This window comes from Synechococcus sp. Cu2B8-bc1011 (genome assembly GCF_047302735.1).
Lineage (GTDB): Bacteria > Cyanobacteriota > Cyanobacteriia > PCC-6307 > Cyanobiaceae > Synechococcus_C.
Map to the genome: position 1 here is coordinate 846,085 of NZ_CP138915.1, position 112,390 is coordinate 958,474.

Sequence of the window (112,390 nt, forward strand, 5' to 3'; positions counted from 1 at the left end):
GCCAACGAACCAGTAGGCGGTTACGGCAAGTGCAAAGACGAACAGATTTTTAGCGAGAATATTGACCGCATTTTTTTGGCGGCACATTCCGGCTTCGACCATGGCGAAACCGGCGTTCATGAAAATCACCAGGATCGTCGCAACCAGCAGCCAAAGATTGTTGGCTAAAAATGCTGCATTGAGTTCCGGCATCTCTGCGGCGTGAGCCGAGAGGTTGAAAAGCCCAAGACCGAAAAGGGCCAGTGGCACGCAGCCAAGCCACAAGAGTGAGCGATTGGTTTTAAAACCGCGAATGCTTTGAAGGAGGAGCATCGGGCCCTCCAAAAGACTTGCCTCCTGGAGGCGAGATTTCCGTCGCGTGTTGGGCGACTCGTAAGCAGTTGTCATAGAAGAAAGCAGGACTGCAAGAGAGGCAGGACGCTGAAGTCCTATTCCGCTTCCCAAAACTGCTCGCCTGCGCACACTTTTTAAGTCGTTGTTGCTACCGAATGTGCGTTTCCCAATGATTTGAGCCTTTTTACAGGCGAGGACAAACGGTCCTGACTCCTTCCCATTTGATCTGGTCCTCATAAAAACTGAAGCAGCAAGGCAGCACCTCAACCCCTGCTGCCAGGGCCTGTCTGAACAGATCCCCGTAGCGGGGATCTGCGCTGTCGCCCGGCGCGAAGGCGATGACATCCGGCCGGCTCAGGCAGGGAACCAGGACACCTCGTGCATCAGGAAGGAGCGCCGTCAGTTCCTCCAGGTGTTTTTGGCCGCGTTCCGTGACGGTGTCTGGGAAGAGCGCAACCTCGCCCTGACACCAGGTGGTGTTTTTCACTTCAACGTAGATGGGGCGTTGATCGTCGGCGCTGTCGTCTGGGGTAAGCAATAAGTCAATGCGACTTCTGCGATTGAGGCCATAGGGCACTTCGGCGCGGATGGTCTTGATCGGGCCGAGCTGGTCTTTGAGTCCACCGGCTTCAATCAGGGCCCGAATCAGTTTGTTCGGCAAAGCCGTATTAATGCCAGCCCAGCAGAGCGTTCCGTCACTGCTTGGGATCTCAGCTTGCTCCCAAGTCCAGGCCAACTTGCGCTTCGGGGAAGGGGCATGGCGCACCCGGACTCTCCCACCGGGATGGAGCACGCCTTTCATAGGCCCCGTGTTGGCACAGTGGACCGTGACGACTTGTCCATCGTTGAGCTCCACATCAGCCAGAAAGCGTTTGTAGCGCTTTAGGAGCACACCTTCGCTGAGGGCTGGAAATTCAAGGATCGACGTACCGGTCATGGTTGCTGGCTGAATCGGCCCATGGTGGCCTGGCGCAGGGTTGAGAATGCTCGCTCAGAAGGGCTGTGAAGAGACAACGAATGGCGAGATCTCTCAAGCGCATTGCTTTGGTCGTGACCTACGGCACGTTGCTGAGCAAGGTTGGCGGTTTAGTGCGTCAGTTGGTGATTGCGGCAGCCTTCGGGGTGGGTGCTGCTTACGACGCTTACAACTACGCCTACGTCCTTCCTGGATTCCTCTTGATCCTGTTGGGAGGGATCAACGGGCCATTTCATAGCGCCATGGTGAGCGTGCTCAGCCGCCGTCCCAGAGAGGAGGGAGCGCACATTTTGGCCACGTTGAACACGATGGTTAGCGCTCTGCTGCTGGTGTTAACGGTCGTTCTCGTGTTGGCAGCTGATCCATTGATCACGCTCGTCGGCCCTGGCCTTAATCCGGAGTTGCATCGCATCGCCGCGGTGCAACTCCAAGTGATGGCTCCCATGGCGCTCTTGGCTGGTCTGATCGGCCTTGGCTTTGGATCGCTCAATGCTGCTGATGAGTTCTGGATCCCGGCGATTTCGCCGTTGATGTCCAGCCTCGCCCTCATCGTGGGGATCGGTTTGCTCTGGTGGCAGGCGGGATCCGCAATCTCAACTCCCGCTCTCGCGCTCTGGGGAGGGGTGGTGTTGGCGTTATCCACCCTGGTCGGTGCCTTTCTGCAATGGCTTCTGCAGCTGCCTGCCCTGATGAAGCAGGGACTGGTTCAGTTGCGTCTCGCCTGGGATTGGCGCCATCCCGGGGTTCAAGAGGTTTGGCAGGTGATGGGCCCAGCCACCCTGTCGTCGGGAATGTTGCAGATCAATGTGTTTACCGATTTGTTTTTTGCTTCGGGCTTGCTGGGAGCAGCGGCTGGGCTTGGTTACGCCAATTTGTTGGTTCAAACGCCGCTGGGGTTGATTTCCAATGCTTTGTTGGTGCCGCTGCTGCCAACCTTTTCCCGTCTCACGGCTGCGCAAGATCGCCCGGAGCTGATTGCTCGAATCCGTCAGGGTTTGATGTTGTCAACGGCGTCGATGCTTCCCCTTGGGGCCTTGTTTCTGGCTCTCGCCTCACCAATTGTGGCTTTGGTTTACGAACGCGGTGCGTTCAACCAAGGTGCGGTGGAGCTCGTGACGGGCTTGCTAATGGCCTATGGACTTGGCATGCCGGCCTATCTCGGGCGAGACGTGTTGGTGCGCGTGTTTTACGCCTTGGGCGACGGCACCACACCCTTTCGCCTTTCGGTCATCGGCATTGGGCTCAATGTGGTGTTCGACTGGGCGCTGGTGGGTGGCCCAACGCCTTGGGGCCCTCAGCTTCCCTTCAATTTCGGTGCAGCGGGGTTGGTGCTGGCCACCGTTGTGATCAACGTGCTGACCTGCGTCGCCCTCTTGTTGGCCCTGCAGCATCGCCTCAAAGTGTTGCCGTTGAGACGCTGGGGCATGGATGGTTTGCGCTTAACGGTTGCAGCCATAGGCGCTGGGATCGTTGCCTGGGGCTTGAGCCAAGGGGTGCGTTGGCCTGTTGATCTTGTGGGCCGCCTCCTGCAGGTCGGCCTTTCGGGATCTCTGGGGGTTCTGGTGTTTATGGCGTTGGGTCAAGCGTTCAACGTTCAAGAGGTTCGCGAGATCAGCCAAGGCCTGACGCGACGCTTCACTCGTCGTTGAGACGGACCTCTCGGTCTTCCCGCACCTGGATCGGTAACTCGAGCTGTTGTCGACCAACGAGCTGGGGGCCTTGCACCGAAAGAATGCGCGCTTCGATTCCAAAGTCGCGAAAGGCGGTTTCCATTTCCTGGATGAGAGCTTTCTCAACTTGGGCTTCGGGATCGACAACCTTCCCGATCAAGCGTTCGCCAAGGCGGCCGATCCGTTGCCGGACCACATCGCGGGCGTTGGTGACCTCGATGATCAGCACGGCAGAGTCCAACAACGTTTCAACCTTATCGGCAGTGTCCTTCGAGAATCTCCTCGAGGTCCGAAAGTTGAGAGGACGGCAACAGACGTGCCATTGGTAATCGCGCAGTTCCTCCCCCAATCGGCACTTGAACGGCCTCCAGCGCTTGTCGTGCAGCCACAACAGCGCCTTGGTCGAGTAGAGCGCTGCATTCAATCGCAAGGGTTTCGGCTAAGCCGGCATCTCCTAAATACAAGTGCCATCCAGCCACTTGGATGTAAAGACGGTCCGCCAGTGTTGAGGTGAGGGCGCGTAGATCAGCTGAGTCCAGAGTCATCGTTGTGGAGTCGGAACGGCTGATTGCATGCTGACTCAGCTCTCGTCTTTGTCTGCGTCTTTGCCAGGGCGGAGTCGGATCACGACCAGCAGGTGAACAAATAACACCCCCAACCAAGCTTCACTCCACAGGTCGAGGTGGCTCCAGGGGTGACGCATCTCTTGCACAAACCAGAGGCCGCTATTGACAGCGGCAAATCCACCGGCGTGGAGGCAGAAATTAACCACCCTGTTGAAATGCCGATAGGTGGCATTGTTCGGATCGGCGGGTCCGTACCAGCGGAGCGGCATGGGAGATGACCCTCGTGACTTCCTTGATTTTGACGTGTTGTGATGGCCACTGGTTGACGAAGGGTGCCTCGATACGGTCAGATGGTGGCTTCCAAGCGCTTGTAGCTCAGCGGATTAGAGCATCTGACTACGGATCAGAGGGTCGGGAGTTCGAATCTCTCCAGGCGCGCTTTTGAAAACTGCCAACAAGGCAGTTTTTTTTTGAAGATTCGTATGTTGAAGGGACCTCTTCCCTACGATTCGTGCATTGAAATTTGAAACGCATGACAGATCGCTCCGCAGCCCCCATTAATGCATCGTTGAAGGCTGCAGACCCTGCCATTGCTGGTTTGATCGACCAAGAGCAGATGCGTCAGGAGACGCATCTTGAGTTGATTGCATCGGAGAACTTCACCTCCAAGGCGGTGATGGAGGCTCAGGGATCGGTTCTCACCAATAAATACGCCGAGGGGTTGCCCCATAAGCGTTATTACGGCGGCTGTGAGCACGTGGATGCGATCGAAGAATTGGCAATCACGCGGGCCAAGGAGCTCTTTGATGCGGCTTGGGCGAATGTTCAGCCCCATAGCGGCGCTCAGGCGAACTTCGCTGTGTTTCTTGCCTTGCTTCAGCCCGGTGACACGATTCTTGGGATGGACCTCAGCCATGGGGGGCATCTCACCCATGGCTCACCGGTGAATGTCAGTGGCAAGTGGTTCAACGTGGTTCAGTACGGCGTTGACAAAGAGACTCAGCGCCTCGACATGGAGGCCATCCGCAAGTTGGCTCTTGAGCACAAGCCCAAGCTGATGATTTGTGGATACTCGGCTTACCCGCGCTCGATTGACTTCGCCGCGTTCCGTTCCATTGCGGATGAAGTGGGTGCCTACCTGTTGGCAGACATGGCCCATATCGCCGGCCTCGTGGCGGCTGGAGTGCATGCAAGTCCAGTCCCTCACTGTGATGTTGTGACCACCACCACGCACAAAACCCTGCGCGGCCCCCGTGGTGGCTTGATCCTGTGTCGCGATGCAGAGTTCGCGCGTCGATTTGACAAGGCGGTCTTCCCAGGGTCGCAAGGTGGACCGCTTGAACACGTGATTGCAGCCAAAGCTGTGGCGTTCGGCGAAGCGTTGCAGCCTGATTTCAAGGCCTATAGCCGTCAGGTTGTTGCCAATGCTCAGGCCCTTGCGGCCCGTCTTCAGGAGCGAAAGATTGATGTGGTGAGTGGTGGGACCGATAACCATGTGGTGCTTTTGGATTTGCGCAGCATCGGGATGACCGGCAAGGTGGCTGATCTGTTGGTGAGTGATGTGCACATCACAGCCAACAAGAACACGGTTCCCTTTGATCCGGAGTCCCCTTTCGTGACGAGTGGTTTGCGTTTGGGAACGGCTGCTCTCACCACCCGTGGCTTCGACGAGCAGGCCTTTCAAGAGGTTGCTGATGTGATCGCTGATCGCCTTCAGAACCCTGAAGATGACGCCATTCAGGCGCGTTGTTTGGAGCGAGTTAGTGATCTTTGCAAGCGGTTTCCGCTCTATGCCCCGGCTTTGGAACCGGCTCTCGCTTGAGGGTCTTAAGCGGCGTGTCCTTCAGCTTTTTTCTGCCTAAGATTCGCTTCTAAAAGATCCTGTTTGGTGACCTTTCGCCGGAGTTTTTTGTGACGTTCGCGAGTACTCCTCTCGCAGTCGCTTCGGCGAGTCTGGTGGCCGCTGCTGTCATTACAACGCTGCTCGTCCCCCTAGTCCGCGGGCTGGGTTTGAGATTAGGTCTCACGGATCAGCCCGATTCGCGTAAACAGCACACCACCCCCATGGTGCGATTGGGGGGCATCGCCCTCGTGCTGGGTTTTTGTTTGTCCCTTGGGGTGACGTGGTGGATGGGTGGGTTTGGCCTGTTGGCTCCGGCCCGTGATCAGCTGATCTGGACCACGCTTGCGGGGTCTCTCTGCTTTTTCTTTATCGGTCTTGCTGACGATCTGTTCGCCCTGTCACCTTGGCCGCGCTTGGCGGGTCAGATCGCTGTTTCGGTGGTGGTTTGGTCTCAGGGTGTTCGGATTGGAGCGATTGATCTGCCCTGGTTAGCAAGCAGCTCTGAAGCCTTGCTGCTTCCTGATTTTCTCAGCTTGGTCGCCACGGTGATTTGGCTGGTGGGGATCACCAATGCGATCAACTGGCTCGACGGTCTTGATGGTTTGGCCGCAGGTGTTGCTGGGATCGCAGCGATTGGCTTGGTGTCGGTCAGTTTTTCGCTCCATCAGCCGGCGGCGGCTTTTCTTGCTGCAGCGTTAGCTGGAAGTTGTCTTGGCTTCCTCCGCCACAACTTCAATCCAGCGCGCATTTTTATGGGTGATGGCGGATCGTATTTCTTAGGGTTCACCCTGGCCGCCGTCAGCATTGTGGGCCCGGCGAAAGGGTTGACAACGGTGAGCCTGTTGCTGCCGTTGTTGATTCTTTCGCTGCCCTTGGCCGATATGTCGGCTGTGATCATGGGGCGTCTCAGCGATGGTCACTCTCCTTTTTATCCAGATCGTCGCCATCTCCATCACCGCCTTCTTCGTGCTGGCTTTAGCCATCGACGCACGGTCGTTTTGATCTACGTTTTCACGCAGTGGTTGGCGTCGTTGGCCATGGTGGTGGCCAACGTGGAAATGCGTTTTCTTTGGCTTGGGCTTGCGACGGCGATCCTTGTTGCCACGGTGGTGACCATCAATCGACAGCGTCATCTCGAAGCGGCGATTGAACCTTCACATCTCGACCCGTCAGCCCCTGACCGCCATGGCTGATCGCTTGGAGCGCTCTGGTGTTGAGATTCTCTGTGTTGGGACGGAGCTCCTGCTTGGCAACATCCTCAACGGCAATGCCCGTTGGCTGTCCGAGGAGCTTGCCTCTCTTGGCCTCCCTCATTTTCGCCAAACCGTTGTGGGCGACAACCGCGATCGTTTAATTGCCCTGATTCAGGAGATTGCGCAACGCTCCAGCGTGTTGATCGTGACCGGTGGGCTTGGACCAACCCCCGATGATCTCACCACGGAGGCGATTGCAGCTGCGTTTTCTGTTCCTTTGAAAGAGCGAGCCGACGTTTGGTCTGACATTGAAGAGAAAGCCCGTAGCCGCGGTCGCACCCCTGGCCCTGAAACCCGTCGTCAGGCGCTCTTGCCTGTTGGCGCTGAGGTTTTATGGAATCCAACGGGAACAGCTCCCGGCATGATTTGGACCCCGGTACCTGGATTCACCTTGCTCACGTTTCCTGGAGTACCCAGTGAGATGAAAGCGATGTGGAAGGCCACGGCCGCGCCCTGGTTTCGCTCGTCTGGGCTTTCCCAAGGTGTGTTTGTGAGTCGTTTGCTGCATTTCTGGGGAATCGGCGAATCCACGTTGGCCGAACAGGTGGCTGATCTGCTGGAAGGGGACAACCCCACCGTTGCGCCCTATGCCGGCCGCGGCGAGGTGAAGCTCAGGATTACGGCCTGTGCAGATGAGCCTTCGAAGGCTTGGGTGCTGGTGGATCAAACCGAGCAGGCGTTGCGCCAGCGCACGGGCAACCTTTGCTTTGGCGTGGATCAAGATTCGCTCGCCTCTGTTGTGTTGAAGCGACTTGGGCAAGCTGGTCAAACTCTGTCTGTGGCGGAATCCTGCACGGGTGGGGGGTTAGGCGCTCAGCTCACAGCGGTGCCTGGAGCGTCTTCCGTGATGCTTGGCGGGGTGATCTCCTATGCCAATGCCGTCAAGTGTGATCTGTTATCCGTGCCTGAACCGCTGCTCGAGCAGCACGGTGCCGTGAGTGCGCCAGTGGCCGAGGCGATGGCGCTGGGTGTGCGTCGTCTTACCGGATCGGATTGGGCGCTTTCGATTACGGGAATCGCTGGCCCTGATGGCGGGACTCTGGATAAGCCCGTGGGGTTGGTGTTTGTTGGTGTTGCTGGGCCGGATGGATGCAGCAGTGAGATGTTGCGCTTGGGGTCCACTCGGGGTCGGGAGTGGATTCGTACTGTGAGCGCGGGAGAGGTTTTGAATTGTCTTCGCTTGCGTTTGCTGGCTGACGCTTCGGAGGGTGAGGAGAAAGAAGGCTCAAAGGCGAGATTGAGTGGATTGGATTGAACGCCGTTTGCCTTTAGGGTTTTTGAGTGAATTGTCGAGTGGGAATGAGCAGCGGAACCCTGTACGACAAAGTTTGGGATCTTCATCGCGTTGCGGAACTCTCTGGTGGCTCCACCCAACTGTTGATTGGGTTACATCTGATCCACGAAGTCACGAGCCCTCAGGCTTTTGTTGCCCTTGAAGACAAGGGGTTGAGGGTGCGTTGTCCGGAGCGAACGGTGGCGACCGTAGACCACATCGTTCCCACCACCAATCAGGCCAGGCCCTTTGCTGATCCGTTGGCGGAGGAGATGCTCAGCACCCTGGAGCGCAATTGCAGCAAGCATGGAATCGTGCTCAATGGGATTGGCAGTGGCCGTCAAGGAATCGTGCATGTGATTGCGCCGGAGCTTGGATTGACGCAGCCCGGTATGACGGTGGCCTGCGGGGATTCGCACACGTCAACCCACGGAGCCTTTGGGGCAATCGCCTTTGGCATTGGCACGTCTCAGGTTCGAGATGTGCTGGCTAGCCAAAGCTTGGCGATGAACAAACTCAAGGTTCGTCGGCTTTGGTTTGACAATCAGCTGAGCCCCGGGGTGTTTGCCAAAGATTTGATCCTGCATGTGATTCGTTCGCTTGGGGTCAAGGCTGGAGTTGGCCATGCCTACGAGTTCGCTGGACCGGCGATCGATGCGCTGTCGATGGAAGAGCGGATGACCCTCTGCAACATGGCAATTGAGGGTGGAGCCCGCTGCGGCTACGTCAATCCCGATCAGACGACCTTTGACTACTTGGAGGGCCGTCCTTCCGCACCGCGTGGTGAAGCCTGGAACCGGGCGACGCGTTGGTGGCGTTCCCTGGCATCGAATGCCGATGCCGTCTTTGATGACGAGCTGCGATTTGATGCCGCAACGATTGCCCCAACTGTGACCTGGGGGATTACTCCAGGTCAGGGGATCGGCGTGGATGAGCAGGTCCCAACGCCTGAGCAACTGGATCTTGCTGATCGACCGATCGCGGAAGAGGCCTACCGCTACATGGATTTAACACCTGGCCAGGCCATTGCCGGCGTGCCGGTGGATGTTTGCTTTATCGGCAGTTGCACCAATGGTCGCCTCAGTGATCTCAAGGCGGCAGCCGACATAGCAAGGGGGAGGCAGGTGGCTGATGGGATCAAGGCCTTTGTGGTACCGGGCTCCGAGCAGGTGGCTCGTGCTGCAGAGGCTGAAGGCCTGGATCAAGTGTTTCGCGATGCGGGCTTTGAGTGGCGTGAGCCTGGCTGCTCGATGTGTCTCGCGATGAATCCTGATCGTCTTGAGGGGAGGCAGATCAGTGCGAGCTCCAGCAACCGGAACTTCAAGGGGCGCCAGGGATCTGCCAGCGGTCGCACGTTGCTGATGAGCCCTGCCATGGTTGCCGCCGCTGCGGTGACCGGTCATGTCAGCGATGTTCGCTCGCTCGAGACCTGATCTTTGGCTGCCTCGTTCCGCGCCCTTTTGAGTGCTTTTGGTTGTTGTTTTATTCCTCTTGATCCTTCATGACGCAGACCCACGATTTTCCTCAAGGCCTGATTACCAAGATTGAAGGCCGCGCCCTTGTTTTGCGGGGTGATGACATCGATACCGATCGGATTATTCCGGCTCGATTTCTGAAATGCGTGAGTTTTGAAGCACTCGGAGCTCAGGCCTTCGCTGACGATCGAAAGGAGCTCGAAGGACGCCATCCCTTTGACCTTCCTGCGCATCAGGGGGCCTCGATTTTGGTGGTCAATGACAACTTCGGTTGTGGATCGAGTCGTGAACATGCCCCTCAAGCCTTGATGAGGTGGGGGATCCGGGCCCTGATTGGGGTGAGTTTTGCGGAAATTTTTTACGGCAATTGTTTGGCATTAGGAATCCCTTGTGCAAAGGCCAGTCAGGACGAGGTGCGAGCTTTGCAAGATGCAATGGCCCAAGACCCTGCTGCAACCTGGACCGTCGATCTGGAGACTTCGAGTTGCAGCAGTGCTCTAGGGCATTGGTCGATAGACGTGGATCCAGGCCCCCTCGACATGCTCCTTTCCGGCCGTTGGGATGCAACTGGGCAGCTTTTGGCTCGGGATGCTGAGCTGCAGAGCACGCTCGATCGTCTTCCTTACTTGAACGGGTTTTGCACGGATACGGCAGACACTTGATTTAGTGTCTATGAAGGAAGAAGCGGCATCGGCGTGATGACATTCCTTCTCAAGCGCATCTGGATTGCTTTTGGCTCGATGGCCCTGATGCTTGGCCCTTCAGCGGTTGAGGCAGGCTCAGTGACAGCGATTGCAGTTGAGCCTTTTGGTACACCGCTGGAACGCTTGCTTGAGAGTGGCGCTTGTCAGGGATGTGATTTACGTGATGTGGATCTACGCGGACGCCATCTGATCGGGGCTGATTTGCGTGATGCTGATTTGCGCGGGGCACAGCTCAATGGGGTCAATCTTGAAGGTGCCGATTTGAGCGGTGCCAGGCTTGATGGTGCTCGCTTACAGGGAGCGATGTTGAGCAATGCTGATCTCTCAGGCACTGATCTCCGCCATGCCGACTTACGAGATTCGGTTGTGATCAATGCCTATGCGCCTGGAGTGCAAACGGAGGGAATGCAGTTTGCAGGTTCGGACCTCACAGGAAGCCATTTGATTTATGGCGGTGGACCTGATTAATCAAGGGCTTGATTAGAACAGGCGATTATCTAAATCATTGGATGGGTTGTAAGGGACAAACGGAATTCCGGTTCCTGTGAAATTAAAGTCATTGAGACGGAATCGAAATCCTCCGATTCCTTCGTAAGGATTGAAGTAGAAGCCGAAGTCGTAAGAACGACGCTGCCAGCGCAATTCAATGTTTGAGTCGATGACGTCACCGTAGAACTCAGAGGCAGGGTCAACATTCAAGCCGATCCCAACATTGAGAATCATTGGTCCGGCGATCTGTTGTGTAAGGCCTAAGCCCAAAGTGCCAAGGTCAATGGCTTGATCGAAATCAAAAGGACTTGAGCCTTGCTTGAGGGTGCCACCACCAGTAATCGAGAACTGTGTGTAATCAAGGAAGGGTTTGCTGAATGTTCCTAAGGTGATAGTAGGTCCGCCACTGAGACTAATTGTGTTTTGCCTGGTACCGTCTCCGAAGGCTGCTAGCTGTGTTCTGATATTGGTTCTGAAATCCAGGCCTGGAACAATGGCGACCGGGGAGTAACGATATGCCGCTAAAGGCGTTAATGCAGCGGGTTTGCCTCGCCATATTGGATAGCTACTGTTTAATGATCCATAGAAATTAGCTCTCCATAGATCAGTTAAATTTTCACTTTTGAATTGTTCCGCTTGGTAATTTCCTGCTCCAATACGCCAGATATAGTTGTTGGCAAGTTTTCCAACTTGGAAGGCTCCTCGTTTTTCCAAGAAACCACCGAAAGCAGAGTAAACATCGGTTTCCCCGAGTGATCCGTTGAAGGCCCGGAAGCGATAAGCCGAAAAGCCTCGGAGCTTTACTGCGCCAAGCAAGGGAAGAGTAATATTTTTATTTGCTTCGGCCCAAAAACGGCTTCCGTTCATAAAGTTTTCAGGGTTGAAAGTACTTATGTCTGCATTGGTTTCAATCTCCCACCCCCAGATTCGACTGGTTAGCTCTGCTTCTAAGCCGAAAATATCACCAACCTCTAATGGTTGGCTGACTGTGCCGCTATCGATTGAACTGCCAGGTTTGACATAGCTGTTTGTTGACCCATCAATTGCCCGTTGAAGAAGAAGTTGAGGCTGCAGGCTTAGCTTTGTTGTTTCGTTCAGCTCGATTGGCTTGAGATCGCGACCAACAAAGAAACCATCACGGTCATCGTTGTCGATGCCAAACACCCAACGATTTTCGACCTCTTCTTCTTGTGTGATGCGCTGGGTTCGGCTGACGGGAATGGGGAGCCTTTCCTCCACGATCAGGCGATTGCTGGCACTCTTGATCAGAATGTCACCATTGGGTTGCTCTCTAGCGATTACATCCTCAGAGTCAATTCTTGTTTGAGCTGGTGTGAACGGATCATTGGTGAAACCCATTCGATCAGCAGTCCATCCTTCCGGAGTGATCGAGACTTTGGCGGCTTGGATCCGCCAGCGACTGATTTTGCCATCAATCAGCTGAGATTTTCCATAGCTGGGAAGTTGAGTTGGCCTAACTGCACCATATTGTGTTTGTGTTCGGAAGTCACTATTCGATAGGTCTACAAGCTCTTTGTTATTGCCAAATCGACGATCAATCGTGAGTCTTTGCTGGAACTGAATGCTGCTAATCCTTTGGTCGATCATCGCGATCGCTTGTTCGCGCAACGCCTCCTGTTCTGCTGGAGAGATCTCTGACTGGCGTGTCTGAGCCAGCGGTTCAGTGGAAAGTATTGGCTGTTTCCCGCCTGTGCCAAGCGTGATCTCTTCTAGTTCTTCGTTCAGGCTGAGTTGGGCCGGGCGGGAGGCGCGATCAGGGTCAGGGCAGCCAAGGGGCGGCGGAACGTCGGTGACTTGGTGGCTTGCAAGTTTGTCTTGGCCCCAGCGATAGCGCAACCCAAGGAGATAGGCATTGCTTCCTTCTTTGACACCGTTGTAGGTGCCAAAAGCACCAGATCGATGGTGAATCCTTCCGACCATGGAGAGCTGGTCTGAGACGGAAGCTTCCAGCTCAAAAGCTAAGTAATTCAGTAATTGGGAAAAATTTTCGCGAAAGGTACGCTCATAATTGCTCACAGATGTGTTGTAACTAATTCCTTCTACGAAACCAAAACTCAGCCATGGTTGTACCCATAATCTGACCCCTAATCCGACAATGGCCTCGCCAAAAAATTGTTCGGGAGTGTCGGCATTTGGTTCATTCTGGTTGAATTCTCCACCTTGTTGCTCGAATGCCTGATGGCCGAAAAGATCGGCCTCTAACTCCAGAGAAACGGGCCCAGCTCGCCAAATTCGTTTTTGCATGCTGACACCCAATAAATATTCCTCCCTGAGACGCCCATTGAAGAGAAAGGTGTCGCCGAAATTGGAATCAATCATCTGGCCGCCCCAGACGGTGACAGCCCAAGGATGGGGATGCCAATCTGGGATGGGAGGGAGTGGTGCTGGGCAGGCCATGCCTTCAGCAAATTGCTTCTCCTTTTCACTGCTCTCCTTTGGAGAGGGCACCGTCCAGGTATTGAGAGGCGGTATTGCTTCGTCCCAAAAGTTTGCAACAGCACCTTGAGCACTGATGCGCTCTGGCGTTGTGCTGCCGATCTCTAAATCGATGGCTGTTGGGAAGCCCAACCCGGTGCTTTCCACCACAGGTAGCAGCTGTTCAGGGTCGCTTGAGGAGGACGAGGAGGGAACGGTTGATGAAGGGCCGAAACCTTCCGACAGCTCATCGAGTTCAAGAACGCCGTAAACGTCTTCTAATTCACCGCTGTTTTGGATCAGGCTGTAGCGGAAGGTACTTGCCTGGAAGTACTGCGACCCTCGCCGTAGTCGCACGCTTCCGCGGGCGAACAGAGTGTTGAAGTTGCTGTCAAATTCGACTCGATCGGCCTGAAGGGTCCCTCCACGCAGTTCAGCTCGCACATTGCCTTCAGCAATAAAAACTCCTCGGCGCGCATCAAACGATTGCCGGTCAGCCTTGAGATCAATTTCTTCGGGGGGCTTGGACGTTGAGGGTTGGCTTGTGTCTGTCGTGACCTGCGGTTTTGCCGTGGGACCGGGAAGAACTGGCTCTACATCGATCGGTACCGGACCAGCGTCAGAAAAAGAATGATCAGTGCTTTCTAGCTGCCCCTCAACTGTCTCGATCCTTTCGAGAGAGGCGTCCACACTCTGAGAGTGGACAGGAACCCCTGTCAGCGCAGCGGCAACAGCCAGTGATCCTGCGATCCTGGTGATGGGGCTAAACGCCGACAAAAGAAATCAGCAATGGCCGGTGATCCTGCCATGTGCGAAGCCTCTTAAACGTGAGGTCGAACCAGTGCTTGGCGTGACCCTGTTATCGAGGGCTCAATCTTCGAGATCTTTGCGGCTGGGTGTGCGGCTTGGGTCGCTGGCAAGGAAGCCAAAGACAAAGATGCCGAGAAAGAAAAAGACGACGGAATAAACCGAAATCTTGAGGGCAAGCATGGCAACCGACCGGCGTCTGAAAATTTGATCGCCATCCTATGGCGGAATGATGAAATATCACGATGGAGAAGCCTCTGCAAGTCCCGGGATCGGAGTGGATTGAAACGTTTCGATGTCGGAGTCGCGTAGATCTGCACCCTGGATGGTGGCGATCTGGCGATCAGGAACGGCGATCGGTCCTGGCCGATCCCTGGGGGCCTCACCACCGTCCCGATTGGGCTGAGCGCGGACTTTTGATCTGGCCGCGAGGTGGCAACTGGTTGTACCTCGAGCAGATCCTGGTCTGTCCAAAACCCTGGATGCAGGCCAGTGCGTCCTGTGAGCGACTGGTGCTCAGCTGGTGGGCCGATGAAGTGCGCCTCCGCATTGATGGGGTCCTGGTGCACGAGGGGGACCTCTTTGATACCCGCTGCCGTTGGCTTCTCCCTAAGGATTGGAGAGACGGTTCGGGGCTGCGGATCCAGTTGGAGTTGCGAAGCCCCTGCCATGACGATGGGGCTCTCATTCAGAGCGCTCTCGTTCAGGAACCTCTGATCGCCCAGTGCGACTTGGATCAGACGTTGCTTCCTGAAGCTTTGGAATTGTCCTGGGTCAGGGGAGAGTCGCTGCCAGATGCCGTGTTGTCTTGCGACCCGACGGCATCAGAGGCTGTTGCCGTGGTCGATCGCCACTTGGCGGCATGCCCGAAGCCCGTGGGTGTTGTCCATTGGCTGGGCCATGCCCATCTCGATCTCGCCTGGCTTTGGCCCGTGGCTGACACTTGGCAAGCCGCTGAACGGACCTTTCGCTCTGCCCTCGACCTGATGGAGCGTTACCCGGAGCTGCATTTTGCGCACTCCACCCCGGCTCTCTATGCCTGGGTGGAACGCCATCGTCCGGCCTTGCATGCGCGGATTCAGCAGGCCAGTCGTGAAGGTCGCTGGGAGCCAATCAATGGCCCTTGGGTCGAAACCGATTGTGTTCTGGTGAGTACGGCCTCCCTGTGGCGTCAGTTCACGCTTGGTCAGGAGGACAGCCAGAGGCGTTTCCCGGAATGGCGCCATGACTTGGCTTGGCTGCCTGACAGCTTTGGGTTCGCCGCCGGACTTCCCGCTGTGGCGGCTGCCAGCGGCGTGCGTTGGTTTTGCACGCACAAATTGGCTTGGAATGCCACCAACCGCTTCCCCCATCGTTTGTTTCGCTGGCGCAGCCGCGGAGGCGCAGAGGTTTTAGCGCTCATGCTGCCCGCCATCGGCACCGATGGCGATCCTGTCGCGATGGCAACAGAGCAGCGCGACTTTGTATCTGCCACTGGGGTGGAGCAGGCGATCTGGCTTCCAGGGGTTGGCGATCATGGCGGCGGTCCCACGGCTGAGATGCTGGAACAGCTAAGGCTTTGGAAGGAACAGCCGCAGGCTGTGACCCAGCAGCCTGGAACGCTGCGTGCTTATCTCGATCACCTTGAGCCTTGCTGCTCCAGCTTGCCGGTCTGGCGCGATGAGCTTTATCTCGAGCTACATCGGGGTTGCGCGACCAGTCGGCCTGATCAGAAACGTCACAATCGCAGTCTGGAAAGGCTTCTTCGTGAGGCTGAGCTCTCTGCCGCGTTGCTTGGAACTCGGGCTGATGCTCTTGTGCCCAGCCACGAGCAGGCCAGTGATTGGCGACCTCTGTTATTCCAACAATTTCATGACATCCTTCCAGGCACATCGATCCCTGAGGTGTTTGCGCAAGCTGAGCCGATCTGGTGTGATGCCCGCCGGCGTGCGGCCCGCTGTCGAGATCAGCTGTTAGGCCATCTCTTCGCGTCCAGTCAAGACGGGATGGCGACCGATCCCCATCGCTCCCATTGGACCTGGTGCGGCTTGCAACCGCTTGCCCACTGGTCACCGTTGCTGCGCTTGCCCCAGGGGCACTGGTCCAGTGGTGGGGAGATCTTGCCTGTGCAGGCTGCTCCTTCAGGCGGAGTTTGGGTTCAGTTGCCTTGTAGTGAAGGCGTGTGCGCGCTTCCACTTCAGCGCAGCGGTGAGCCTCTGGGGTCTGCTTTGCCGATTCGTCATCCCGTGAGCGTGGAGGTGGTGTCGTCAGGATTGTGGAGGTTGAGCAATGGGGCTGTGTCTGCGGATGTGGGCGCCCATGGGCTGGTTCAGCTGCGCGATGGGAATGGTGTGCCACAGCTCAGCGAACCCTTGCGATTGCTGCGTTTTTCCGATCGAGGGGAGTTCTGGGACGCTTGGGATCTTGCCGCGGATTACCGCCAACATCCGCTGCCGATGGCCTCACGCTGGTCGGCAGAATTAGTGGAATCGGGTCCTCTAACAGCACGGATCGTGTTGCGCACGGTTGCTGGATTGAGCCAGGTGCGCCTGGACCTCATCTTGAAGGCCGATTCGCCCTGGCTCGAGGCCCAGCTCAGCGTCGAATGGCAGCAGACCCATGAATTGCTGAGGTTGGAATTGCCACTGAACCGCCCTGCTGTGCGATGGGCCGCCGACACGAGTGGTGGAGTGATCGAGCGACCAGCACAAGCGTTCAATCCCTATGAACAAGAGCGTTGGGAACTGCCTGTGATCTCATGGTTTGCAGCCGAAGGGGAAGCTCCCGGGGGTGGGATGGCGGTCTTGTTGGATGGTCCTCAAGGTGTTGATGCCAGTCCGAACCATCTGGGAGTCTCCCTGCTCCGAGGCCCAACCTGGCCAGACCCCTCAGCAGATCACGGATGGCACAGGCATCGATTGGCCTTCATGCCAGCGCTGCTTGGTTGGAACCGCAGTGGTGTGGCCCAGGCGGCGATCCGATTCAGGGAGCCGGGTTGGGTAGGGCCTGTTGCATTGGAGCAGCGGTGGCAAGGGCTTCCCTCCTTGCCCGTCGGTCTGGTGCCGATTTCAGTCCGACCCGTGAAGGGTGCTGTGCATAGCGATAAGGCCGTTCAAATTGAAGTACTCAATCCCGGACCAGCGCGTCAGCGTTGGTTGCCTGGGACCGATTGGAGGCTGAGCTGCCCCAAGTCCAACGACCAAAGGACGTTCTGGGAGGTGCACCCTGGCGAGCTCCTCACATTGATTTTGGAGAACGTTCAATCTTCGTGATCATCGAACGGGTCGTCGAGATTTTTTGATGGAGGGCCAAAGGCTGTGTACACCCCAAATCCTGTTAACCCAAGCAGGGCCGCCAGCACGGCAATCGCCACTGACATGGCTGGGGACGAACTTTCCATCACAACTCTCCACAGGATTGACCTCTTTACGGGTCGGAGCCCTTACAGTATCGAGACTTAATTCCACCCGAGACTTCAGCGCTGCCATGGCTCAACGCACCCGTCTGGGAGATCTGCTCCGCCCCCTGAATTCGGAATACGGCAAAGTTGTCCCCGGCTGGGGCACCACACCAGTGATGGGCATTTTTATGGCCCTTTTCCTCGTGTTTTTGTTGATCATTCTTCAGCTGTACAACAAGTCACTGATCCTTGAAGGAATCAATGTCAACTGGAATGCTTTAGGTCTGGGCTGACATCAGCGAATGAATGTTTTCGGCATTGGCCTGCCAGAAATGGCCGTTATCGCGGCGGTCGCACTTCTGGTGTTCGGCCCAAAACGGCTCCCTGAGTTCGGACGCACCCTTGGGAAAACTCTTAAGGGCTTCCAGTCGGCCTCCAAGGAATTTGAACGCGAAATTAATAAGGCGATGGCTGAGCCTGAACCCGTAGGGGATCAGGCCAAGACGCTTGAAACACCCGCTGAGACCGTTGTGTCCCCAATGGTTGTGCCAGAAACAGAGCCAGTTTCCCCTTCCGATTGAGTCGATGAATCGTGGTGATCTCCGCCTAGTGGTGGGATTGGGGAATCCAGGTAATCGCTATGCCAACACCCGACACAACGTTGGCTTTATGGCTTTGGAACGCCTGGTCTCTCGCGAGGGCGGTGGCTTTCGATCCATGCCCAAGCTCCAAGGTCAGCTCGCTGATTTGGGTTCGGGGGACCAGCGATTGCGATTGTTGATGCCCCAAACCTTCATGAACGACAGCGGTCGCTCTATTCGTGCTGCTTTGGATTGGTTTGGCTTCGAGCTGCATCAGATTTTGGTCCTCGTCGACGATATGGATCTTCCGCTGGGTCGTTTGCGTTTGCGAGCCCGTGGGTCTGCTGGTGGCCATAACGGCCTTAAAAGCACCATTCAGCATCTCGGTACACAAGATTTCGCGCGTCTGCGCATTGGAATTGGTGCACCAGGGCAAAACCCCAGTGAGCGCAAGGCACGAACGGTGTCGCATGTGCTTGGAAGTTTCAGTCGTGACGAGGAGCCCCTTCTCGACAAGGTTTTGTTAGAAGTCGTCGATGGTTTGGAGAGGATTCAGCGTCAAGGCCTCGACCTTGCAGGAAATCACCTCAATGGGCTACAGCTGGCTTCTGCAATCACTGAGGTGTGATGGCAGCGCTACCTGTTACAACCGCCCATCTGCGGGTTCAACGCCAGAGTTTTGCGGATCAATGTTTGGAAGGAGACGTCCAGGCAGGAGGCTTCAATTGGCAGTTCAGTTGGTTTTTTGATCGCGGTGAGTTGAGTGTGGAACCTTCCCTGGGGCGAGCACTGATTCAAGATGCGCTCCTTCGCTTCCTTGTGAAATCTGACTATGACCTGGAGCCAGGAGGGGATTACACCTTCACCGTGAGGGCCCGTTTCTGAGGGGACCGGGTCCCGGCCATCGCAAAGGCCGTTCTAAGTAATCCTCAAGAATGACGAGCGCGGCGATGGCGTCGAGATCACCAGACGGGATGCGCAGGCCTGAAGGAAGCAAGCGCTTCCAGCCCCGTGCAGGCCACAACTGCCAGTAACGCTCGCGTGCTCGCAGGGTGGTTCCTGTTTCGTCCACGACGTGGACCTTCAGGCTGGTGGGAAGTTGTTGTTGCCAGATCGTGCTGCTGGTGCCGTCACCGATCACCAGATCAGCAATCTGAGCGTTCTCCCCCTGATCGTCTTCCATCCAGGCGCGCAGCTGATCAAGGACCTCAGAGCTTGGTATCACCATGCCTTGCAGAACCGTGTTCGTTGAGATGTCTGCAAGGAGCAAGCCGCATTTGCTTCGGCCAGGATCCAAGGCGACGACGCGTGTCATGGACTGAGTCGCAACTGGATGGCGATGGGATCGGCGGTCTCGCTGCGCCGCAAAGCAACCGCTTCGAGCGAAGCGAGACCGCCATTGCGGTCGACCAGCTCTTGGCCCAGCACATTGATGGCATTCACATCGAACTGCAGCCCCTTGCTGAGAGATCCGCGTCGTTGCACCTCGGCCAATGTGGAGGCAAGGAGAAGATTCAGTCGGTTGCGAACGGCTTCAGGGTTGCGCTCATTGCTCGCGAGGGTGGTGCGGGCCAGGATCTCCCCCTCTCTGGTCACCGTGACATTGGGAAGCACTTCCGGGAAGGCATACACAACGGTTTCACCCAGAAGCACATTGGCTGCTGAACGAATGTTCACAACCCAGGTGCCAGGTTTGCGAATTGTTTGTTCCAAGCGTTTGATGTCGGGTCGCGGAACCAGCAGGATCTGACGCTCTACCGGTTGGCCAGGGAGCGCTTGTTGATAGGCCTGAAGATTGGCATCTCGTAGCAACTGATCGATCACCGTTTTTGCCTGATCGGGGCGTTCTAGCTTCAAGGTCACGGTTGCAAGCGGCTGCCCACTGCTGATGGCGACATTTCCGCGACGCAGGGCGAGGAGAGTGTCTTCCAGTTGATTGAGTTCTTTCTCGCCACTGCGAATTTGAGAGCGCACGGCTGAGAGCTCCTGTTCGGTGCGTTGAATCTCAATATCTTTCGCATCCACGTCTTGGCTCAATCGCTGTCGCTCTGCCTCCAGGGATCGGGTTTGCTCCTGGAGTGGCTTCAGGGTGCGACGCAGTTCTGCCGCGCGCTGTTGGGCGGTTGTGAGCTCTTTGCCAGCTTGTGTCTGAGCGCGTTTGCTTGTTTTGAGGTCGGCGCGACTGCTCCGCAATTTCGCTTCGAGAGCATTCAGTTCGAACAGGCCCACCCTGAGCTGTCGACTGACCAACAACAAGAGTCCGAGTGAAAGGGCACTAATCAGGCTGCCCGTTAACACCGTAATCACCACGGCCGTGCGTTTGGGACGCAGTCCAAGCAAGCTCAGTCGAGCTTTCCCCACGCGAGATCCAAGACGGTCTCCCAGGGTTGAGAGCACGCCTCCAAGCACAAGAAGAGCGAGAAGTAGGAACCAGCCGGTCACAGAGAACGAAGGGTCAGAGTTCGGATAGAAGCTCCATCTTCACCTGCATGGTCAGCTGAATCGCTTGGCGAGAGCGATTGGATCGAGAACAGTGATCTTTTTGCGATCGATATCGACAAGGCTGGACGCCTTGAGATCACCCAAGAGACGAGTGATCGTGACGCGTGTGGAGCCGATGGCCTCGGCGATGGCTTGATGTGAGAGGCGAATATCGATGGTGATGCCCCGTTGACCAGGCACTCCGAAATCTCGACAGAGCACCAGCAGAAAACTCACCAGCCGGGACGACATGTCCCGATGGGTGAGCGTTTCGATCATCGTTTCGGTCTGGAGAATCCTGCTGGACAGACCTTGCAACAACAGCAATCCCACACTGGTGTCAGCTTCGATGGCCTGCCGCACTGATGTGGCGGGTGCCGTGACCATCTCCACTCTGGTGAAAGCGATCGAGTGATAAAAACGATCAGAGCGATGACCTGTCAATAACGACAGAACGCCAAACAAGCTGTTCTCTCGTAACAAGGCAACGGTGATTTCTTCGCCGGATTCGTACACCCTTGAGAGGCGAACGGCACCGCGACGAATGAGGTACACCTTTTCTGCTGGATCGCCGGGGAAAAAGATGGTTTTCCCCCGTTCCACCATTTCGGAATTGGCTCCATCGAGTCCCCGAATGACGTCTTGAAGAGTGCGGTTGGATGGAACCGCGGGGGTCCCGAAGCTCGAGGCCGCCGGGCGAATTGTTGGTGGTGCGTAGCGGCTGAAGCCGCGGCTGACCTCAGCCATGTTCCCAGCGCGTTTTACGAGATGTTATGGATCAGCCCACCCGGCTCCTGTAGCAAGGAACACGAAATGCTGCCTTGTCCTGAAGCGGAGTTCATCTAGCTGAAAGAGCCGCACGTTGATCATCCATGATTTTTTTGAGCCCAGGCTCGGCGAGGTCCAGGAGGGCATTGAGCTGGTGGCGGCTAAAAGGAGCTCCTTCTGCAGTGCCCTGTAGTTCCAGCAATTGTCCCTCTCCGTTCATCACGACATTGAGATCCACGTCGGCATGGCTGTCTTCGCTGTAGTCGAGATCGAGAAGGGGGCGGTCTTGAATCACGCCAACGGAGACAGCTGCCACCTGAGCTTGGACAGGGTTGGTGTTGAGAACACCTTGTTGCACAAGCCGTTCACAGGCTCGTTGTAGCGCGACCCAAGATCCGCTGATCGCCGCGGTACGGGTGCCGGCATCCGCCTGAATCACATCACAATCAATTCTCAACGTGTTCTCGCCGAGAGCTTCCATGTTGATGGCGGCGCGCAGGCTGCGACCAATCAGGCGCTGAATCTCCTGGGTGCGTCCACTTAATTTGAGCAGCTCTCTGTTTTGACGCTCTGGAGTGGATCCAGGAAGGAGTCGGTATTCGGCACTCAGCCATCCCTGGCCTTGATCTTTGCGCCAGCGAGGGACACCTTCCTGATGGCAAACGCTGCAAAGAACAGCGGTCCGTCCGCTGTGAATGATCACTGAGCTCAGGGCAAATCCCATGGGATCCCAGCTGATCGAGAAGGGGCGAAGATCACCCGGCCGACGTCCGTCATTGCGAGAGGTGTCGGTCATAAGTCCACGGTGCGGAGGTGCTTTGAGCCTGCCAGTTGGCTCGGCACACCATGGATGGTGTCAAAACACTTGTGCATTCAACTTTCACCGCTAGATTCATTCACATCCGGATTTGCCGGACTTCGGCGAATGTGATGACCGTCAGCCTCAGCCCTACCCATCATTCTCGTGAGTCGCGGACTGTTGACCACAGGACTCTCGAGCAAGCAGGGCTAAGGGGATTGCCCTCTGTCGAGGTTCGTCCACCCCTGCATTTGGTGGCTCCAGAAGGGCAGCTTGAGGTGCATACCGCCTCCTTTCGGGGGAGCTTTTCTTGTGTGCTGAGCCAAGCGCTGCGGACTGCAGGCCTGGGTAGCCATGTTTTGATCGCCCAGTTTCTCAAGGGTGGAGTGGGTCAAGGCCCCAAGAGCAGCCTCACCCTGTGCGACAGGCTCAGATGGTTGCGGCCTTCCGTGACGGAATGCCTGTCAGATGCTGCTGTGAGCCGCGATGAGGAGGTCAAAGAGGCAGTCCAAGAGGTTTGGCAGATCTGTAAGACCCATCTCTTAGAAGGCACGTTGGACCAACTCGTTCTGGATGAGATTGGATTGGCGATCGAGCTTGGCTATTTGAGCCACGAGGATGTCTTATCGGTGTTGGAGCAAAGGCCTTCAGCGATGGATGTGATCGTGACGGGGCCCGCGATCCCTGCAGAGATGATGGAGATGGCGGATCAAGTGACGGAATTGCGTCGAGGTTTCTAATGCTGAAGAACGATCGCTGGATTACGGATCAGGCTGATGCAGGCATGCTCGAGCCTTTTCAAAATGGATTAGTGCGCCACTTGGATCCGGATCAACGGCAGAGTCCGGTTCTGAGCTTTGGCTGTTCGTCGTACGGCTACGACCTGAGGCTTTCGCCTAAGGAGTTTCTGATCTTTCGCCACGTCCCTGGCACGATCATGAATCCCAAGCGATTCAACCCTGACAATCTTGAATCAACGCCCATTCATCATGATGAGGATGGAGACTATTTCATCCTTCCGGCGCATTCGTATGGCCTCGGTGTTGCCCTCGAAAAGATGCGAGTGCCGCCCAATATCACGGTGATTTGTCTTGGTAAAAGCACCTACGCCCGTTTAGGCATCATTGTGAATACAACTCCAGCGGAGGCTGGCTGGGAGGGACATCTCACCTTGGAATTTAGTAACAGTTCTGGCGCTGACTGTCGCATTTATGCCAGTGAAGGGATCTGTCAGTTGTTGTTTTTTGAAGGTGATCCTTGTGAGACCACCTACAGCGATCGGCAAGGTAAATATCAGCATCAACCCGAGCGCGTCACACTGGCCAAGGTCTGAATCAGACTGAACTCAACGGGTAATCTGGATTGTTTAACTGTTAAGCAATCCACAAGTTATTGTTGTCTTGAATTTGATTTATGAAGGTTGCTCAGGGAGCAAGTCGCGCTTTATGCAATCTTGTTTTTTCGTACCAACTCGCAAATTCTGGGGTCCACGTTTTGAGGTGTGGCCACATCAGGTCGCAGAGCTCGCGGATTTCCTGCTGGGCATCGAGCTTGGCGCGAAGATCCATGAAATGCAGGAAGGCTCTGAGCGTGAAGCTCACCACGAAATGTTGCCTGTAATCAAAGGGGAGGATGCCGCGGGCATGTTCCTCGGCGTAGCCGGCCTGAAGCAATTCCTGATAGCGATCGGCACTGATTTTGCAGTGGTTTAAATCTTTTTTTCGCTCAGCCTCGCTGTAAAGGTATTTCTTGCCCTTGCGGTCGCTGTACTCACCGACGGGGCGCAAATAAAACACCTCTTCGAGATCGAGTTCTCCAAGTGCTGCCCTGCAGATGCGATCGCCTGTGTAGCGCATGGATTGAACATCAAAACTGACGCCCACCCGGTGCGTCCGTGCCTGTTGCATCACGGAATGAGGAAACCAACCCACGTTCAACACAATCTGGGCATGCTCCATGGGTCCGTAATGGCCCCGCTCTCCTGCTAGAAGGCGTTTGACGCAAATTTCGCCGGCTCTGGTCTCATCGGGCCATTGCTCGCGATCGGCGGCCACGAAGCCTTCGCTGTAGTCCTGGTGCATACCCACGTACACGCACTGTTGCGGATTTGGGGTTGCGGCGATCAGGTCAACTCGAAAACGAGAGTCCATGGGTGTCGTCTGCGATGAACTGTTCATGGTTTGTCTAGCTGTGGCTGCGCGGGCCTGGGCTTGAAACCATCTCCGCAGGGGTCACGCTGCTGGTGGAACCAACTCCAGCAAGCTGGGGCAGTGGCTCATTGTTAATCAGTGCAACCGCCAATGATTCCAGCTGGTCTGCTGTTCTCGCCCCAAGCGAGCGGCCGCGCATCACACCGTCAGCTGAAAATAAATTGAGCTGTGGAATCCCCGTGACGTCATACCGGTCGATCAAATCCAACCAGCGTGGGTTGTCAATATTCACCAACACGACATCCAATTGATCGGCGTGCTTCTGTTCCGTTTGAAGCATGGCGGGTGCCATGGCTTGGCAGGCCTCACACCAATCGGCGTAAAACTCCAGCATGGTGGGCCGGGAATTGTTGAGGGCGACCTCAGGATCCAGAGATTGCCTGGCCAGCTGGTCGAGAGGGGCTTCCTGGTTGAGCCCGTTGCGAAGCAGAAATAATCCAGCAGCGAGGACCAGAGCCGTAATCAGCAGCAACCCCTTTTGCAAAGGGGTCAGGGTGGCGGGGGAGGAACTGCCGGTCATGCCGGGAACGTTTGAATGCTTTTACTTTGGCAGGCTGAAGGATGTGTTGTTGCTAGCGTTTAAAAGCCAATTCCGTTGTTGTGATCTGCTTTCTCGCTGATTTCATCAGTCGACCGTTGGCTGCTTGCTGATGTTTCTTCTTCGTTTCCTCCTACTGCCGCTGCGGGCTCCCCTGCTGCTTGTTCTGTTCGGTGTGGCAGTTTTTCTTGGCCATCACTGGTCCATTGAGAGCGAGCATTTGATCGCTCTGCAAAATGTGTCGCCCACCTTGTTCTGGACGGTGGAGGTGTTGCAATCGCTCGTGATTGTGCTCATCTGCACGATGCCGGATCTCCTCCTTCGCCAGCTGTCGTTGCTGATGGCGTCCAGCCGGGTGCTCAGCCTGATCTCCACCCTTCTGCTTGTGATCATGGTGGGCCTCTATCTGCTCAGTCTGAGCTTGCTGTCCGATGTGTTGATCTTGGCGTCTGCCACCTTGCTGGCCCGGCTGGACCTCACCCGGATCAAGGTGGTGCCTCCGCCTCAGGTCATGGCCTTTTGGTTGGCGGCGTTGGTGTTGGTGGGCATCTGGTTGGGTCAGGATCTGCCAAACCCCTTTGCCTCAGCTGTCGCAGCGGTCAGGTTCTGATCCGAGATAGGCCCAGAGATTTCCCAGTACTTTTTTTGTGTACAGGCGTGTTTCTGGATAGGGAATTCTCTCGATCCATAATTCCGGATCGTTCTTCAAAGCGGGTGTGACCCATTGACTGGCGGCTCCAGGCCCTGCGTTGTAGCTCGCAACGGCCAGCACAATGTCTCCTTGCCACTGCTCGAGCAACTGACCGATGTAGCGCGCTCCGAGGGTTGCATTGCGTGTTGGCTCTCGTAATTGATCCTGGCTGAGCGCACCGCCGGCGAGTTCTTCCGCTGTGGCTGGCATCAGCTGCAGCAACCCGACCGCCCCCACGGGTGAGCTAACGCCTGGGGAGAAACGGGATTCTTGCTTGGCGATCGCCATCAGCAGTTCATTCCGCACCTCCTCCTGTTGTGATGCGCTCTCAAACACCTGGGAGAGCAGACGCGGATGCTGGCTCCGGTGAAGGAGCTGACGCGTCTCACAGGATTGATTCACCAGCCTCAAACTGGCGCGCCAAAGACGACTCAGCCCTGTCCATGAGTCTCCGACGGCAACACGAAGACGACCTTCTACGAGCTTTTGTTCTGGATTGGTGGGCTGATCGGACGGGGGTTGTTGGTTTCGCCAGGTTTCCCATGCTTCCTGGGTTTGGCCGAGTCGCCAGAGACGATCCACAAATGAATCCCCACTTTGAAGTGGCTCCCAATGCGCTTGAAACGAATCGCCGAGACCTGCAGAGCGAGAGGCTGATGCTTGATGGAGATCTGGAAGATCTCCCCCTCCCAGTCTCACCCCGGCCCGCCAGGTGTAATAACTCCTTGGATGGGTTTTGACCAACTGCTCCCAGACCTGCTGAGCTTGGGTTGTTTGGTCTTGCTTCGACAGTGTGAGCCCCAGCCAGAACTGCTGCCTTGCGGCCAACGGTTCAGGAAGATTTGAGCTCGGAATGGCCTCTAGCAGTGCTTTTGCTGTTTGCCATTGGTCTTTTAAAAGGGCCTCGCGGGCCAAGTCCCACTGCAGTTGCCAGGCGGCTGGATTGGTAGGCCATCGCTTCAGAACGGCCATGGCATTCGCCGAGTCACCGAGTCGTACCCGGGCTGCTGCAACGTCAGCGGAGCGTTGTTGCAACGCTTGCGGCAGTGCATCCAACAGAGCGGGATCGGGTTTCAGCGGCTCGCTCAGCAGCGCCGCTGCCTCGAGAGCCGCTGGATCATCGGGGTTGTTGATGGCGAGCTCGAGCAAGCGCTGCGTTCCACGCTCCTGCTGTTCAGCGGTGCCTCGGAGCAGGACCCGACCAATGGCCAAGGCGCTGGCTGGAGTGGTGGGTGTGCCCTGGAGGCAGGCTTCCGCTGCACCGCCATCTCCAAGGGACGCCAGTCCTTGGGCCAGCGTCAGTCGATCGTTTTGGTGCAAGCCATCGCCGCTGATCCTGTTGCAGGCTTCCCTGAGCTGAATGGCAGCGCCTGGCCATCGGGCGCCCCAGCGGGCTAGATGCAAGGCGGCGATGGCTTGCTTGGGGGAGTCTCTTTTGGTTTCTGCTGCTGCTGCCAAGGCGGCTGGATGACCTGGTTGTTGTCGGAACAGCTCTGCATGGAGCGCTGGTTGGGCTTGCCCTAGTTGATAACGGGCATCGGCACTGGCGGCACTGCCAGGAAAGCGTTGAAGCAAGTCCTGCCAACGTTTTTGTTCTTCTGTCTGCTGGCCGAGTTTTGCTGCGGTTAACGCCTGCTGTTTCAGCGTGACGGCAGCGATGGGATCGTTGCCCCAGCCCTGATGGGCCAGCAAACGCTGGGACCTCTCCGCTGAATCGGCGCTGCGCGCCGCGAGTAAGAGAGCTGCTTCCCTCCGCTCTTTTGGATTGATCGACCAGCGGTAATGGGTCCAGAGATCAGCGTTTGAAAGTGATGGCGTGAGTGGAGCATGTAGACGGCGCAAGCCCATCTGTCCGCCAATGACTAGAGCAAGGGTGAGGAGTGGAGTTCCAGCGAGAAGCAGAAGGCCACGGGAGTATTGATCGGTCAAGCCTCGGCCGGAAACTGGTGGCATTCTGTTCCCAGCGCACGGCATTCGGATGGCAAAGGGGCAAGGGCCGCGGCGCCCAGGGAGCGAGCAACGGCGCCGCTGTGCGATTGCGACTGGCCTGGCTTTGCTGGTTTGGGGATTGCGTTGGCTTTGGCCCTTACATGTCGTGCCTGGCTGGCTGGTGGCAGGGCTATTGGCTTGGGCATTGCTGGAAGTGGCAACGCGATTGCTGGCTCCGCGTCGTTGGCGTTAGAACCAGCGGTCCGGCTTACGCTTGCGTTCAGAATTAGGTTTCCATGGCTGAAGCTGCCTTTCATCCTTTGGGGCACCTCCCAAAGCCATCGCAGATCAGCTTTGGGACCGACGGCTTGCGTGGTCGGGTCGACACCATGCTGACTCCGGCTTTGGCCCTTCAGGTGGGGTATTGGTGTGGACGCGTGCTTCAAGCCGAGGGGCCTGTGCTGATTGGCATGGATTCGCGCAGTAGCGGAAGCATGTTGGTCGCGGCACTCACCGCAGGCCTGACGGCTTCAGGCCGCGAGGTGTGGACTTTGGGACTGTGTCCCACGCCTGCTGTGCCCGGTTTGATTCGCCGCTATTCAGCGGCCGGTGGCTTGATGGTCTCGGCGAGCCACAACCCACCGGAAGACAACGGCATCAAGGTGTTTGGCGCCACTGGCAGCAAGTTGTCCCCCGAACGTCAGCAGGCGATTGAAGCTGGTTTGTTTGGTGGAGACGACTCTGGGATGGAAGTAGCGGCATCCGGAGCTGCACGCCATCGCCCTGAACTTCTTGACGACTACCGCGCGAGCTTGTTGTGCAGTGTTGGGCAGCATCGACTCGATGGTGTGCCCATCGTGCTGGATCTCTGCTGGGGGTCGGCAACTGCCTGCGGCGCCGAGGTGTTTTCTGCCCTTGGTGCTGATCTCACGGTGTTGCACGGTGATCCGGACGGAACCAGGATCAATGTGAATTGTGGATCCACCCACCTTGAGGCTTTACGCCGTGCCGTGATCGAGAAGGGTGCCGCCATGGGTTTTGGCTTCGATGGGGATGCCGATCGGATGTTGGCGGTGGATGGCCAAGGACGTGTGGTGGATGGCGACCATGTCCTCTTTCTCTGGGGGTCGGTTTTGCAGGAGCAGGGCCAGCTGCCCGATCAGCGCTTGGTCGCCACGGTGATGTCGAATTTGGGGTTTGAGCGGGCTTGGCAGGCGCGTGGTGGTCTGTTGGACCGGACAGCGGTGGGAGACCAGCATGTCCACGCTGAGATGGTCCGCACGGGGGCAGCCCTTGGCGGAGAACAATCAGGTCACATCCTGTCTTCTGCCCATGGTTTGGCTGGTGATGGTGTCTTAACCGCTCTTCAGATCGCAAGCCTCTGCCACGCTCAACAGCTCTCCTTGGCTGAGTGGGTGGATCAGAGCTTTCAGGCCTACCCCCAGAAACTGGTGAATGTGCGCGTTGAGAATCGCGAGCGCAGAAAGGGTTGGGCGGACTGTGCTCCCCTCCATTCCCTGGTTCAAGAGGCGGAGGCTTCAATGGCGGATGACGGCCGTGTGCTGGTGCGGGCGAGTGGGACTGAACCACTGCTGCGCGTGATGGTTGAGGCGGCCGATCAAGCGATGGTCGATCACTGGACCTCCCGCTTGGCCGCAGCGGCAGAGCAGCATCTCAACGCCTCTTGATCAGCAGCTTTCGAGGGCGAGGGTGAGCGCTCCATCGCAGGCGTCACCACTCCGTTCATCCCAGCGTGCATCCACCTGGCGACGGCGTAGGGACGTGTCTACAGCCTGTTGAAGGGGTGCCAGGTTCTGCAGTGCCCCACCCCTGGCGCAGAGTTTGGGCTTGGTGAGCCCCAGGGTGGAAGCCACGGCTTGAGCTGCTTCGGCAAGAGCATCGCCGGAGCGGTCGAGAATGGCCGCGGCCTCAACATTGCCGGCTTCCGCGGCGGCGCAGACGAGGGGTGCCAATTGAGCGAGCTGGGCTGGTTGGTAATCGGGCTGAACAACGAAGGCCTTGACGTCTGTGGCTGTGCGGCAACCAAGGACTTGCCACAGCTGCTTGCGCAGTGGTCCGTCTGGAAGTCGGCCATCGGCCATGCGCAGGCTGAGCTGTAGCCCCTGATGGCCGAGATCAAAGGCAGCCCCTGCTCCATCCAGTTGCCATCCCCATCCGCCGCAACGTGTTTCAAGGCCTCTGTCGTTGCGTCCAACCACGATCATTCCCGTGCCGCTGATCAGCACAACGCCGGCATCGTTGGGAAAGGCTCCACGCAGGGCAGTGCGTTCGTCGCCTGTGGCGATGCAGTGCTTTTTTGGCAGCTCGAGACTGGCTGATAACAAATCTCTGGCACGGTTTTGAAGCGCTGTGCCCTGCTCCACTCCGCTGGCACCAACGGCGGCAGCTGTGATCTCCAGCCCGTCGGGATTGGCGGCTTGCAGGCTGCTGCGAAGGGCCTCCATGAAGCGCGTTTCGCCTCCGCTGGCTTGGAGATGGCTGACGCCACTGCCCTGGCCCTCGCCTAGTGGTTGCCAGGTCCCGTTGTGCCAACGGCTCAGCTTGCAGCGGCAATGGGTTTGGCCAGCATCGAAGCCAGCCAAAATTAGTGCGTTATTCATGGCTGGTCTGGTGTGCCTGACTCAGGGTTGCCAGGCAAAACCAACCGATGATTTGCACTTCTGGTCGAAAAAAAATCGTATCCGTGGCGCCTTGGACGACCAGTCCGACGATGGCGGCAAGGCAGCCCAGCCAGGGCAACGCCAGGGCAGCCGTTGAGCGCAGGGCTGTGAGGCCGTTGCGAAGACTGGCTCCCGCTAACCCAAGAGCAGCGATTAGGCCTGGAATGCCCGTTTCAACGAGGAGTTCCAGGGGAACGGAATAGGCGCTCAGGGCATTGAACTTGGGTTGTTGATAGAGGGGGTAAATGGCATTGAAGGCGGCGTTGCCTGGCCCGATGCCGAGCCAGGGCCGGTCTTGAATCATCTCCACTGCGGCCAACCACACGTTGATGCGGAAGTTGTTGGAGCTATCGCCTCGTCCCGCCAGCAGGCTGGCGACCCGTGTGCGGATCGGATCCACCTGCGTGACTGCGATCGCCAAGGTCACACCAGCCAGTACCAGCAGAGCGATGGGGACGAGACGCCGCCACAGTTTTGGCCAGCTGCGGATGGCACGCAACACGAGCAGCAGCACCAGCACACCAAGGGCCGCGAGCATGCCGAGCCAGCCCCCGCGGCTGTAGCTAAACAGGGTGGCCGTTGCTCCCAAACCCAGTGCAATAGCTGCATAGCAACGTGCCCCCCAGCCCCTCCAGCGGATCAAGGCAACGAGCGCTAACGGCAGGATTGGCACCAGATATCCCGCCAACAGATTGGGGTTGGCTAGGGGGCCATAAACCCTGATCGTCCCTGCGGCTACGGAGTTTGGGTCGGCCCAGCGTGCGAGCTCCTCAGTGGGTCCGTAAAGCTGGCGCAAGGCCATCACACTGGTGAGTAATTCACCGCCCAGCAACGCGGCCAAGAGTCGGTCCCACCACTCGGGTCGTTCGGCCAGTAGCTGGCGCATCAGGGCATACACACCGAGATAGCTGAGCAGTTTGATCAAGCCTTTCGCTGCTGCGGCAGGAACAGGGGAGAATCCTGTTGCGAGTAGGGCGATGCCAACAAACAACAGCACCCAGGCGCTGATGGCACCGATGCGCTGCGGTTGGCTCACGCTGGACCAGAGGATCCACAGCGCTCCGCAAGCCAGAACCACGAGCGCGAGTCCCGTTCGCGTGAGGAAGGGCAGTCCTGCGAGCAGAACCATGAGCAGGATGCTGGCCAACCAGCGAAGGCGTCTGCGCTGCGGATCACTCGCGGGCAGGACTCCTTGCCAGCGCAACAACAAAGGTGGTGGGGCCGGAGCCTCAGCCATGAGGTGTGGGTGCAGCGTCTTTGGAATTATCAACCTGTTGCCAAGCCATCTCCAGATCCCTTAATGCTGGAAGCGCAGCCTGGGTGCGCTCAAACAGCACGCGATAGGTGGGTTGTCCCTGGTCCTGGACGTAGCGCTCCCGTTCCGTCGCTACGGGCAAGGGATTGCTGGTTCGCCATGGCTGTGGATCGTCTTTCGGGCGGGCAAAGCAGTTGGAGAGCTCCACGAGGGCCACCATCGGTTCGATCACTGCCAACACATCACTTTGCAGAAACAGATGTCGGCCGGGATGGAGTGCGGCGGCGATGGCATGCAAGAGGGCGGGTTGCAGCACTCGGCGTTTGCGATGGCGTTGTTTGAACCAGGGATCTGGAAACTGAATGCTGACCAGCTGCAACTGGTCTGGTGGCAACGCTGCCATCCAAGCTTCCAGGCTGATATTGGCGTTGCAAAATAAAAAATGAAGGTTGTGCTGCTGCAGCCGGTCACGATCCCGTTGGGCTGCTTGCACCAGGGGCCTGCGGATCTCAACTCCGAGGTGGTTTCGATCGGGCTGCATCGCCGCCAGCTCCAACAGAAAAAAGCCTCGAGCGCAACCAATATCGAGATGGATCGGCAGGTTGGGATGCGCAAACAGCTTCTGTGGCGCCGGTAGCTCCAGCGGCAACTGAAAGAAGCGGCTGAGGGGATTGACGTGCTGGCGCATCAGCCCTCAGGTGACTCAACAAGAGGTGCGTGGCGGAGTAAGCCCCAGCAAGCGGTGTAACCATGCAGGTAGGTGGTGTTGCTCAAGGGTCCGATCTCGCCGTTGCAGAACGCTCCGGCGATTGGAAGATCGGGCATCACGTCGCGAGCGATCGAAACATCACCGTTGGCTTCTCCAAACAGCCCGCTCCCTCGACCGAGGCAGGCAAATAACAGACCGCAGAGGGGAGGTGGCAAGGGACAACGCTCTTGGCTGACCTCCAGCAGCTGGCGTGCCTCCTGCCTTGATGACTGCGCTTCTCGGAGCTGAAACTGCACGTGTTGGCCTGGGCGGACCCGCTCAGCGACGGCGACTGCACCATTTCGTGGGTCGACGCCAATCAGATTGCGTACCAGAAAATCGCTGGGGCACTCCTGCATCAGATTGCGACGTTCCACCCCAAGGAACAGGGAGTGCTGCACCAGCTCTCTGTCCTCCGCATTGAGATCGGCCAGGACGCGTTGTAAGCAGGCCACAGGCGTGTCGCGACGATCACCATCGCTGAGTTCCAGCAGGACGTTGCGTTGGGCTTGTTCGATCGCAAACACGGGACCAATCGGTCGGCAGCCCTGGGCAACAACCGGATCAAGAACCCAGTCGCCACCGATGCTCACCCCAGCGGCACCATTGATGATCTGACCATTGAGGAGCAGGGATCCATGGCTGGCGTTATGGGGTGCGGCAATTCCTCCGATGATCGCAGCGTTGGGATAGGCGTAATCCAGGCCGCTGATGAGGTCGTTGATCGCTCCGCAACTGGGATCGATGAACAGCAACAGGGAGCGGCTGTTTGCTGGGTCCACGCTGACCCAGTCCTGCCAGTTTTGAACCGGTCCATCAAGGTCCGGGAGAGAGCCAGTGTCCAGTTGAAACGGCTTCAGCTGAGCTCCAGGGAGATTTAAGAGGGTGATGCTGAGGGCCGTGGTCTGTTCCAGCTCTTGCGATCGCCCGGCACTGTCCGTTCCAACAACGCCGCCTCCAACAAAACCAATCCAGTGTTCGGCCTGGATTCGCTGGCTGAGAAGCGGAAGCAACCGCGGCAGATCGCTGGCGAAATGGTTGGAAACAAAAACCAGGGCTAAATCGCCTTTTTCCGAGCCAAGTTGATTGGTGACATCTTTTGAAGCCTCCTCTAGAGAGGCACAGCCACTGAGTGCCGTTCGGCACTTGGCCTGGGCTCCGGAGCCTCGGAACCAATCGAGGGGGTTGAACGGAACCATGTATTGGACCTTACCAATCTTGAGGGCTAGGTCGATGGCATCGATAATGGCTCCACCTTGAACCTGCCTGGTGCCTGATCTCCCCTATCGCAGTTTGGTTTGGCTGACGTATCGCCTGGGTGCAACGTTTGCCCTCGGCGTCCCGCTTGTGTTGCTGATCTGGGCAGGGGTGCGGCGTGAGCCAGCCATTGTGCGATTGCTGGGTCTGTACTGGAAGGTGGCAAGCCTGCTTCCCATCAGTGTGTTGCTGCTCACCGATCGGCGTCCGATCGGCTATGTCATGGCCTTCCTTGCCCCAGTCCTGATGGCGGTTTCGGTGTGGTTCTGGGTGGATCTCAATGAAGAGCTGGCGGACAGTGCACCGGGTAGTGCCCTACCGCTGACCGTTCGTATTTGGCGCTGGGCGCTCAGTGGATTTGCCTTGCTTGCGGCGGGGATGTCAGCCACGGCATTGCGCTGTGCGGACCAACTGAGCGGTGCTGAGTGCTTGGCCTGGCTGGAAGGCCCCCAGGGATTGCATCGCGTCGCCGAGCGTTTGTTCGATTTCGTCTTCGGTGGTCAGTGGAGTGAGGCTGTTGCCGCATTTATTGGCTATGTGGCTTTAGTGGCCTATGTGGTGGGGCTCCTCCAGTGGCTCCTCGTGCGTCTGCCACGTCAAGGGCGGGTGGCTGGTGAGTTCTGATTCGTTGTTGCCGGCTCTTGAAGCGATCAGTCGCGATCGTCCCGATCGCGTGTTGCGCCTGCGAGGAACTGTGCAGACCTCTGAACGGGAAGAAGAAGCCCTTGAAGTGTTGATCTTTCGGGGCTTCAGCAGCTGCACCACCCATCCCACGGATTTTGATCCGGATAGAACCGTGCTGCCTGATGGAGCGGCACTTGAAACCGCTGAATTGTTGCGCGGTCCACTCAATCCTCAGCGGGAGGAGAGGCTGATCGGGCCCCTGCCTCCTGAGCAATTGATCGATGCAGACCACTGGATCTAACTATTAGCGCCGTTCCAGTACGGACACGCAGCGACCGCACAAGCCGGGGTGATCACTGTTCTGACCGATGTCGCTTTCATAATGCCAACAGCGCTCACACTTCTGACCTCGAGACAGGGCTACTTCGATCGCGGCGAGCTCGTTGTCATCACTGGCCAGCAATTCGGCCCAGGGCTCGCCTCCAAGCTGCAACTGGGACACGAGTAGCCAGTCGCGCAGGCCATCCACCTCTTGATCCCCTTTGCTTTGGAGCCAGTGAAGGGCGTCTTGGAGTGCGGGGGTGCGCGCTTCGAGGCGAACGGCCGCTTCAAGCGATGCTCCGAGCTTGCGCTTGCTTCGGCATTCTTCCAGCACCTTGTTCACCGCTGCGCGCAGCTCGCGAAGTTCCTGCATAGGGGCTCGAAGGCTGTCATCGCGCCACTCCTCCGGCACGCTGGGCCAGCCGCTGAGAAACACCGACTCGGTCCCTGTGGGATAGGGGATGTTTTGCCAGATGTCTTCCGCCATATGGCAAAGCACCGGGGCGATGGCCGCGGCCAGACGTTCGATGATCAGCGCCATCACGGTTTGGCAGCTGCGGCGACGCTTGTCGTTGGGTGCGCTGACGTACAGGCGGTCTTTGGCAATGTCGAGATAGAAGTTCGAAAGATCGGCGACGCAGAAGTTCTGCAGGAGCTGGAAGAAGCGGAAGAATTCATAGCGTTCAAACGCTTCACTGATCTGGTCGAGCACGGTCGCAGTGCGCTGCAACATCCAGCGATCGAGCAATGGCAAATCGCTGATGGCGATTGCATCACGGCTTGGGTTGAAGTCGTGAAGATTGCCGAGGAGGTAGCGCGAGGTGTTGCGCACCTTGCGATAGACGTCAGAAAGCTGCCGAAGGATGCCAGCACCGATCGGCACATCTGCCGAATAATCCACAGAACTCACCCAAAGGCGGAGTACATCAGCGCCGTAGGCGGGTTCTTGCTTTTGGTTTTTGCCGCCTTCGATGATCACCATCGGGTCCACAACATTGCCCAGTGATTTGCTCATCTTTCGGCCTTTCTCATCCAAGGCAAAGCCATGGGTGAGCACGGTTCGGTAGGGAGCTGTTCCGTTGACTGCGACCGAGGTCAACAACGAGGACTGGAACCAGCCGCGATGCTGATCTGATCCTTCTAAGTACAGATCTGCGGGGTAGCTAAGACCTTCGCGTTGGCTCGATACGGAGGCCCAGCTGGAGCCGGAATCGAACCACACATCCATGGTGTCGGTGCCCTTACGCCAGAGATGTGCTTCTGCGCTGTGGCTGGAGGGGAGGAGATCAGCCTCGTCTTTTTCCCACCAAATGTCGGCTCCGTGTTCTGCGATCAGCGCTTTGACATGGGCGATGGAGTCCGCATTGAGCAGCACTTCGCCGGTTTCACGTTGGTAGAACACGGGAATCGGCACACCCCAGGTCCGTTGACGGGAAATGCACCAGTCGCCCCTCTCGGACACCATCGATTCAATCCTGTTCCTGCCGGATGCAGGCAGCCATTGCACGCCATCAATGGCCGTTAGCGCCTCGCTGCGGAATCCTTCTACTGAGGCAAACCACTGTTCTGTCGCTCTGAAGATCGTGGGCTTTTTTGTGCGCCAGTCGTACGGATAGCGATGGCTGTAGCTCTCTTGGAGGAGTAGGGAACCGGAGTCCTCGAGGGCCGCGATGATCTTTGCATTGGCATCCTTGAGAACGTTTAAGCCCTCGAATGGGCCGGCTTCTGCGGTGAGGGTTCCGGCCTCATCCACGGGGCAGAGAACGGGCAGGCCATGCTTGCGCCCGGTGTTGAAGTCATCCACGCCATGGCCTGGTGCCGTGTGCACCAGGCCCGTACCCGATTCCGTGGTGATGTACTCCCCACCCACAACGATGGCGCTGCGGCGCTCGAGCAGGGGGTGGCTGTAGGTGATGCCAGCAAGATCGGCCCCCTTCACGGTGGCTTTGGCTTGCAGTGGGCGTTCCAGCTTGGAGGCGATGGAGTCGCAGAGCTCTGCTGCCACGATCAGAAATTGCCCGTCGCCGTCATCGGCGAGGCAGTAATCGAGGCGATCGTTCACCGACACCGCCAGGTTCGCGGGCAGGGTCCAGGGGGTGGTCGTCCAGATTGCCACCTGTAGGCACTGTCTCAGGGCGTCGCTCTCTGCGGGGACGTCCAAGCCCTGCGCCTTCAGCTTGCAACGGAGGTTTTCGGGAAGATCAACAACAGGAAAGCCTACGTAGACACTGGGGCTGGTATGCCCATCGGGATATTCCAGTTCGGCTTCGGCCAGGGCAGTGCGAGAGCTGGGGCTCCAGTGCACTGGCTTGAGCCCTCGATAGATATGCCCCTTCAGCGCCATCGTTCCAAAGACGTCGATCTGAGCGGCTTCGTAGTCCTTTTGAAGCGTGAGATAGGGGTGATCCCAGTCAGCCCAGATGCCCCAGCGTTTAAAGCCAGCCATTTGGCCTGCAACTTGCTTGTGGGCGTAGACCGCAGCCTTTTTGCGCAACTTGATCGGGGTCAGGGCTTGACGCTGTTCCTGGCTCATGGCCTGGAGCACTTTGAGCTCAATCGGGAGGCCATGGCAGTCCCAGCCAGGCACAAAACGCACCTGTCGGCCTTGCATCAGCCGATGTTTATTGATGATGTCTTTGAGCACCTTGTTTAAGGCGTGGCCCATGTGTAGGGCGCCGTTGGCGTATGGGGGGCCGTCGTGAAGGGTGAATATCGGACCGGAATTGTTGCGCCCCAGATCCAGGTCAATGCCTTTCTCTTTCCAGAACGCTTGAAGTTCCGGTTCGCGGTGGATGGCATTGGCACGCATGCCAAACCCCGTCTCCAGCAGGTTGAGGGTGTCTTTGTAGGACGGGCGCTGATCAGCGTCCTGGCCTGTCTGCTGGGTCACGTTGGCGGCTGCAGCAAAGGGGATTATCAGTCTTCGTCGGTGCGGGTGGTATTGGGGGCTGTGTTTGAGGCTGTGTCGATGGCGGCGTCCTCCCTGCTCTCATCACTGCTGGCGTCACGACCCTCTTCCTGGCTGTCCTTGCGTGCGACAACTTGGGTGGCGTCGGTTTGAGCGTCATCGCTGCTGGACGTGGAACTCACCTCCTGCGTTTCCAGAGATGGTTCTGAGCTGTCTGGACGAACCCAGCGTTTCTTGCGTTGTTGCTTGCTGACTGGAGCTTTAGCTGTGGTGTCGTTGTCCTTTCGGGCCTCGCTAGTTGCAGGTTGTTCACTTTGTTCAGATTTTTCACTGCTTTCATCACTGGGAGGAGTGTCTAGATCTGCATCGGCGGACGGCTGCTCAGGTCGCACCCAGAGTTTGTTGGTTCCAGTTTTTGCAGCAGGTTTCAGGCTTTTGAGGGTGTCAGCGGTTGCGCTTACAAGGCTGGCTAACACGGTGGTGAGTTGTTGAAGGCTCGTGGCCCAGCGTTCCCGGGACCCGAGTCTTTGTCGCTCCTCATCGCTGAGTTGTTGCCAGCGGGCTTGCCCAACTTCGGCCCCTAGGCGGCTGATCAGCAAACCGGCGCAGGCCACTGCCAGCATGGGAGCTCCTCGGAGTCGGTCACTGCTGGTTACGAGGACCAGTCCAAGCAGGAGGATGACGGCTCCCCAGGCGCCATCGCGGGGACGACTGAGCTCAGTCGCGAGCAGTGGCAGCAGCAGAACTGCAAGACCCGCCAGCAAACAGAGGTCTCCAGTAAGAGTGGCCAGCATCGGTGAATCGAGTGTCGACGTTGTCGCCATTCTGGGTCGATGTATAGGATTCGCTTCTGCCCATCTGGCGGAATTGGTAGACGCGCTGGTTTTAGGTACCAGTGACTTCGGTTGTGCGAGTTCAAGTCTCGCGGTGGGCATTCCTTTCCTAGATTGGTGTCGCTTGTAGTAGCAGGCGACACAGGAATCTTTCGATGACTCAAGCCCTCGCACAACCGGTGAGCTCGGGATCGACTCCCCGGCTTCGGTCAGTGCCTAAGGAGTTTCTCGATCCACCGTCTGCATGGAATCCAACGGTTGCTCTGTTTTTGGGCGGTTATGGCTTGGCAGCTTTGACCATTTGGGGCTGGTTTGTGGGTGGTTGGCCGTTGCCCCTGTTGTTGATATGTGGGTTCTTAGCTCTCCATTTAGAGGGCACCGTTGTGCACGATGCCTGTCACAAGGCGGCTCATCCGGTCCCTTGGGTTAATCAAACGATGGGGCACGGATCAGCCTTGCTTTTGGGGTTCAGTTTTCCTGTCTTTACACGGGTGCACTTGCAACATCATTCTCATGTGAATGATCCAAAGCATGATCCTGACCACATCGTGAGTACCTTTGGGCCTCTCTGGTTAATTGCCCCCCGATTTTTTTATCACGAGTTTTTCTTCTTTCAACGCAAGCTATGGAAGCGTTGGGAGTTGATGCAGTGGGGATTCGAGCGTGCAGTCTTTTTTACGATCATTGCTGCTGCAATTCGATTCGATTTTCTACCTTTTATTTTTAATTGTTGGTTCGCACCAGCGCTCATGGTTGGAGTCACACTGGGTCTTTTCTTTGACTACCTGCCCCACAGGCCATTTTTGTCGCGGAATCGTTGGCAGAACGCTCGTGTGTATCCAGGCCGCACAATGAATTGGTTGATTATGGGGCAAAATTATCACTTAGTGCATCATCTTTGGCCCTCTATTCCCTGGTTTGAGTACAAGCCCGCCTACGAGGCGACAAAGCCTCTCCTTGATGCGAAAGAATCGCCACAGAGGCTAGGAATCTTCGAAACACGCTCTGATGTCGTCAATTTCTTCTACGACATTTTGATCGGAGTTCGAAGTCACAAGCCAAGGGGTAGCAAGATGCGTCCGATTGCCAAGTTTCTTCCCAGTAGGCGTCTCAAACGCGCTTGGCTTTCATTGCTAAGGCGCACGGCCGTCACTCCGGCACGTCAACGTCTCTAAAGCGTTACGTTGGCGTGCCGGCTAGGGCTTACTTGTGGCCTAGTCCGCAAGGATTTTGGGAACGCGGAAGAAATCGCCTTCGCGTTGGGGGGCTTGATCTAAGAGGTCCTGCCTTACATCTGTTGCGACAACAGTGTCCTCACGCGTTGCATTGATCACTTCCACCGCACGTGTAGTGGGTAAAACGCCTTCGGTGTCCACGGCTTGAAGCTGATCCACGTAATCGAGAATTCGCTCAAGCTGCCCCGTGTAGGTGGCGATGGTGTCTTCAGGGAGATCAAGGCGGGCAAGTTGGGCCACCTTGCGTACGTCGTCGGCGGTGATCTTGCTCATGCAGCGGAGAGAAAGGTTTCAAGATCTTCGCGCAGTGCCGTGGCTGCTGTATCCAGTAACTCTGCTCCGTGTTCTGGCTTGGCCAGATAGGGGTCAGAGCCCATGCGGCCATCGGGATAGCGTCGCCGAAAATCGGCTGGGCCGTGAATCGCTCCGCATGGGGCGGCTTCAGGTAAGGGCCTTTGTTTGGTCACCAGGCTGTCGTGAAGGTGGAGGGTAACGGCGATTTCGCTTGGGGTGGCATGTTGGCCTTCGCGATTGCCATAGAGCTCTCGGGCTTGGCGCATCACAGCCCCTGCCATAAACCAGTTAGAGAGTCTGCAGCGCAGTTTGGGTGCTACCGGTAGTCCTCTGCTGGCGGCGGTTCCATAGGCCTGGGCAAAGGCTGCTTTGGTGGTGGCCATGTTGCCTCCGTGGCCATTCACCACAAAGATTCGCTCGAATCCATGGGTGGCCAAGGACAACACAAGGTCATGCATGACCGCCATCAGGGTGGCTGGCTGAAGACTCATCGTGCCCGCGAAGCCGAGATGGTGTTCGGCCATGCCATAGGCCTGAGCTGGCGTAACCAGCACTCCGCTGCGACGACCTAGCTCCAACGCCACAGCTTCTGCTGTGAGGGCGTCAGTCCCAATCGCACCCGTGGGTCCATGTTGTTCTGTGGAACCTAAGGGGATGATGATTCCTTTGCAGCCTTTCAGATAGGCCTCAACATCGGGCCAACTCTGGAGAGCCAAACGAATGGCTTCGGTGTTGGCTGCTGGGCCAGGCAGGGTGGCGTTCATGCCATCTCAATCAGTGGCTTGATGATCGCTCAGCTCGCGCCTTAGTGCGCTGTGCCGTTGCCGTCGTACTTGTCGGTGTTGTAGTAGCCCCCTCTGGTCCCGAAGTAAAAGGTGGCAATCACGAACAGTCCGCTGCCAAAGACCAAGACGGTCCCGAGATTGAAGCCGGATAGGGCGGCGTCCATGGTTGCAAGGTCAGTGCATCAATCATGCCAAGGACTTGCAAACTGAGCTTTCTCGGTGCGCTGATCGTCACCGGAGTGGCGCAGATCTCACGGAATAATCTCCTTTCCGTCTCCTTGAATCTCCAACCAATCGCGTAACCAGGCGGTGAGCCAGATGAACGGAAGGGTGTCAGCAAACGCCGCGAGGGCTTTAAACAAATATCCACTGGCGATGAACGCTCCCAGCTGAGGAAGAACCGCTTCACCGGCGCGAATGGGTAAAACATGCGTGGCGTAGTGGCTGATCAACACCACCGCACTGGTGTCCACCAATTGACTCACCAAGGTGGATCCGTTATTTCGAAGCCAGAGGGCCTTGCCATTCGTGCGTTCCTTCCAAAAGTGAAACAACCGCACGTCCACGAATTGGGCGGTGAGGTAAGCCACCATCGATGCTCCGACGGACCCAAAGGCCAGGCGTTGAATTTCAAAAAATGTGGATTCAGGGGCGCCGTTCAGGCCTGGCATCACACCTCCGACCCACAGAATTAAAACCACCCATCCATTGAGTAGGAGACCCACCCACACAACTTGCGTGGCCCTTTTCTCTCCCCACAGCTCACTAATAAGATCGGTGCAGAGAAAGGTGACGGGATAGGGGAGGGCCCCAACGGCCACCACGATTGGCCAAGATCCAATCTGCCCTAGGGCTAGGAATCGTGTCAGGCCAAGGATGTTGAGCATCCCCAGGGTGCCAAGAAAGAGCCCGGCCAGCACAAGAAATACCAGGTCTCGCCTGGCTTTGATTTGGCGTGTGGTGATTGTGGATGATGCCGACATGGGGTTCGTCGTTCATCGTTTGCGTCTTGACAGTCTGGTCATTCGGGTTGTGTTGACATGCCATCTGGAATGGCGCGGCTGGATTGCCTTGTCTTGATGACAATGCATAGAGCTGAGTGGTTGAACCATGGATCATCGCTCCAGCGACTTGTTGAGCCATCCAGCCCACGACCCCAGATTTTCAGCCCTCCCTCAAGTCTTTTTCTGCCGCCCTGCGGAGGTCGTTGGACCTGACTTGATTGGGTGTTTGATCGTGAAACGCCAAGACGACGGCAGCCTGCTTTGGGGCGTGATCGTGGAAACAGAGGCTTATTCCCAGGACGACCCCGCCTGCCATGGCTACCGCCGCCGTTCACCGCAAAACGAAACCCTCTTCGGTGAGCCAGGGCGGTTTTATGTGTATGTGAGCTATGGGATTCACCACTGCGTGAATGTGGTGACCGATCGCAGTTATTGGGCCAATGGGGTATTGCTTCGCGCTGTTGCGATGCCTGGCGAGCCGGAGCGAGTGGCGGCTGGTCCAGGTTTGTTAGCAAGGCGGTTCGGTCTCAACAGAACGCATGACAGCCAAGCCGTCTGTGGCGAGAATGAATTGTGGTTGGCCACCCGGCCCTCCGTTCTCACTGTCCCTGAGCTTGTGACCACCACGCGGATCGGAATCTCTCAGGCACAGGATTTGCCCTGGCGTTGGTACCTGAAGGACTCCCGCAGCGTGAGCCGGCGTGCCCGAGGTGATCGGCTGCCTGCTTTGAGTCAGGCCTTCATTCCAACTCTGGAGTGGAAGCGATGAGTGGCTGGTCCCATCGACATGTGCTCGATTTAGCTGCATTTTCTCGTGACGACTACGCCACGGTGCTGGAACTTGCCCATCGTTTTCGTTCGATGCCGGTGACGGGCGCTCGCAAACTCCCGGCCTTGCAAGGGCGATTGGTTGCCACCTTATTTTTTGAGCCCAGCACACGCACGCGCAGCAGCTTTGAGTTGGCAGCTAAGCGGTTGTCTGCTGATGTGCAGAGTTTTTCTCCCTCCAGCAGTTCCCTCAGCAAAGGCGAATCCCTGCTCGACACAGCGCGCACTTACGTCGCGATGGGGGCTGATGTGTTGGTGATCCGCCATCGCTGCACGGATGTACCCGCCCAGTTGGCCTCTGAGTTGGATCAAGCCGGAGAGCGCACCGTCGTCCTGAATGGCGGTGATGGACAGCACAGCCACCCCAGCCAGGGTTTGCTCGACCTTTACACGCTTGCTCACCATTTCGAGCCCCGCCACTCTCAACTTGAGGCGTTGCAGGGCAAGCGCATTGTGATTGTTGGCGACGTGGTGCATTCCCGCGTGGCACGCTCCAACCTCTGGGCGTTAAGTGCATGTGGCGCGGATTTGGTGCTTTGCGGGCCGCCCAGTCTTGTGCCCGATGCCTTTGCGGCTTTTTTGGATGCTCCGCCTCCCGGGCAGGCTTCAGATCCTGTCCGGGAGCGTGGAACGGTGCAGATCAGCCGCTCCTTGGATGACTGTTTGTCTGGTGCGGACGCGGTGATGACGTTGCGCTTACAAAAAGAACGCATGACCGATCATCTGCTTACGAATCTTGATCGCTATCACCGCGATTTTGGGCTCACCCATGAGCGGTTGCGACGCTGTGCTTTCTCAGGCCCTGTGCTCCATCCAGGCCCTGTCAATCGTGGAGTTGAAATGAGCGGTGGCCTCTTGGACGACCGCTCGATTTGTTTGGTTGAGGATCAGGTGCGCAACGGGATCCCTATCCGCATGGCGCTGCTTTATTTGATGGCAGCGTCTGATCCTGTGGCGGATTCGTCGCGGGCCTCAGCGCCATCCTGAGCAGAAACACCGGAGACGGAATTGGCGTAGTAATTCATGGCTGCTTTGAGAGCTGCATCTGGAGCGGCAATTGAGGGCCCTTTCCCGCTGTTCATGGGGAAGGGCGCGTCTGCGGAGTCGAGACCGATGTGCTGACTTGGCATGCCTGTGAGCAGCATCGATGAGCGTTGCTGCGACAGAACAGCAAACATCCACTTGATCAGCAAGGACCAGCGATTTTCTCGATCGGGCATGAAGGCCAGGTGTGCCGCAGCCCAAACAGCCCAGCCTGGACTTCCACTGAATTTGAAGCCGCGTAGATCGGCAACAGCAGCAACACGATCCAGCACGGCCATGCTGCCGAAATCAAACCATTTGAAATTCGGACGGTTCCCTCCGCTCAGGATCGCGGCAATGTCTTTGCCGACGAAGCCACCAGCTTGGGTCGCTGGTCCTGCCATCCCGGGCAGCGGATTGCCCGTGGACGTGTGCTTATAGCTGCAGAGATCGCCAACCACCCGAATCTCTGGATGGTCTTTCACGCTGAAGTCGGGTTCAACGATCACCCTCCCGCCACGATCCAATTCACAATCGATCGAGCCTGCCAGGGTCTTGCCCAGGTGAGATGGTCGGACCCCGGCAGTCCAAATCACGGTTGCGGCTTGAATTGTTTGTTCGCCATCTGGAGTGCCAACGGAGACTTCTCCAGGCTTCATGCTTTGAACACGCCCCTTAAAGAGAGTCTCTACCCCTAGAGACTCCAGGGTCTTTTGAGCAGAGGCCGATAACGACTCAGGCATTGCCCTCAGCAATCGATCGCCTGGGTCGATCACGATGATCCTTGAATCATCAGGATCGAGTTGCTTGAACTCACGGCGCATGGCATTGCGCATTAATTCGGAGGTGGCACCTGCCATCTCGCATCCCGTAGGCCCCCCTCCCACAATCACCACGGTTTGAAGGAATTTGCGTGCCGCGGGATCAGGTGTTTGTTCGGCCTGCTCCATCGCCATCAGCAAGCGGCGACGAATTTCTTGAGCGTGCTCAAGAATTTTCATCGGTGGAGCAAAGGTGCGCCATTCTTCATGGCCGAAATAGGTGCTACCCGAACCCGTTGCGAGTACTAAGTGGTCGTAGGTGAGAACTTTTTCGCTGAAGTTGATTTGTTGCTTCTTGGCATCCAAGCCGGTGACTTCTCCCAGCAAGACTTGAACGTTGCGCTGCTTGCCAACCAGCTGTCGCAGGGGTGTCGCAACATCACCAGGAGCGACTAGCCCCGTTGCTACTTGATAAAGAAGCGGTTGGAACAAATTGAAGTTGCGCTTATCAATCAAGGTGATGCGCACATCTGCCTGAGCAAGCGCTTTGCAGGCCCGAACGCCAGCAAAGCCCCCGCCCACGATCACGACATGAGGGGCGTCGCGAAGACGTTCTTCTGGCGGTTCGAGCTCGAGAAAGAAATGCTCAGCAGCCATGGTCTAACCATCAGCAGATCTAAATCCAGGCTATGGATTCCGTACAAGATTGTCTGGATTTGTGCGTTCTTTAAAGCAACTTGAATCCTTCCAATAAAAGGCCATAAAGCAAGCCAATGCGTGACATGTCCAACAGATCACGTCCCAGATGTTTTTGTCGATCTCGCGCCCAATGCCGCCTGGCTCGGACCATCAGTTCCCAGATCGCCACAGTCACCAGTGCGGCCACTGGATCCATCAATGCCAACGCACCTGCAATGGCACCGATGCTGTTTCCAAGAGCGAAGCTTGCTCCGAGGGCGATCAACATTAAGGATGCCCTTCTCCAGGGATTCACTGCCCACTGGTCAAGGCGTGAAGTGGCTTCACCGAAACTGATTTGAAGTCGAGTTTTTTGCAGTCGAGCGGTCATGCATCGAGCCCCTCAAACCTTGTAATCAGAAGTGTGCCACCAGTTGATCCCCATCACCCGGCCGGCAAACTGCCGATTTAAAAATACTCGATTTTTATTTATTTCTTATATGAATAGCTGGTTTTTGAGCATTTCCTGTTGAAGCAGGATTTGCGTTCAGTTGACCACTCAGCGGGACCACAATTCAGTCGGAATCGGCCTTCGCTTTGCGGGATGATTTCCCCTCCAGCAGCTCGAGCAACGCCTCCATCTGGGCCATGACTCCTCTCACCTCACCCGCTTCAGGCAGGAGTCCGTCTTCCATCACGCCTTGATGCATTTCTCGCAGCTCCTGGCGGATGTAGCGCAGGTGGCTGACTACTTGTTCTCTTTTGGATTGCGACATCGTTTATGGGCTTTCTGACATCCCTTTTACCGCATGGTCGTCCCGACTGACGTCAGCGACGGCCGAGCCCGCCAGCTAAGGCGATGAGGCCGTAGGTGATGAGGGCGCTGGGTCTGGCAAGCGTTGAGACCAAAACAAGAGCCGAAAGGGCTGCAAAGAGGGGCAGACGTCTTGTGAAGTGAGTGCTGAACGGAAACATCAGCAACACTCCAAGGCCAATGGTTGGAACCTGTGAAGGCCAGTAACCCTATCGATGGAAGGCTGCTCTTCAAGGCCCAAGGTCATGGCTGTCCTTGAAATCTGAAATTAAGTTTAAGGCAATTGTCTCGGAGGTAGACGTTCAGAACCCTCTTGCTCTTGGCCGCTGACTCGACAGCGAAATATTTTGGTTCTGCTCAGGGGGCTTCGGATGTCCGGATGTGGGTTGTGCAACAACGTTGAAGGCAAGAGACCAGCGTTCTCCGCTGCCCCGGAAAGGCATCACGGAATGGGGTTGCCAAGCTGGAAAAATATAAAAATCGCCTGGGCTAGGAAGCACGTATTGAGCCATTCCCGTACGAAATGATTGGAGGTGGTATTCCTCAGGACCATGAAAACAAAGTTGACCGTCAAAGCTTGTTCCGTTGATTTGTGAGGGCACTTTTAAAAAGACAACTCCCGAAAAACTTCCTCCATGGGTATGCATTGGGTTGTAATCGCCCTCCATTTGGCAATTCAGCCAGATGTCAATCAGTCTTAGCTGGTAGCGCCCTGGCACCCATGGGCCACGACCTTGAGGTGGTTGCTGGTCCATCACGTGACGGATCCAGCGTTCGCAGCCTTCGAGAAGGACAGATTCACAAAGTTCTTGAACAGCCGGTTGGATTGGATTGAGTTCTCGTTGTTGGTTGAGCTGGCCAGCGAGGCGCATCGAAGCGTCGGGATTAGCTCCTGGATTGCTGAGGACGTCCTCACAATGGAGAAGGCATTGGTTGAGAAGTTTTAAATCGAGTTTCCCTTGTACGATTGAGCGTGGAAACAAATCAAGAACGTTCATGTTGAGATGACTGATGTTTTCAAAGAATTTCGATAACAAATACCGAGATCAATAGAACCACAATGCCCTGCGCCAAAGGCATGCAATTGAAGGCTCTAAAAAAGAAGGGATTCCCTGAGATGACCGGTGGTGTGATGGAAGTTAGTTCTGTCACTGATGTTCAGGTTGTTGCCAAGCTGGTCATTTTGCACAAAAAGATCATCTAGATCTGCATCCACGATGACCTTTTGTTGAAGGTGTCCCTAGGGTTGGAGGCAAGGAGAGATTGTTTGCCCCTGCTGGCAGCTAATCCTCGTTAGTGAAATCCATTCTTGTTCCTTCAAAATAAAAGCCCAGGCATTGCCTGAGCTTTTAGAGTTTTTATTCGTTAGTAAGTGATTTAAAACAGATTAACGCTAGGCCAGTTAGGTGTTGAGTTAATGATGTCTTTCATTAGGCTATCAAGAGCTGCAGGTTTTTTGCGGCTATTGGTTACTGCGACATAACCGAAATTTGAGTTGTAATTCTTCCTGTACACTGCAGTAGTGCCGTCCATCAAGCCATTATGGTAATTCGCGTGGTCATTGTTGTGCCTCATAAAACGAAGTAGATCAATGGGTGTGGCTATCCAACCACCATGAGAATCAAACCGTTGAGGCTTAACGCTTGAATAAGCACCTCCTCCATAGTATGTAGCTTCATTGCGCAGTTGTTGGTTCTTTTTGTCGCGCCCGATCACCATGCCTTTGGCACCTGCAGGATTCAGGATTTTGTTTTTCACGTAAGAATCGTAGTCTGCATTGGTTGCTTTCTCAATCACTCGCCCCAGTAAAGAGTAGCCAAAATTAGAATACCGATAATCTTGTCCGGGGTTTGAGGCCAAAGGGTAATTGCTTAATGTCCAGTTGATTAAGCCGGGGAACGTAGACCCAGAGTAAGCAAACATTGGATCTTTTTTGTCTCCTTTTTTGTTGATGTTTGCCCACCCTCCGCGATGGTCAAGTAGATGCTGGATTGTGATTTTGTCGATGTTTGGGTTGGTTGAAGGTGTTGGGTAGTCATCTCCAAGAATGCTGTTTTTGCCAAACACTTTAGAACTTGAGTTTAGAGATGTTTCTTTCAAGAGTTTCTTGATTGCGGCTTGGGTTACAAGCTTTGAAACGCTGGCAACGCGAAAGCGATGCTTTGGTCCCACTACAATTCCCTTTGCGACGTCAGCTTTGCCGAAACCGCGGGCATACACAAGTTTGTTGTTTTTGCTAATGGCTATCGATAATCCTTTGATGCCGTTATCACGCATGTATTGACCAACCTTTCTTTCTATTGATCGTAGGCCTTTGCTTGCAAATTTCTTGTTTTCCCAGACTCCATTGAACTTGACACCACTCGCTGAGTTAAAGGCTTCGATGTATTTTGGCTCATAGCTCTGATATCGATAGTTGTCGAAGATATGCTGGTAGTTTTTGGTTGGAATCCCATGGCGTGCTTGATAAGATTGCCCTCCTTCTTTGGTCCAAACAGCAGCATAGCGATCGCTGTTTCCTTTGCGATAGCCGGTGACTGCTTTCAGGCGATAGCCTTCTTTGGCTGACTTGTTAAATTCTTTTTGATATTGAGAGCTTGTGAGTCCGTGCCGAGCTTTCCATTTGGGCATATTTTTTTCGAAGATTACAGCAAATCTAGGAGAGCCTTTCAAGCTAAATGCACTGACATGTTTTACTCCGTATCCTTCTCCAGACATGGAAGTGACTTGACTTTGGTATTGCTTTTCCGTAAGACCGTGCCGCGCTTTGTACGCAGGACCAGAGGTTTTTTCCCAAATCGCTGCATAGAATGGTTTGCCTCCAATTTCATATCCATTGATGTGCGTCAAGCGATACCCTTTTTTATTGAAAGCGTCAAATGCAGCTTGATACTTTTGTGGGCTCAATCCGTGGCGAGCAATAAATGGTTTGCACCCATTTTTGCTCCAAATTGCAGCATAGTTGGCTCTCCCTGCTTGTTGGTAGCCTGAAATCGACTTGAGGCAATAACCTTTCTTGGTGTAGTTGTTGAAAGTCTGCTGATAACCAGCGCTTGACAGGCCATGCCGCGCAGTCCACTCGCTGGCGGAGGATGGCAACGCTGTGGTCAGGACCATTCCTGTGGCCGCAATTGCGCCAATGGTCGTGGCTTTTTTGATGCCGTCTTTCGCCCTTTGGTTGATTTTTAGAACGATTTTGTTGAGGTCAAGAACTGTAGAAATCATTGTTATTTGATGTGAGTGAGTTCAGGGTCATCTCCCTGGCATTCACACCATCGCCCTTCTGACGGCTGAGCTCGTTGATTGGGGACAAGGCTGCCTGTGATTTTCGTCACTACAGACAAAAGAAGCTTCAATAATGCGCATTGAAGACAGGCTCGAGATCTTTTATTGCCTTGATTTTTTGTGCATGGGTTGATCTGGGTTCAGGGTTGCATCTTGCCCAATCCACTTCCTCGGTAATAGTTAGACGCCTAGATACCGAATAAGTTTTTGCTATTAATACATGGAGACTAGGGGATTCGAACCCCTGACCTCTGCGGTGCGATCGCAGCGCTCTACCAGCTGAGCTAAGACCCCGTCGCTCGAAACTTAGCGACAGCTCTATGTCTTGCCCGAGGCAGAATGGGTTCTTCTCGTCAGGGAACCAGCATGCCGATCACGCCGGAATCTCTGGATGCGTTTGACGACGACAAGGTGGCTTCGCTTGCCCAGCGCCTTGAAGACGACGATTACCCAACCCCTTTTGATGGCCTAAGTGATTGGCATCTGTTGCGTGCCTTGGCGATTCACCGGCCCGAGCTCACGGGTCCATATGTTCATTTAGTTGATCAGGAACCATTTGATGAAGATTGAGGCCCCAAGGCTTCTTGAGGGGCGTCGTCTTCTTGTAGCAGCATCGGGAAGCATCGCCGCGGTTAAGACCCCTCTCCTTGTAAGCGCGTTGGTGAAGGCGGGGGCCGAGGTGCGTTGTGTCATCACTCCCAGCGCCTCGCGCCTTGTCAGTCCTGTGGCGCTCGCAAGTCTGAGTCGTCACCCTTGTCTGCAAGATCAGGATCAGTGGGAGCCATCGCAACCTCGACCATTGCACGTCGAGTTGGCTGAATGGGCTGATCTTGTCGTTGTGGCGCCCCTAAGTGCAACAAGCTTGGCCCGCTGGACCCAGGGGCTCGGAGATGGCTTGCTGGCCTCCCTGCTGTTGGCCTGCGAGCGCCCAGTGGTGGCGGCCTCAGCCATGAATACAGCAATGTGGGGCAATGCCGCGGTCCGTCGCAACTGGGATCTCTTGCAAGGGGATCAACGGGTCCTGTGCCTAGGACCAGAGCCCGGGTTGCTGGCTTGTGATCGAATCGGAGAGGGGCGAATGGCCGATCCCGCTTTGATTCAATTGGCGGTTCTCCATGCGCTTCAGCAAGGGAGCCAGGAACGCCAATTGATGCGTGATTGGAGTGGACGTTCCCTGCTCGTGACCGCTGGCCCAACGGTGGAAGCCCTGGACCCTGCCCGAATCATGAGCAACCGCAGCAGCGGCCGGATGGGCGTGATGCTGGCTCAAGCGGCTCGGTGGCGGGGTGCTCGGGTTGAGTTGATCCATGGCCCCTTGCAGTTGCCAGATGCCTGGCTTGAGGGAGTGTCTTGCCATCCGGTGGAGTCAGCGCAAGCGATGGAGTCGGCACTGATGGATCTTCAACCGGGCGTGGACGCGGTGGCAATGGCGGCAGCGGTGGCCGATCTGCGCCGGCGTGGTGGTGCATCTCCTGACAAGCCCGCGAAGGCCGCATTGGCCAGCGTTCTTTCGGCCGAAATGGAGCCTGTCCCCGATCTGTTGGCCGGTTTGGCTGAGCGCCGCCCCCCAGGTCAAGTGCTCTTGGGATTTGCTGCTCTCAGTGGTCAAGCTGATTCGCTTCTGGAACGGGCGCGTCAAAAACTCTCTGCCAAACAATGCGACCTGTTGTTTGCGAATCCCATTGATCAGCCCAATCAGGGGTTTGGTTCGCATCGGAACGGAGGCTGGTTGCTCAGGCGCGATGGCACAAAGGACCCGTTCTTGCCTCAATGCAAGCTTGAGCTCGCGAATCGCTTGCTGGATGAGATCGCCCTGCAATTGCCCGCCCTGCCACTGCCAGCGCTGCATGCCCTCAATTCGCAGCACGTTGTCTCAGGCAGTTAAGTCTTTGATAATTGCTTGAGAGCGTTCTCAGTCACTGTTGAATTGGGACGTTCAACGGTTTCGAGACCCTCCCTTTGCGACCCGCAACGCGAAGGCTTGTTGAGAGCTGCAAAAGGCTTGCCGGAACGCTCGTTTTCGCCTTGTAAGATCGAAAAATCGGTGGATACCGTCTTCGTCCGGCTTATCAGCTTTCTTCTATGCGCATCCGTCCCCTGCTGGCCCTGGTGCTAGCCCTCTGTCTCTTTGTTGTAACCGCCTGCAGTGGTGGTGCTGAGGCCATAGATCGATCCAACGTCACCTATGACGACATCCGCAACACGGGCAAGGCCAATGATTGCCCCACCCTTCCTGATTCGGCACGTGGCTCCATCAGCCTCACGGCTGGTTCCGGTTACGAACTGCGTGGGATCTGTATGCATCCCTCTCGGGTCTTTGTCAAAGGCGAACCCGCGAATAAGCGTCAAGAGGCGCAATTCGTTGAGGGCAAAATCCTCACTCGCTACACCTCGAGCTTGGATGAAGTCTTTGGCGATCTCGTCGTTGGTGACAAAGGTCTGAGCTTCAGCGAAAAAGGCGGTATTGATTTCCAGCCGATCACGGTGTTGGTTCCTGGTGGTGAGGAATTCCCCTTCACCTTCTCAAGCAAAAACCTTCAAGCCACGGCTGACGGTTCAGCTCTGACAACCAGTACCGACTTCAACGGCACCTACCGCACACCTAGCTACCGCACCAGTAACTTCATCGATCCAAAGGGTCGCGCCTTAACCACTGGTGTGGATTATCCCCAGGGACTCGTGGGACTTGGTGGTGATTACGAAGAGCTTGAGAGCGAAAACGTCAAGCGCTACATCGATGGCACGGGCGAGATGAGCTTTTCGATCACCAAGGTGGATCCTGAAACCGGCGAATTTGCTGGCGTCTTCTCGGCGATTCAACCTTCCGATTCCGATATGGGTGGTCGCGAAATCGTTGACGTGAAGATCAGTGGAGAGGTCTTCGGTCGTCTTGAGGAGGCTTGACCTTCCAGTTCAGACGCATTGATTCAAAAGGAGGGCTCAGGCCCTCCTTTTTTCTGTCTTCTGGGAGAATCTCGCCATCCCTGATCCAGACACGAATCGCCGATGACTGCCACTTCCTCTTCCTCGCAGCGCTCCGGGGTGATTGCTCCTTACGGAGGCACCTTGGTGGATTTGATGGTGTCAGCCCCTGAGCATGCAGCGCTGAAGGCTTCTGCCACCACAAGCATCGAATGTTCTGATCGCAATGCCTGTGATGTTGAGCTGCTTGTTGTCGGTGGATTTTCCCCAGAGCGGGGATTCATGCATCAGGCCGACTACGACTCCGTTGTTGCCGGGCATCGCACCACCTCTGGCTACCTGTTCGGGTTGCCGATTGTGATGGATACCGATCGTGAGGACGTCGCGGTTGGAGACAAGGTGTTGTTGACCTACAAAGGTCAGGATCTGGCTGTTCTCACCGTTGGAGATAAGTGGGAACCCGACAAGGTTGTCGAGGCCAAAGGCTGTTATGGCACCACCTCGCTAGAGCACCCGGCGGTGCGCATGATCGCCACAGAGCGCCGTCGTTTCTATCTCGGGGGCCTGATTCAGGGCTTGGAGCTTCCGAAGCGTGTCTTCCCCTGCAAAACGCCATCTGAGGTCCGAGCCGGCCTCCCCGACGGCGAAGACGTGGTGGCATTCCAGTGCCGTAATCCCATTCATCGCGCCCACTACGAGCTCTTCACCCGCGCACTGCACGCCCAAAACGTCAGCGAGAATGCCGTCGTGCTGGTCCACCCCACCTGTGGGCCCACCCAGCAGGACGATATTCCAGGCTCCGTTCGCTTCCAGACCTATGAACGCCTGGCCGCAGAGGTGGATAACGCGAGTATTCGTTGGGCTTATCTGCCGTACGCCATGCACATGGCTGGTCCGCGTGAAGCCTTGCAGCACATGATCATTCGCCGCAATTACGGCTGTACTCACTTCATCATTGGCCGGGATATGGCTGGATGTAAATCCTCACTCTCAGGGGATGATTTTTACGGCCCCTATGACGCGCAGAATTTTGCCAAAGAGTGCGCTCCTGAACTGACGATGGAGACCGTTCCCTCCTTAAATCTTGTCTTTACCGACGAAGAGGGGTATGTCACTGCGGAACATGCGGAGGCCCGCGGTTTGCATGTCAAAAAGCTCAGCGGCACCCAATTCCGCAAGATGCTCCGTAGTGGCGAAGAGATCCCGGAGTGGTTTGCGTTCCGCAGCGTGGTTGAGGTCCTGCGGGCCTCCTGACGCTTTCAATTCCTATTAACATTCCTTCATCAGAGGCGAAGAACCTTGAACAAGCGTTGGCGCAATGTGGGGCTTTATGTCCTGCTCGTAGTGGTAGTGATCGTTGTGGGTACGGCGTTCCTTGACCGTCCCGATCCTGCAACGGCAGCTCGCACGCTGCGGTACAGCGATTTTGTGGAATCCGTTCAGGAAGATCAGGTCAGCAGAGTGTTGCTATCTCCCGACCGTGGAACTGCTCAGATTGTTGAGACCGATGGTCGTCGTGCGGAGGTCAACCTCGCTCCGGACAAGGATCTTCTGAAGATGTTGACGGATCACAACGTTGACATCGCTGTGCAGCCTTCACGCCAGCCTGGCGCTTGGCAGCAAGCAGCGACCAGTTTGATCTTCCCGTTGTTGCTGCTTGGCGGCCTGTTCTTTCTGTTCCGTCGCGCCCAGGGCGGCGGCGGTGGTGGAAACCAAGCCATGAACTTTGGTAAGAGCAAGGCGCGGGTCCAAATGGAGCCCACCACGCAGATCACCTTCGGGGATGTTGCCGGAATTGAAGGCGCCAAGCTTGAGCTCACTGAGGTGGTTGATTTCCTTAAGAACCCAGATCGGTTTACTGCTGTTGGAGCGAAAATTCCTAAAGGTTGTTTGCTTGTTGGTCCTCCGGGGACGGGTAAAACCTTGCTTGCCAAGGCAGTGGCGGGTGAAGCGGGAGTGCCCTTCTTCTCGATCTCAGGTTCTGAGTTCGTTGAGATGTTTGTTGGTGTGGGTGCCAGCCGTGTCCGTGACCTGTTTGAACAGGCCAAGAAAAATGCTCCTTGCATCGTGTTCATCGATGAGATCGATGCCGTAGGCCGACAGCGTGGTGCTGGTCTCGGCGGCGGCAACGATGAGCGCGAGCAAACCTTGAACCAGCTCCTGACGGAGATGGATGGTTTTGAAGGCAATACCGGAATCATCATCATTGCCGCAACCAACCGCCCTGACGTGTTGGATTCAGCCTTGATGCGTCCAGGTCGTTTCGACCGCCAAGTCACAGTTGATCGTCCTGATTACGCCGGTCGTCTTCAAATTCTTGGCGTTCATGCCCGCAGCAAAACCTTGTCGAAGGATGTGGACCTCGACAAGGTGGCTCGCCGGACCCCTGGTTATACCGGTGCTGACCTGGCCAACCTTCTCAATGAAGCAGCAATCCTTGCCGCGCGTCGCCAACTCACGGAGGTGAGCAACGACGAGATCAGTGATGCGATCGAGCGCATCATGGTGGGCCCCGAGAAGAAAGACCGGGTGATGAGCGAGCGACGCAAGTGGCTTGTGGCGTATCACGAAGCTGGTCATGCCCTGGTGGGCGCATTGATGCCTGATTACGACGCCGTGCAGAAGATTTCGATCATTCCCCGCGGTAACGCTGGTGGTCTGACCTTCTTCACGCCGAGCGAAGAGCGGATGGAGTCTGGCCTTTACTCACGGACCTACCTCCAAAACCAAATGGCTGTGGCCCTAGGCGGTCGGGTTGCAGAGGAAATCGTCTACGGAGAAGACGAGGTCACAACGGGTGCTTCCAATGACCTTCAGCAAGTTGCTTCGGTTGCCCGTCAGATGGTGACCCGCTTTGGGATGAGCGACAAGCTTGGTCCTGTTGCTCTAGGCCGTGCACAAGGAGGAATGTTCTTGGGTCGCGATATCGCAGCTGAACGTGATTTCTCCGAGGACACGGCAGCCACGATTGATTCCGAGGTTTCCGATCTGGTTGATGTGGCCTATCACCGTGCCACCAAGGTCTTGAATGACAACCGCTCTGTCCTTGATGAGCTCGCCGAAATGCTGGTTGAAAGCGAAACTGTTGATTCACAGGAACTTCAGGATCTCTTGATCCGACGCGATGTGCGAATTGCTGAGTACGTCTGATCGTCAGCAGTGGTTGATGGCCTCGTTGCGTCGTCAGCCACTGATCATGGTGTTGCGGCCCAAGGAGAGTGATCTCCTTGGGCCGTTTTTGCAGTCACTGTTGTGTCAACGCATCGACCAGTTGGTCGATCTTGGCGTCCACCACATTGAAGTTGCCTGGATGGATCACCCTCGCTGGAGTGCCCTGATCGCGGCGATCCGGCTGAGGCATCCAACCGTTCAGCTGGGAGTGGCCTCTGTGACGTCACAACGGGGTCTCCAGGCAGTGATCGATCTCGATCTGCCCTATGCAATGTCTCCGCTCTTGGATCAGGGCCTGGTCTTGATGGCACATCAACACAACTGTTGTCTTGTTCCTGGTGTGATGACGCCAACCGAAATTCGCCAGGCGGTTGCTCTTGGTTGCCATGTTGTGAAATTGTTTCCTGCAGTTGTGCTGGGCCTCGATTACCACCGTCAGATTGCAGCCCCGATGTGGGATCTGCCCTTCATGATTGCCGCAGGCGGGTTGAGTGTGGCCGACTTGGATCCCTGGCTGTCCGCTGGTTACGACGCGATTGCCCTCGGTCGTGGCGTCCTCGGCGCAACGAACGCCATCGCCGATCTACGCGATTGGTTGACGTGAGTCTTATCTGCTACAGATGGGATAGTGATTTGGTTTCGGATGTCTCAGTTATCCATCAAGCTGAGCGACAAGGCGGATGCTCTGATCGCGCAATTGCAGAAAGAGATCTTTAACCGTCGCCGTAAAAAGGTCACGGCAGCTGGTGTTGTGGAGACCTTGGTTGAAAGCGGCGCAAGGTCTCAGTCCGACAAGCGCTTTGCCACCTCTTGGGTCAATCTGATTGAAGACATTGAGAAGGCGGCCAAGTTGGCCAATGCGCATGGGAGCAAGCCCGCAGCCCTGACGGATGAGGAATGGGTGATGGTGTTGAGCCATCGCAATCGCCAAGTCTCCAAACCGCGTAAAGCCAGTAAAGCCAGTAAAGCCAGCAAAGCGGTGAAGGCCGAGAAGCCTGCTGCTGCTGCGCGCACCACGACCGCAACAAAAACGAAACGAGCTTCCTCCTCATCGCGGGTGGCCAAAGCTCGGGTGGCCAAGACAACGGAAACGTCTACCACCTCCTTGGCATCAGTCGGAAAGCCTCGTAAAGCGCGCCGTGCCCGTAAGTCGGTGACTGAGTCCACTTCAACGCGTTCCACGGCTGGCCGTATGGCGAAAGCGGCAGCACAGTTGGCTAGTAGCAGTGGGATCAAGTCTCCGGCTAGAAGCTAGGGCTCTTTCAGATCACCAAAGGCTGCATTGCCCTTGCTGCCTGAGCAGGTGATCGGCAAGAACCAAGGACACCATGGCTTCCACCATCGGAACGGCTCTTGGTAAGACGCAAGGGTCGTGGCGTCCTTTCGCTGAGAGCGTGGTCGCCTCACCTGCCGCGTTGATGGTCTGTTGCTCCTTGCGGATGGTGGCCGTTGGCTTGAAGGCCACTCGGATCACAATCGCTTCCCCATTGCTGATTCCTCCCTGAATGCCTCCGGAATAGTTGGTAGCCGTATGCAAGCTTCCATCCTGGGTGGGTAGGAAAGCATCGTTGTGGGCACTGCCCTTCAGCAGCGTTCCGGCAAAGCCCGATCCGATTTCAAAGCCTTTTGTGGCGGGCAGTGACATCACGGCTTTGGCGAGGTCAGCTTCTAACTTGTCGAAGACGGGCATCCCCAGCCCCGTGCTCGCTTGCCTCACCACGCACTCAATCACTCCGCCGCAGGAATCTCCCTCTTGGCCGATGGCTTCAATGCGTTGAATCATCTGTTCGGCCATTCCTGGATCAGGGCAGCGCACGATGTTGCTTTCCACTTGTTCCGGCGTGACTGAGCTGGGATCAACGCTCGCCTCGAGATCATGGATTCGCTTCACCCAAGCGATCACTTCGGTGCCATTGGCTTTCCTAAGAAGCTGCCTGGCGATCGCTCCCGCTGCTACCCGTCCAATCGTTTCCCGGGCCGAGGCTCTGCCGCCGCCGCTGCGGGCCTGGATGCCGTATTTCGCTTGATAGGTGGCATCGGCATGGGATGGGCGAAAGGCCACTTCCATGTCTTTGTAGTCCTGAGGGCGTTGGTCCTTGTTGCGCACCACCATCGCAATCGGTGTGCCCAGGGTTTCCCCATCCAGTAATCCGCTCAGGATCTCGACCTGGTCAGCTTCTTTCCTCGGTGTGGTGATGCGACTTTGACCCGGACGTCTGCGATCGAGGTCTGCCTGAATGGCTTCTAGATCTAATTTCAGCCTGGGCGGGCAGCCATCCACAATGACGCCCACGCCTCCACCATGGGATTCCCCAAAGGTGCTGATCCGAAACAGTTCCCCGAAGCTGCTGCCCATGCTGTCTCCCTGCTGGGATGAGCGTAATGAGTCGGCTTCACTGTTGAACTCTGATGCGTTCAGATCAGATCAGGATGCGCTCCCTTTGGGCGTTCGCTGTCTGGAAGATCTCTGAGCATGGTGAAATCTTCAAAGCTGAACCCAGGCCCAACACAACAACTCACCAGGCAGTAAGGACCTTCGGCTTTGGCGGCCTGCCAGTGATCCGCTGGAATGACTTGAACAGGGTTATGCATCGACAACACCTCTCGAGTGGCCTGATCAGCCTTGGGCTTAAGGCACCACAGACTGAGGGGTGCTCCTTGTAGATGGGTCCACACCTCATCGGCATGGCTCACCCTGTGCCAGCGACTGAGCGATCCTGAATCCAAGAGATACAAGATTGTGCTGATGCCACAGCGCTGTTGCTGATCAGGTCGAACCACAAGCACAGAGCTTCGATGCAGCTCGCGATACCAACCGCCCTCTGGATGGGGTTGCAGCTTCCATTCCTCTACCAGCTTTTCAACGACTTCTGAGGGGTTGCGTGTGTTCATACCATCCATTCTCCTCCTTTGTGATCGCCAGGCAGGCCAAGACAGAGCCCTCTGGCCTGGCCTCGATTAAGCCAATGCTCATGCTGCTGTCGCAGGACGTCTCGGTGGACATGCCATCAGTGGGCGATGGTGATGATGTCGTGGCGTTTTGTTGGTTGCTGCCTTAATGCTCCGTGTCTGGCCTGCTTCGGCAAGGTCTGCTTGTAAGCGTTCGGTGCAGCACAGCAACCTCGACCAGCTAGGGAGCTGATGGGCCACTGGAGCTGCCATCAATTCCTCAACTTTGGGACGTAACAAGGTTGCGAAGCTTTGGACAGCAAGCTCTTCGCTGTGTCGGCTGTAAGGCAGACGATTAATGGCTGAATCCAATCCAAACTGTTGGACACGGTCTTCGCCGACCCGTCGGAACAGCACTTCAAGGGTTGGAATTTGGTCTGGAGACAACATTCGACCTTCATGCTCCATGAGTCCACGAAGCACAGTGGCAAAAATTTCACCGGCCATGCGTTGCAATCCCTCTGAAGGAGCATTGCCCAATGTTTTGTGCTTGTGATCAAACAAGCCGAGATCCACTTGGGCGATGCGGCGAGGGGCCACATGGCGATACACCTCTGAAAGCAAACCAATTTCGAGTCCCCAGTCCGAAGGAATGCGCAAATTCATGGCCAGATCTCTGGTGAACGCGAACTCGCCGGCTAAGGGGTAGCGAAATGATTGGAGATAGCGCAAATAAGGCATCGGCCCAAAAATCTGCTCCAGGCTGGTGAGGAGTGGGCCTACAAAAAGGCGTGTTGCTCTCCCATGCAGAGATTGGGTCTCGAGCGAAAGACGGCTGTAAAACGCTTTCACATAAGCCACACCGAGAGAGGGGTCCAGCAACGGTCGCAGCATTCTTTGTGGGTACGCCGGTGAAAAGGTGCGGATGTCAGCATCAAAGAGACCAACGATCTCAGCGCTTCTGCAAGCCACACCAAGCCCTTGCCACACAGCCCAGCCTTTCCCAGGTGGTCCGGTCACATTGAGGCCAAGCGTCTGAAGGGACTGCAGTGATTCGGCAACGGCAGGACCATTCGTCCAGTGCACGCGTACCGGAAATGGCATGTCAGAGAAGAAGGCTTCCGCGGCGGCGACGTCGTCGCAGGTCTCCGCTGACAACGCGATCACGAGTTCTTCGAGGCCGCTTAGTTCTGCCAGCACCTCACGGATCAGTCCGAGCGCAGGACGGCTGAACTCTTCCATGAGGCACGGAATCAGCAAGGACGTTGGGCGTTGCCTCAGCTGACGACGAAAGTCTGGGAGGTCCAGCTTTCCGAGTCCGTAGTCATGAATCGTGGCGATTAATCCCTGCTGAAAATCCATGCGGTGATCAATGCGACAACAATTTGCGAAGCTCTGTTCCATACCTGATGCACTTGGCAAAGGCATGGTGTCGAAGCAGTTAATGGCGCATAAGTGGTTGCCATCGCTTCTGTCGGAGCTCTATGAACACCATTCTTCGGAGGATCTCAATCGGCTGTCGTCGCAATTGCTGCATTCCGAGCGGTCCGCGTCAGAGATTGCTGTTTCAGAGTCGCTCGATCTTGGGAGTGCAGATGCAACGGCAACGGCTGCGCGATGGGATTCCTCGAGTTGTGTGTTGATTGCCTATGCCGATACGGTGAGCGCCAATAACCAGCCTGGCCTCCGTTGTTTGCAGGCTCTTCTCCACGACCATTTCCATGGCCTCTCATCGGTCGTCCATGTGTTGCCCTTCTTGCGCTCCACCAGTGATGGAGGTTTTGCCGTTGCCAGCCATGAGGAGATTGAGCAACGCTTCGGCGATTGGAATGATCTGGCCGCGTTGGCTGATGGTCGCCAGTTGATGGCTGATCTGGTTCTCAATCACATTTCAGCGTCGCACCCTTGGGTGCGGGCTTTTCTGAAGGGAGAGGAACCTGGCGCGCGATGTGTGTTGGCTGCTGCTCCCCACCCTTGTTGGGACAATGTGGTGCGCCCGCGCAGTTCGGCGCTATTCACCACCCTCGCGACAGATCGGGGCCCAGAAACGGTCTGGACCACGTTCGGGCCCGATCAAGTGGATGTGAACTGGCGAGAGCCTGAGGTTTTGCTGGGGTTCACTCGCCTGCTCGATCTGTTTTGCAGTTATGGCATCCAATGGTTGCGCCTTGATGCCGTGGGGTTTGTCTGGAAACAACCTTTGAGTGAATGCATCCATCAGCCTCAAGCCCATCGATTGGTGCAAGTGTTGCGTCTTCTTTTGGAGTCTCGATGTCCTCAGGGAGTGGTGGTGACGGAGACGAATGTCCCCGAGCAGGAAAATCTGTCTTATTTGACCACTGGTTCTGAAGCGCATCTCGCCTACAACTTCCCCTTACCTCCTTTGGTCCTCGAGGCATGTCTCAGTCGTCGTGCAGATCTGCTGAATTCCTGGCTGGCGCGTTGGCCTCAGCTCCCTCAAGGGACAGGCCTGCTCAATTTCACGGCCTGTCATGACGGGATTGGTTTGCGGCCGCTTGAAGGGTTAATGGAATCCGATCGCTTGCTCCAGTTGCTGAAGCAATGCGAGCAGAGGGGTGGTTTGGTGAGTCACCGGCGCATGGCGGATGGACTGGACGTTCCCTATGAGATCAATATCAGCTGGTGGAGTGCCATGGCGGCTCCAGGGAGGGATCCATCACACCATCAACGAGCGCGTTTTGTGTTGACGCAATTGCTGCTGTTGACGTTGCCCGGTGTGCCTGCGTTTTACCTGCCGGCGTTACTGGCAACCCCTAATGACAATGCTCGATTTCGCCTCAGCGGTCATCGGCGCGACCTCAACCGTCCTCAATTTCAACTCGACCGTTTAGAGCGTTTGTTGGCTGATGTTGAAAGCGATCCCCGTCAGGTGGTGGAGTTACTGCAACAAGCAATGGCTGTCCGTCGTGGCCAGCCGGCGCTAGATCCCTTCTCCCCAATGACGGTCCTGAGCGAAGGACGCTCTGATGTAGTGATTCTGCAGAGGGGTGAAGGGGCAAGCACTCTGTTTGCCATTCACAATTTCAGTGATGTTCGCCTCAGTTTCCCTTTGAGCACCCTTGCTAACGCCACAGGGTCTGTTTGGCATGACGTGTTGAACGGGAATTCCTTTGTTGCGGGCCAAACGGCTCTCGACCTTGAGCCGTTTGCTGTGCATTGGTTGACTCGATGACGAAAACAGATGCTCTGTCCTCAACCCCCTGGTGGGTCGTCACCGATCTCGATGGGACTCTGATGGACCATGCCTACAACTGGGAGCCGGCACGGGAGGCGATCCGTGGCTTGCAGCTAAAGGGAATTCCTGTGATTCCCTGTACGAGCAAAACGGCGGTGGAGGTGAAAGATTTCAGGGCTGCAGTTGGGTTGAAGGACCCGTACATCGTTGAAAACGGAGGGGCTGTTCATGGGGAAACCAATGATGGTGAGCCATGGGAGCTTGTCCTCGGATGCGCTGTTGCTGAGCTTCGCCCGGTTTTGCTTGAGCTTGAGCAGTTGCTCAGTGAGCCGTTGCAACCTATTGATGCACTTTCGGATCAAGAGGCTCTCGACCTTCTTGGGTTGCAGGGCGAAGCGCTGCAGTTGGCTTGCGCGAGGCGTTGGAGTTTGCCCTTTGTGCCTCCTTCTTCATCAGCGCAGCAACGCTTGCCAGACCTCGCCAACCAACTTGGTTTCGCTGTTGTACAGGGCAACCGGATGGGGCACCTACTCGGCGCAGAGGTGAGCAAGGGGCGAGCGCTGGAGGTTTTAAAGCAGCGCAGTGGTGGTTCTCCAGTGCGGGTGCTCGCATTGGGTGACTCCCCCAATGATCAGCCCCTCCTTGAGGCTGGTGATCTCTCAGTTGTTGTGCCTGGTGCGAATGGTCCCCATCCGGTCTTCGCTGACGCCATTGCTCAAGGCCGCTACCAGTTGGCGCCTGCTTGCCATGCTCAGGGCTGGGCCGAGGCGGTCTTTCAGCACGTTCTCAATGAATCGTGCTGATCCTGACCATTGCAATCTTTCCCTCAAAGACCGTGTGAAGCTCCCTCCTAAACGGGAGCAGACTTGAACAAAGGAATGATCAAGTACGGATGACAGCGATTCAATGCCGATATACAGGTGACTTGCACTGCACGGCTCAGCACGGACCCTCGGGCACCGTCCTCAACACCGATGCACCAACTGATCATGATGGCCTTGGCGAAAGCTTTTCGCCGACTGACCTACTCGCGACAGCCCTTGGAACGTGCATCTTGACCATCATGGGCATCGCCGCACGGCGCCGCGGCTGGGACCTCGTGGACGCCAACGTCATCGTTGAAAAAACAATGACAAGCGAAGGACCGCGCCGCATTGAAAGCCTTCAAGCTCAGATCAGCCTCCCTGTTGCCCTTAGTCAGGAACAGAAGACCTTCTTGAAGCGTGTCGCGAATGATTGCCCAGTGAAACGAAACCTCGAGGCTTCAATCTCGATTGATTTGATCTGGAACGATGCAAGTTCTACGTCTCTCTAGTTAATTTAGTAAAGGCATTCAGGCCAGGAGATTGTGATAAGACTTCAATTCCTTCCGATTGGCGTCTCTCTCGAAACAGCGTATTTCCAATCTTTTGATGCGGGTGTGTTTAAAACCAATGGGAAACAGATGTTGTGATTGACCGGGATGCAGCTATGTCACCACTCGATGCGAATGAATTGAGCAGTAGTCCTTTTACCAGCATCAAGTGGATCCCGATTTGCTGCTCGAGGGACAGCTCATCTTCCTTGTCGCTCGGCTAATCATTGGTCAGTGTGTCGCAGAGCTTGTGCCTGATGGGGGCTGATTCGATCCGAGGCCTCGAGTACATGGCTGATGGTGTCGAGGGTGAGCACGGCTTGCAGCTTCACTCCGTGGCTCTGTAAACGCTGCTTGGCGCGGAGATCATGGATTCCACCATGGTCTAGAAACACCACCACATCACGCACGTTCAAGCCAGATGATTCGAGCTTCCCGATTCCTTCCATCACGCTTCCGCCGGTAATCAAAATGTCATCGACCACGGCCACGGTCTCCCCCTTCTTGAACTCTCCTTCCACCATTCGCCGGGTTCCATGGGCCTTCACTTCTTTTCTTGGGTAAATCAGTGGCTTATGCAATTGCAATGACAAGCCCGTAGCCGTGGGTAAAGATCCATAAGGAATCCCTGCAATGCGGTCGAATCGCAAGGGCCTTAGCACCTGGGCATAGCAATCGAGAACGCGATGGAAAAGAGCGGGATCAGAAATGATCTGACGAAGATCAACGTAATAGTTGAAAATTTCACCGCTTGCTTGCTTAAATTCCCCGAATAGAAGGCAGCGGATATCGTACAAATCGATCACAAGATCCCAAAGATCTTGATCGATTGGCGTCACTCCATCTTTCCTGCCCGTCGTGATGGAGTCATCCTGATTGGATTGATCCGAGTGGGGCCAGATTCTGCATTGTTCTGGATGGATTGCATCAGTCTGTGCTCTTTCTTGGAGATGTTGGTCGCGAATTCGATTAATCCTTCCTTTGAGTGTTGCGGCCTGTTCATTGATTTTGTTCCCGTTCAGCAAATTTTGAGGAAGTGGGATCAACAATCCATCTCCCATCTTGTTTAAGCCGTTTTTGAGCAGACATTGCAAATTCCCTTCCTCACCCCAGAGTGAGCGGAGCATGACAAATCGTTCGGGTGCTGCTTGTCGCACATCAGCCAATATTGCTGGGTTGCTGGTGCCGACTTCAAGCAACAGTTGTTCTGGCGTCCCCCAGCTTTGGCTTTCTCGCACCACTTTTAAATAGAAAGGATTGTGGTCATCGGGATGATGTTGAAGATCGCGCGCAGCAGGATTGGAGCTATGGCAATTAATGAAGACTCCTTTCCCTGGATATAAAAGGAAAGGAGCTGCAATGTCTTGACCAGCAAAAGGATTGAGTGTTACGGCGTCGGCATGCAGGGATTGGAACAGGTAGGCAGCGATAGCGCTCGAGCTATTGAGATCTCCATGCTTGATATCGATAATGAGCGGCACGTCTGGAGGCAGCAGTTCACGCACCTCCAACAGCAGCTCCACACCAGCAGAACCCATCGCTTGATAGAAGCCGAGGCTTGGTTTGTAGGCGCAAACATGATCAGCCGTCTCTTCGATGACGGACTTGCACCATGAACGGGCTTGGCTGAGCAGTGATCTGCCGTTGAGTCCGCGCAGGTCTGCCCAGCTGCGCAGCATTTCAGGATTGGGATCAAGGCCCGTCACCAGCAGCGACTTCCGACTGCTCATCGCATCGGTGAGTGCCGTGAAAAAGCCCATGGCTCTGGGGATTGATTCCTCTAGAATGGACTTTGGCTGGATTGTTCGTGACTCTGATCCATCAAATGAAGTATTTAAGGGTCGGATCGGTGTCGATAGCGTGGATTGGTCTGGATGGTTCAGATCCGCATGGTCAACAAATCCAGTAAGTTGATTTCCTTTTTGATCTCATTGATTCACGGCTCGTTATGGCAGGCGACCGATTAAGTCTTGCTCATGAAGGTGGATGATTTGATTCCCCGCTGCATCACTATTAGCCTGGACAGTAAGCATCCAAGAGTTGTAAGTAGAACGGCAAGATTCATTGGTAATGGATGTAAATTGTTGGAATTTGCGTACAGTGTGATGAATATCGATAGCATTAATCCCCAGAAGAAAGAGAGTTCGGCGTAGAAGTCGTGCCGAAGGGTCGGATGGCTTGCGTCGGCTCGAATCACATCACGAAGAATGGCTCCGCCCGCTCCAGTCATGGCACTGAAGATTGGCCCCCAGAGGATCAAGGGATTGCATTTCTCCTCAACGGCCACGATGACACCCACAACGGTAAAAGCTGATAAGCCGAGGGCATCCAAAACTTGAACGGTTTTTTCTCCAAAGTGAAGTTTTTCCAGCATTCTGGGCAAACCGCGTAGCTTCGTAAGCCTTGCCAAAAAGTGACTGATCAGCACGAGTGCAATCACAATGATTAGGTTGTGAGTGGATTGAAGGACTGCTGGTTGGTCTCGATTTGCAATCAAATCCCTGATGATTCCACCGCCAAAGGCGGGAAGACTTGCAAGTACGAGTGCGCCAAATAGGCTGAAGCGATCGCGTCGTGCCAATAAGATTCCGGAAAAAGCAAAGGCTGCCGTTCCAATCGTTTCTAGGGCGAAAAACCATGGCTGGCCTGCTGTCATGGCCAATAAAGAAGGGAAGAGATAATCGCGAACGATTTGGTTGTAACGTCCATCATCTTTAAGTTTTTGCATCGCTTGATCAAATGCGGCAACGAGTGCAGGTGATGTGGTACGACGACTAAAAAGAGCCACAATTGGACCTGAGAAGATGTGTTCTTTACCGGCAATTAGATCTCGACTGAGAGATTCTTCCCAAATTAAAGTGCTCCCTACTAGGCGATCGATGGCAACTAAATCAACCTTTCCGTTCGCCAGGTTCTGTAGATTCTCGATGTCTGTTTTCACTGATGTCCATCGATCTTGATTGGATGGATTCTTGAGGAAGCTATCGATGGCATCTCCGTAGTAATACCCAGATACAACACCTATTCGAAGTTTGCTTGAGGGGAATGATTGCTTAAACTCATCAGGCTGAAGCATGGCGATTGCGCTCGATTCCGATCGTCGACTGATCAAAACGATGTCTTCGTTTCGATAAGGGGCTGAAAAGTAGGCATAGCGCTCTCGGTCTGGCGTGATAAAGGCTCCTCCTGCTACATCACGCATTCCTTCACTGATGTCTTGTTGATGGACCTTCCAGTCCACCTGAGGAAGTTTGAGTGTTAGCCCCAATTCCTCCTCAAAAACCTCTTTCAGCAGCTGAACATCTAGGCCGGTGAGTTGGAGTCGGTCATTACTATTTTTTTCAAGATATTGATAGGGCTTCCAGGGGTACCAGCCCCCCTGGATGACGTTCTTTCCCGAGGCAGAAACAGACGCCGACAAGCTCATGATCAGAACCATTGACGCCACTGCGATGGCGAATGTCTTGAGCTTCACGGATCCTTTTGTCTTGATTTTAATGCTGCTCGAATTTGGATCAATGTCATCATCCAACAAGTCAACAGGACTGATCCAAGCCACAAAAAAGCCCCCGCCGAAAGGCGGGGGCTTCCTCGTTCAGTTGACCTGAACTTGGATTGGGTTCCGGATCAACCGATGGCAGGTGCCTGAAGAGCCACAGGTGTGGACTCAGCAGCAGCCAGGTCGAGGGGGAAGTTATGAGCGTTGCGCTCGTGCATCACTTCCATGCCAAGACCAGCTCTGTTAAGAACGTCGGCCCAGGTGTTCAGGACGCGGCCCTGACCATCAAGGATCGACTGGTTGAAGTTGAAGCCGTTCAGGTTGAAGGCCATGGTTGACACGCCAAGGGCGGTGAACCAGATGCCGACCACAGGCCAGGCTGCAAGGAAGAAGTGCAGGCTACGGCTGTTGTTGAAGGAGGCGTATTGGAAGATCAGGCGACCGAAGTAGCCGTGAGCAGCCACGATGTTGTACGTCTCTTCTTCTTGGCCGAACTTGTAGCCATAGTTCTGGGACTCGGTCTCGGTGGTTTCACGCACCAAGGAGGAGGTCACCAGTGAGCCGTGCATGGCGGAGAACAGTGAACCACCGAAAACACCAGCCACTCCCAGCATGTGGAAGGGGTGCATCAGGATGTTGTGCTCAGCCTGGAACACCAACATGTAGTTGAAGGTTCCAGAGATGCCCAAAGGCATGGCGTCAGAGAACGAACCCTGACCGAAGGGGTAGACCAGGAACACTGCAGATGCAGCAGCAACAGGTGCGCTGTAAGCAACACAGATCCAAGGGCGCATGCCCAAGCGGTAGGAGAGTTCCCACTCACGTCCCATATAGGCGTAGATGCCGATCAGGAAGTGGAACACAACCAGCTGGAAAGGACCGCCGTTGTAGAGCCACTCGTCGAGTGAGGCAGCTTCCCAGATGGGGTAGAAGTGCAAGCCAATGGCGTTGCTGGAAGGAACAACAGCACCAGAAATGATGTTGTTGCCATACATCAGTGAACCTGCAACAGGCTCGCGGATGCCGTCGATATCAACCGGAGGTGCGGCGATGAAAGCGACGATGAAGCAGGTGGTAGCGGCAAGCAGGGTGGGGATCATCAACACACCGAACCAACCGACATACAGACGGTTGTTGGTGGAGGTGACCCACTCACAGAACTGCTGCCAGCCATTAGCGCCGGAGCGCTGCTGGATGGTGGTAGTCATGAGAACGGAAAAGAAGGTCTCGCAAGGAGACGGTTACGGAAGGGCAGGATGCCCTGCCACACGCAATGTAAAGCAAGATTGCGCTTTGTAAGCGCTTGTTCATGAAGTAATTGTGAAGCCGGGGCCGGGCGCTGCGGCGGATGCAGTTGTTAGCGTCCGCAGATGACCAACGCAGCGCCAATAGCGACTTCAAGCTCAGCAGCCGAAAGGGTCCTGTTTGTGCGCTTGCCATGCAATCCGATCTTTCCGATTGGCCCGATTTATCTGGCTGATCACCTGCACAAGTGTTTCCCGAACTTGCCCCAGCGCATTCTTGATCTGGCCGCACTTCCTGTCTTGGATGTTGAGGGCGTTTTGCTCAACGTGGTGGATCAGTTTCGCCCCACGCTGTTGGTGTTCTCCTGGAGGGACATTCAGATTTATGCCCCTGTGGATGGTCGGGGTGGAAACCCGCTTCAAAACTCATTTGAAGTGTTCTACGCACGCAACCCTCTCAAGCGCGTCAAAGGTGCCTTGGGTGGATTGCGCTTAATGACGAGTCATTACGGCGAACTGCATCGCAATCAGAAATTGGTGCGCCATGGTTTGAAACGCGCGCGTCGCCATCGTCCCGAGGCCCGTGCTGTCCTCGGAGGAGGGGCAGTCAGCGTTTTTTACGAACAGCTGGGCCGATCCTTGCCCAAGGGCACGATCATCTCAATTGGCGAGGGTGAGCCCCTTCTCGAAAAGCTCCTGGCCCAACAACCGCTAGATGGCGAGCGATGTTTCGTTGTGGGAGACCCTCCTCGCCCGGGTTTGATCCATGAGCAACCCGAGAGCAGGCCGAAGACAGCGTGTGATTACAACTACATCTCTTCGATCTGGCCACAACTCGATTGGTATTTGGAGGGTGGTGACTTTTACGTAGGCGTTCAGACCAAGCGAGGGTGCCCACACAACTGTTGTTATTGCGTCTACACCGTTGTGGAAGGCAAGCAAGTGCGGGTCAATCCCGTGCAGGAGGTTGTCGCTGAGATGCGGCAGCTTTACGACCGGGGAGTCCGGGGCTTTTGGTTCACGGATGCTCAGTTCATCCCCGCTCGCAAATACATCGAGGATGCAAAAGAGCTGTTGCGTGCGATCAAGGCTGAAGGCCTAACGGGGATTCGTTGGGCGGCCTACATCCGGGCCGACAACTTGGATCCTGAGTTGGCTCAGTTGATGGTTGAGACGGGCATGAGTTATTTCGAAATTGGGATTACGTCAGGGTCCCAGGAGCTCGTGCGCAAAATGCGAATGGGCTACAACCTTCGCACTGTTTTGGACAGTTGCCGCATGCTTGCCGAGGCGGGCTTCGATGACCACGTGTCCGTGAATTACTCCTTCAACGTGATTGATGAAAGGCCGGAAACGATTCGACAAACCGTGGCGTATCACCGTGAGCTTGAAGCGATTTTTGGTAAAGATCGAGTCGAGCCTGCCATTTTCTTCATCGGCTTACAGCCGCATACGCATCTCGAGCAATACGGCTTCGATCAAGGCCTGATTAAGCCTGGCTACAACCCGATGAGCATGATGCCGTGGACGGCACGCAAACTTCTCTGGAATCCTGAGCCGATGGGCAGCACGTTTGGTCGGGTTTGCCTGGAAGCGTTCGATCGCGATCCCAGTCGTTTTGGCAAAACGGTGATGGACCTTCTGGAGAGGGATTACGGAGTTGTGCCCCTCGACCAAGCTCTTCGTGCTCCTGTTCAGGGACGAGCCGCTTTAGCCAAGGCCGTCAGCTGAAACCTAAGTAACGCTGCGAAGCAAGCAATTCCCACCATGCCTCCAAGGGGATTGTCTCCAGGGCCTGTTAGCCAAAACGGAGATTGAGGAGACCACTGAATTAAGCCGGACTGAAGCGCAAACCACCCGCCAACCAATCCTCCATGCAGCCCGATGCATCCCCACAGTGAACCACCGTCGAGTTGCCGACGCGTCGCAAGGGCCATCCCAAGTAGGAATAAACCAATTAATAGGCTCAGCATCGGCCAAAATCCCAAATTGAATCGGGTGTGCACCAGGCTGAAAATCACCGCTTGTGCGGGAACCGCTCGCTTCGTACCAATGAGCAGATTGAGCTCTCCCAAGAGCCAGCCTCTGAATAGCAGCTCTTCGATCAGCCCAACGCCAAAGCAAAGAAGTAGGGCGTTGATCAGCTTGGCAGCACTGAAATCGCCCAGCCATTGCCCCCATTGACCTCCCAAGCTGATCAAGCAAATGATCAGTAACAGTGAAGCGGCCCATCCCAGGCCGTTCAGAAGAGAGCGGCAACTGCTCGGCCCACGCGCTGCAGCCTTCAGTCCAAGTTGTCTCCATGGGTGACGCGTTTCCCAGCGGGTGCGCGTCCAGCTGGGCAGGATCAGCAGAAACAACAACACACTGATGCCCGTCCCGATCAAGTCTTGAGAAGGGATCGTTCCTCCTGGAACCAGAAGGCTGATGGGTTGCAACACCAACCAACCCACTCCATAAAGGACAGGAATGAGAGTGACAGTGGGGACCCAGCGTGGTTTCAGCGTGAACCAGGATGTCCTCAACGCTGTGAAAGAGGTTGGTCTCAGCTTTCTGGTTCGATGGTGCTGGTCAGTCCCTTGTTCTTCAGGGTTTCGCAATAGAACTCAGCGGGTTCAATGTCGCAAACGATCACGAGACCGACCCCCGTGTTGTGGGTTTCCAGCATCACGGCCATTGCATCCTGTTCACTGAGCTGGGGAACCACCTGCTGAAGGGTGACAACGACGTACTCCATGCTGTTGACAGGGTCGTTGTGAAGCAAAACCTTGTAGCGGGGCGATGTCTTGCGCACCCGCTCGGTCTGCTTATCAAGAACCGCAGCCCCACCGGGGCTACGGCTGGGTGTGTCCACCATTGCGACTGAATCCCATTAATCCCAATCTAGGAGTGATCAGGTCAAAGGTTGCGAATGCGGGCCATGGCTTCGTCGACATTGCGACGGCTGTTGAAAGCGGATAAGCGGAAATAGCCTTCTCCTGCAGCACCGAAGCCACTACCTGGAGTTCCCACCACGTTGGCCTTCTGAAGGAGGTGATCGAAAAAGCTCCAGGAGTCCATGCCTGAAGGGGTTTTTAGCCACACATAAGGGGCGTGCTCTCCTCCATGCACTTCGATGCCTGCAGCGCTGAGCTCGCGCCGGATGATGGAGGCGTTCTCCATGTAGAAGCTCACGAGCGCCTTCACTTCCTGTTTCCCTGCGTCGGAGTACACCGCTTCTGCGCCACGCTGAATGATGTAGCTCACACCGTTGAACTTGGTGCTCTGACGACGGTTCCAAAGCCCCCAAAGCTCCACGTCTGAACCATCGTCAGCTTTGCCCTTCAGCCCTTTTGGGACGACGGTTAAGGCGCAGCGCGTGCCTGTGAATCCTGCGTTTTTTGAAAAGGAGCGGAATTCGATCGCACAGTCGCGAGCGCCCTCGATCTCATAAATGGAGTGGGGCAGCTCGGGATCCTGAATGAAGGCTTCATAAGCGGCATCAAAAAGGATTAAGGCCTTGTTGGCACAGGCGTAGTCCACCCATGCTTTGAGTTGCGCCTTCGTGGCGACAGCACCGGTTGGGTTGTTGGGATAACAGAGATAAATCAGGTCAACAGGTTCACTGGGAATCTGCGCTGAAAACCCGTTATCGGCGCTAATCGGCAGGTAGGTGAGGCCGCCGTAACGACCGTCATCACCAGCCTCGCCTGTGCGGCCAGCCATCACATTGCTGTCGACATAGACCGGATACACCGGATCGGTGACTGCAATGCGATTGCCGCTCCCAAGGATGTCGAGAATATTGCTGCTATCGCATTTGGAGCCATCCGAGACAAAGATCTCCTCTGCGCTGATCTCACAGCCCCTGGCTTGGAAGTCATCGCGGGCAATCGCTTCGCGAAGCCAGGCATAGCCCTGTTCAGGTCCGTAGCCGTGGAATCCTTCTGCTGTCCCCATCTCGTCGATGGCTGATTTCATGGCGTCCCGACAGGCCAGAGGCAGCGGCTCTGTCACGTCTCCGATGCCAAGACGAATCAGCTGGGCCTCGGGGTTGGCGCTACTGAAGGCCTTCACCCTGCGGCCAATCTCCGGGAACAGATAACCCGCTTTGAGTTTCAGGTAATTGCCGTTGACCTTGACCACGAATGACTGGGGTTGCTGCGGGCATCCTGCTACATACGATGAAAGAAGCAGGGCCTGGTGGTCGTGATTGTCGCCCCGTCCCACACGAAACAGGATCCTGATCCCCACGCTGTCGTGGCGTTTGATCAGCTTGTGGATGCCTCAATCAACCGCCCCGCCCGCTACATGGGGTACGAGTTGGGGGTGGAGCCGCGGGATTGGGAAGCGGCGCGGGTGCGCTGGGCTCTCACCTATCCAGAGATTTACGAGGTGGGTTCCAGCAACCTCGGTCACATCATTCTCTATTCCATTCTCAACGCTGTTCCTGGTCAGCTGTGTGATCGGGCTTACCTTCCTGCGGCTGATCTCTCCGAGAGGCTGAAAGAGCGGAATCAAGCCTTGTTTGCCGTGGAGAGCCGGAGGCCGCTCCCAGCCTTCGACATCCTGGGCTTCAGCCTCAGTTACGAGCTGGGTGCGACCAATATTCTCGCCATGTTGGATTTGGCGAAGGTGCCGCTCTATGCGGCCGATCGAGGTGACTTGCCCCTCTCGCACCCTGAGTCTCCCCCTTTGATTTTTGCTGGTGGTCCCACCGCGACCAGCAACCCTGAGCCGTACGCCGCTTTTTTCGACTTCATTGCTTTAGGTGACGGGGAGGAGCTTCTCCCCGAGATTGGATTGGTGGTGGCAGAAGCCAAAGCTGCCGGCTTGTCCCGAACGGATTTACTCCGTGATCTGGCTTTTGTTCCAGGGGTGTATGTGCCGTCCCTCTATGGACCTGATCAGCAAGGGATCAGCGTGGAGCCGCGGGAGCCGGGTCTCCCGGCCCGCCTGCTGAGGCGTGTTGCAACGCCCATGCCCCATTACGCGATGGGACTTGTTCCCCATGTGGAGACGGTGCATGACCGATTAACCGTGGAAATTCGGCGTGGCTGCACCCGAGGCTGTCGTTTTTGCCAACCGGGAATGCTCACCAGGCCCGCAAGAGACGTGGAGCCCGAGGCCGTGATTGAGGCGATTGAAACGGGAATGCAGAGAACGGGCTACAGCGACTTTTCATTGCTGTCGTTGAGCTGCAGCGATTACCTGGCGTTACCTGCGGTGGGGGTTGAGCTTCGGAATCGTCTTGCCGATCGCAACGTCACGCTTCAGTTGCCCAGTCAGCGGGTGGACCGTTTCGATGACGACATCGCGCATATCCTCGGGGGCTCGCGCCAGTCGGGCCTGACGTTTGCTCCGGAAGCCGGCACCCAACGGCTGAGAGACATCGTGAACAAAGGCCTGACGGATACAGACCTTGTGGATGGAATCCGCACGGCAATGCAGAACGGGTACCGGAAGGTGAAGCTCTATTTCATGATCGGGCTGCCGGGTGAGACCGATGCCGATGTGCTCGGCATTGCCGAGACCTGTCGGATGTTGCTCGATCGCTGCCGCGATTTGGGTCGCCTCAATCTCAATATCACCATCAGTAATTTCACCCCGAAACCGCACACGCCGTTTCAGTGGCACAGCGTTTCGACTGTGGAGTTTTTAAGGCGTCAGCAGTTGCTGAGGGAAGCCGGGAAGCGACTCCGCGGTGTGCGCTTCAACTTCACGGATGTGAGGCTTTCGGCGATGGAGGACTTCGTCGGTCGCGGAGACAGAAGCCTGGCGCCTGTCATTGAAGCGGCATGGCGGGCGGGTGCTGGGATGGATGCATGGTTCGAGTCCCTCGACCGCACCTATGAGGCGTGGACGGGCGCGATTGCAGCGGCAGGCCTTGAGGGCCGCTATCGGGCCCTTGAACTCGGCGGCTGGGGACGCGCCAATGCGCTTAGCGAGGAGGGCTTGGATGCGTTTTGTTCCCAGCCTTTGCCGTGGGATCACATCGATACCGGGATTGATAAGCGCTGGTTGGCAGAAGATCTCAAGCGAGCGCTTGACGCTGCTGTGGTTCCGGATTGTTCGTTTGAGGGATGCAGCAGTTGTGGGGTCTGTGGCCCGGACCTAGGCCACAACGTGGTGATTCCTTCCCCTGAGATCCCTGTTCAGAAGCCAAGGCAAGCTCCACCGAGCGATCGGGTGTGCCGGATCAGGTTTCGCTTCAGCAAAACGGGCGCGATGGCCCTGCTCAGCCATCTCGATTTGGTGCGCTTGTTTGAGCGTGCGCTTCGACGCGCTGAATTGCCGGTGAGTTTCACCGGTGGCTTTCACCCCCTTCCCCGTCTTCAGCTCGCCTTGGCGTTGCCGTTAGGCGTGCAAGGGGAGGGGGAATGGCTGGATTTGGAATTCATTGAACAGGTTGAGGCGCTTCAGGTTTTGAAGCGTTGGCAACAGACCCTCCCCCCAGGCCTTCTGCTGATCGAGGCCTATGAAGTGCCAGTGTCTGGTCCGAGCCTCTCGCAGCAATTGGAGGCAGCCCGATGGAGCTTTGAGCTGAAACCTCAAGCAGGCGACCCTTCGCTTTCTTTGGATCAGTGGAAGCAGGCGGTGGACGATTTGTTGGCGCGAGACACGCTTGTTTGGGACGACACCGATAAAAAAGGACGTCCTCGTCAGCGCGATTGCAGACCTGCTTTGGAGACGCTTGAGATCGTTGCTCCGATTGAGGGAGCAGCGGTGACTGGTGAACCGGTAGAGGGGGTGAGACTTGAGTTCTTCGCTCAGATCGATCACCAAGGCCGAAGCCTCAAGCCCGCACAGCTCAAGCACTGGTTGTCTGAAGCCTTGATGCAGTCTTTACATCTTCACAATGTTCGTCGCCTCGAACTACGGCTTGTGCGGTGCTAAATTCACTACAAGACGTCAAGCCACGGGCCTGCGCCACGGTTTCGTCCCGACCTTCTTGCTCCCACACCCTGCGGAAAAAGAGGCCAGAGCCTCCTGTTTCAAACAACGCCCAGGCGTTGCAGTCGAGCTCCAAATCAGAGGAGTTACTCACTCCGAATACTTAGACCAAATCGGTCACTTGAATTCTTCCAACCCCGTGCGACATGCCGGCTGGCTGTTGATCGGGCTCCAATCCTGACGGGCGTCGTCAGTCATTGTTTATGCCCCAACAAATTGTTATCGCTGAGCAACTGCGCATTGCCGCAGTTCTCACAGATGAGCGCGTTGATGAATTAATTGTTGCCCAAGGGCGTTATCAGATCGGTGATGTCTATTTGGGCACCGTTGAAAATGTTCTCCCAGGGATTGATGCGGCTTTTGTCAACATTGGTGAAAGCGAAAAAAATGGCTTCATACATGTCACTGACTTAGGCCCTTTGCGCCTTAAAAAAGGTGCCGCTGGAATTACAGAACTGCTGGAACCACGCCAAAAGGTGCTGGTTCAGGTGATGAAGGAGCCCACGGGCACCAAAGGACCTCGCTTGACAGGCAATCTGGCGCTGCCAGGTCGTTATCTCGTGCTGCAACCGAGCGGTCAGGGGGTCAATATCTCCCGGCGCATTGGTTCAGAAGGAGAGCGGAACCGGTTGCGTGCTCTTGGTGTGTTGGTGAAGCCCCCAGGTGCGGGACTGTTGATTCGTACCGAAGCCGATGGAATCAGCGAAGAATTGCTGATTGACGATCTCGAATCGCTTTTACGTCAGTGGGAGGCCATTCAAAAAGCTGCTGAGACGGCTGCCCCACCGGTGCTTCTCAATCGCGATGAGGACTTTATTCATCGCATTCTTCGCGATCACACCGGTTTGGATTTGGAGCGTGTGGTGGTGGAGTCTCCCTCTGGTGTGGAGCGGGTGCGCTCTTTCCTTGGAGAGGAAGGCGGTCACGTCGCGGTGGAGGCCCATCCCGAGCCCTCTGAGTTGCTTGAGCACTACAAAGTGAATGGGGCCATTCGTGATGCCCTCAAGCCAAGGGTGGACCTCCCCTCCGGTGGCTACGTGATCATCGAGCCCACCGAGGCCCTCACGGTGATTGATGTCAACTCTGGGTCGTTCACCCGCTCTGCGAATGCCAGGGAAACGGTGCTCTGGACCAATTGTGAGGCGGCCATTGAGATCGCGCGGCAGTTGCGTCTGCGCAACATCGGTGGGGTGATCATCGTCGACTTCATCGACATGGATTCCCGCCGTGATCAGTTGCAGTTGCTGGAGCATTTCACCAGCGCGATTCGTGATGATTCCGCTCGCCCTCAAATTGCGCAGCTCACGGAACTCGGTCTTGTGGAGTTGACGCGTAAGCGTCAGGGCCAAAATATTTATGAGCTGTTCGGGCGAGCCTGCCCCAGCTGCGGAGGGCTTGGCCACGTTGCAGTGCTTCCAGGTAAGGATCTGATGGAGCCTCTCGCCACGGCCACAGGGCTGGTGCGTTCCGCAGCTTCAGCCCGTGCTGAAGTTCCTGCGTCTGGCGAGGCCTCGAATGGCCGCCGTCGTCGCGGTGGTCGAGGTAAGGTTGCGGCGGCTTCTGGTTCTCCCGACAGCAGCGATGCGCCCTTGGAAGAGGGGGAGGTTGCAAGCACATCGACGTCTGCTGCCATTGAGCCTGCAAGCGTGAGTCGACGTCAGGACCCTGAATTGGTTGCGGTTCCTATGGATGAAGATGAAGAGCAGGTCTATGGATGGCTTGGTCTGAATCCAGCCTTACTGCTGGATAGTCAGCCGGAGCTGGACAACTTGATGGTGCGCGTTGTTCGTCCAGGCGAAGACGCAGAGCAGGTGCTCGAGCAGGCTCGACAGCAAATGTCGGCTAACTCGGGTCGCCGCCGTCGCCGTGGCCCGAGGGGAAATGGTCGTGGCCCAGGCTCTGGTCCTGGTCGTCCCGCTGCGTCAGGTAGCGGAGATGATTCAGCACCCACGACCGTCGCCCCTCCCTTAGAGCCAGACAACCCTTCACAGCCGTTGCTTGTGGAGATCACCCCATTGATTGAGACCCCACTCCCGGTGATCTCACCCGAGCCTGAAGCTGTTTCCGTCTCTGACGCTGTCTCCGTTTCAATCTCTGAACCGGTCGCTAGTTCTGAGCCAGAAGTCACTGCTGAGTCTGCTGACACCTCGGAAGCAAGGCCTGGTCGCCGTCGTCGTCGCTCGTCTGCAGCGACGTCTGATAACGACTAGAGAGCCGTGTCAGATCCGAGGCTTAACAGCGATGGCCTTGGTATCGCTGGGGTGGATGAAGTGGGTCGTGGCTGCTTGTTTGGGCCCGTCTTTGCGGCGGCCGTTGTGTTGAGCGATCAAGCCGCAGTGCATTTGCAAGCGGCTGGTCTCACCGATAGCAAAGCGTTATCACCGAGTCGACGAGCTGCACTGGTCCCTCTGATTGAGGCTCATGCTCATGCTTGGGGGTTGGGTCAAAGCTCTGCGCGGGCGATTGATCACTACGGCATTCGCAGCGCGACTGAGCAGGCCATGGTCTGTGCTCTTCAGCGCTTGCCCAGCCCCCCCCTGCTGGTCTTGGTGGATGGAGTGCTCCCTTTGCGTTTGTGGGAGGGCTCTCAACGCACCATCGTGCGCGGGGACAGCAGCCAGGCTGCGATCGCCGCTGCGAGTGTGTTGGCCAAAGAGGCGCGCGACGCTTTGATTCGGCGGCTTTCCATTCGCTTTCCGGGTTATGGACTTGAACGACATGCCGGATATGGAACCGCTCAACATCGGGCAGCTCTACTGAGCTCTGGCCCGACCCCCCTGCACCGACACTCGTTCTTGAGGAAGCTATTCGCCACCGTGTAGGGCGGACTCACTGGCTGGAGTGGTATCCCAATCTTTGGCCCAGGACTCAAAATCAGCAACCAGCTGACGACCGACTCGGCCTTTGATTGTGAGGAGAATTCCATTCAGGATGGACTCCCCGGTGTTCTCCAAGACTCGCTTGGGGATCAGGCGTAGCAGGGGTGGCTGGCTGACTTCCACGCTAAGCATCGCCTCCCCTTGCAGTCCCGTTGGAGTTGCCTCAAGCAAGGCTTCAAGGCTCAGTTGAAAGTCATCTACCAGCCCCAATCCCTCCAGGTCTGCATCGAGAGCACGAATACGCAGTCGTCCGCTCACTTCATCAACTTCTAGCGACACCACTGGCTTTACATGCAGTTGGAAGACATTCAGCGTTGTCACGGTGTAGCGGTAGCGCCCCTGTTCCAGGGCTGTGAGCTGGCTGGGGTCGAGCAATGCTTTGACAACGCGGTCGTGCTCATGCAAATAAGCGCGCAGACGTTCTGACTCATCTGCGATGGGTAGATCGAGATGCTGACTGGCTCGAAAGGCCAGGGGCATGATCGTGTCCTGACGCGGCATGATCCTATCGATCGATGTGTGTCTTGATCCGATGCCGATGCGTGTGGCTTTTCTCGGGCCGGAGGGGACCTATGGGGAGCGGGCTGCTCGCAGCCTCATGAGACTTGAGGCGATCGAGAAACCAGAGCTGGTGGCTTGTTTGGGGCTTCGTTCTGTGGTGGAACATGTTGCCGATGGTCGCTGCGAATCGGCCGTGGTGCCTGTGGAGAACTCCGTTGAAGGTGGGGTCACGGCAATCCTTGACGCTCTCTGGTCTTATTCGAACTTGAGAATTCGTCGCGCTGTCGTTCTACCGATTCGTCATGCGCTTCTGAGTAGCGGGTCTCTGGACGGCATTTCGGAAGTCTTATCCCATCCTCAGGCTCTTGCCCAATGCAGTGGCTGGTTGGCGCGTCATCTACCGCAGGCCGTGCAACTTCCTGCCAGCTCCACCGCTGAAGCGGCCAGGATGGTACGAGGAAGTCACTTCAGAGCAGCCATTGCTGATCGCTCGTTAGCGGGGCAGCAGGGACTCCAGGAGTTGGCCTATCCAGTGAATGATGTCCCTGGAAACCGCACCCGCTTCTTGTTGCTTCAGAACGGTGAGGTGAGTTGCGAGGGTGATGTTGCCAGTCTTGCTTTTTCACTCCATCAAAACGCTCCTGGGGCCTTGATTGAGGCTTTGGAAGCGATCGCCCAACTCGGACTCAACATGAGCCGGATTGAATCGCGTCCTTCAAAGCGTGAGCTTGGTGAGTACGTGTTTTTTGTGGATGTGGAGTTGCCGGGGCAGCAAACGGCAGCTTTGCTCAAACGGCTCACGATCAGCCTCAAGCCGCTGTGTGAACACCTTCTCCACTTCGGGGCTTATCCAAGTTCAGTGCTGGAGTGATTTCAGCAGTGTTGTCTTACCAACGTGATCTCAATGGTGATCAGTTTTAAACACTCCAAACTGCATCATCCCTCGGGCAAAAGCCCAGCGCATTAACAGCAGCGTTGGTGTTTCACGGAGGCCCTGCAGGACGGCCTTTGGACCAAGACGGAGAATCGCATTGGGCCTGCGGATGCCCTCAAGGATCGATTCATTCCAAGAGGGCAACGTGGCGTCTGTCCAATCATCGGTACTGATCGTGCCGCGACGATGAGGGCTGCTTTCAAGGTTCTGGCGAAAGCCTCGGATGCTGGCGAATTCGGGATGCGCCCATTGCGTGAGTAATTGGTGCATCACCCAGCGTTCGCGCCGATCAAGGGCACCATCAACAGGATCGCGACGGTTCCAGTCGGCAACGGCCAGACGACCGCCAGGTTTCAGGACTCGCAGGAGTTCGTCGGCAAACCGCTGTTTGTCGGGCATATGAGGGCCGGCTTCGACAGTCCAAACGGCGTCAAAGCTTTGATCATCAAGTTGGAGGCTGAGGGCATCCATCACTGCGAAGCGACAGGACAAGGTGTTGGGTGTTAGGTGAGTAGCCCTGTTCACCTGAGCTGGGCTGATGCTGATCCCCAATACATCCAAACCGTAGTCACGGGAAAGGATCCTGGCGCTTCCTCCGATACCGCAACCCACGTCTAAGACCCGGGATCCTGGCGGTAATTGATCGAAGCCACTCCAGCGGACCAATTCATGAACAAAGTCGGCTTTGGCCTGCCTGAAATCTCGAGGCTGAGCTGGGGAACCGTAGTGCCCTAGATGGACGTGCTCACCCCAAAGGGATTCCAGTAATTGGTCTTCGGTCCAGGCGTCGTACGCGGCAGCAACGCTTTCACTGGAGTGATAAGCGCGATTGCGACGATTCCAAAGTTGGTAGATGCCAAATAAAAGCAGTAAACCCGCTGCTGTTGAGATGAGAACAGTCGTTGAAGGCATTAACCGTTGCTCGGATCTGTCTTTGACAGCGTGTCGCGTAAAACGGTGCGAGCAGCGAGCTGACGACGGGTTTCATCCAACATTTCGAACTCCTTCTCAAGGCGCGTGCGTGTGCTGGTGAGCTCTAAAAGATCCTGCTGTTGATCGGCTACTGGGCCTCCTAGATGCGCTCCAATCCAAAAGGAGAGCTCGCGAGGAAGGTCTGGAAGGTCGTCAGGCAGTGAGGATTTGGAGTCGGTCAGTTTGCCGGTCAGGTCAACAACATCTTTCAAGGCTTGCGTCACGGTTGCAGCTAAAGACTCCAGTTCGCTGGCATTGTCGACCGGTTCATCTTCAATCCAGCTGACCATTGCTGTGCGAAAGGGCATCTCTCTGGTGACGTTGAGCACCCGAAAGCGCTGTTGCCCAAGCGTCACGATGTTGCTGCGCCCGTCGTCTCCGGTTTGATGCTGAATGACTTCGGCACAACAGCCAACAGCGGCCATTGTTTGTTGGTTTGGATCCCAACGCACGACGCCAAAACGACGATCTGTTTCTAGAACGCTCTGCAACATCATCCGGTAGCGCGACTCGAAGATATGCAGTGGAAGCACGTCACTGGGGAAGAGGACGACGTCCGGCAGAGGGAACAGAGGGAGTTCTCTGACGGACAGATCAACCACGCAGCCTGTAAGCAGTGACTCGAATACTAGGCAGCTGATCGTTGCATGGGGCGTCGATCAGAGCTTGACCTCGATGTCGACTCCACTGGGGAGGTCGAGCTTCATCAGAGCATCGATGGTTTTAGCGGAGGGACTGTAGATATCAATGATGCGTCGGTGAGTTCGGGTTTCAAAGTGCTCGCGTGAATCCTTATCCACGTGGGGCGAGCGCAGAACGCAGTAAATTTTGCGCTTCGTTGGCAACGGGATAGGGCCGATAGCGGTTGCTGCCGTGTTGTCGGCAGTTTCAATGATTTTGTCGCAAGACAGATCCAGCATGCGGCGGTCAAACGCCTTGAGACGAATGCGGATCTTTTGCTGAGCGATTGCGGTGGACATGGAAGCGCAAGAAAGCCTCTAAAAGAGACTGAGAGGATGGATTGTCTAGGTTCGGTGAGGAAGAGCTTCAGACTCTAAAGCTCTTCCACTCAAGAACTGTAAGGGACGGCCTCACCGCAGTCAGGCTGTCCCTAAACAGGAATGGAGCGCTAGATCATTCAATGATCTTGGAGACCACGCCAGCTCCGATGGTGCGACCACCTTCGCGGATGGCGAAGCGCATGCCGTTTTCCATGGCAACTGGGCAGATCAACTCACCAGTCATCTGGATGTTGTCTCCAGGCATCACCATTTCAACGTTGCTGCCATCTTCCGCGGTGAATGCGGTGATCTGGCCAGTCACGTCGGTGGTACGGATGTAGAACTGCGGGCGATAGCCAGCAAAGAAAGGTGTGTGGCGACCGCCTTCTTCTTTCTTGAGCACGTAAACCTGGCCCTCAAACTTGGTGTGAGGAGTGATGGACCCGGGCTTCACAAGCACCATGCCGCGCTCGATGTCTTCCTTTTGGACGCCTCGAAGGAGCAGACCCACGTTGTCGCCAGCCATGCCCTCGTCGAGCAGTTTGCGGAACATCTCCACACCGGTAACGGTGGTTTTGCGGGGCTCTTTAATGCCAACGATTTCGACTTCTTCGCCAACCTTGACGATGCCGCGTTCGATACGGCCGGTAGCGACAGTTCCGCGTCCAGTGATCGAGAACACATCTTCGATCGCCATCAGGAATGGCTTATCAACTTCACGCTCTGGTTCGGGAATACTGGCATCCACCGCTGCCATCAATTCTTCAATTTTGGCTTCCCATTCTGCTTCGCCCTCGATCGCTTTCAGACCAGAGACTTGAACGACAGGGATATCGTCGCCAGGGAAGTCGTAGCTGGATAGCAGCTCGCGGATCTCGAGTTCAACCAGCTCGATGATTTCCTCATCATCAACCATGTCGCACTTATTGAGAGCAACAACCAAGGCGGGAACGCCAACTTGCTTGGCGAGCAAGATGTGCTCCTTGGTTTGGGCCATCGGGCCATCGGTGGCTGCACACACAAGGATGGCGCCATCCATCTGTGCCGCACCTGTAATCATGTTTTTCACATAGTCCGCGTGACCAGGGCAGTCAACGTGGGCGTAGTGGCGGGTATCGGTTTCGTACTCAACGTGAGCGGTATTAATGGTGATGCCGCGCTCGCGCTCCTCAGGAGCACCGTCAATGTCGGCATAGTCTTGAACCTCGGCCTGACCTTTCTTGGCGAGCACATTAGTGATCGCAGCGGTGAGGGTGGTTTTGCCGTGGTCAACGTGGCCGATGGTGCCGATGTTGACGTGGGGCTTGTTCCTTTCGAACTTCTCGCGAGCCATTTTGGTAAAGAATCTAGGGGTGAATTAAGGAAGTGTAGAGATCAGGAATTGCCCTGATTCTTGGAGATGATGGCCTCGGCCACATTGCGAGGAACATCCTCGTAGTGACTGAACTCCATCGAGAAAATACCCCGACCCTGGGTCATGGATCGGAGTTCGGTGGCATAGCCGAACATCTCGGCCAAGGGCACCTTGGAGGAGACTTTAGACGTTCCGTCGTCGACGGACTGGCCCTCAACCTGTCCCCGGCGAGAGGACAGGTCGCCGATCACCGATCCGAGGAAATCCTCGGGGATTTCGACTTCGACCTTCATCATCGGCTCAAGAAGCACGGGATTGCACTTCTTGACCGCATCCTTGAAGGCCATAGAACCCGCAATTTTGAAAGCCATCTCCGACGAGTCCACATCGTGGTAGGACCCATCGACCATCGTGCATTTGACATCAATCAGGGGATAACCAGCAATCACTCCGGATTCGCAGGTCTCTTTCATACCTTGCTCGGCTGGCTTGATGTATTCCTTAGGAACAACGCCTCCAACAATTTTGTTGATGAATTCAAAGCCAGATTCGGGTTCTCCAGGCTCCATCTCGATTACAACATGACCATATTGGCCTTTACCACCGGTCTGACGGGAGAACTTCCCTTCTCCTTTGGAAGAACCACGAATGGTTTCTCGGTAAGACACCTGAGGTGCGCCGATATTCGCTTCCACTTTGAATTCGCGCAGCATGCGATCCACCAGGATTTCAAGGTGGAGTTCGCCCATGCCCGCAATCACGGTCTGACCCGTCTCTTGATCGGTTCGCACACGGAAGGTGGGATCTTCTTCAGCCAAAGCCACCAGTGCTTTGGAGAGCTTTTCCATATCTCCCTTGGTTTTGGGCTCCACCGCAACTGAGATCACGGGCTCAGGCACAAATAGAGTTTCCAGAACAATCGGATCATCTGTTGCGCAGAGGGTGTCTCCAGTGGTTGTGTTCTTGAGACCCAGAACGGCTCCGAGATCACCGGCTCGTAGTGCGTCAACTTCTTCGCGGTCGTCGGCTTTCAGCACAACGAGGCGAGAAATACGCTCTTTCGTGTCTTTGGTGGAATTCAAGACGTAGCTTCCTTTCTCAAGGACGCCTGAATACATGCGAACAAAGGTGAGCTTTCCGTAAGGATCAGCCATCACCTTGAAGGCAAGAGCACTAAATGGAGCACTGTCGTCGGAAGGACGGACAGCTTCTTTCCCGTTCGGAAGAATGCCCTGAATTGGCGGAACATCGATTGGCGCTGGAAGGTAATCAACAACGGCATCGAGAACGAGCTGCACGCCCTTGTTTTTAAAGGCTGAACCGCAGAGTACGGGAACCAAATTGTGCTTTAGAACACCAGTCCTGATCCCATGCTTTAGCTCGGAGTTCGAAAGTTCTCCTGACTCTAAAAACTTTTCGATGAGATCTTCATCGTTTTCGGCAATCGTTTCCATCAAAACGTTTCGCCATTGATCCACCTCGTCTTTCATGTCGGCCGGAACATCGGTGACTTCGATGTCTTGGCCTAAATCATCCTTGTAGATATGAGCTTTGTTCTCGACAAGATCGATGATTCCACTGAGTTCGCCTTCGGCTCCAATCGGAAGCTGAATGGGTACAGCATTGGCTTTGAGGCGATCCTTGATTTGGCCAAAAACTTTCAGGAAATCGGCACCAGTGCGGTCCATCTTGTTGACGAACACCATCCGTGGCACGGAATAACGGTCCGCTTGGCGCCACACCGTTTCAGATTGCGGCTGCACTCCGCCGACAGCGCAAAAGACTGCGATCACTCCATCGAGCACGCGCATGGAGCGTTCAACTTCGATGGTGAAGTCAACGTGACCAGGAGTATCAATGATATTAATCCGGTGATCATTCCAGCTTGTGGAAATAGCAGCGGCAGTAATCGTGATCCCACGCTCACGCTCTTGGGCCATCCAGTCGGTTACGGCTGCGCCGTCATGCACCTCTCCAATCTTGTGCACGACACCGGAGTAGAACAGAATCCTCTCAGTGGTGGTTGTTTTGCCAGCGTCAATATGGGCTGCAATACCAATATTTCTGACGCGTTCCAGGGGAAAGTCGCGTGCCACAGGATACTCCGGGGTGGGGCGTTAAAAGGCGAATGTGACTCTACAAGTCAACCTGGGTTAATCAAGTTGACTGAAGATCAGTAGCGATAGTGGGCGAATGCTTTGTTGGCTTCGGCCATCTTGTGAGTTTCTTCCCGTTTGCGGACGGCATTACCCGCTTCATTCGCGGCATCCATTAATTCTCCAGCAAGCTTTTGGGCCATGCTGCGACCATTACGTGCTCTTGAGAAATTGACGAGCCAACGCAGGGCCATTGCTGTGCCCCTCTCTTGGCGCACTTCCATCGGAACTTGATAAGTAGCACCACCAACACGCCGTGCACGAACTTCTACAAGTGGAGTGGCGTTCTTGACTGCCGTTTCGAACAGTTCGACGGGATCACCACCAGTGCGTTCACCGATCATTCCAAAGGCATCCGACAAGATGCGTTGGGCGGTGGACTTTTTTCCATGCTTCATCAACCGGGCCACCATCATCGTGGCGAGCCGATTGTTGAATTGTGGATCCGGGAGAATCGGACGTTTGACTGCTGCGTTACGGCGTGACATGAACCGTTAGGAGTGGAGAAACAGGGTGAGGAAATTAGAAGGAGTGTGGATCACTCTTTAGGCGCCTTAGCGCCGTACTTCGAACGGGATTGACGGCGGTCCTTGACACCAGCGGTGTCCAAGGTTCCACGAATGATGTGGTAGCGAACACCGGGAAGATCCTTAACTCGTCCTCCGCGAATGAGGACCACAGAGTGTTCTTGGAGGTTATGGCCGATGCCACCGATGTATGCCGTGACCTCAAATCCTGAGGTGAGGCGCACACGGGCCACTTTGCGTAGAGCCGAATTCGGCTTCTTCGGTGTGGAGGTATACACGCGGGTGCATACGCCCCTTCGCTCCGGGCAAGCCTTAAGCGCAGGAGATTTTGTTTTCGCCTTGAGGGTCTGACGCTCGTGACGGATTAGTTGCTGGATGGTTGGCATCGACGGTCGGGATGCGGCCGGAGACCCGACCTAGTTCGACAATCCGTCACCATACTGGTTCGTCCGACCTTTCTTCTTAACAGCGAGAAAATGCGCTTCCGCAGAGACAGCAACGCACGTTGTCCTGAGGGCTGATCAGAAAGCCACCGCCACTCAGGTCACCGCGGTAATCCAGGCATAGACCTTCCAACAGAGGAAGTTGCTCCTCCGGCGCGTGCAGTGTGACTCCTTCTGCTCGTGCCATTGGAATTCCTGCGAGATGCCCAGGTCGCAAGCGGATCACGTGTTGTTCACAGCTTCCGGATACCAAGTCCAGGTGCATCACACCTGGTGTCCCTGCGACCGCAGCCTGACGACCGAGTTCCGCCGCAGCGGTGGCGCTGATGGAGAACGTGGCGCCCATAGCCATTCGGATGCGTATGGGCTCAGTTTGCCAGCACCTTGGTTGATTCACTGACAAAGCCCAGACCGTTTTGTACGCGCGGAGTAATGCCCCGGCCCGTCATCACAGTTGTATTCGCGACGAGCATGGTGGTGGAACCTCCCCCGTCGAGATTGAGTGCGTCCGTGAGCTCGAGTTGTCTCAGCGCCAGGCTCGTTTCCAGGAGGGTGGGATCACTGCCATTGGCGCCCTTTGCGGTGAGGAGCCAAATTCGCTCCTTGTCTTGAGCTACAACGGTGCGGGGTGCTGACACGGCAAGAAAGCCAGGACTAAAGCCCTCCTGGCGGCCATTCAGTACAACCTTGCCCTTCTGGAGAAGAAGGGGCCCTCCCCCAAGCACTTGAGGGCGTTCACCCAACGGGTTTGAGCTCCGGGTGTTGATGGTCACTCCATCACCAACCCTCGCGGGGAGAGCGATTCCCCCACGGGCAACGATCAGGTCTCCCTTTAAGGGCAAAGGAACACCGCGAACGAGGGCAGCTTGGTCGTACACCGCATCGACGCGTCCTTCTCGGAGTGTCAAAGCCTGCTCTTCTCCACTGAGTGCGCGATACGTCGGGCCCCAGGCTCTGGTGTAGCGACTCAATCCCCGTTGTACATAGCCGCTGTTCAGCATCCCGAGAGGCCATCGCCGTCGTCCAGTCACGGTCATCTCCTGGATCAATTGCAGCCGTCCAAACATCAGGGGGCCGTTGCGGTCCCAGCCGATGGCACCTCGGTTGAGGATTGGGCCTGAAAGCCATGTGTTGTCGAGACGAACAGCTCCAAGGGGGAGTTGGCGAACCCTGTTAAAAAAACCTCCATTCACGGCCACAAGTGCTTTGGCAGGTTGCGCCAACTGATTGAGATAGCGCAAGCCGGGTTGGGCATGGCTGGGGGCAAGCGGGCGTAATAGCAGAGTTGAGGTGTTGTGTTGAACGCCCGCTCGGTAGAGCTGTAGGCGCTTGACGCCAACTTGAACCACGCGCTGATCGAGAACCAATCCGTTCTTGATCAGATCTTGCATCTCTGGGGCGAGTAGCGCCCTCTGAAATGCTTGGTATTGGCGCCGTCTTGCCGCAGGCTTCGTGGGGGTAACGCCGTCCAGGACGACCCGCCATGGTCCCTTAAGGGTCAAGGTTGAAAGCTTGCTGGCTTGGCCGAGCAGCTTCAGCCCGCCCAGCCCCTGTCGTGTTTGCAAGCCAATCCTGCGCAATTGGCCTTCCTGCCCTGGCGTTACCTTTATTTGCAGAAGAAGATCGTCGCCCTGGCGCTGAACGAGGGCAGGCCCGCTGAGGTCCATCACAAGACGATTCGCGCTGCTTCCTTTGCCTTGTCTGAGCGTTTTCAGTTGGGGTTGGGGAAGGTCCACCCTCAGAGTGTTTTTGGTTCGGCTGACTTGAACCCCGAGCGCGTTGAACCAGGGCAGCACATCGAGGGCGACTTCATCCCCGATGGTGCGTTGTTGCACACCGCTCAAAGGCAGTTGAAATCCATACCACTCGAGCCGTTCACCGCTGATCTCGGATTGACGTTGAAATCCCATCTGCCCAACAAGCAGATCAAGAGGCAGCCAGAGCCGCTTGGGTTGTGTTGCTCCTTGGCCCTGCCATAACCACGAGCTGGAGGAGTCGATGCCACCAATCGTTAGGCGATCTCCACTGAATTGATCCGTGACGCGAACCTCCGCAATGGGTGCTGGCGGCGGAGGTGGCATTGCTGCATCCATGGCTCGACGCTAGCTGGGGTGGGCCAATCCTTAGGATCCGAAGTAGCTCAACCAGCTACGGAATGCGAACGCCGTTGCTGTTGTACGTCTCGACTGCAGGTTATGACCCAACTCACCAGTTCCGATTGGCCCTATTGCGACAGCAGTGCACCTGCTGCGGTTGCCGGGGAGAAGGACGCATGTGGTGTGGGTTTTCTGGCACAGCTTCAGGGTGAGCGCAGTCATTGGGTGCTTCAGCAGGCCCTTCGTGGTTTGGGTTGCATGGAGCACAGGGGTGGCTGTGGTGGCGATGGTGATTCCGGAGATGGGGCAGGAATCCTGTGCGAAATCCCTTGGGACTACTTGAGAGCGATTTGGCCAGAGGCCACGAATGCCAACGGTTTGGGCATGATGTTTCTGCCAAAAGATCCCAGTCGCCGCGCTGAAGCTCAGCGATTCTGCGATCAAGAGGCGCAGGCCCTTGGCCTGACCTCCGTTGGATGGCGTGAGGTTCCGATCGATTCATCAGTGCTTGGTCCGCTTGCGCGTGAGACCGCACCCGTGATTCAACAGTGGTTAGTTCATGGGGCTGTTGATACGGATGCCCTGGAATCCTTGCTGTTGCGCCTGCGCCGTCGTGTTGGGGCCGGGGTTCGCCAGGAATTTGGAGCCGAGGGTGCTCGAGACTTTTACGTCGCGTCTCTGAGTGGTCGAACCGTTGTCTACAAGGGGATGGTGCGTTCCGAGGTTCTCGCCCAGTACTACGCCGATCTGCGTGACCCTCGCTTTGCTGTCAGTTTTGCGGTGTACCACCGCCGTTTCAGCACCAATACGCTTCCCCGCTGGCCGTTGGCGCAGCCCATGCGCCTCTTGGGTCACAACGGTGAAATCAATACGTTGTTGGGCAATCTCAACTGGGCTAAGGCATCAGAAGCTGGCCTGGAAGGCGTATGGGGTGAGGCTGCCAACGACTTGATACCGGTTGTGAACCCTGATTTCAGCGACTCAGCCAATCTCGATGCCACGCTTGAGCTGATGGTGAGGAGTGGACGCTCTATCACCGACAGTTTGATCACGTTGGTGCCGGAAGCCTTCCGAAATCAGCCTGACCTTGAAAGCCGTCCTGACGTCACGGCGATGTACGAATTCAATGCCGGGATTCAGGAGCCATGGGATGGCCCAGCGTTGTTGGTGTTTGCCGATGGGAAGCGTGTGGGTGCGACCTTGGATCGCAACGGGCTAAGGCCTGCGCGTTGGTGCACAACGGCTGATGGGTTCGTGATCATGGGATCTGAAACCGGTGTGGTGGATCTCAGCGGAAAGACTGTTGTTGAAAAAGGGCGCTTGGGTCCAGGTCAGATGGTGGCCGTTGATCTTGAGCGCGGAGAGCTCTTGACCAATTGGGCGGTGAAGGAAGACGCGGCTCAACGTTTTCCCTATGGCGATTGGTTGACGCAGCATCGCCGCTCCGTTTCGGCACAACCTTGGAGGCAGGATTGTCAAATCAGTGAGCTTGATTTGCTGCGCTTGCAGACAGCGATGGGCTTCACCGCAGAAGACCTTGATCTTGTGATTGAGGACATGGCAGGTCTTGGCAAGGAGCCCACTTACTGCATGGGAGATGACATCCCATTGGCGGTGCTCTCTGACAAGCCCCATCTTCTGTATGACTATTTCAAGCAGCGCTTCGCTCAAGTCACCAATCCACCGATTGATCCTCTGCGAGAGAAATTGGTGATGAGTTTGGAGATGCACTTGGGGCGGAGGCGGCCAGCTGTGAAGCCTCAGGCAGAGGCCGCGGCGTTGATTCACCTCGACACGCCAGTGCTGAATGAGGCGGAGCTGATCGCTCTATCTGACCAAGGGCTAGTGGTGCGATCCCTCTCCACCCAGGTTGCAGTCGAGGCCTGCGCTAGTGGACTGCAGTCAGCAGTCGATGCACTGTGCTTGAAGGCGGAGGAGGAGGTCCGAAACGGCGCTGAGGTTTTGGTGCTGTCAGACCGTGTGAATGCTGAGGAACAGCCTGCGGAGCTGATGGCCACCACTGTGGCGATGCCGGCTCTGTTGGCGGTGGGAGCGGTGCACCACCACCTTTTGCGTCAGAAATTGAGACTTCACTGTTCGCTGGTTTCGGAGACCGCTCAGTGTTGGAGTACCCATCACATGGCTTGCCTGATCGGTTATGGCGCTAGCGCAGTTTGTCCATGGCTCACCTGGGAGACCACACGCCATTGGCTCGCTCACCCCAAAACGCAGAAGCGGATCGAACAAGGCAAGTTGCAAGCTTTGGATCCCGACAAGGCCCAGGCGAATGTGCGCTTGTCGCTTGAGAACGGTCTTCGAAAGATTCTCTCCAAAATAGGTATCTCGCTCCTGGCGAGCTATCACGGTGCTCAAATTTTTGAGGCCATCGGTCTTGGGGCCGATGTGATTCAAAAGGCTTTTGCCGGCACGACCAGTCGAGTTGCTGGGATGACGCTTCCAGAGCTTGCGAATGAAACGCTCTCATTACACGCCAAGGCTTTCCCTGAGCTGAATCGGAGCAAGCTTGAGTTCATGGGTTTTGTGCAATACCGCACGGGCGGTGAGTACCACCTCAATAGCCCTGAGATGTCGAAGGCTCTTCACAGTGCAGTGAAAGCTGGCCCTGGATACGACCATTTCGCCACCTACAAAACCCTGTTGGAAAACAGGCCGGTCACAGCTCTTCGCGATTTGCTTGAGTTCAAGCTGGCGGCTACGCCTTTGCCGCTGGATCAAGTGGAGAGTGCAGAAAGCCTCTGTAGCCGTTTTTGTACTGGAGGAATGAGTCTGGGAGCTCTCTCAAGAGAAGCCCATGAGGTGTTGGCCGTTGCCATGAACCGTATTGGCGGAAAGAGCAATAGCGGTGAGGGTGGTGAGGACCCGATTCGTTTTCAGGTTCTCAATGATGTGGATGGAGACGGTCGATCATCGTCTTTCCCCAGCATTGGTGGGCTCAGAAATGGTGACACAGCCTGCTCAGCGATCAAGCAGATTGCTTCCGGCCGGTTTGGTGTGACTGCGGAATACTTACGCAGCGGCAAGCAACTTGAAATCAAGGTGGCTCAGGGGGCTAAGCCTGGTGAAGGCGGCCAACTGCCTGGGCCAAAGGTGGATGAGTACATCGCTGGGCTGCGCAATAGCAAGGCCGGAGTGGCGCTGATTTCTCCTCCGCCCCACCACGACATCTATTCCATCGAGGATCTTGCTCAGCTCATCCATGATTTACACCAGGTGCATCCCAAAGCTCCTGTCAGTGTGAAGTTGGTGGCTGAGATTGGGATCGGCACGATTGCGGCAGGTGTCGCGAAAGCCAATGCCGATGTGATCCAGATTTCTGGTCACGATGGCGGCACGGGTGCATCGCCGCTGAGCTCGATCAAGCACGCTGGCAGTCCCTGGGAGCTGGGCCTAACCGAAGTGCATCGGTCTTTGTTGGAGAACGGATTGCGTGATCGCGTCTTACTCCGAGCCGACGGTGGACTCAAAACGGGCTGGGATGTTGTTGTCGCTGCCCTGCTCGGAGCAGAGGAGTATGGCTTTGGATCTGTGGCCATGATTGCTGAGGGCTGCATTATGGCTCGCGTTTGTCATACGAATAACTGTCCCGTAGGCGTGGCCACTCAGAAAGAAGCTCTTCGCAAACGCTTCACCGGTGTGCCCGAACACGTGGTGAATTTCTTCTGGTACGTGGCGGAAGAGGTGCGTCAATTGATGAGTGTTTTGGGAGTGGCTCGTCTTGAAGATCTGATAGGTCGCAGCGATCTTCTCCAGCCTCGTTCCGTTGAACTTGAGAAGACCAAATGCGTGGATCTCTCCAGCTTGTTGGCTCCAGTGGGAGACGCCAACGACCGCTCCTGGCTCAACCACAGCCCTAACGCGCATGGAAATGGTCCGATTCTTGAAGACCATCTTCTGGCGGATGCCGACTTCATGGATGCTGTCGAGAACCATGGCTCTCTCAGCCGCGAGATCGAGATCATCAACACCGATCGCAGCGTCGGAGCTCGGTTATCGGGAGACATCGCCCAACGCCATGGAAATCGTGGCTTTAAGGGCCAGTTGAATCTGAACTTTCGCGGAGCTGCTGGCCAAAGCTTTGCGGCATTCCTCGTGCAAGGTATGACCATGCGCTTGGAGGGTGAAGCCAACGACTACGTCGGGAAGGGCATGAACAGTGGTCGGATCAGTCTTGTTCCTGGTGATGGTGTCGCCAATCCTGGCGATCAGGTGATTCTTGGCAACACCTGTCTTTATGGAGCCATCGGTGGTGAACTTTTTGCCCATGGCCGGGCGGGAGAACGCTTTGGCGTTCGCAACAGCGGTGCGAATGCGGTGGTGGAAGGCGCAGGTGACCACTGCTGCGAGTACATGACCGGAGGCGTGATTGTGGTGCTAGGAGGCACCGGTCGCAATGTGGGTGCCGGTATGACCGGGGGTGTGGCGTTCCTGTTGGATGAAGCGGGCGGTGTCCAGGCCCGCGTGAATCCTGAAATCGTTGAGGTGGTCAGCATCACCACCCAAGAACAAGAGTCCTTGCTGAAATCACTCCTTGAGGCTCATGTGAGCACCACATCCAGCGAGAAGGCCAAGGCGTTGCTTTCGGATTGGGCCAACGCCAAGTCGTCGTTCAAGTTGTTGGTGCCCCCAAGTGAGCGTGCGGCGATGGGGCTTGAGGCGCGTGAGGTGGTTGCCGCCTGATCCCTTTGCAATCCGTATGCCCTGGTTTATCAAGCAAGAAACGTTTACTGCAGCGATGACATCGTTGTCAGCGGACCAGCGTCGCGTGCATTGCGATGACCATCGCCGTTGGGTTCAAGCTCAGCGTCGCGCAGGGTTTGCCATGGCTAGTGGTTTTCTTGTGGATGATCAACACAAGCCCGGTGGAGGAGGTGTCTTGGTCTTCAGCGCCGAAAGCTACGAGGCAGCAAAAGCGTTCATCGCTGCAGATCCAATGATTGCTAGGAACCTGGTGGACTGGACGCTGCATGAATGGAAGCCGGTGGAGGGAAGTCTTCAGGCTTAGTTCAGGCCTGGTGACTGCTCCTCTAGGTGTTGAGCTGAAGTGTGTTCAGCGAGGATGAATGGTCATGAGTTTCTGCACATCCCCTGCGTGGTAACTGCTGCGCGTGAGCGGAGTGCTGACCACCTGGAGAAATCCAAGTTCTCGTTCGCCCTTGAGGCGGTAGCCCTCGAACTGCTCCGGAGTGACGAACCGGTCCACGCGCAGGTGTTTGGGGCCTGGCGATAGATATTGGCCAATGGTGACGATGTCAACTCGGTGTGCTCTGAGATCGCTAAGCACCTCGATCACTTCCGAGTCGCTTTCGCCGAGGCCCACCATCAATCCCGACTTGCTGTAAGACCGTGGCCAGCCATCGCGAACCCGTTTGAGAAGTTCAAGGGAGCGCTCGTAAACCCCCTGCGGACGTGCTTGGCGATAAAGCCGCGGCACCGTTTCAATGTTGTGATTAAGCACATGGGGTGATGCCTCCATCACCGTGGCTAGCGCATCCCAATTGCCGCAGAAATCGGGAATGAGAAGCTCAATCGTGGTGAGCGGCGAGTGTTGCTTCACCTGCTCGATGCAGGCCACGAACTGAGACGCACCTCCGTCATCGAGGTCGTCGCGGTTCACTGATGTAATCACAACGTGTTTGAGCCCAAGCCGGGATACCGCCTCCCCGAGCCGTTGGGGTTCGGTTGGATCGAGGGTGCGGACGCTCTTGTCGAAGTCGATGTCGCAGTAGGGACAGGCGCGGGTGCATCCGGGCCCCATGATCAGGAACGTCGCGGTCCCCCCGGCAAAGCATTCGCCGATGTTCGGGCAGCTTGCCTCCTGGCAAACGGTGTTCAGCTTGAGGTCCAGCAGCAGGTCGGCCACCTCACCAATGCGCTCGCGCTGGGGGGCTTTGACGCGCAACCAGTCAGGTTTCTGAATGGACGTCATCTCTTAAAGTCGCCTCAACGGGATGTAGCGCAGCTTGGTAGCGCACTTCGTTCGGGACGAAGGGGCCGCAGGTTCGAATCCTGTCATCCCGACTCTATGAGTTTCGCTCAACTGAGTTCTGCGCCTGGATAGCCGCGCGGAGTCACCATTCGGCCCCCTTCCAGTCTGCTGCTGCTGTTGCCGATGACCAGTACGGTCAGCATGTCAATGCTTTCTACCGGCAAGCTGTCGAGCCGGCAGAACGACACGTGTTCCTCTTGTCGACCTAATTGCCTTGCTATCACCACAGGTGTGGAGGCAGGGCGTTCCGCTAGAAGGATGGTCTTGGCATGTTGCAGCTGCCAATCACGTCCTTTAGATCGGGGGTTGTAGAGCGCAACGACGAAATCACCCTTGGCAGCTCCTTTGAGTCGTCGTTCAATCACCTCCCATGGGGTGAGTCGATCGCTCAAACTCACGGTGCAGAAGTCATGCATGAGTGGTGCACCGGCTTTTGCTGCTGCAAGCTGCAGAGCAGAGATTCCAGGATGCACGGCAAAGCGAGGTCGGTCGTCTTCTGGTAGGTCCAACCAGAGCTCAAGTGCGAGTCCTGCCATTCCATAAATCCCGCTGTCTCCAGAGGACACCAACGCCACGCGAACACCTTGTCGAGCAAGACTCAGAGCTTGCTGGCAGCGGTCCCTTTCCATGGTGAGTTGCCCATCCAGCCGGATTTGATCCGGACGGCGCAGCGGTTCCAGTAAGTCGAGGTAGAGCCCGTATCCCACCCAGGCAGGACAGCGCTCTAGGGCACTGCGGGCTTCAGGAGTGAGGAGGGCTAGATCACCTGGACCACTGCCGATGAGATGGAGTTCTCCCTGTTGAGGCGAATAGGCCTCGATGCTCTCGGCAATCGCCACGGTGACGGCGCCGCGTTCATCGTCGTTTGCGTGGGTGATCCGCTTGTGCAGCTTGAGTTGTCCGTTGTCTCCGGCACTCAGTAATGCAGCGGCTTCTGCAACCGATCCGGTTCCCATTTCTGCAGCAACCACCTCGGATGGGGTTGGCACTGGCACAGCGGTCAGGGCTGTTGCCGTATGCAACCTGAAGGGCCAATGATGAAGCTGTGCAAGCTCTTGGAGTGCCCGTTCATCGCCTTTGCGGTCAATGCTGCTGATCCCTGCAACCGCGGCCTCGGCTAAGCCCGCCTCCGCGAGGGCGCTATGCACTGCGCGCTGGACAAGGTTCAAGCTTGTGTCGCGTTCGCAGCCAATGCCCAGCCAAAGCAGTGCTGGATGCCATGTGCAGGCCCCTTCATTGGCAATGGATGTGCTGATCTCCAGAGTTGGGATTGCACGGTCTGCCTCGGCATCCAGGCCTAGAAGCTTGCTGGCTCGAGCCGCCGAACTGCTTTGCCACAGCTTGCTCCCCATCGTTTGGATGAGACGGGTCGCCTCTCCCCGCGCCTGGGCCTTCATCAGTTGGGTCCAGTTGGCGCTTGCTCCACCGCGTTTCCATCCCCAAGCATGTCCGAACGTATCGGTTGCAAGCCGGCCCGAAACAGCACTGTCTCCGCTCAGAACCGCTTCTCCTCCAAGCGCGGCGGCGACCTCCCGGCTCCATTGTTCGGCACCAGCTTGGTGACCTCCGAGCAATGGGATCACTCTTTGCCCTTCTGCATCGAGCACCAGGACTGCAGGGTCACTTCCTTTCTCGGTCAAGAGTGGAGCAATTAAACGGGTGACGGCACCCGTAGCTCCGATCACCATCAGGACTCCCCCCTCTTGCCAGTGCTGTTGGATCAATAGAGAAGCTGAGTTCACCAAACACGTTCCGTCTCGGTCCGCAATGGCGGCGGCAGCTCCGGGCGTGAGCGCCAGTTGATCAGTCAGGCCAGATTGCTGAAGTCTTTGCAGCAAAGGCCAGGCATTTGAGGACAGCCCTAGGGCCAATCGCCGGGCAGCAGGTGGAGGAGAGGAGTGGTTCAGGGCAGAAGTTTCGGAGGTCAACGCAGGGTGCCATCGGGGTTCAATAGCTCACGGGCTGATCCTCCCAGGGTGCTGGTTGGAGAGATTCGTTCCGGTTCCTTGCTGATGATCGGCGGCCTTGATGGGGATGGGGTTTCAGGGGCGACCGGCTCGCTGGATTCAGGGGACGGTTCTGCAGGAGTCCCTGCTTTTGAAATGCTTCCCTCTGTTGTGTCCACTCCCTTTTCTGGCAATCCTTCTTCTGGCAATGACGTCTGTCTCGTTGTGTTTGGCTTCAAAGCCTCGGGCTCAGCGAGGTCTTCTTCCACAGCTGCCCTGTCCAGAGCCTTTTCATCCTTGTCTTTTAAGGGCTCTTGCTTGAAGGCCTGCGTCTTTGAAGCTGCCTTCTCGGCGTCTTGCGCTTCAAGGATGTCTTCTTTAGGCCCTAACTCTTGAGTTGTGCTCGGGTCTTCAGGCTTGGTTTCACCCAGCAAACGGGCGAGTTCCGTGTCTTTAAGGCTGGATTGCAGCCAGATCGGTTTTGGGCTCTGCCGCTCAGGGACCTCTCTTAATTGGTTGTTGAACACTGGTTCGAGCGATTCACCGATTCCATTCAGCAACTCCATCTGAACGGTGTTGATTCCTTTGTGGTTGTCGATTCCCTGGAGCCAGAGGGCATCCTGCTGGTCCACCACAAAGCTGTCCTCGTTAACGGTGATGCGTAGGCGCCAGCGAGCATCTCCTGCTCTGAGGTTTTGAAGGGGAGCATTCCATACGAGCCAATCGACCAGCAAAGGAGTGTCACCCCCAAGCTCAGCCGGACTTACCACCGCCAGCCAAGGGGCATCGCGTTTTGGCTGCGTGCCGATCAGGGGCCGCAGCTGATCTAAAGACCAATGCAAGCTGGCTCCAGGGGTTTTGACGGCTTCTCCCCAGGGATAGGCCGCATAGGCCGTGAACCTGTGGCTCCCAGGACTCAAGGGGGGGAGTTCAAGCGAGACTCGGTTTCCGTTTCGCTCGCTTAGACGGACTGGTGCTTGGTCATCAATTTGAATCGCGACGTGGGCTCCGAGCCCGAGTTCGCGGTCGTTAGCGAGGGGCCAATCCTCGATTTTTAATTCCAGATTGAGTGGGCCGCCCTTGAGCTGGCTCCCATCCAAGGGACTGATGAGCGACAGCTGGGGATGATGCTTGGCTAAGGCTTGATGAAGCTGTTGAACCGCACCAGGTGGCTCCACTTCTCGAAGACGGCCTGATGGGTTTTGGGTAGGAAGATTTTTGCCTTGATTAGGAACGGACCTGGAGTTGGGCTGATTGGCCCAAGGCAGCGACGGAATCGCCAGCACGGGTTGTCCCATGCCAAAGAGGAGGATCAGTCCGATGAGAGCTGCGAACCATCGGATGTTTGCGTGTCGCCGGCCCGATTTATCCATAGAGCGGGTAGGGGATTCCACTATTCTGAATGTCACCTCTTCTTAGGTCCAGAGCTCCGGCTGAGTATTAATTAGAGAAACAAAATAAGCGGGTTGTTGATAGTTTTTTGTCTTGATTGGCAGGCTCTCGCTGACACCAGCTGCAAACCAGATACCAGTTGCAGACTGGTCCGCCGCCGGATTGAACCTTTGTAACTCGATGAGGCCCTAGGCCCTCTCGCGACTCTATGCTCCAAACAGCGGTCCCCTCTTTGGGGCCCAATGCTCCAGTGATGGTCAGGTTTTTCCTGGCTTGAACTGGCGCCCGGCTACGGCCTTTATGGCTATGGCCGGGGCCCCGGTGAACTGTCCCGTTCGCCGGAGGGGTGGCCCTCCACCTCGATCCCGTCCCTCGAGGAACGACTCGATGACCAAAAGCCCACCAGAGCGTGGGAGCACTCGCAAGAGCAAATTTGTCAAGGTCGACAACCCTGCGACCTTTGAACTGTTCGGTAAGCCCGGGCATTTCGACAGAGCTCTTGCGAAAGGCCCCAAGACCACAACCTGGGTTTGGAACCTCCACGCCAACGCTCACGATTTCGATAGCCACACGAGTGACCTTCAAGAGGTCTCTCGGAAGATTTTTAGTGCTCACTTCGGCCACTTGGCCGTGATCTTCATCTGGCTGAGCGGCGCCTTCTTCCACGGAGCCCGCTTCTCCAACTATTCCGGCTGGCTCGCCGATCCCACCCACGTGAAGCCAAGTGCTCAGGTGGTGTGGCCGGTGTTCGGTCAGGAAATTCTCAACGGTGACATGGGTGCCGGACATCAAGGCATCCAGATCACCTCAGGCCTCTTCCACATGTGGCGTGCCTGGGGCATCACAACTGAAACCCAGTTGATGTCTCTTGCAATCGGCGCTCTGGTGATGGCCGGCCTCATGCTCAATGCAGGCGTCTTCCACTACCACAAGGCAGCTCCAAAGCTGGAGTGGTTCCAAGATGCCGAGGCCATGTTGAACCACCACCTGGCTGGTCTATTCGGCCTGGGTTCCCTGTCATGGGCTGGTCACCTGATCCATGTCTCGGCTCCCACCACCAAGTTGATGGATGCTATTGATGCCGGCCAGCCGCTGGTACTTAATGGAAAGACCATCGCTTCTGTGGCGGATATTCCACTGCCTCATGAATTCTTTAATCAGGATTTACTCGCTCAGCTCTATCCAGGATTTGGCGCCGGTATTGGTGCCTTCTTCTCTGGAGATTGGGCCGCATACAGCGATTTCCTGACTTTTAAAGGTGGTCTCAACCCAGTAACGGGAAGCCTGTGGATGACTGACATCGCTCATCACCATCTGGCGATTGCAGTGATGTTCATTGTTGCTGGTCATATGTACCGCAACAATTACGGCATCGGTCACTCTATTAAGGAGATCCACGAAGCCCATCAGGGTGATCCTCTGCTCTTCCCTGCAAGTAATGGCCATAAAGGCATCTACGAGTTCATGACGAACTCCTGGCATGCCCAACTGGCCGTCAACCTTGCAATGGGCGGTTCAGTTTGTATCGTCGTTGCCCAGCACATGTACGCGATGCCTCCGTATCCGTATATAGGTGTCGATTACCCGACTCAGATCGGTTTGTTCACCCATCACATGTGGATTGGTGGCTTCTTGATCGTTGGTGGTGCAGCCCACGCTGCCATCGCCATGATTCGCGACTACGACCCCGCTCAGCACGTCGACAACGTGCTTGACCGTGTTCTCAAGGCACGTGATGCGATCATCAGCCACCTGAACTGGGTGTGCATCTGGCTCGGTGCTCACAGCTTCGGCCTCTATGTGCACAACGACACGATGCGTGCTCTGGGTCGTCCTCAAGACATGTTCAGCGACTCGGCGATTTCGATTCAGCCGGTTTTTGCGCAGTGGATTCAGAACATCCATGCAGGAGCTGCAGGTAGCACCGCTCCTAACGCTCTTGCCGGTGTGAGCGAAGTCTTCAACGGTTCCGTTGTCGCCATCGGTGGCAAGGTTGCTGCTGCCCCGATCCCTCTGGGCACCGCTGATTTCATGGTGCACCACATTCACGCATTCACGATTCACGTGACTGTGCTGATTCTTCTGAAGGGCGTGCTTTATGCCCGCAGCTCCCGCCTCGTTCCAGACAAAGCAAACTTGGGCTTCCGCTTCCCATGCGACGGCCCAGGCCGTGGTGGCACCTGTCAGGTGTCTGCTTGGGACCACGTATTCCTTGGTCTGTTCTGGATGTACAACTCCCTCTCAGTCGTGATCTTCCACTTCAGCTGGAAGATGCAGAGCGACGTTTGGGGAACCGTCAATGCTGATGGAAGTGTTCAGCACATCACCAATGGCAATTTTGCCAACAGTGCAATCACCATCAACGGCTGGCTGCGTGACTTCCTGTGGGCTCAGGCCGCGCAGGTGATCAACAGCTATGGCTCAAACACCAGTGCCTATGGCCTGATGTTCCTTGGTGCTCACTTTGTCTGGGCCTTCAGTTTGATGTTCTTGTTTAGTGGCCGCGGCTACTGGCAAGAGCTGATTGAGTCCATCGTTTGGGCTCACAACAAGCTGAAGGTGGCACCTGCTATCCAGCCTCGTGCACTTTCAATCACCCAGGGCCGTGCCGTGGGTGTCGCTCATTACCTCTTGGGCGGCATCGCGACCACATGGGCCTTCTTCCACGCCCACATCCTTGTGGTCGGCTGACCTCACTGACCTTTCCCTCTAATGGCAACGAAATTTCCTTCGTTTAGCCAGGGTCTGGCACAGGACCCGACAACCCGCCGCATCTGGTACGGGATCGCCACGGCTCACGACTTCGAGAGCCATGACGGAATGACGGAGGAGAAGCTTTACCAAAAGCTCTTCTCCACCCATTTCGGGCATCTCGCGATCATCGGCCTTTGGGTTTCGGGAAACCTGTTCCATATCGCCTGGCAGGGCAACTTCGAGCAGTGGGTCTCCGACCCATTGCACGTCCGCCCAATCGCTCACGCAATTTGGGATCCCCATTTTGGTCAAGGCGCTATTGATGCCTTCACTCAAGCGGGTGCATCCTCCCCAGTGAATATTGCCTATTCAGGCCTTTATCACTGGTTTTACACCATCGGCATGACCACGAATGCCGAGCTGTATCAGGGCTCCATCTTCATGATGATCCTGTCGGCTTGGGCACTGTTCGCTGGTTGGCTGCACTTGCAGCCCAAGTTCCGTCCTTCTCTGGCTTGGTTTAAAAACGCCGAATCCCGCCTGAACCACCATCTGGCTGTTCTGTTTGGATTCAGCTCAATCGCTTGGGCCGGACACCTGGTTCACGTGGCTATTCCTGAGTCCCGTGGTCAGCACGTTGGTTGGGACAACTTCCTGAATGTTTTGCCTCACCCGGCAGGCCTTCAGCCCTTCTTCACTGGTAACTGGGGCGTTTATGCCCAAAACCCTGACACCACAGGTCAGATTTTTGGTACCGCTGAAGGATCGGGTACAGCGATCCTGACCTTCCTCGGTGGCTTCCACCCTCAGACCGAAGCCCTCTGGCTCACTGACATCGCGCATCATCATCTGGCCATCGGTTGCATTTTTGTGATCGCCGGTCACATGTACCGCACCAATTTCGGTATCGGTCATTCGATCCGCGAGATTCTTGAAGCTCACAACCCACCAACCGGAACCCCCGGCGACCTGGGTGCTGGCCACAAAGGTCTTTACGACACCATCAACAACAGCCTGCACTTCCAGCTTGGTCTTGCTCTCGCCTCTTTAGGCGTGATCACCAGCCTGGTGGCACAGCACATGTATGCGATGCCGTCGTATGCCTTCATCGCGAAGGACTACACGACCCAGGCTGCGCTCTACACCCATCACCAGTACATCGCCATCGCCCTGATGTGCGGTGCCTTTGCTCACGGTGCGATCTTCTTTATTCGCGACTACGACCCAGAAGCCAATAAGGACAACGTCCTGGGTCGGATGCTCGAGCACAAAGAAGCCATCATCAGTCACTTGAGCTGGGTCTCTCTTTTCCTTGGTTTCCATACCCTTGGCCTCTACGTCCATAACGACGTAGTTGTGGCCTTCGGAACCCCTGAGAAGCAGATCCTTGTCGAGCCCGTCTTTGCCCAGTTCGTCCAAGCCGCTTCAGGCAAGATGATCTATGGCTTTGATGTGTTCCTCGCCAACGCCTCCAGTACTGCAACCCTTGCTTCTCAGAACATCCCTGGAGAGCACTATTGGATGGATGCCATCAACGGTGTTCGTGGCAGCAATGACTTGTTCCTACCCATTGGTCCTGGTGACTTCCTTGTTCACCATGCCATTGCTCTAGGACTCCACACCACCACCCTGATCCTTGTGAAGGGTGCTCTGGATGCCCGTGGCTCCAAGTTGATGCCTGACAAGAAGGACTTTGGCTACTCCTTCCCCTGCGACGGTCCTGGCCGTGGCGGCACCTGTGACATCTCTGCCTGGGACGCGTTCTATCTCGCTGTCTTCTGGGCTTTGAACACAGTGGGTTGGGTCACCTTCTACTGGCATTGGAAGCACCTTGCGATTTGGCAAGGCAACGTGGCTCAGTTCAACGAATCCAGCACCTACCTGATGGGCTGGTTCCGCGACTACCTCTGGCTGAACAGCTCACAGCTGATCAATGGATACAACCCATTTGGCAGCAACAACCTGGCCGTCTGGTCTTGGATGTTCCTGTTTGGTCACCTGGTTTGGGCTACCGGTTTCATGTTCCTGATCTCCTGGCGTGGTTATTGGCAGGAGCTCATTGAGACCATCGTTTGGGCTCACGAACGCAGTCCTATCGCCAACATGATGGGCTGGCGTGACAAGCCTGTGGCTCTCTCCATCGTTCAGGCACGTGTGGTTGGTCTGGCTCACTTCTCGGTTGGTTATGTGCTCACGTACGCAGCCTTCCTGATCGCCTCCACCTCTGGCAAGTTCGGATGACTTAGTCCCAACCTCTGCCTGATTAACGAAGCGTTTCTCAGAGATTCACCCGTCCGGTTTTCCGGGCGGGTTTTTTATGGGGATGGATGATTGAGCGGTATCTCGTATCTCTTCTGTGTTGCTGATGTCCGCTGCTGTTAAGGGACGCCTTCGTTTAATTCCCGCCGCTGAAGGCGATGTCCAGCGTGCGTAGATAGGTGTGCAGGCCTGCATCTTGAATCGGCAGCACGTAAGCATCAGCTCCGGATTCGTTGTGGTGAGAATGCCAGTACCCGGGGGGTGTCACGAAGGCCGCTCCCGGGGCCCAATCTTCACGATGCCCATTGATAATCATCCCGTTCGCATCCAGCTTTGTGCCGATCATCGTGTAACAGCCGGGTTGGCATTCAACCGCGAAATCAAGTGCGATCGATTGGTGGCGGTGGGGTCGTTGGATCTGGCCAGCAGGCAAGATTCCAAGCATGGCCCAGAGCGTATGGGTGATCGTTCGCGTTTGTGGAAAATTGCTGTTGCCCAGCAAAACGCTGACACGGTTGGCACGAGCACCGTTGGGGCTGTTTGCAATCGCATCCAGATGTCGTTTGCTGTCCCGATGGCTGTAGAAGCTCGGCTCAAAGCGAGCTTGTGCAGGCTCGACGCCGAGATAGCGAAGGAGCGGTGCGTCATGCACCCAATAAAGTCCTGCTTTTTCGATGCTGGAGTGAATCGCGTCGCCACCCGCAGGCAGCACCAACATGTCTCCCTTTGACCATTGGAAGGTGCGTCCGCAGGCTTGCGTTTCCCCTTCTCCATTCGTGATGAAAAACAGCTGACTTGTTGCAACTGCACTGGTGCATTGTTCACCACGGTCGAGGCGAATAAAATTCGCGCAAAGAGATGGACCGGTGGCTGGGCCAGAGCAGCCAAGCTTTTCACTCAGATCAAGAGGAAGGACATCGCAACCGGATTGATCGAAAAAATCTGGCGAAAATGACCGATAGGGAACTGGATTGATCAGGCCACTCTGTTGAGGGTTCGCAGCGGAGCGGTAATCAAAAAAATGGGCTTGCTCAGATGATGACTGATGCAAAGCGGGAGTTGCCAAGGTGCCGACCTCAACGAGACGCATACCTTATCGATCAAGAGGACTCGGATTGTATGGGTTTTGTCATGCCAGAAATCCAGCGTTGAGCCGGATACACATCGGCACAGCATGGAGTCTCGCTTTGTTTATGCGAATGGTGAAACCAACTCGAAGCGTTCCCGGTCCCAAAGGATGAGAGAGAAGCAATCGCTAACCTGATACAGATAAAGTTTGTGGACATTATCGACAAGATGAATATTGGCCTCATGGCATTCTTTCAATCGATAATTTGGAATGCGCTCTGAGAGGTGGTGAATATGGTGATAAGCGATATCGGCAGTAAACCAATTCAAAACTGCAGGCATTTGAAGGAATGACGATCCAGAGATGGCTCCACGAAAATAACTCCAATTATCTTCATCGCTTGTATAAGAATCTGGGAAATTGTGTTGGATGAAAAAGACCGCAATCATTACCGCGGCACTGCAGCTCATCACCAATCCATAAAGAATCCAGAAATGTGCGTAGCCTATGGAGCTTCCGATCCACCACCACAACAGTCCAACGATCGCTGTATTGGCAATCATGTCGACACATTCTCCGCTGGTATAAAAGAAACTAGATTTGTAATTCAAACAAACTTGTTTTGGAGATGTCCAGGAGCTTGTGCGCACCATTTTTATGGTGCTTTTGATGGAATGGCCAATGAATTCAAAGAAGCTCAAAAGTAAGGCTAGCCTTGGCTTAATGATGAGATAAAAGAATCCACCTGGAAATAGCAGCAATGGATGGCGTAAGACGCGATAAAGCCACTGGGAACGTGGAGATCGCGCTTCGTATTGCTCGCGTGTGATCAGAGCGGATGGTCCGCGATAGCGATCCCAATTTCCATTGTGTTTGTGATGGAAAGCGTGTCCACGTGACCAGGGATGTTGCGGCATGCCGTGAATCAAGCTCAAGCCGAAGGCCGCAATTCGATTCGAGCGCTTGGAGCTGAACAGGCTTTGATGTCCGCAGTCATGCATCAGGGAGAAGCTGCGACTGAGCAGCAGAACCATCAACACGAGGAGCAAGGGTGTCAACACGATGGCTGTGGTGTTGAACGATGTTGTGACCGCAGACATCGCGATCGCCACCACGATGATCGGAACCACGGTGTTCAGGATCTGCCAGCTCGCTATGCGGTCATCGCTGGCCATAAAAGGAGCGAGTTTGAAGTCGATCCGTTTGGGGTAAGTGCTAGGCGCCATGTGTTGGCTAATCGTCTGAGTGGTCGTTGTCATGCAGCTTCCACGTGGGGTGCCGCGATCGGCTTGATGGGTGAACCTATCTCTTTTTTGCTCCAACCGGTTTTTCAATTGCCTGGTGAGCGCTGAATTTGAGTCCTCTCCCTCCAGCCTTTGAGGCTCAAATAAACGGCTGGAACAACAAACAGCGAAAGCAACGTGGAGATCAGCAAGCCGCTAAACACCACCGTGCCAATGCTGATTCGACTGGCTGAACCCGTTCCGCTGGCCAGCAGCAAGGGCAGAAATCCAGCCAAGGATGTAATCGCTGTCAGAACAATTGGACGCATCCGCTCTTCCGCTGCGTCCGTGATCGACTCACGAAGGGGCAGGCCAGCTCGGAGCCTTTGATTGGCAAACTCCACAATCAGAATGCCGTTCTTTGCGGCCAAACTCACGAGCACGAGAAGACCCATCTGACCGTAAACATCTAGCGGGAGCCCACGTAATTTGAGTCCGATCAGTGCACCGAGCAGTGCCAGAGGCACTGTCAGCAAAATCACTAGGGGATCTAGAAAGCTCTCATAGAGACCAGCGAGTAAGAGGTAGACCACCACTACGCTCAAACCAAAGAAGGCCCAGGTGACGCCTTCGGCAACCCTCTCTTCCTCCGCAAGGCCTGTAAAAGCAAGCCCGATGTTGCTCCCTCCAATTTGTTCGCCTGCTGCCTCGAGAATGTTGATGGCTTGCCCACTACTGGTTCCTTTCCCTGGTAAGGCGCTGACACGGATGGATCGGTTCAGGGCGAAGTGGTCAATCGACCCTGTGCCCTCAACTTGTTCAAGTCGCGCCACGCTTTCAGCGCTGACGAGTTGCCCATCCCGGTTCCGGAGCATGAGAGATTTGATGTCCTCTGGACGATTGCGGTCGCTGCCTTCCATTTGAATCCAGATGCTGCGTATTTCTCCGTCGGCATAGGTGTCATCGAGATAGCGCCCGCCGATGGCCATGCCAATCGAATTCAGCGTTTCTCTGTAGGGGAGATTCAGTGAAGCCATTTGGTCGCGGTCTAAAACGAGGCGCCATCTCGGGGCACTGGCGTCGAAACGGGTGCTGACCCGTTCAAATTTGCCCGTTTCCCTGGCACTCGCAATAAAAGCTTTCGCGACCTGTTCGAATTGGACCAGGTTCAGTTGGCCACCACTGCGGTCTAGAAGCTCGATGTTTAAGGCTGAATCCCCGCTAAATCCTCGAACGGTAGGGGGTGTAATCAGCACAACTTTGGCATCCGTAATAGAACGATTCAGGGCTTTTTGCAGTCGTCGCTTGATGGCTTGATCGCTCTGATCTGCACGGCCTCTCTCCTGGAGAGGTTTTAATCTCAAGTAAAAGGAACCCTTGTCTTCCCCGCTTTGCCCGAACGAACTTCCTGCATAGAAGTTCCCTGAGCGGATCAGCGGTTCTTGCTCAACGACAGCGCGAATGGAATCCATGATTGCCATGCTTCGTTCCAGGCTGGCGCCTTCCGACAAGGTGAAATAACCACGGATTTGGCCCTGGTCTTCGTTGGGGATAAAGGCTGTCGGAGTGTTGCGAAGGACGACTCCCGTGAGCATCAAGCTGATGATTAAAACGATGCCCACCCAATTGGGTCGGTTTAATAGCTTGCGCAATGTTCGTGAGTAGTGCCGTTCAGTGCTTTGCATGGCCTTTCGGAGACCATCGCTGAGTCGTCTGATCGGTCCAGGCAGGCGTCCATTCCCTGGAGTGAGAACCCTTGCTGATGCCATTGGCGTGAACGTGAGGGCGTTCAACGTGGAGAACACAATGGCAGCCGTAATCGTTAAGGCAATCGGTTCGTAGAGGCGACCAATTGACCCTGGAATCAACAGAACAGGAACGAAAACCGCTACGAGAACCAAAGAGGTGGCCACGATTGCTCCGGCCAATTCCTGCATCGCCGTTTCGGCTGCCTTTAGAGGTGGGTCTCCCTTTTCAATCCGATCGGCAATTTCCTCGCTCACCACGATTGCATCGTCTACAACAATGCCCGTCGCAAGAATCAGCCCGAACAGAATCAAACTGTTGATATTTGAACCGCTGAGGCGGATGACCAACAAGCTGCCGACTAACGAAATAGGTACGGCGATCCCAGGCACCATGGCTAATCGCCAGCGCCCCAGGAAGAGGACCAAAACAACTAAAACCAGCAGGACTGCATCGCGGAGAGTCGTGATGGTGCGATCGAGATTGGCTTGGATGGTGTCGGCCGTATCCACGATGGTTTGCATCGTGATTCCGGGCGGAAATCCTGATTCCAGTTTCGCGAGATTTCTGCGAATGCTTCGACTGAGAGCAAGGGCATTCGCTCCATCTCTTTGATAGATCCCTACGGCAACGGAGCGTTCTCCTTGAAGATTGATCGCAGCCCTTCCATAACTGCGCTGTCCAAGGCTGACGCGGCCGACATCGCTGAGTCGAATGAGGCCCCCATTGGCTAATCGTTTGATCACTACGTTTTCAAGTTCGTCCTGGCTGCGCAAGCGACCGTCGGCTTCGACAGGGAGGCTGAGAAGTTGTCCTGATGGAGCCGGTGCGCTCCCGAGCGCTCCGATGGCGGCCAAAACGTTTTGCTCGATCAGTGCTGTGCTCACATCCGTGATCGTGAGATTGGCTTGCTCAAGTTTTTGAGGATCCATCCACAGGCGGTAGGCCAACTCGCTGCTCCCGAATACACGAATATCCCCAGTGCCTGGAACGGATCTGAGCGATTCTCTGAGCGATTGTTCAAGCCACCCTGGGAGAAAGATTGGAACGTAGAGATCTTGCGGATGGCTAAAGCCAAGGATCATCAGTAAATCGCTAGAGGAGCGATTCACGCTGAGCCCTTGGCGGGTCACGGCTTGCGGCAAACGGCGCAATGCCAAATTCACTTCGTTTTGGACCTTGATCGCATTCAGTTGAGGGCTGCCTTTTTTGAAGCGAAGGCTGATCCTTGATTGCCCTTCACTACTTGTGGACTGAATGCTGTCGAGATCGCTGAGACCGTTGAGTTGTTGCTCCAGCACAGTGGTGACGCTTTGCTCGACCACATCGGGGGATGCAGCAGGGAAGCGTGCTGTCACGCTGACCTGGGTTGGGGCCAACTGGGGTAGGTCTTCAAGGCCCAAGCCGGAGAGCGAAACAAGTCCTGCCAGCAGGACGAGCAGGCTGCAGACAACGGTGAGGACAGGCCGTCGCAGAAACGGCTGGGAGATGGACCGCAAGGCGGCACCTGCTGCAAAAGCGGATTGATCTTGGCAGTTAAAAGTCCCTGTTGAGCGACTTTTCGCTCAACAGGGACTTTGCGGGTCTGTTTTCAGGGAGGAACGTTGAGGCTTAGCTCACGCTCCAAACACCTGCAGCTATTTTCACGAGCTGCTGAACGTGGAGAGTGTCGCAGAGCAACCAGGCAAAGACAGCACCACCACAGCCACCAAGCCAGAAGCCACTGGTGAATTCAGACCACCCGTTGCGGGTGAAAAGATCTGCTGGGGGATTGTCTACGGTGACGTCTGCAGGGGGGATATGAGGTTGCTTTCCGGGCTGGTTATAGAGAAGAAACAGGAAAGTGAGGAGGTGAACAGCACCGATAGCTGCTAAGAGACCAGCGGTTGCTGAGTAATCAGAATTACGCAGTGGGCCACAGATTGTGTAGGGGCCGTAAAGGAGATATCCAAAGGCTGCGCCTGTTTCAATTCCCCTGAAATTTGGTGATATTCCTTGGCGGTAAAAAGGAAGGTTATTGATAAGCCACTTCATAAAATATCCGCTATTCACGGGTGTGGCTAGATTGCCGACGCAAGGGTCGGCTGCAGGAGTGACAGTCATTGGAGTTTGATGGCTGAGTCGGATTGCTGGTGTCTGGTTTGAGATCAGTCGGCGGCGGTAATCACCCCTCCCACAAGAATGATGAAAACTGCAGGGAAAACAATCCCGATCATCGGCACAAACAACACCGGCAGCCAGGCTGCTGCAAAATCTCCAGTCATGATCAAGCCCAGGGTTGTTCCCTCGATTTTAGAGTCTTCACGTTGGGCATTCCCCTCTAAGGGTTTCCTGGCGAAATAAAAGTTCAATCCAACCCTTGATCGGGTTGTCCCTAAGCATCTGATCCGATGACTCAGCTATTTGCTGGTGTTGCAACCATTGTTCTGGCCATCATTCTTTATGGTCTGGGCCGAAAACCCCATAAGCCAATTCTGCGCAGTACGGATGTTTCGGAGGTCGTAGCCCTGAATCGTGCCCAGGTGGAGCTGGTGCAGGTAGCGGAGGTTGAGGAGGTCGCTGAGCGTGCTCCCGTTCTTGCGTGGCAGGCTCCCTCCACCTCTGCTGAAAGGCTTGCGATGCAGCACTACCTGCGGCGGTCGATGGATGACGGGCCAGATCTACGCCTGCAGGCGATCAAGCTGGCGGGGCAGTGGGGTCACCAGTCGGTTCTTCCACTCTTGAGAAGAGGCCTGCATGATTCAGATAGTCGAGTGGTTGAGGCTGCTGCCGCCGCGATTGAACGTCACCGCAGTGGCCCTTCCCCTTATTTAGCTCAATCTGTACGGCCCCCGCGCAACGTGGCGCGGATGCGATAAATCGGCCTTCCTTGGCTTTCGTGATAGGTGCGACTGAGCAGTTCTGCCAACAGTCCAAAGCAGAACAATTGAATTCCAGCCAACCCCAAAACCACGGCCAGCGTGAGTAAGGGCCGGTTGCCAATATCGGCGCCTTGGAGCTTGATCAGCAAGAGGTAACTACTGGAGATCAAGCTCAATGCGATCGCAATCAATCCCGCGAATCCGAACACGTACATCGGACGCGTTAGGAACCGTTTCATGAACCACACGGTGAGCAGGTCCATGAGCACGCGAAATGTGCGATCAATTCCGTATTTGCTGCTTCCGTACTGCCTTGCCCGGTGATTCACTTTGACTTCAGTGATTCGCGCGCCTTCGATGAAAGCCAGTGCGGGTAGGAAGCGGTGAAGCTCTCCGTACAGGCGCATGTCGGAGAGAACAGCCCGGTCATAGGCCTTTAGGGAACAGCCGTAGTCATGGAGCTTCACGCCTGTGACCCTGCCGATCAGTCGGTTGGCGATTCGCGAGGGCAGCTTTCGCTGCAGTTCGGCGTCCTGTCGTTGATGGCGCCAACCGCTCACGAGGTCATACCCCTCACGCAGCTTCGCCAGGAGCAAGGGGATGTCTGCTGGATCATTCTGTAAATCACCATCAAGGCTGACGATGATCCGGCCACGGGCCACATCAAAACCCGCTGCCATCGCAGCGGTTTGTCCGTAGTTTTTGCGAAGAAGCACGCCAACGACCTCTGGCACCTCTTGGCTGACCTGTTCGAGCACTTCGGCCGTTTGATCAGACGATCCATCATTCACAAGCACCAGCTCGAAGCGCTCACCTGAGGGCCGTAGTGATGCGAGAAGTTGCTCCACCAATTCGGGGAGGCTCTCTTCTTCGTTGTAGAGCGGCACCACGACTGAGACGTCGAGACTGCTCTCCTCGTTGGCGGGTTCTGCCGGGCTCAGAGACATCCAGGGGTGGGGCGACGCGAGCAACTTAAGCCGGCGTCGTTGAATCTCTTTAAGCAAGCGTTGTGCCGTCGTGGCAGCGGGTCACCCTGCCGGCTCCGCGAAGTTCGGATCGGTAATGGCAGGCAACGGGGTGTTGGTCAGATGGATGGATGCTGTCGATGCCAATCCCGTTGCGGCCGTGCTCTTGGCCAGAACTGTGCATGTAGCGCCCTTGTTCGAGATGGATGGCCACGTGGGTGCAGCGCTGTGCCGTGCCGAAAAACAACAAATCTCCAGGCCGCAGCAGTTGATCATTCCCCGGGCGAACCGCCACGGGGCTGCAAAACCGTTCTTGTTGGTAAGCATCTCGAGGTAACCAGATGCTTTGGCTGGCAAACGCCGTTTGCACGAGGCCTGAACAGTCGAGATCAGGGCCGATCGTGCCCCCCCATAAATAGGTGTTGGGAATCTGGGCAGCGTTCTTCAGCCAATGAAGCACCAATGGAAGTCGCCTTTGGATGCTTGCGGCATCGAGCAGGCGAGGGCTCCAATGGCTGCGCGCCACGGCCTGACTGTTGAGCTCATCGATGGCCATCCAACAGGGATATCCATCCTCAATCAATGCCGTTCTGACGCGGCGTGCGCTCGGATGTGGATCAGCGAGAACTCGAAATCCCCTGCCAGCACAGGCTTGAGTCGCTAACCCGCTGCCATGGCTGCGCGCATAGCCTTGAACATCAGCATTGAGTGTCCAGCAGCTTCCCTTCTTCAGCTGTTCGGGAGTGAGCGCTGTGCCTAGGGTCGGCATTGACTGATGCCAGTGCTATGGCGTTCTACCGTGCCGAGCCGGCGATGCAGGAGTATCTCGTCGGCTTGATTGATCGATTCGCTGACCAAGGCCGCCCTGGATTGCACGAGCAGATTGCCGTGAACTGGGTGCGCTACGACCAATCCAATTTGTCGATGGGAAGCGGATTGGGTGCCGCCTGGGCTGACCAGAAACCGCTCTATCCAGCGAGCGTTGTGAAATTGGTCTACGCCGTTGCGGTTGAGGATTGGCTGCAAAAGGGCCTTCTCCTCGAAACGGCGGAGTTACGACGTGCCGTCAACGACATGATCGCTCTGTCCAGCAACGATGCCACTGGATTGGTGGTGGACTGTCTTACCGGCACGTCCAGTGGCCCCGACCTGCAAGGCGAAGCCTGGGTGAACTGGCAGCGTCAGCGTCAATTAGTTAACGAGTGGTTGTCGGATTTTGGTTGGGCTGAGTTTGAACGGGTGAACTGCTGCCAGAAAACCTGGGGAGATGGACCCTATGGCAGAGAGCAAAGGTTTTATGGAGAGAACAACAGCAACCGCAATGCCTTAACAACAGCTGCAGTCTCTCGGCTGTTAGAAGCGGTGATGACCGATGGTCTGCTTTCACCTCCCGCTTGCCACCGCCTGCGTTCAGCGCTGGCGCGTTCTTTAAGTCAGGTTGAGAGGAGCGCTGATCCTGAAAATCAGGTGGATGGTTTTCTTGGGGAAGGCCTGCCAGAGAACAGCAGGCTTTGGAGTAAAGCGGGATGGATGAGTCAGGCCAGGCATGACGCCGCTTGGTGGAGTGAGCCTGAGGGCACAACACAACTTTTGGTGGTGTTCAGCGTGGGGGCTGAACGTGCCAATGACAACCAGCTCTTACCAGGTCTTGCGAGGGAATTAGCTGCTTTTGGCAAGGATCCCTGAGTAATTAATGGACTGGATTCTTGATGTTTTCTGGGAAAGATCCTGGTAATTTTGGCGGTGTTGAATCATTGTGCGCTGCTTCCCAAGTGAAAGCAGTTCGTGCAAATTCTTGTTTTTGATTAATGTCTTGCAAGCGCTTTGTTGCGAGTTGATTCGTTTGCTCAGGTGCTCGCTTGAATCGATGGATGTTAAAGCGAATGATTGATCTGGTGATTGGGAAATCAAACCTTTGAAAAATGATTTTAACTTTGCAGCAGGCTCGTGACTTGCTCTGATTTGTAGCCATGCTTATTGCGAAGGACGGTTTGAAGAGTTTCTCCTCTCTTGGTCTTTGGTTGTTGGGGTCTTGTTGTGAAATCTTTTGGTCGAGGCCTCTCAAGGCTTTAAGCCTTGAGAGGCTCTTGAAAGAATTTGGCTTTCCCTTGGCACTCCAAGGCTGTCGCATCAAATTAGTGCAAGGACTCCGTCCGACGATAGTTTCTCTTTTTGATCAATCTAAGAGTCTGAGTTGATCATTCGTCGTTAGCATTGAATAATGCGAATCGTTCGTCGGAACGAGTGTTTGGCCGTGAAGGCGTGAAATTTTCAGCGCACAATCTCTGTTGCTTTGACTCTTGAATTCACAGCAAAGTGAAGAAGGAGTAGTGACTTGTTTAAAACGGAGAGGGAGGGATTCGAACCCTCGACAGAAGTTGCCTCCTGTAACTCCTTAGCAGGGAGCCGCTTTCAACCACTCAGCCACCTCTCCAGCAGCAAAGCCATCGTACCAAGAGGTCTGCCAAATGCTCAGATTACTAAGCGAGGCAAGCGATGTTTGAAACTGCAGAGCACTTCCCAGGGGATTGAATCCGCAAGTGTTGCCCAGGATCTAGGGCTGATGGTTTGTTCGCCATCACGGCCCAGCAGGGTGACAACATCACCGCTTTCCAAGCCCTTGTGTTCCGTTGCATCGAGGATTAGCTGATCCATGGTGATGGCTCCGACTTGAGGAAGCGTTTGGCCATCGTGTAGGGCATGGATGCGTCCCGAGAGGCAGCGGCTCACTCCATCGGCATAGCCGATGCTGACAACGGCCAGGCGACTGGGGCGCTGGGTGACAAAGCGGTGCCCGTAGCTGACCCCCACCCCTGCTGGGACTTCGCGGATCAGGCTTACTTTGGCCTTCACGCTCATTGCAGGCTCCAGGTTGAGAATCCCATCGAGATGTTCGCTGGGGCAGTGTCCATAAAGAGCTAGTCCCACACGCACTAGGTCGTGGTGAAGGCCCGGATCCCGCAGGGTTCCTGCTGAGTTTGCGAGATGCCGTTTCAGTGATGGGCTGCGTAGCTCGCGTGTGATGCTCTCGAAGCGGTCTTCTTGGAGCTTGGTCACTTGGGCTGCGTGTCCATCTCGCTCTCCGTCCGCTAAGGCCAAATGGCTGTAGATGCCGGAGAGGCTGAGTTGATCCAGCTGCTGGATGGCATGGGCCAGACGATTGCCATCCTTCCAGTCACATCCGAGGCGGGTCATCCCCGTATCCACCTTCAGTTGAACGGGGAAACGACGCCCACTACTGTCGGCCAGGTTTTGACAGAGCAAGGCCTCACGCATGCTGCTGAGGGTGGGCATCAGCCGCCATTGCAGGCAGGCTCTGAGGTCGTCGGGTTGGGAGAGATGGCCCAACACAAGCACCGGCTGATCAAGCCCTGCATTCCTAAGGTCAATCCCCTCCTGGAGTGTTGCGACACCGAAGCTCGTGGCGCCGCCACGAACAGAGGCTTTGGCCACAGTTTCTGCTCCGTGGCCATAACCGTCGGCCTTGACGACAGCCATCAGATCACAGGAAGGACCAAGGTGGCGTTTGAGGGAGCGGGCATTCGCTTCGATCGCTGAATCCGACACCTCCAGCCAGGCGCGCTGGCGAGGGTTGGCCTCCACTGGATTGTGAATCCAGGGG

The 112,390-nt window shown here is 56.0% G+C and carries 105 protein-coding genes and 5 tRNA genes (2 of these 110 running past the window's edge); 46 read left to right on the top strand and 64 right to left on the bottom strand.

The genetic code is table 11. The features are described 5' to 3' along the window. Positions 1-387: the beginning of an ammonium transporter gene (locus SIC18_RS04290; protein WP_011618273.1), read on the bottom strand. It extends 1,086 nt beyond the left edge of the window; the window shows 387 of its 1,473 coding nt (coding positions 1-387); it begins with the start codon at positions 385-387; its stop codon lies beyond the left edge, outside the window. A 130-nt stretch (positions 388-517) separates the two neighbouring features. Then, on the bottom strand, positions 518-1,270 hold the full coding sequence (gene sfsA / locus SIC18_RS04295; protein WP_250395270.1) for a DNA/RNA nuclease SfsA: 753 nt from the start codon (positions 1,268-1,270) through the stop codon (positions 518-520). An 80-nt stretch (positions 1,271-1,350) separates the two neighbouring features. Here sfsA and murJ point away from each other — a divergent pair, with 80 nt between their 5' ends. Further along, positions 1,351-2,958, top strand: coding sequence for a murein biosynthesis integral membrane protein MurJ (gene murJ / locus SIC18_RS04300; protein ID WP_413430270.1), 1,608 nt, complete (start codon positions 1,351-1,353; stop codon positions 2,956-2,958). Here murJ and SIC18_RS04305 read toward each other — a convergent pair. The 3 genes from SIC18_RS04305 to SIC18_RS04315 are packed head-to-tail and all read right to left on the bottom strand — an operon-like array spanning position 2,945 to position 3,814. Next, the gene (locus tag SIC18_RS04305) at positions 2,945-3,208 is read right to left on the bottom strand and encodes a hypothetical protein (protein ID WP_048348448.1); all 264 of its coding nucleotides are present in this window, start codon (positions 3,206-3,208) and stop codon (positions 2,945-2,947) included. The two genes, murJ and SIC18_RS04305, sit on opposite strands and share 14 nt — an antisense overlap. A gap of 25 nt (positions 3,209-3,233) precedes the next feature. Next, positions 3,234-3,524: a DUF3181 family protein gene (locus SIC18_RS04310; RefSeq protein ID WP_048347804.1), complete on the bottom strand. Its 291-nt coding sequence runs from the start codon at positions 3,522-3,524 to the stop codon at positions 3,234-3,236. Positions 3,525-3,559: 35 nt separating this feature from the next. Beyond that, entirely contained in the window at positions 3,560-3,814 is a 255-nt protein-coding gene (locus tag SIC18_RS04315; protein ID WP_413430271.1) for a hypothetical protein, read from the bottom strand. 95 nt (positions 3,815-3,909) lie between these two features. Between SIC18_RS04315 and SIC18_RS04320 the strand changes: the two genes are divergently transcribed. From SIC18_RS04320 to SIC18_RS04350, 7 genes are all read left to right on the top strand, one after another. Continuing rightward, a tRNA-Arg gene (locus SIC18_RS04320) sits at positions 3,910-3,983 on the top strand. Between the two features lie 94 nt (positions 3,984-4,077). Beyond that, a complete protein-coding gene (glyA, locus tag SIC18_RS04325; RefSeq protein WP_284498567.1) occupies positions 4,078-5,367 on the top strand; it encodes a serine hydroxymethyltransferase in 1,290 nt (429 codons plus the stop codon). A gap of 89 nt (positions 5,368-5,456) precedes the next feature. Continuing rightward, positions 5,457-6,581 carry an MraY family glycosyltransferase gene (locus tag SIC18_RS04330; protein ID WP_250395268.1) on the top strand — a complete coding sequence of 375 codons (1,125 nt, stop codon included), beginning with the start codon at positions 5,457-5,459 and terminating at the stop codon, positions 6,579-6,581. Beyond that, positions 6,574-7,896 carry a competence/damage-inducible protein A gene (locus SIC18_RS04335; RefSeq protein WP_413430272.1) on the top strand — a complete coding sequence of 441 codons (1,323 nt, stop codon included), beginning with the start codon at positions 6,574-6,576 and terminating at the stop codon, positions 7,894-7,896. Before SIC18_RS04330 ends, SIC18_RS04335 begins: the two co-directional genes overlap by 8 nt. A gap of 44 nt (positions 7,897-7,940) precedes the next feature. Continuing rightward, positions 7,941-9,347: a 3-isopropylmalate dehydratase large subunit gene (leuC, locus tag SIC18_RS04340; RefSeq protein ID WP_048347809.1), complete on the top strand. Its 1,407-nt coding sequence runs from the start codon at positions 7,941-7,943 to the stop codon at positions 9,345-9,347. Between the two features lie 68 nt (positions 9,348-9,415). Next, on the top strand, positions 9,416-10,051 hold the full coding sequence (gene leuD / locus SIC18_RS04345) for a 3-isopropylmalate dehydratase small subunit (protein ID WP_048347810.1): 636 nt from the start codon (positions 9,416-9,418) through the stop codon (positions 10,049-10,051). Positions 10,052-10,087: 36 nt separating this feature from the next. Continuing rightward, on the top strand, positions 10,088-10,561 hold the full coding sequence (locus tag SIC18_RS04350; RefSeq protein ID WP_413430273.1) for a pentapeptide repeat-containing protein: 474 nt from the start codon (positions 10,088-10,090) through the stop codon (positions 10,559-10,561). 12 nt (positions 10,562-10,573) lie between these two features. Here the strand turns inward: SIC18_RS04350 and SIC18_RS04355 are convergent, their stop codons facing one another. Together SIC18_RS04355 and SIC18_RS04360 are read right to left on the bottom strand one after the other, a co-directional pair. Beyond that, positions 10,574-13,795, bottom strand: coding sequence for a DUF3769 domain-containing protein (locus tag SIC18_RS04355; RefSeq protein ID WP_413430274.1), 3,222 nt, complete (start codon positions 13,793-13,795; stop codon positions 10,574-10,576). A gap of 93 nt (positions 13,796-13,888) precedes the next feature. Next, entirely contained in the window at positions 13,889-14,008 is a 120-nt protein-coding gene (locus SIC18_RS04360; RefSeq protein WP_006042333.1) for a photosystem II reaction center protein I, read from the bottom strand. A 62-nt stretch (positions 14,009-14,070) separates the two neighbouring features. Here SIC18_RS04360 and SIC18_RS04365 point away from each other — a divergent pair, with 62 nt between their 5' ends. Next, a complete protein-coding gene (locus SIC18_RS04365; protein ID WP_413430275.1) occupies positions 14,071-17,076 on the top strand; it encodes an alpha-mannosidase in 3,006 nt (1,001 codons plus the stop codon). Here SIC18_RS04365 and psbN read toward each other — a convergent pair. Then, on the bottom strand, positions 17,064-17,204 hold the full coding sequence (psbN, locus tag SIC18_RS04370; protein WP_011618287.1) for a photosystem II reaction center protein PsbN: 141 nt from the start codon (positions 17,202-17,204) through the stop codon (positions 17,064-17,066). The two genes, SIC18_RS04365 and psbN, sit on opposite strands and share 13 nt — an antisense overlap. 86 nt (positions 17,205-17,290) lie before the next feature. Here psbN and psbH point away from each other — a divergent pair, with 86 nt between their 5' ends. The 4 genes from psbH to SIC18_RS04390 are packed head-to-tail and all read left to right on the top strand — an operon-like array spanning position 17,291 to position 18,670. Next, positions 17,291-17,497, top strand: coding sequence for a photosystem II reaction center phosphoprotein PsbH (gene psbH / locus SIC18_RS04375; protein ID WP_048347814.1), 207 nt, complete (start codon positions 17,291-17,293; stop codon positions 17,495-17,497). Positions 17,498-17,506: 9 nt separating this feature from the next. Next, positions 17,507-17,785, top strand: a complete 279-nt coding sequence (locus tag SIC18_RS04380; RefSeq protein ID WP_413430276.1) for a TatA/E family twin arginine-targeting protein translocase — start codon at positions 17,507-17,509, stop codon at positions 17,783-17,785. A 4-nt stretch (positions 17,786-17,789) separates the two neighbouring features. After that, positions 17,790-18,413, top strand: a complete 624-nt coding sequence (gene pth / locus SIC18_RS04385; RefSeq protein ID WP_048347816.1) for an aminoacyl-tRNA hydrolase — start codon at positions 17,790-17,792, stop codon at positions 18,411-18,413. Beyond that, on the top strand, positions 18,413-18,670 hold the full coding sequence (locus SIC18_RS04390) for a DUF3146 family protein (RefSeq protein ID WP_006853677.1): 258 nt from the start codon (positions 18,413-18,415) through the stop codon (positions 18,668-18,670). Before pth ends, SIC18_RS04390 begins: the two co-directional genes overlap by 1 nt. Here SIC18_RS04390 and SIC18_RS04395 read toward each other — a convergent pair. The 4 genes from SIC18_RS04395 to rph form a co-directional block, all read right to left on the bottom strand. Then, complete coding sequence (locus SIC18_RS04395) at positions 18,648-19,100, bottom strand: resolvase (RefSeq protein ID WP_413430277.1); 453 nt, start codon at positions 19,098-19,100, stop codon at positions 18,648-18,650. The genes SIC18_RS04390 and SIC18_RS04395 overlap by 23 nt on opposite strands. Then, complete coding sequence (locus tag SIC18_RS04400) at positions 19,097-20,227, bottom strand: DUF3084 domain-containing protein (protein WP_413430278.1); 1,131 nt, start codon at positions 20,225-20,227, stop codon at positions 19,097-19,099. The genes SIC18_RS04395 and SIC18_RS04400 overlap by 4 nt, the downstream gene beginning before the upstream one ends. 51 nt (positions 20,228-20,278) lie before the next feature. Continuing rightward, entirely contained in the window at positions 20,279-21,013 is a 735-nt protein-coding gene (gene ntcA / locus SIC18_RS04405; RefSeq protein WP_413430279.1) for a global nitrogen regulator NtcA, read from the bottom strand. A 91-nt stretch (positions 21,014-21,104) separates the two neighbouring features. Next, a complete protein-coding gene (gene rph / locus SIC18_RS04410) occupies positions 21,105-21,830 on the bottom strand; it encodes a ribonuclease PH (RefSeq protein ID WP_048347820.1) in 726 nt (241 codons plus the stop codon). Between the two features lie 134 nt (positions 21,831-21,964). Between rph and SIC18_RS04415 the strand changes: the two genes are divergently transcribed. Then, positions 21,965-22,573 (top strand): cob(I)yrinic acid a,c-diamide adenosyltransferase, encoded by a 609-nt coding sequence (locus tag SIC18_RS04415; RefSeq protein ID WP_048347821.1) that lies wholly within the window; start codon positions 21,965-21,967, stop codon positions 22,571-22,573. Next, positions 22,573-23,166 carry a dCTP deaminase gene (gene dcd, locus SIC18_RS04420; protein ID WP_011618295.1) on the top strand — a complete coding sequence of 198 codons (594 nt, stop codon included), beginning with the start codon at positions 22,573-22,575 and terminating at the stop codon, positions 23,164-23,166. The genes SIC18_RS04415 and dcd overlap by 1 nt, the downstream gene beginning before the upstream one ends. Positions 23,167-23,257: 91 nt before the next feature. Here the strand turns inward: dcd and thyX are convergent, their stop codons facing one another. Beyond that, on the bottom strand, positions 23,258-23,983 hold the full coding sequence (gene thyX, locus SIC18_RS04425; protein ID WP_048347822.1) for an FAD-dependent thymidylate synthase: 726 nt from the start codon (positions 23,981-23,983) through the stop codon (positions 23,258-23,260). A gap of 34 nt (positions 23,984-24,017) precedes the next feature. Next, positions 24,018-24,563 carry a thioredoxin domain-containing protein gene (locus SIC18_RS04430; RefSeq protein ID WP_048347823.1) on the bottom strand — a complete coding sequence of 182 codons (546 nt, stop codon included), beginning with the start codon at positions 24,561-24,563 and terminating at the stop codon, positions 24,018-24,020. A 130-nt stretch (positions 24,564-24,693) separates the two neighbouring features. Here SIC18_RS04430 and SIC18_RS04435 point away from each other — a divergent pair, with 130 nt between their 5' ends. Then, complete coding sequence (locus SIC18_RS04435) at positions 24,694-25,191, top strand: hypothetical protein (protein WP_048347824.1); 498 nt, start codon at positions 24,694-24,696, stop codon at positions 25,189-25,191. Here SIC18_RS04435 and SIC18_RS04440 read toward each other — a convergent pair. Next, positions 25,165-27,225 carry a transglycosylase SLT domain-containing protein gene (locus SIC18_RS04440; protein ID WP_413430280.1) on the bottom strand — a complete coding sequence of 687 codons (2,061 nt, stop codon included), beginning with the start codon at positions 27,223-27,225 and terminating at the stop codon, positions 25,165-25,167. The two genes, SIC18_RS04435 and SIC18_RS04440, sit on opposite strands and share 27 nt — an antisense overlap. A gap of 25 nt (positions 27,226-27,250) precedes the next feature. Between SIC18_RS04440 and SIC18_RS04445 the strand changes: the two genes are divergently transcribed. Further along, positions 27,251-27,454, top strand: a complete 204-nt coding sequence (locus SIC18_RS04445) for a hypothetical protein (RefSeq protein WP_048347826.1) — start codon at positions 27,251-27,253, stop codon at positions 27,452-27,454. A gap of 43 nt (positions 27,455-27,497) precedes the next feature. Further along, positions 27,498-28,889 carry a phosphoglucosamine mutase gene (glmM, locus tag SIC18_RS04450; RefSeq protein WP_413430281.1) on the top strand — a complete coding sequence of 464 codons (1,392 nt, stop codon included), beginning with the start codon at positions 27,498-27,500 and terminating at the stop codon, positions 28,887-28,889. Here the strand turns inward: glmM and SIC18_RS04455 are convergent, their stop codons facing one another. The 4 genes from SIC18_RS04455 to SIC18_RS04470 are packed head-to-tail and all read right to left on the bottom strand — an operon-like array spanning position 28,890 to position 33,084. Beyond that, positions 28,890-29,822 (bottom strand): BadF/BadG/BcrA/BcrD ATPase family protein, encoded by a 933-nt coding sequence (locus tag SIC18_RS04455; protein WP_413430282.1) that lies wholly within the window; start codon positions 29,820-29,822, stop codon positions 28,890-28,892. It lies immediately after the preceding gene. Then, positions 29,815-31,119, bottom strand: a complete 1,305-nt coding sequence (locus tag SIC18_RS04460) for an IctB family putative bicarbonate transporter (RefSeq protein WP_413430283.1) — start codon at positions 31,117-31,119, stop codon at positions 29,815-29,817. The genes SIC18_RS04455 and SIC18_RS04460 overlap by 8 nt, the downstream gene beginning before the upstream one ends. Continuing rightward, positions 31,112-31,825 carry a tRNA (guanosine(46)-N7)-methyltransferase TrmB gene (gene trmB / locus SIC18_RS04465; RefSeq protein WP_250395606.1) on the bottom strand — a complete coding sequence of 238 codons (714 nt, stop codon included), beginning with the start codon at positions 31,823-31,825 and terminating at the stop codon, positions 31,112-31,114. The genes SIC18_RS04460 and trmB overlap by 8 nt, the downstream gene beginning before the upstream one ends. Further along, positions 31,825-33,084 (bottom strand): FIST N-terminal domain-containing protein, encoded by a 1,260-nt coding sequence (locus SIC18_RS04470; RefSeq protein WP_413430284.1) that lies wholly within the window; start codon positions 33,082-33,084, stop codon positions 31,825-31,827. The genes trmB and SIC18_RS04470 overlap by 1 nt, the downstream gene beginning before the upstream one ends. Before the next feature lie 70 nt (positions 33,085-33,154). Here SIC18_RS04470 and SIC18_RS04475 point away from each other — a divergent pair, with 70 nt between their 5' ends. Continuing rightward, on the top strand, positions 33,155-33,766 hold the full coding sequence (locus SIC18_RS04475) for a DUF3177 family protein (RefSeq protein ID WP_048347832.1): 612 nt from the start codon (positions 33,155-33,157) through the stop codon (positions 33,764-33,766). Next, complete coding sequence (locus SIC18_RS04480; protein WP_048347833.1) at positions 33,756-34,067, top strand: hypothetical protein; 312 nt, start codon at positions 33,756-33,758, stop codon at positions 34,065-34,067. The genes SIC18_RS04475 and SIC18_RS04480 overlap by 11 nt, the downstream gene beginning before the upstream one ends. A 3-nt stretch (positions 34,068-34,070) precedes the next feature. On the opposite strand, the gene ileS is transcribed toward SIC18_RS04480, so the two are convergent. Next, the gene (gene ileS / locus SIC18_RS04485) at positions 34,071-36,977 is read right to left on the bottom strand and encodes an isoleucine--tRNA ligase (RefSeq protein ID WP_413430285.1); all 2,907 of its coding nucleotides are present in this window, start codon (positions 36,975-36,977) and stop codon (positions 34,071-34,073) included. A 26-nt stretch (positions 36,978-37,003) separates the two neighbouring features. Further along, positions 37,004-37,819, bottom strand: a complete 816-nt coding sequence (locus tag SIC18_RS04490) for a hypothetical protein (RefSeq protein WP_413430286.1) — start codon at positions 37,817-37,819, stop codon at positions 37,004-37,006. Positions 37,820-37,847: 28 nt separating this feature from the next. On the opposite strand from SIC18_RS04490, the gene SIC18_RS04495 reads away from it, so the two are divergent. After that, positions 37,848-37,929: transfer RNA gene (locus SIC18_RS04495), tRNA-Leu, on the top strand. Positions 37,930-37,983: 54 nt separating this feature from the next. Beyond that, positions 37,984-39,003, top strand: a complete 1,020-nt coding sequence (crtR, locus tag SIC18_RS04500) for a beta-carotene hydroxylase (protein ID WP_048347836.1) — start codon at positions 37,984-37,986, stop codon at positions 39,001-39,003. 39 nt (positions 39,004-39,042) lie between these two features. On the opposite strand, the gene gatC is transcribed toward crtR, so the two are convergent. The 4 genes from gatC to SIC18_RS04520 form a co-directional block, all read right to left on the bottom strand. Then, the gene (gatC, locus tag SIC18_RS04505) at positions 39,043-39,336 is read right to left on the bottom strand and encodes an Asp-tRNA(Asn)/Glu-tRNA(Gln) amidotransferase subunit GatC (RefSeq protein WP_048347837.1); all 294 of its coding nucleotides are present in this window, start codon (positions 39,334-39,336) and stop codon (positions 39,043-39,045) included. Then, a complete protein-coding gene (locus SIC18_RS04510) occupies positions 39,333-40,121 on the bottom strand; it encodes a creatininase family protein (RefSeq protein WP_011618313.1) in 789 nt (262 codons plus the stop codon). The genes gatC and SIC18_RS04510 overlap by 4 nt, the downstream gene beginning before the upstream one ends. A gap of 41 nt (positions 40,122-40,162) precedes the next feature. After that, entirely contained in the window at positions 40,163-40,306 is a 144-nt protein-coding gene (locus SIC18_RS04515) for a hypothetical protein (RefSeq protein ID WP_006853653.1), read from the bottom strand. An 87-nt stretch (positions 40,307-40,393) separates the two neighbouring features. Next, the gene (locus tag SIC18_RS04520) at positions 40,394-41,125 is read right to left on the bottom strand and encodes a queuosine precursor transporter (protein ID WP_048347838.1); all 732 of its coding nucleotides are present in this window, start codon (positions 41,123-41,125) and stop codon (positions 40,394-40,396) included. 127 nt (positions 41,126-41,252) lie between these two features. Between SIC18_RS04520 and SIC18_RS04525 the strand changes: the two genes are divergently transcribed. Together SIC18_RS04525 and SIC18_RS04530 are read left to right on the top strand one after the other, a co-directional pair. Beyond that, positions 41,253-41,915: a DNA-3-methyladenine glycosylase gene (locus SIC18_RS04525; protein ID WP_413430287.1), complete on the top strand. Its 663-nt coding sequence runs from the start codon at positions 41,253-41,255 to the stop codon at positions 41,913-41,915. Beyond that, positions 41,912-42,961 (top strand): aspartate carbamoyltransferase catalytic subunit, encoded by a 1,050-nt coding sequence (locus SIC18_RS04530; RefSeq protein ID WP_413430288.1) that lies wholly within the window; start codon positions 41,912-41,914, stop codon positions 42,959-42,961. The genes SIC18_RS04525 and SIC18_RS04530 overlap by 4 nt, the downstream gene beginning before the upstream one ends. Here SIC18_RS04530 and SIC18_RS04535 read toward each other — a convergent pair. The 7 genes from SIC18_RS04535 to SIC18_RS04565 form a co-directional block, all read right to left on the bottom strand. Then, positions 42,901-44,415, bottom strand: a complete 1,515-nt coding sequence (locus SIC18_RS04535) for an NAD(P)/FAD-dependent oxidoreductase (RefSeq protein ID WP_048347841.1) — start codon at positions 44,413-44,415, stop codon at positions 42,901-42,903. The two genes, SIC18_RS04530 and SIC18_RS04535, sit on opposite strands and share 61 nt — an antisense overlap. 70 nt (positions 44,416-44,485) lie before the next feature. Further along, positions 44,486-44,827: a DUF565 domain-containing protein gene (locus tag SIC18_RS04540; RefSeq protein ID WP_413430289.1), complete on the bottom strand. Its 342-nt coding sequence runs from the start codon at positions 44,825-44,827 to the stop codon at positions 44,486-44,488. Positions 44,828-45,011: 184 nt separating this feature from the next. Then, complete coding sequence (locus SIC18_RS04545; RefSeq protein WP_006853639.1) at positions 45,012-45,212, bottom strand: hypothetical protein; 201 nt, start codon at positions 45,210-45,212, stop codon at positions 45,012-45,014. A 52-nt stretch (positions 45,213-45,264) separates the two neighbouring features. After that, the gene (locus SIC18_RS04550; protein ID WP_245407199.1) at positions 45,265-45,411 is read right to left on the bottom strand and encodes a hypothetical protein; all 147 of its coding nucleotides are present in this window, start codon (positions 45,409-45,411) and stop codon (positions 45,265-45,267) included. Positions 45,412-45,552: 141 nt separating this feature from the next. Next, positions 45,553-46,248 carry a putative 2OG-Fe(II) oxygenase gene (locus SIC18_RS04555; RefSeq protein WP_048348449.1) on the bottom strand — a complete coding sequence of 232 codons (696 nt, stop codon included), beginning with the start codon at positions 46,246-46,248 and terminating at the stop codon, positions 45,553-45,555. Positions 46,249-46,627: 379 nt separating this feature from the next. After that, complete coding sequence (locus tag SIC18_RS04560) at positions 46,628-48,475, bottom strand: serine hydrolase (RefSeq protein ID WP_413430290.1); 1,848 nt, start codon at positions 48,473-48,475, stop codon at positions 46,628-46,630. A gap of 281 nt (positions 48,476-48,756) precedes the next feature. Beyond that, a tRNA-Ala gene (locus SIC18_RS04565) sits at positions 48,757-48,829 on the bottom strand. A gap of 45 nt (positions 48,830-48,874) precedes the next feature. Here SIC18_RS04565 and SIC18_RS04570 point away from each other — a divergent pair. From SIC18_RS04570 to SIC18_RS04600, 7 genes are all read left to right on the top strand, one after another. Continuing rightward, on the top strand, positions 48,875-49,105 hold the full coding sequence (locus SIC18_RS04570) for a DUF2555 domain-containing protein (protein ID WP_048347843.1): 231 nt from the start codon (positions 48,875-48,877) through the stop codon (positions 49,103-49,105). Then, entirely contained in the window at positions 49,095-50,420 is a 1,326-nt protein-coding gene (gene coaBC / locus SIC18_RS04575) for a bifunctional phosphopantothenoylcysteine decarboxylase/phosphopantothenate--cysteine ligase CoaBC (protein ID WP_048347844.1), read from the top strand. The genes SIC18_RS04570 and coaBC overlap by 11 nt, the downstream gene beginning before the upstream one ends. 197 nt (positions 50,421-50,617) lie before the next feature. Further along, a complete protein-coding gene (locus tag SIC18_RS04580) occupies positions 50,618-51,439 on the top strand; it encodes a photosystem II manganese-stabilizing polypeptide (RefSeq protein ID WP_048347845.1) in 822 nt (273 codons plus the stop codon). A 102-nt stretch (positions 51,440-51,541) separates the two neighbouring features. Beyond that, positions 51,542-52,711: a sulfate adenylyltransferase gene (gene sat / locus SIC18_RS04585; RefSeq protein ID WP_048347846.1), complete on the top strand. Its 1,170-nt coding sequence runs from the start codon at positions 51,542-51,544 to the stop codon at positions 52,709-52,711. Positions 52,712-52,756: 45 nt separating this feature from the next. After that, positions 52,757-54,607 (top strand): ATP-dependent zinc metalloprotease FtsH3, encoded by a 1,851-nt coding sequence (gene ftsH3, locus SIC18_RS04590; RefSeq protein ID WP_048347847.1) that lies wholly within the window; start codon positions 52,757-52,759, stop codon positions 54,605-54,607. Further along, positions 54,582-55,232 carry a bifunctional 4-hydroxy-2-oxoglutarate aldolase/2-dehydro-3-deoxy-phosphogluconate aldolase gene (locus SIC18_RS04595; protein ID WP_048347848.1) on the top strand — a complete coding sequence of 217 codons (651 nt, stop codon included), beginning with the start codon at positions 54,582-54,584 and terminating at the stop codon, positions 55,230-55,232. Before ftsH3 ends, SIC18_RS04595 begins: the two co-directional genes overlap by 26 nt. 39 nt (positions 55,233-55,271) lie before the next feature. Next, complete coding sequence (locus SIC18_RS04600) at positions 55,272-55,883, top strand: hypothetical protein (protein ID WP_413430291.1); 612 nt, start codon at positions 55,272-55,274, stop codon at positions 55,881-55,883. A gap of 12 nt (positions 55,884-55,895) precedes the next feature. Here the strand turns inward: SIC18_RS04600 and aroC are convergent, their stop codons facing one another. The 3 genes from aroC to SIC18_RS04615 all read right to left on the bottom strand — a co-directional run bounded on the left by aroC (position 55,896) and on the right by SIC18_RS04615 (position 58,879). Further along, entirely contained in the window at positions 55,896-56,984 is a 1,089-nt protein-coding gene (gene aroC / locus SIC18_RS04605; RefSeq protein ID WP_413430292.1) for a chorismate synthase, read from the bottom strand. Between the two features lie 59 nt (positions 56,985-57,043). Continuing rightward, positions 57,044-57,520 (bottom strand): cupin domain-containing protein, encoded by a 477-nt coding sequence (locus tag SIC18_RS04610; RefSeq protein ID WP_413430293.1) that lies wholly within the window; start codon positions 57,518-57,520, stop codon positions 57,044-57,046. A gap of 78 nt (positions 57,521-57,598) precedes the next feature. Continuing rightward, on the bottom strand, positions 57,599-58,879 hold the full coding sequence (locus tag SIC18_RS04615) for a glycosyl transferase (RefSeq protein ID WP_048347857.1): 1,281 nt from the start codon (positions 58,877-58,879) through the stop codon (positions 57,599-57,601). Positions 58,880-58,889: 10 nt separating this feature from the next. Between SIC18_RS04615 and SIC18_RS04620 the strand changes: the two genes are divergently transcribed. The 3 genes from SIC18_RS04620 (at position 58,890) to SIC18_RS04630 (ending at position 62,028) form a co-directional block, all read left to right on the top strand. After that, positions 58,890-60,710: an alpha-amylase family glycosyl hydrolase gene (locus SIC18_RS04620; protein ID WP_413430294.1), complete on the top strand. Its 1,821-nt coding sequence runs from the start codon at positions 58,890-58,892 to the stop codon at positions 60,708-60,710. Continuing rightward, on the top strand, positions 60,707-61,516 hold the full coding sequence (locus SIC18_RS04625) for an HAD-IIB family hydrolase (RefSeq protein ID WP_048347858.1): 810 nt from the start codon (positions 60,707-60,709) through the stop codon (positions 61,514-61,516). The genes SIC18_RS04620 and SIC18_RS04625 overlap by 4 nt, the downstream gene beginning before the upstream one ends. A gap of 89 nt (positions 61,517-61,605) precedes the next feature. Further along, the gene (locus tag SIC18_RS04630; RefSeq protein WP_413430295.1) at positions 61,606-62,028 is read left to right on the top strand and encodes an OsmC family protein; all 423 of its coding nucleotides are present in this window, start codon (positions 61,606-61,608) and stop codon (positions 62,026-62,028) included. 263 nt (positions 62,029-62,291) lie between these two features. Here SIC18_RS04630 and SIC18_RS04635 read toward each other — a convergent pair whose 3' ends face one another. The 3 genes from SIC18_RS04635 to psbA all read right to left on the bottom strand — a co-directional run bounded on the left by SIC18_RS04635 (position 62,292) and on the right by psbA (position 66,774). Continuing rightward, the gene (locus tag SIC18_RS04635) at positions 62,292-63,827 is read right to left on the bottom strand and encodes a bifunctional orotidine-5'-phosphate decarboxylase/orotate phosphoribosyltransferase (RefSeq protein WP_413430296.1); all 1,536 of its coding nucleotides are present in this window, start codon (positions 63,825-63,827) and stop codon (positions 62,292-62,294) included. A 203-nt stretch (positions 63,828-64,030) separates the two neighbouring features. Then, positions 64,031-65,542, bottom strand: coding sequence for a TRIC cation channel family protein (locus SIC18_RS04640; RefSeq protein ID WP_413430297.1), 1,512 nt, complete (start codon positions 65,540-65,542; stop codon positions 64,031-64,033). A gap of 152 nt (positions 65,543-65,694) precedes the next feature. After that, positions 65,695-66,774: a photosystem II q(b) protein gene (psbA, locus tag SIC18_RS04645; RefSeq protein ID WP_006854385.1), complete on the bottom strand. Its 1,080-nt coding sequence runs from the start codon at positions 66,772-66,774 to the stop codon at positions 65,695-65,697. A 162-nt stretch (positions 66,775-66,936) separates the two neighbouring features. On the opposite strand from psbA, the gene SIC18_RS04650 reads away from it, so the two are divergent. Next, positions 66,937-68,541 (top strand): photosystem II high light acclimation radical SAM protein, encoded by a 1,605-nt coding sequence (locus tag SIC18_RS04650; protein ID WP_413430298.1) that lies wholly within the window; start codon positions 66,937-66,939, stop codon positions 68,539-68,541. Here the strand turns inward: SIC18_RS04650 and SIC18_RS04655 are convergent. From SIC18_RS04655 to SIC18_RS04665, 3 genes are read right to left on the bottom strand one after another with little or no spacing between them, the layout of a single operon-like run. Beyond that, positions 68,505-69,335, bottom strand: coding sequence for a CPBP family intramembrane glutamic endopeptidase (locus SIC18_RS04655; RefSeq protein ID WP_413430299.1), 831 nt, complete (start codon positions 69,333-69,335; stop codon positions 68,505-68,507). The genes SIC18_RS04650 and SIC18_RS04655 overlap by 37 nt on opposite strands. 20 nt (positions 69,336-69,355) lie before the next feature. After that, the gene (gene clpS, locus SIC18_RS04660; RefSeq protein ID WP_048347862.1) at positions 69,356-69,667 is read right to left on the bottom strand and encodes an ATP-dependent Clp protease adapter ClpS; all 312 of its coding nucleotides are present in this window, start codon (positions 69,665-69,667) and stop codon (positions 69,356-69,358) included. A 41-nt stretch (positions 69,668-69,708) separates the two neighbouring features. Beyond that, positions 69,709-70,935 (bottom strand): LL-diaminopimelate aminotransferase, encoded by a 1,227-nt coding sequence (locus SIC18_RS04665; RefSeq protein ID WP_048347863.1) that lies wholly within the window; start codon positions 70,933-70,935, stop codon positions 69,709-69,711. Positions 70,936-71,100: 165 nt separating this feature from the next. Here SIC18_RS04665 and SIC18_RS04670 point away from each other — a divergent pair, with 165 nt between their 5' ends. The 3 genes from SIC18_RS04670 (at position 71,101) to SIC18_RS04680 (ending at position 76,565) form a co-directional block, all read left to right on the top strand. Continuing rightward, a complete protein-coding gene (locus tag SIC18_RS04670; RefSeq protein ID WP_413430511.1) occupies positions 71,101-73,686 on the top strand; it encodes a TIGR03960 family B12-binding radical SAM protein in 2,586 nt (861 codons plus the stop codon). A gap of 260 nt (positions 73,687-73,946) precedes the next feature. Beyond that, positions 73,947-75,953: an Rne/Rng family ribonuclease gene (locus SIC18_RS04675; RefSeq protein ID WP_250395158.1), complete on the top strand. Its 2,007-nt coding sequence runs from the start codon at positions 73,947-73,949 to the stop codon at positions 75,951-75,953. A gap of 6 nt (positions 75,954-75,959) precedes the next feature. Then, entirely contained in the window at positions 75,960-76,565 is a 606-nt protein-coding gene (locus tag SIC18_RS04680) for a ribonuclease HII (protein ID WP_048347865.1), read from the top strand. Here SIC18_RS04680 and SIC18_RS04685 read toward each other — a convergent pair. Then, positions 76,548-77,123, bottom strand: coding sequence for a DUF1997 domain-containing protein (locus tag SIC18_RS04685; RefSeq protein WP_048347866.1), 576 nt, complete (start codon positions 77,121-77,123; stop codon positions 76,548-76,550). The genes SIC18_RS04680 and SIC18_RS04685 overlap by 18 nt on opposite strands. Positions 77,124-77,154: 31 nt before the next feature. Between SIC18_RS04685 and pheA the strand changes: the two genes are divergently transcribed. Continuing rightward, positions 77,155-77,994, top strand: a complete 840-nt coding sequence (gene pheA / locus SIC18_RS04690; RefSeq protein ID WP_048348456.1) for a prephenate dehydratase — start codon at positions 77,155-77,157, stop codon at positions 77,992-77,994. Positions 77,995-78,024: 30 nt separating this feature from the next. Here the strand turns inward: pheA and SIC18_RS04695 are convergent, their stop codons facing one another. The 9 genes from SIC18_RS04695 to SIC18_RS04735 all read right to left on the bottom strand — a co-directional run bounded on the left by SIC18_RS04695 (position 78,025) and on the right by SIC18_RS04735 (position 86,603). Then, positions 78,025-78,969 carry a methyltransferase domain-containing protein gene (locus tag SIC18_RS04695; protein WP_048347867.1) on the bottom strand — a complete coding sequence of 315 codons (945 nt, stop codon included), beginning with the start codon at positions 78,967-78,969 and terminating at the stop codon, positions 78,025-78,027. Beyond that, entirely contained in the window at positions 78,969-79,631 is a 663-nt protein-coding gene (locus SIC18_RS04700) for an LON peptidase substrate-binding domain-containing protein (protein ID WP_048347868.1), read from the bottom strand. Before SIC18_RS04700 ends, SIC18_RS04695 begins: the two co-directional genes overlap by 1 nt. Before the next feature lie 57 nt (positions 79,632-79,688). Next, positions 79,689-80,009 (bottom strand): 30S ribosomal protein S10, encoded by a 321-nt coding sequence (rpsJ, locus tag SIC18_RS04705; protein WP_006042265.1) that lies wholly within the window; start codon positions 80,007-80,009, stop codon positions 79,689-79,691. Positions 80,010-80,163: 154 nt separating this feature from the next. Then, positions 80,164-81,363: an elongation factor Tu gene (tuf, locus tag SIC18_RS04710; protein ID WP_048347869.1), complete on the bottom strand. Its 1,200-nt coding sequence runs from the start codon at positions 81,361-81,363 to the stop codon at positions 80,164-80,166. A gap of 41 nt (positions 81,364-81,404) precedes the next feature. Further along, positions 81,405-83,480 carry an elongation factor G gene (gene fusA, locus SIC18_RS04715; protein WP_048347870.1) on the bottom strand — a complete coding sequence of 692 codons (2,076 nt, stop codon included), beginning with the start codon at positions 83,478-83,480 and terminating at the stop codon, positions 81,405-81,407. A 77-nt stretch (positions 83,481-83,557) separates the two neighbouring features. Then, positions 83,558-84,028: a 30S ribosomal protein S7 gene (gene rpsG, locus SIC18_RS04720; protein WP_048347871.1), complete on the bottom strand. Its 471-nt coding sequence runs from the start codon at positions 84,026-84,028 to the stop codon at positions 83,558-83,560. A 50-nt stretch (positions 84,029-84,078) separates the two neighbouring features. Then, complete coding sequence (gene rpsL / locus SIC18_RS04725; RefSeq protein ID WP_048347872.1) at positions 84,079-84,453, bottom strand: 30S ribosomal protein S12; 375 nt, start codon at positions 84,451-84,453, stop codon at positions 84,079-84,081. Positions 84,454-84,529: 76 nt separating this feature from the next. Continuing rightward, complete coding sequence (locus SIC18_RS04730) at positions 84,530-84,856, bottom strand: AIR synthase (protein ID WP_048347873.1); 327 nt, start codon at positions 84,854-84,856, stop codon at positions 84,530-84,532. A 22-nt stretch (positions 84,857-84,878) separates the two neighbouring features. Next, the gene (locus SIC18_RS04735; protein WP_413430300.1) at positions 84,879-86,603 is read right to left on the bottom strand and encodes a phosphodiester glycosidase family protein; all 1,725 of its coding nucleotides are present in this window, start codon (positions 86,601-86,603) and stop codon (positions 84,879-84,881) included. Between the two features lie 102 nt (positions 86,604-86,705). Between SIC18_RS04735 and gltB the strand changes: the two genes are divergently transcribed. After that, positions 86,706-91,304 (top strand): glutamate synthase large subunit, encoded by a 4,599-nt coding sequence (gltB, locus tag SIC18_RS04740; protein ID WP_413430301.1) that lies wholly within the window; start codon positions 86,706-86,708, stop codon positions 91,302-91,304. 16 nt (positions 91,305-91,320) lie between these two features. After that, entirely contained in the window at positions 91,321-91,629 is a 309-nt protein-coding gene (locus tag SIC18_RS04745) for a YciI family protein (protein WP_413430302.1), read from the top strand. A 45-nt stretch (positions 91,630-91,674) separates the two neighbouring features. Here the strand turns inward: SIC18_RS04745 and lipA are convergent, their stop codons facing one another. Beyond that, positions 91,675-92,544 carry a lipoyl synthase gene (gene lipA / locus SIC18_RS04750; protein ID WP_413430512.1) on the bottom strand — a complete coding sequence of 290 codons (870 nt, stop codon included), beginning with the start codon at positions 92,542-92,544 and terminating at the stop codon, positions 91,675-91,677. 27 nt (positions 92,545-92,571) lie between these two features. Between lipA and SIC18_RS04755 the strand changes: the two genes are divergently transcribed. Beyond that, positions 92,572-92,645 (top strand) — tRNA-Pro (locus tag SIC18_RS04755). A 15-nt stretch (positions 92,646-92,660) separates the two neighbouring features. On the opposite strand, the gene cobJ is transcribed toward SIC18_RS04755, so the two are convergent. Both cobJ and SIC18_RS04765 read right to left on the bottom strand, forming a co-directional pair. Continuing rightward, the gene (cobJ, locus tag SIC18_RS04760; RefSeq protein ID WP_413430303.1) at positions 92,661-94,541 is read right to left on the bottom strand and encodes a precorrin-3B C(17)-methyltransferase; all 1,881 of its coding nucleotides are present in this window, start codon (positions 94,539-94,541) and stop codon (positions 92,661-92,663) included. After that, positions 94,538-95,932 (bottom strand): hypothetical protein, encoded by a 1,395-nt coding sequence (locus SIC18_RS04765; RefSeq protein ID WP_413430304.1) that lies wholly within the window; start codon positions 95,930-95,932, stop codon positions 94,538-94,540. The genes cobJ and SIC18_RS04765 overlap by 4 nt, the downstream gene beginning before the upstream one ends. 406 nt (positions 95,933-96,338) lie before the next feature. On the opposite strand from SIC18_RS04765, the gene psaA reads away from it, so the two are divergent. Together psaA and psaB are read left to right on the top strand one after the other, a co-directional pair. After that, positions 96,339-98,642: a photosystem I core protein PsaA gene (gene psaA / locus SIC18_RS04770; RefSeq protein ID WP_048347878.1), complete on the top strand. Its 2,304-nt coding sequence runs from the start codon at positions 96,339-96,341 to the stop codon at positions 98,640-98,642. Positions 98,643-98,663: 21 nt separating this feature from the next. Continuing rightward, positions 98,664-100,886 (top strand): photosystem I core protein PsaB, encoded by a 2,223-nt coding sequence (psaB, locus tag SIC18_RS04775; RefSeq protein ID WP_048347879.1) that lies wholly within the window; start codon positions 98,664-98,666, stop codon positions 100,884-100,886. Between the two features lie 154 nt (positions 100,887-101,040). Here the strand turns inward: psaB and SIC18_RS04780 are convergent, their stop codons facing one another. The 5 genes from SIC18_RS04780 to SIC18_RS04800 all read right to left on the bottom strand — a co-directional run bounded on the left by SIC18_RS04780 (position 101,041) and on the right by SIC18_RS04800 (position 107,206). After that, positions 101,041-101,994, bottom strand: a complete 954-nt coding sequence (locus tag SIC18_RS04780) for a cupin (RefSeq protein WP_413430305.1) — start codon at positions 101,992-101,994, stop codon at positions 101,041-101,043. A gap of 101 nt (positions 101,995-102,095) precedes the next feature. Then, positions 102,096-103,232, bottom strand: a complete 1,137-nt coding sequence (locus SIC18_RS04785; protein ID WP_413430306.1) for a fatty acid desaturase — start codon at positions 103,230-103,232, stop codon at positions 102,096-102,098. Between the two features lie 71 nt (positions 103,233-103,303). After that, positions 103,304-106,441 (bottom strand): efflux RND transporter permease subunit, encoded by a 3,138-nt coding sequence (locus tag SIC18_RS04790; protein ID WP_413430307.1) that lies wholly within the window; start codon positions 106,439-106,441, stop codon positions 103,304-103,306. Between the two features lie 112 nt (positions 106,442-106,553). Further along, the gene (locus tag SIC18_RS04795; protein WP_048347883.1) at positions 106,554-107,045 is read right to left on the bottom strand and encodes a photosystem I reaction center protein subunit XI; all 492 of its coding nucleotides are present in this window, start codon (positions 107,043-107,045) and stop codon (positions 106,554-106,556) included. 44 nt (positions 107,046-107,089) lie between these two features. Next, the gene (locus SIC18_RS04800) at positions 107,090-107,206 is read right to left on the bottom strand and encodes a photosystem I reaction center subunit VIII (RefSeq protein WP_048348459.1); all 117 of its coding nucleotides are present in this window, start codon (positions 107,204-107,206) and stop codon (positions 107,090-107,092) included. A 126-nt stretch (positions 107,207-107,332) separates the two neighbouring features. Between SIC18_RS04800 and SIC18_RS04805 the strand changes: the two genes are divergently transcribed. Beyond that, positions 107,333-107,800, top strand: coding sequence for a HEAT repeat domain-containing protein (locus SIC18_RS04805; protein WP_413430308.1), 468 nt, complete (start codon positions 107,333-107,335; stop codon positions 107,798-107,800). Here SIC18_RS04805 and SIC18_RS04810 read toward each other — a convergent pair. Continuing rightward, positions 107,758-108,750, bottom strand: a complete 993-nt coding sequence (locus SIC18_RS04810; protein WP_413430309.1) for a glycosyltransferase family 2 protein — start codon at positions 108,748-108,750, stop codon at positions 107,758-107,760. The genes SIC18_RS04805 and SIC18_RS04810 overlap by 43 nt on opposite strands. A gap of 49 nt (positions 108,751-108,799) precedes the next feature. Continuing rightward, positions 108,800-109,537 carry a C40 family peptidase gene (locus tag SIC18_RS04815; protein WP_048347886.1) on the bottom strand — a complete coding sequence of 246 codons (738 nt, stop codon included), beginning with the start codon at positions 109,535-109,537 and terminating at the stop codon, positions 108,800-108,802. Between the two features lie 17 nt (positions 109,538-109,554). On the opposite strand from SIC18_RS04815, the gene SIC18_RS04820 reads away from it, so the two are divergent. After that, a complete protein-coding gene (locus SIC18_RS04820; RefSeq protein WP_048347887.1) occupies positions 109,555-110,454 on the top strand; it encodes a serine hydrolase in 900 nt (299 codons plus the stop codon). A 4-nt stretch (positions 110,455-110,458) separates the two neighbouring features. Here the strand turns inward: SIC18_RS04820 and SIC18_RS04825 are convergent, their stop codons facing one another. The 3 genes from SIC18_RS04825 to alr form a co-directional block, all read right to left on the bottom strand. After that, positions 110,459-110,899: a hypothetical protein gene (locus SIC18_RS04825; RefSeq protein WP_413430310.1), complete on the bottom strand. Its 441-nt coding sequence runs from the start codon at positions 110,897-110,899 to the stop codon at positions 110,459-110,461. A gap of 214 nt (positions 110,900-111,113) precedes the next feature. Beyond that, positions 111,114-111,202: transfer RNA gene (locus tag SIC18_RS04830), tRNA-Ser, on the bottom strand. A 38-nt stretch (positions 111,203-111,240) separates the two neighbouring features. Beyond that, positions 111,241-112,390, bottom strand: the 3' portion of a protein-coding gene (alr, locus tag SIC18_RS04835) for an alanine racemase (protein ID WP_413430311.1). Its footprint extends 32 nt past the window's final position; the window shows 1,150 of its 1,182 coding nt (coding positions 33-1,182); the start codon falls outside the window, past its right edge — the gene reads right to left on this strand; it ends in the stop codon at positions 111,241-111,243.

Bases quoted from the DNA above. Each gene is read 5' to 3' on its own strand.
- SIC18_RS04360 (WP_006042333.1), bottom strand. From the start codon at position 14,008: ATGCTTGCCCTCAAGATTTCGGTTTATTCCGTCGTCTTTTTCTTTCTC.
- crtR (WP_048347836.1), top strand. From the start codon at position 37,984: ATGACTCAAGCCCTCGCACAACCGGTGAGCTCGGGATCGACTCCCCGG.
- leuD (WP_048347810.1), top strand. From the start codon at position 9,416: ATGACGCAGACCCACGATTTTCCTCAAGGCCTGATTACCAAGATTGAA.
- SIC18_RS04490 (WP_413430286.1), bottom strand. From the start codon at position 37,819: ATGGCGACAACGTCGACACTCGATTCACCGATGCTGGCCACTCTTACT.
- SIC18_RS04380 (WP_413430276.1), top strand. From the start codon at position 17,507: ATGAATGTTTTCGGCATTGGCCTGCCAGAAATGGCCGTTATCGCGGCG.
- SIC18_RS04735 (WP_413430300.1), bottom strand. From the start codon at position 86,603: ATGGATGCAGCAATGCCACCTCCGCCGCCAGCACCCATTGCGGAGGTT.
- SIC18_RS04780 (WP_413430305.1), bottom strand. From the start codon at position 101,994: ATGCGTCTCGTTGAGGTCGGCACCTTGGCAACTCCCGCTTTGCATCAG.
- SIC18_RS04430 (WP_048347823.1), bottom strand. From the start codon at position 24,563: ATGACCGGCAGTTCCTCCCCCGCCACCCTGACCCCTTTGCAAAAGGGG.
- SIC18_RS04620 (WP_413430294.1), top strand. From the start codon at position 58,890: ATGCGACAACAATTTGCGAAGCTCTGTTCCATACCTGATGCACTTGGC.
- thyX (WP_048347822.1), bottom strand. From the start codon at position 23,983: ATGGACTCTCGTTTTCGAGTTGACCTGATCGCCGCAACCCCAAATCCG.
- gatC (WP_048347837.1), bottom strand. From the start codon at position 39,336: ATGAGCAAGATCACCGCCGACGACGTACGCAAGGTGGCCCAACTTGCC.
- SIC18_RS04795 (WP_048347883.1), bottom strand. From the start codon at position 107,045: ATGACTGTCACTCCTGCAGCCGACCCTTGCGTCGGCAATCTAGCCACA.
- psbH (WP_048347814.1), top strand. From the start codon at position 17,291: ATGGCTCAACGCACCCGTCTGGGAGATCTGCTCCGCCCCCTGAATTCG.
- SIC18_RS04440 (WP_413430280.1), bottom strand. From the start codon at position 27,225: ATGCCACCAGTTTCCGGCCGAGGCTTGACCGATCAATACTCCCGTGGC.
- SIC18_RS04550 (WP_245407199.1), bottom strand. From the start codon at position 45,411: ATGTTTCCGTTCAGCACTCACTTCACAAGACGTCTGCCCCTCTTTGCA.
- SIC18_RS04315 (WP_413430271.1), bottom strand. From the start codon at position 3,814: ATGCCGCTCCGCTGGTACGGACCCGCCGATCCGAACAATGCCACCTAT.
- sfsA (WP_250395270.1), bottom strand. From the start codon at position 1,270: ATGACCGGTACGTCGATCCTTGAATTTCCAGCCCTCAGCGAAGGTGTG.
- psbA (WP_006854385.1), bottom strand. From the start codon at position 66,774: ATGACTACCACCATCCAGCAGCGCTCCGGCGCTAATGGCTGGCAGCAG.
- SIC18_RS04580 (WP_048347845.1), top strand. From the start codon at position 50,618: ATGCGCATCCGTCCCCTGCTGGCCCTGGTGCTAGCCCTCTGTCTCTTT.
- pheA (WP_048348456.1), top strand. From the start codon at position 77,155: ATGCCGATGCGTGTGGCTTTTCTCGGGCCGGAGGGGACCTATGGGGAG.
- gltB (WP_413430301.1), top strand. From the start codon at position 86,706: ATGACCCAACTCACCAGTTCCGATTGGCCCTATTGCGACAGCAGTGCA.
- rph (WP_048347820.1), bottom strand. From the start codon at position 21,830: ATGACCGACACCTCTCGCAATGACGGACGTCGGCCGGGTGATCTTCGC.
- SIC18_RS04515 (WP_006853653.1), bottom strand. From the start codon at position 40,306: ATGGACGCCGCCCTATCCGGCTTCAATCTCGGGACCGTCTTGGTCTTT.
- SIC18_RS04540 (WP_413430289.1), bottom strand. From the start codon at position 44,827: ATGACCGCTCGACTGCAAAAAACTCGACTTCAAATCAGTTTCGGTGAA.
- SIC18_RS04805 (WP_413430308.1), top strand. From the start codon at position 107,333: ATGACTCAGCTATTTGCTGGTGTTGCAACCATTGTTCTGGCCATCATT.
- SIC18_RS04415 (WP_048347821.1), top strand. From the start codon at position 21,965: ATGACCGTCAGCCTCAGCCCTACCCATCATTCTCGTGAGTCGCGGACT.
- trmB (WP_250395606.1), bottom strand. From the start codon at position 31,825: ATGCGCCAGCACGTCAATCCCCTCAGCCGCTTCTTTCAGTTGCCGCTG.
- SIC18_RS04390 (WP_006853677.1), top strand. From the start codon at position 18,413: ATGGCAGCGCTACCTGTTACAACCGCCCATCTGCGGGTTCAACGCCAG.
- leuC (WP_048347809.1), top strand. From the start codon at position 7,941: ATGAGCAGCGGAACCCTGTACGACAAAGTTTGGGATCTTCATCGCGTT.
- psbN (WP_011618287.1), bottom strand. From the start codon at position 17,204: ATGGAAAGTTCGTCCCCAGCCATGTCAGTGGCGATTGCCGTGCTGGCG.
- SIC18_RS04335 (WP_413430272.1), top strand. From the start codon at position 6,574: ATGGCTGATCGCTTGGAGCGCTCTGGTGTTGAGATTCTCTGTGTTGGG.
- SIC18_RS04310 (WP_048347804.1), bottom strand. From the start codon at position 3,524: ATGACTCTGGACTCAGCTGATCTACGCGCCCTCACCTCAACACTGGCG.
- coaBC (WP_048347844.1), top strand. From the start codon at position 49,095: ATGAAGATTGAGGCCCCAAGGCTTCTTGAGGGGCGTCGTCTTCTTGTA.
- dcd (WP_011618295.1), top strand. From the start codon at position 22,573: ATGCTGAAGAACGATCGCTGGATTACGGATCAGGCTGATGCAGGCATG.
- SIC18_RS04685 (WP_048347866.1), bottom strand. From the start codon at position 77,123: ATGCCGCGTCAGGACACGATCATGCCCCTGGCCTTTCGAGCCAGTCAG.
- rpsG (WP_048347871.1), bottom strand. From the start codon at position 84,028: ATGTCACGCCGTAACGCAGCAGTCAAACGTCCGATTCTCCCGGATCCA.
- SIC18_RS04470 (WP_413430284.1), bottom strand. From the start codon at position 33,084: ATGGTTCCGTTCAACCCCCTCGATTGGTTCCGAGGCTCCGGAGCCCAG.
- glmM (WP_413430281.1), top strand. From the start codon at position 27,498: ATGGCTGAAGCTGCCTTTCATCCTTTGGGGCACCTCCCAAAGCCATCG.
- SIC18_RS04635 (WP_413430296.1), bottom strand. From the start codon at position 63,827: ATGGGCTTTTTCACGGCACTCACCGATGCGATGAGCAGTCGGAAGTCG.
- SIC18_RS04455 (WP_413430282.1), bottom strand. From the start codon at position 29,822: ATGAATAACGCACTAATTTTGGCTGGCTTCGATGCTGGCCAAACCCAT.
- SIC18_RS04810 (WP_413430309.1), bottom strand. From the start codon at position 108,750: ATGTCTCTGAGCCCGGCAGAACCCGCCAACGAGGAGAGCAGTCTCGAC.
- psaA (WP_048347878.1), top strand. From the start codon at position 96,339: ATGACCAAAAGCCCACCAGAGCGTGGGAGCACTCGCAAGAGCAAATTT.
- SIC18_RS04545 (WP_006853639.1), bottom strand. From the start codon at position 45,212: ATGTCGCAATCCAAAAGAGAACAAGTAGTCAGCCACCTGCGCTACATC.
- SIC18_RS04460 (WP_413430283.1), bottom strand. From the start codon at position 31,119: ATGGCTGAGGCTCCGGCCCCACCACCTTTGTTGTTGCGCTGGCAAGGA.
- ntcA (WP_413430279.1), bottom strand. From the start codon at position 21,013: ATGGCTGAGGTCAGCCGCGGCTTCAGCCGCTACGCACCACCAACAATT.
- SIC18_RS04560 (WP_413430290.1), bottom strand. From the start codon at position 48,475: ATGATTTCTACAGTTCTTGACCTCAACAAAATCGTTCTAAAAATCAAC.
- SIC18_RS04630 (WP_413430295.1), top strand. From the start codon at position 61,606: ATGACAGCGATTCAATGCCGATATACAGGTGACTTGCACTGCACGGCT.
- SIC18_RS04825 (WP_413430310.1), bottom strand. From the start codon at position 110,899: ATGCGACAGCCTTGGAGTGCCAAGGGAAAGCCAAATTCTTTCAAGAGC.
- SIC18_RS04800 (WP_048348459.1), bottom strand. From the start codon at position 107,206: ATGACTGGAGATTTTGCAGCAGCCTGGCTGCCGGTGTTGTTTGTGCCG.
- SIC18_RS04650 (WP_413430298.1), top strand. From the start codon at position 66,937: ATGACCAACGCAGCGCCAATAGCGACTTCAAGCTCAGCAGCCGAAAGG.
- SIC18_RS04670 (WP_413430511.1), top strand. From the start codon at position 71,101: ATGGGGTACGAGTTGGGGGTGGAGCCGCGGGATTGGGAAGCGGCGCGG.
- SIC18_RS04730 (WP_048347873.1), bottom strand. From the start codon at position 84,856: ATGGGCGCCACGTTCTCCATCAGCGCCACCGCTGCGGCGGAACTCGGT.
- SIC18_RS04365 (WP_413430275.1), top strand. From the start codon at position 14,071: ATGGAGAAGCCTCTGCAAGTCCCGGGATCGGAGTGGATTGAAACGTTT.
- SIC18_RS04625 (WP_048347858.1), top strand. From the start codon at position 60,707: ATGACGAAAACAGATGCTCTGTCCTCAACCCCCTGGTGGGTCGTCACC.
- SIC18_RS04745 (WP_413430302.1), top strand. From the start codon at position 91,321: ATGCCCTGGTTTATCAAGCAAGAAACGTTTACTGCAGCGATGACATCG.
- murJ (WP_413430270.1), top strand. From the start codon at position 1,351: ATGGCGAGATCTCTCAAGCGCATTGCTTTGGTCGTGACCTACGGCACG.
- rpsJ (WP_006042265.1), bottom strand. From the start codon at position 80,009: ATGTCCACCGCAATCGCTCAGCAAAAGATCCGCATTCGTCTCAAGGCG.
- SIC18_RS04535 (WP_048347841.1), bottom strand. From the start codon at position 44,415: ATGGCTGCTGAGCATTTCTTTCTCGAGCTCGAACCGCCAGAAGAACGT.
- sat (WP_048347846.1), top strand. From the start codon at position 51,542: ATGACTGCCACTTCCTCTTCCTCGCAGCGCTCCGGGGTGATTGCTCCT.
- tuf (WP_048347869.1), bottom strand. From the start codon at position 81,363: ATGGCTCGCGAGAAGTTCGAAAGGAACAAGCCCCACGTCAACATCGGC.
- SIC18_RS04765 (WP_413430304.1), bottom strand. From the start codon at position 95,932: ATGGATAAATCGGGCCGGCGACACGCAAACATCCGATGGTTCGCAGCT.
- SIC18_RS04530 (WP_413430288.1), top strand. From the start codon at position 41,912: ATGAGTGGCTGGTCCCATCGACATGTGCTCGATTTAGCTGCATTTTCT.
- SIC18_RS04600 (WP_413430291.1), top strand. From the start codon at position 55,272: ATGTCTCAGTTATCCATCAAGCTGAGCGACAAGGCGGATGCTCTGATC.
- SIC18_RS04785 (WP_413430306.1), bottom strand. From the start codon at position 103,232: ATGACAACGACCACTCAGACGATTAGCCAACACATGGCGCCTAGCACT.
- SIC18_RS04555 (WP_048348449.1), bottom strand. From the start codon at position 46,248: ATGAACGTTCTTGATTTGTTTCCACGCTCAATCGTACAAGGGAAACTC.
- rpsL (WP_048347872.1), bottom strand. From the start codon at position 84,453: ATGCCAACCATCCAGCAACTAATCCGTCACGAGCGTCAGACCCTCAAG.
- SIC18_RS04435 (WP_048347824.1), top strand. From the start codon at position 24,694: ATGTTTCTTCTTCGTTTCCTCCTACTGCCGCTGCGGGCTCCCCTGCTG.
- SIC18_RS04570 (WP_048347843.1), top strand. From the start codon at position 48,875: ATGGGTTCTTCTCGTCAGGGAACCAGCATGCCGATCACGCCGGAATCT.
- glyA (WP_284498567.1), top strand. From the start codon at position 4,078: ATGACAGATCGCTCCGCAGCCCCCATTAATGCATCGTTGAAGGCTGCA.
- SIC18_RS04610 (WP_413430293.1), bottom strand. From the start codon at position 57,520: ATGAACACACGCAACCCCTCAGAAGTCGTTGAAAAGCTGGTAGAGGAA.
- SIC18_RS04675 (WP_250395158.1), top strand. From the start codon at position 73,947: ATGCCCCAACAAATTGTTATCGCTGAGCAACTGCGCATTGCCGCAGTT.
- SIC18_RS04510 (WP_011618313.1), bottom strand. From the start codon at position 40,121: ATGAACGCCACCCTGCCTGGCCCAGCAGCCAACACCGAAGCCATTCGT.
- aroC (WP_413430292.1), bottom strand. From the start codon at position 56,984: ATGGGCAGCAGCTTCGGGGAACTGTTTCGGATCAGCACCTTTGGGGAA.
- psaB (WP_048347879.1), top strand. From the start codon at position 98,664: ATGGCAACGAAATTTCCTTCGTTTAGCCAGGGTCTGGCACAGGACCCG.
- clpS (WP_048347862.1), bottom strand. From the start codon at position 69,667: ATGGTGGACACACCCAGCCGTAGCCCCGGTGGGGCTGCGGTTCTTGAT.
- SIC18_RS04395 (WP_413430277.1), bottom strand. From the start codon at position 19,100: ATGACACGCGTCGTCGCCTTGGATCCTGGCCGAAGCAAATGCGGCTTG.
- SIC18_RS04815 (WP_048347886.1), bottom strand. From the start codon at position 109,537: ATGCCGACCCTAGGCACAGCGCTCACTCCCGAACAGCTGAAGAAGGGA.
- SIC18_RS04520 (WP_048347838.1), bottom strand. From the start codon at position 41,125: ATGTCGGCATCATCCACAATCACCACACGCCAAATCAAAGCCAGGCGA.
- SIC18_RS04615 (WP_048347857.1), bottom strand. From the start codon at position 58,879: ATGGATTTTCAGCAGGGATTAATCGCCACGATTCATGACTACGGACTC.
- SIC18_RS04695 (WP_048347867.1), bottom strand. From the start codon at position 78,969: ATGCCTTCAACGACTGTTCTCATCTCAACAGCAGCGGGTTTACTGCTT.
- SIC18_RS04350 (WP_413430273.1), top strand. From the start codon at position 10,088: ATGACATTCCTTCTCAAGCGCATCTGGATTGCTTTTGGCTCGATGGCC.
- SIC18_RS04820 (WP_048347887.1), top strand. From the start codon at position 109,555: ATGGCGTTCTACCGTGCCGAGCCGGCGATGCAGGAGTATCTCGTCGGC.
- SIC18_RS04445 (WP_048347826.1), top strand. From the start codon at position 27,251: ATGGCAAAGGGGCAAGGGCCGCGGCGCCCAGGGAGCGAGCAACGGCGC.
- SIC18_RS04525 (WP_413430287.1), top strand. From the start codon at position 41,253: ATGGATCATCGCTCCAGCGACTTGTTGAGCCATCCAGCCCACGACCCC.
- pth (WP_048347816.1), top strand. From the start codon at position 17,790: ATGAATCGTGGTGATCTCCGCCTAGTGGTGGGATTGGGGAATCCAGGT.
- SIC18_RS04595 (WP_048347848.1), top strand. From the start codon at position 54,582: ATGTGCGAATTGCTGAGTACGTCTGATCGTCAGCAGTGGTTGATGGCC.